This is a genomic window from Streptomyces sp. NPDC002619, assembly GCF_042889305.1.
Lineage (GTDB): Bacteria > Actinomycetota > Actinomycetes > Streptomycetales > Streptomycetaceae > Streptomyces.
In genome coordinates this window covers 1-89,668 of sequence record NZ_JBIAQV010000032.1, presented here as the reverse complement: position 1 = coordinate 89,668, position 89,668 = coordinate 1, and the positions used below count along the sequence as shown (strand labels likewise).

Genomic DNA, 89,668 nt, shown 5'->3' with positions numbered 1-89,668 from the left:
CATCTCCCCGGCCCATTCCCCCTGCATGCCCACAAGACTGGCCCCAACTCCACCGAGCCGGGGCCAGAACCCGAGATTTTCAGCAGTCTTCTAGGCGGCTAACTGGCCGCCTATTGGGCTATTGGAATAGTCGGCGCAAGGCAGCCGCGCGCTCTTTGCGGGAGAGCGGCCGCCTTGCGCCGTGGCCTGGGTCTGAACCCGCGGGCGGTGAGCCACTCGTCCAGCGCGACAGAGACGATGTCGCCGATGGGCAGGTGGTCGAGTTCTTTGTCCAGCGCGAAGCGCTTGATCCGCTTCTTCAGCTTCAGTGCGGCGGGGACCGACGAGCCGACTAGGGCGGTGCGGAGGGCGTTGCGCATGGGGAGCAGCCTCCTGGAGCGACGGACGGAGATCGAGCGCCGCTGCGAACATAGGCTGCCGGAGGGGCAGTTGGGGCCGGAACCGGTCAATCCGCGCTATGCGCTGCGCGTTACTGCGTTTCGGCCGCCGCGACCTGGGCGAGGGTGCGTCCCGTGCGCGCCGAGCGGGCCCGGCGTGGATCGGGGGTGCCGTGCCCGCTCGCCCGGGCCGGCCTCTTCCTCACCAGCAGCCAGGCGTCGTCGCCGTCCCGGCCGCGGAAGCGGGTCAGGGCGTAGTCGCCGCGCAGTTTGGTGCCGTGCAGCCGGAAGGTCGCGTGTCCGCGCTCCAGGGACTCGGCGAATCCGACCGGCCGCCCCGGCACCCGAGTACCCAGGGCGGCCGCCCACATGGTCAGCTCGCGGCCTGCCGCCCGATGCCGTCCAGCTCGGCGATCGCGTCGGCGGGCAGGACCAGGGATGCCGCGGCGATGTTCTCCCGCAGGTGGTCCGGGGAGGAGGTGCCCGGGATGACCAGGATGTTCGGCGAGCGCTGCAGCAGCCAGGCCAGCGCGACCTGTTGCGGGGCGGCGTCCAGACGGACGGCGACCTTGGTCAGCGTGTCGGACTGGAGCGGGGTGAACCCGCCGAGCGGGAAGTACGGCGTGAAGGCGATGTTGTCAGCCGCCGTGCGCTCGACCAGCGCGTCGTCCTGCCGGTTGGCCAGGTTGTACAGGTTCTGCACGGTGACCACGGGTGCGATGGCCTGCGCCTCGTCGAGCTGTCCGGCGGTGACCGTGCTGAGCCCGAGGTGCCGGATCAGGCCCTGCTTCCGCAGCTCGGCGAGGCCGCCGAACTTGTCGGCGATCGACTCCTCGTTCGGGGCGTCGACGTCGCCCAGACGCAGATTGACCACGTCCAGGGCCTCCACGCCGAGGTTGCGCAGGTTGTCGTAGACCTGTGCCTTCAGGTCTTCGGGGTGCCGGGACATGACCCAGCTGCCGTCGGCTCCGCGGCGGGCGCCGACCTTCGTCACGATGCGGACGTCGGCCGGGTACGGGTGCAGGGCCTCCCGGATGATCTCGTTGACGACCGTGGGGCCGTAGAAGTCGGCAGTGTCGATGTGGGTGATGCCCGCCTCCACCGCCGCGCGGACCACCGCGACGGCCCGCGCCCGGTCCCTGGGCGGACCGAAGACGTGCGGCCCGGCCAGCTGCATGGCGCCATAGCCCATGCGGGTGAGGGTCAGGCCGTCGGCCGGGGTGAAGGTTCCGCCGAGCGTTGCAGACATGTCGTACCTCTCGTGATGTGCGTTCCGCCGGGCCGCCGCTGCGACGGCCCGTCGTCCTTGTCCACAGTGCGCCCGACGCGCGTGCGGCGGCAGTGCCCCCGTGTTCCTGGTGGTGACAGGGACACCCACCCCGGACGGGGCGGCCGTACGGTGGGGACATGGACGGAACGAACGCGCTGGGGGAGTTCCTGCGCGCCCGCCGGGCCCTGGTCAGGCCGGCGGACGTGGGGCTGCCCGGCGGCGGTCTTCGCCGGGTGCCGGGGCTGCGCCGCGAGGAGGTCGCGATGCTCTCCGGCATCAGCTCGGACTACTACCTGCGCCTGGAGCAGGGCCGCGACCGCAATCCGTCCGTCCAGGTTCTCGGGGCCATCGCCCGCGTCCTGAGGCTGGACGAGGACGCCGCCGCCTACCTGGTCAGTCTGGCCCAGGACCGGCCGGTCGACCTGCGCCGGCCGGTCCGCACGCGGTCGCCGCGCCGCTCGGAGCAGGTGCCGGCGAGCCTGCTGCAGCTCATCGACGGCTGGCCGCGCAACCCCGCCTACGTGCAGAACCGGTACACCGACGTGCTGGCGGTCAACGCCCTGGCCCGGGCGCTCACGCCTAACTACGCGCCCGGCGTCAACCTGCTGCGGGCCGTCTTCCTCGACCCGGCCGAGCGGATGCTGCGCCGGGACTGGGAGGACCTGACCGAGGAGGGCGTGGCCGTCCTGCGCGCCTACGCCGGACCCGATGCGGACGACCCGCGGCTGCGCGAGCTCGTCGGTGACCTGTCGGTGCGCAGCGAACGCTTCCGCACCCTGTGGGCCCGGCACGAGGTGCGGCCCTGGCGCGGGCGGCTGAGCCTTCTTACTCACCCGCAGGTCGGCGACCTCGACCTGCACTCCAACAAGTTCTCCATGGACGGCACCGACGGGCTCATGGTCGTCGTGTTCCACGCCGAGCCCGGCAGCCGCAGCGCCGAGCTCCTCGACATCCTCGGCAGCCTCAGCGCACCCGGACACGACCGGGACACCTCGGGCCGGCGGATCGAGGAGCAGTAGCTCAGAACTCCTCGTGCGTCTTCGGGTCCCCGCCGAGGCGCCGGTGCGGCCGGTCCGAGATCGCCGCCAGCTGCCCGGGGTCCAGCTCGAAGCCGAAGACATCGAGGTTGGCGCTCTGCCGGGCGGGGTCGGCCGACTTCGGGATCGGTACGGCGCCCAGCTGGACGTGCCAGCGCAGCACCACCTGTGCGGGTGTCACCCCGAGTGCCTCGGCCGTGCTGACGATCGCCGGATCGTCGAGCAGGGCGACGTCGCGGCCGAGCGGGCTCCAGCTCTCCGTGACGATGCCCTTGGCCGCGTGGAAGGTGCGCAGTTCGTCCTGCGGGAACAGCGGGTGCAGCTCGATCTGGTTGACGGACGGCAGCACGCCGGTCTCCTTCTCCAGCCGCTCGATGTGCTCCGGTGTGAAGTTGGAGACGCCGATCGAGCGCACGAGACCGTCCTCGCGCAGCTTGATCATTGCCTTCCAGGAGTCGACGTACTTGTCGACGCGGGGCAGCGGCCAGTGGATCAGATACAGGTCCACGTACTCCAGGCCCAGCCGCTGCCGGGACTCCTCGAAGGAGGCGAGGGTCTCCTGGTAGCCGTGGTGCCGGCCCGGGAGCTTCGTGGTCACCACGATTTCCTCGCGGGGGACATCACTCGCCGCGATGCCCCGGCCGACGCCGGTCTCGTTGCGGTAGTTCGTCGCGGTGTCCACGAGGCGGTAGCCGAGCCCGAGAGCGCCGCGCACGGCCTGTTCGGCCTGTGCGTCGTCCATGGGCCAGGTGCCCAGGCCGACGTCCGGGAGCCGCGTGCCGTCGTTGAGCGTGTGCGCCGGAATGCTGGTCACGTTGGAGCCTTCCTTCGACTGTGTCGTATCCCCAGCCTGGGCGACGGAGCGAGGGGTGACCAACCCGAGCGCCCTCCGTACCCGGTGGGCGGGACGCCCCGTCGCCACGGCGCCGAATCGCTGACACGATCTGCTGGGGGCCGGCAGGGACGACCATCGGAGCGCGCATGACCACGGACAGGGGTACGGCGGACCGGGTGGAGCGGATCACGGGGATCGACGTGAGACCGGCTGCCGGGCACATCGGCGCCGAGATCACGGGAGTCGACCTGGCCGGTGACCTGGACGCCGCCGTGGTCGCCCTGATCCGGGAGGCGGTGCTGTGCTGGAAGGTGGTGTTCTTCCGTGGGCAGCGCCTCGACCACGCCGATCACGTGGCGTTCGCCCGCCGGTTCGGCGAGCCGGTCGTGCTCGGGCGGCGCGGGAGCGCCTCGCCGCCGGACTTCCCGGAGGTGGAGACGACCGCCGACCGGCTGGAGCTGGGCGGCCGGTTCGGCATGGAGCACGAGGAGTGGCTCGGGCGGCGCCGGCACACCCTGCTGCGCGGCTGGCACTGCGACCACGGCGCCCGCATCGACCCGCCTGCCGCGACGATCCTGCGTGCCGAGACCGTCCCGCCCTACGGCGGCGACACCACCTGGTCCAATCTGGCCGCCGCCTACGCCGGACTGTCCGCGCCCGTCCGCGCGTTCGTGGACGGGCTGCGTGCCGAGCACCGGCTGGGTGTGGGCTACCAGTCGCGGCCGGGCGACGACGCGTACCTCCGCCATCTGCTGGAACATCAGGTCGCCTCGGTGCACCCGCTGGTGCGCGTGCACCCGGAGACGGGGGAGCGGGTGCTCTTCGTCAACGGCTACTACGTCGAGCAGATCGCCGACGTCTCCCGCCCGGAGAGTGCGGCGCTCCTGGAGATGCTCCTCGAACAGGCCGTACGGCCCGAGTACACGGTCCGTTTCCGCTGGGAGCCCGGCAGCGTCGCCTTCTGGGACAACCGGGCCACCATCCACCTTGCTCCCAGCGACAACGCCCGGCTCGGTTTCCCGCGGATCATGCACCGGGTGATGCTCGCGGGTGACGTCCCGGTGGGCGTGGACGGCAGACCGTCCACGCCGGTCACCGGCACGCAGCCGGGCCGTTGGTGAGTCAGGCCTTCGATGCCCAGCCCAGCGCCGGGCCGAGCCGGGTCGCCATGTCGGTGAGCATCTGTACGTAGTCCTCGTGCGCGAAGGTGAACGGCAGCGCGAACGCCACCTCGTCGACCTCGCGGTACGCGGCGTGCGCATGCAGTTGTTCGGCGATCTGCTCTGAGGTGCCGACGATGTCCGGCGCGAACAGCAGCCGCGCCGGACCCTGCGGGGACGCGGTGCGGGGCAGTCGCTTGGCCGCATACGCCTCGTACTTGGCGCGCTGCTCGGGCGAGGCGGAGTCGGTGGGGATCACGACGAGGCCCTGGGAGACGCGGGCGGCTTCGCCGTCGGGGTGGGCGGCGCGGAAGGCCCGGATGGTGGCGAGCTGGATCTCGGCGAAGTCCCAGGACTCCGCCTCCTTTTCCGCCTTGACCACGCTGCTGGTCAGGAAGTTCATGCCGTGCTCGCCCGCCCAGGCCGCCGAACGCACACTGCCGCCGCCGTACCACAGCCGGCGGCCCAGACCGGCGGAATGCGGCTGTACGACGTCGGAGAACACCTCGAAGCCCTCGACGCCGCTGAAGTCGGTCGCCGGCTTGCCGCGCACGAGGTCGAGCAGCCGCCGCACCCGCTCGTAACCGAATTCCTCGATGTCGCCGGTGTCCGGGTACAGCGCGTCCTTGACCTGGTCGTAGTGCATCGGCGGGCCCACGCTGATGCCCGGGTTCAGCCGGCCGCCGGACAGGATGTCGACGGTCGCCAGGTCCTCGGCGAGGCGCAGCGGGTTCTCCCAGCCCAACGGGATGACCGCGGTGCCGAGTTCGATACGGCTGGTGCGCTGCGAGGCGGCCGCGAGGACGGCGACGGGGGACGAGATGCCGTACTGCAGATGCCGGTGGCGCACCCACGCGCTGTCGAAGCCCAGCCGCTCGCCCAGCTCAATGATCTCCAGCGTGGACTCGTGTCCAGGGCCCGGATCGGCCCCGTCGAACAGCCCGATGGTGAGGAAGCCCAGTTTGCGCAACGGGCGTGAGGTGGACGGCACGGGCTCCTCCAACAGTCGTACGTCAGTTCTGTCCTGATTGTCGCAGGCGAACATTGCTGGCGTGTGATCAGCTCAGCGGGATGGTGATCTCGTCCTCGACCGGTGGGTCGAGCTCCTGTGCCCTGTTGCCGGTCGCTGCGAAGCAGCGCAGACGGACCGCCTCCGGGGTGACGTCCAGGCGCAGGAAGGACTTGAAGAAGGGCGGGCTGTACGTCGCCGAACCCGGTGAGAACAGCCGCGTGTAGACCTTCCGCACGGGCAGCCGGAACCGGGACGTACGGTCCGGACGGCCACCGGCGCCCAGCAGGCTCGCGACCAGCCGGGTGCGCCAAGTGACCCGGGCGTCCGGTCCCGGCGCGCGCCCGGTCCTGATGCCGAGCCGCTCCGCGATCACCGCCGTCGCCTCCGCCTCGGTGAGGGCGAAGAACTGACGCAGGCGCAACCGGCGGCCGTACAGCCTGCTGTAGAAGGCGAGGGAGTCGCCGCGCAGCGGATAGCAGCGGAAGTCGTCCTCCGGGACACCGGCCACCGACACGCGGGGGATGGTGTGGGTGGCGTGCATGAAGGCTCCGCCGCCGCCCGAGACCACGTACTGGATGGTGCGGCCGTCCACGTCGACCGGATAGCGCTGGTAGTTGTGGATGTCGCCGCCTATCGCCGCCACGTAGTGGTGGGCTGGATCGCGGACGACGTCGTCGACCGTGCCGCCGCCCTCGACGGCGCAGGGGTGGTGCGCGCCGTCCACGTACAGCGGGGAGCCGCTGACGAGGATCTTAGGCCGGGGACCTTTGGACACCTCCCGCAGCCATGCGCCCTGTTCGGCGTCGATCGTGCCGAGCAGGCCGGTGTCGATGCCTATGATCCGCACCGGTCCGGCGTCGATCGCCCAGTACGGCCCCGGCTGGACGGCCTGTTGCTCCGGCGCCGACCGCAACGCCCGTGCGTCGGCGAGCCGCTGCTCGTCCGCCGCACGGGGCGCGTGCCACAGCACAGTCCGCCACCAACTCCGGCTCAGCGGGCGGGGTTTCGGCTCGGGGGCGAGGGGCGGGGTGTCCGCGCAGAAGACGCGCATGAACCCGCCGAGGTCCTCGTACCAGTCGTGGTTGCCGGGTATCGCGTAGATCGGCGCCCGGTAGTCCCGGTAGGGGCGGAAGAACTTGGTGCCGTAGTCGTCGGTGCTGCCGACCGGATAGATCACGTCGCTCGCGATGACCGCGAAGCTCGTGCCCTGACTCGCCTTCAGGAAGCCGGGCACGATGGCGTATTGGGAGTCGTCGCCCTCGCCGGGGTCGCCGACGACCATGAACGAGAAGCGGTCCGGGTCGTCGCGCCGGATCACCTTGTCGACGGGCGCGCCCGCTTCGGCCCGCCGCGCCACCCAACGGCTTCGGGTACGTCCCGTCGGATCACCGAACCAGGAAGCCACCACCCCGTTGCGGGCGGCCCACAGCGTCTTCGGGTTGAGCCAGGACAGCTTCTCGACGTGGTCCGGCATCAACTGCCGGTAGCCACCCGGCTCGGCGGCGCCCCAACCGGCGCCTGCTGCGGTATCGCGTGAGGAGTCAGCCACCGGGGAACCGTAGCAATGCGAACCGTTCGTCCGACGTGCGGCACCGGAGGAGCGGCAGGCGGGCCGACGGGTGACCCCGCGTCGCGCCGGGTCAAGGGGCGATGATCTTGACGCCACTCATCCAGCCGTGCCCCTCGGGCCGGGTCCGCAGGGCCATGTGCAGCATCTGGAAGCCCTCCAGAGGTCAGCGCGGATTGTCTCGAGGTCGGCGGCCGAACAGCGTGTATCCCTCGCACAGCGAACGCCCCAGGCGCCGACGAGGGTGCCTGGGGCGGGTGCTCCTGGGGCCGCGGGGTACCGGCGGTCCCGGCCGGGTGCACCTGGTTATGCGAACTGGCCGGGCTGGTAGTCGCCCGCAGGCTGCTGGACGATGACGTTCCCGCGGTTGAACGCGTTGATGAGAGCGATGACGCACACCAGGGCGGCGAGCTGCTCCTCGTCGTAGTGCTTGGCGGCGTTCGCCCAGGCCTCGTCGGTGACGCCGCCGGCCGCGTCGGCGATGCGGGTGCCCTGCTCCGTCAGCTCCAGGGCCGCCCGCTCGGCGTCGGTGAAGACCTTCGCCTCGCGCCAGGCCGCGACCAGGTTGAGGCGCGTCGGGGTCTCCCCGGCGTGCGCGGCGTCCTTGGTGTGCATGTCGGTGCAGAAGCCGCAGCCGTTGATCTGGCTGGCGCGGAGCTTCACCAACTCCTGCGTCGCGGCCGGCAGCGTCGATTCCTCGAGCACCCTGCTCGCCGCGACGATGTGCTTCCCGAACCTGGCCGCGACCGGGCTGGCGACGAGGTTCAACCGAGCTTCCATGGTGCACTCCTGTGTCGTTGCTGGTGGTTACACCTCTTGGACGGAACGGCTCAGGCAAGCCGTGACATGGGTGGATGTGACCTGCGTCTCTCCCGATCACGCCGCCCCGATACGCTTTAATCGAACAAGTGTGTGAAATCGCATGGCGAGGGAAAGCTGCCGTACGTGCCCTCGACCTCCCTCCCCGCCCAACTCGCCCGCACCGCGCGCTTCACCCGTGGCGTCCCCGGGTACTTCACCGTCACGCCCGACGGTGCCACCGTTCTGTTCCTGCGTGGCCGCACGGGCGACGACCCCGCTCCCTGCCTCTGGATGCTGGACCTCGACTCCGGGACGGAAAGGCTGCTGGCCGATCCGGTGCGGTTGCTCGGCCCGCGGCCCCGGCCGCGAGGGATCGAGGCGTACGCCACCGACCGCGCCGTCGGCCTCGTCGTCTTCGCCCTCGGCGGTGGCCTGTGGACCGTGGGGCTCGACGGCGGAGAAGCCTGGCGGCTGCCCGCTCGCCCCCCGGTGTCCGACCCACGCCCGGACCCCACCGGCAGCCACATCGCGTACGTGTGCCGAGGCGCCCTGCGGGTGATCGGGAAGGACGGGACCGGAGACCGTACGATCGCCGAACCGGACGCTGCCGATGTCGAGTTCGGGGTCGCCGCGCATACGGCCGCCACCGCACCGGACGGGCGGGCGCGCGGTCACTGGTGGTCCCCGGAGGGCACGGCCCTCCTGGTCGCCCGCACCGATGTCGCGCGCGTCCGGCGCTGGAACCTCACCGATCCCGCCGCACCGGGCACCCCGCCCCGCACCGTGCGCTATGCCACCGCCGGTACCCCCAACCCCGACGTGTCCCTCCAACTCGTCGCGCTCGACGGCACATTGACCCCGGTGCGCTGGGGCCGCGACGCGTTCGAGTACCTGGTCGGCGCCGACTGGGACGACCACGGCCCCCTGGCGGTCGTACAGTCCCGGGACCAGCGCACCGTCCAGCTCCTCGGCATCGACCCCGCCGACGGACACACCACGCCGTTGCACGAGCAATGGGACGCACGCTGGGTGCAGTTGATCCCGGGGCTGCCGGCCCGCACCGGCTCCGGCGCCCTGCTCGCCCACGCCGACCGGCACGGCACCCGGCACCTGACCGTGGACGGCGCGGCCGTCACGCCCCCCGGACTGCAGTTGCGGGCGGTGCTCGGCGTCGACGGGGACGACGTGCTGTTCACCGCTTCCGACGAGCCCACCGAGACGCACCTGTGGACCTGGCGCCGGGGGAGTGGCGTCCGGCGCCTGAGCTCGGGGCCGGGCGTGCATGAGGGTGTGTCGCGGGGCGGCACCCTCGTCCGGGTCACCCATGACGCGGAGGGGCCGGGTGGCCGGGCCGTCGTGCTGCGCGAGGGGCGGCCGGGCGCCGTGCCCCTCGTCCCGCTCGCCGAGCGACCCGTCCTCGACCTCCACGCGACCCCGCTCGTCCTCGGCCCAAACCGGCTGCCCGCCATGCTGTATCTGCCCTCCTGGCACCGCCCGGGCGACCAGCCGCTGCCGGTGCTGCTCGACCCGTACGGCGGTGCGGCCCGCCAGCGCGTCAGCGCCGCCCTCGACTGGCGGTCGCTCGTGGCGCAGTGGTTCGCCGAGCAGGGGTTCGCGGTGCTGGTCGCCGATGGCCGGGGCACACCGGGACGCGGCCCGGACTGGGAACGCGAGGTCCACGGCGACCTGTTCGGACCCGTGCTCGACGACCAGGTGACCGCGCTGCACGAGGCCGCCCGCCGGCATCCCGCCCTCGACCTCGGCCGGGTCGGCATCCGCGGCTGGTCGTTCAGTGGCGCGCTCGCGGCCCTGGCCGTACTGCGCCGGCCGGACGTCTTCCACGCCGCTGTGGCCGGAGCGGGCGTCACCGACCAGCGGCTGTACGACGCCCACTGGCGGGAGCGGTTCCTCGGGCATCCCGACGCGTTCCCCGAGCGGTACGACGCCTGCGACCTGCTCCGCGAAGCGCCACGGCTGAGCCGCCCCCTGCTCCTGATCCACGGCCTCGCCGACACCAAGGTGCTGCCCCTCCACACCCTGCGCCTGTCGGACGCCCTGCTGGCGGCGGGCCGTCCGCACGAGGTGCTGCTCCTGCCCGGCGCCGGACACCAGCCGCTCGGCACCGCGGTCACCGAGAACCTGCTGCGGCATCAAGTGCGGTTCCTGCGGCGGAGTTTGGGAATGGCGACCGAGGGCTCGGGGGTCCCGTCATAGGGAAAACCCTTGAGTGTTACAGAGGGTAGTGACATGGATGGGTCAAGGCTGTCATTCTCCCCCCGACGCCAAGGCGAGCCGGCCCCACGGTCCGCCCATGGAACTCGGTCCCGCACAGCTCAGCTCTGGCCGGACAGCACACCCGTCTGTCCGGTCTGTCACCGGCCGCGACCCGGCGGCCGCAGCAGGAGGAGTACGAGTGAGACGCCTTCCCCACAGACGTGCCACGGTCGGAGCCGCCCTGGTCTCCGCCGCAGCCTTCCTCGCCGTCGGCATCCAGTCCGTCCCGGCGACCGCTACACCGGCCGCCGCTCCCCACCCGAGCCCCCTGCGGACCGGCGGACTGGAGGCCAAGCTCAGTCCCGCTCAGCACAGCGCGCTGATCAAGAGCGCGAAGGAACAGTCGACGGCCACCGCCAAGACACTCGGCCTCGGCGCCCAGGAGAAGCTGGTCGTCAAGGACGTCGTCAAGGACAACGACGGCACTGTGCACACCCGTTACGAGCGCACCTACGACGGCCTGCCCGTCCTCGGCGGCGACCTCGTGGTGCACACGCCGCCGGCCTCCGTGGCCGCGGGCACGGTGAGCAGCACCTTCAACAACAAGCGCGCCGTCAAGGTCGCCACCACCACCGCGGCCTACACCAAGTCCGCCGCCGAGACCAAGGCCCTCAAGGCGGCCAAGGCCCTCGACGCCGCGAAGCCCACCACCGACAGCGCCCGCAAGGTGATCTGGGCCGGAAACGGCACCCCTAAGCTTGCCTGGGAGACCGTGATCGGCGGCTTCCAGGACGACGGCACGCCCAGCCAGCTGCACGTCATCACCGACGCCACCACCGGCGCCGAGCTCTACCGCTTCCAGGCGATCAAGACCGGCATCGGCAACACGCAGTACAGCGGCCAGGTGACGCTGACCACGACGCAGTCGGGCTCCAACTACACGCTGACCGACGGCGCGCGCGGCGGCCACAAGACGTACAACCTGAACCGCGGCACCTCCGGCACCGGCACGCTGTTCTCGCAGACCAGCGACACCTGGGGCAACGGCGCCACGTCGAACTCCGCGACGGCCGGCGCCGACGCGCACTACGGTGCGGCGGTCACCTGGGACTTCTACAAGAACACCTTCGGCCGCAGCGGCATCAAGAACGACGGTGTGGCCGCTTACTCCCGGGTGCACTACGGCAACGCGTACGTCAACGCGTTCTGGGACGATGGCTGCTTCTGCATGACGTACGGCGACGGCACCGCCAACGCGGACCCGCTGACCTCGCTGGACGTCGCCGGGCACGAGATGAGCCACGGCGTCACCGCCGCCACCGCGAACCTCACCTACTCGGGTGAGTCCGGCGGGCTGAACGAGGCGACCTCCGACATCTTCGGCACCGGCGTCGAGTTCTACGCCAACAACAGCACCGACGTCGGCGACTACCTCATCGGCGAGAAGATCGACATCAACGGCAACGGCACCCCGCTGCGCTACATGGACAAGCCGAGCAAGGACGGCGGCTCGGCCGACTACTGGTACTCCGGTGTCGGCAACCTGGACGTGCACTACTCGTCGGGCCCCGCGAACCACATGTTCTACCTGCTGTCCGAGGGCAGTGGCAGCAAGGTCATCAACGGCGTCACGTACAACAGCCCGACCACCGACGGCGTGGCCGTCGCCGGGATCGGCAGGGCCGCGGCCCTGCAGATCTGGTACAAGGCGCTGTCGACGTACATGACGTCGAGCACCAACTACGCGGGTGCCCGCACCGCCGCGCTGAACGCCGCCTCCGCGCTCTACGGCTCCTCCTCCACGGAGTACGCGGGCGTGCAGAACGCCTTCGCGGCCATCGGCGTCGGCAGCCACGCCCCCGTCCAGGGCGTCACGGTCACCAACCCCGGCAACCAGTCGAGCGTGACCGGCACCGCCGTCAGCCTGCAGATCCAGGCCAGCAGCACCAACGGCGGTGCGCTGACCTACAGCGCGAGCGGTCTGCCGACGGGTCTGTCGATCAACAGCTCCAGCGGTCTGATCTCCGGCACCCCGAGCGCAGCGGGCACCTTCAACACCACGGTCACGGTGACCGACAGCACCGGCAAGACCGGCACCGCCTCCTTCACCTGGACCGTCGGCGCCCCCGGTAGCTGCGCCACGTCTCAGCTGCTCGGCAACCCGGGCTTCGAGTCGGGCAACACCACCTGGACCGCGACCAGCGGCGTGATCACCAACTCCAGCAGCCAGGCGGCGCACGGCGGTTCGTACAAGGCGTGGCTGGACGGCTACGGCTCCTCCCACACCGACACGCTGTCCCAGTCGGTGACGATCCCGGCCGGCTGCAAGGCGACCTTCACCTTCTGGCTGCACATCGACAGCGCGGAGACCACCACCAGCACGCAGTACGACAAGCTGACGGTGACCGCCGGTTCGACGACCCTGGCCACGTACTCGAACCTCAACAAGGCCTCGGGTTACACCCAGAAGAGCTTCAGTCTGAACTCCTTCGCGGGTTCGACGGTCACCCTGAAGTTCAACGGTGTGGAGGACTCCTCCCTCCAGACCAGCTTCGTCGTCGACGACACCGCCGTCACGACCAGCAGTTGACACGCCGCAGCTGAGCGTCCCGCACGCGGAGGAGGCCTCCGCGTGCGGGACGCACGCGTGTGTCGGCTGAGCGGATCCAGCGTGAGGTACGCCTCCTGTGGGCCGCCGTCGTGGACGAGCGACTCCTCTCGGCGGGGCGCGTGCATGTCAACGATCTGGACGAAGTTCGTGGGGTGCCCGCCCGGCGACGGGCACCCCACGGGAGGCTCAGAAGGTACGCGCGAGGAGGTCGAGCAGGGCCGCCCAGTGCCGCTCGTCGGCCTCCCGGTCGTACTGCGGGGTGTCCACCTGGGTGTAACCGTGGTGGGCACCCGGATAGACCTCGGTGCGGTGCCGTACGCCCGCCGCCGTGAGCGTGTCCTCGAGCCGCTTGATCTGCTCCTCGGGCATGGACGCGTCCTGGTCGGCGTGGCCGAAGTACACCTCGCCGGTGATGTTGTGGGCGACCAGGTGCGGGCTGTCGGGGGAGTCGGTGGCGAGCTGGCCGCCGTGGAATCCCGCCGCGGCCGCGACCCGGTCCGGGTAGCTGCCCGCGGTCAGCAGGACCAGCCGCGCGCCCATGCAGTAGCCGGTCAGCGCCACCGGACCGTCGGCGACGAGGGGGCTGTCGGCCAGCCAGCGCAGATAGGCGCCCGCGTCGCGCACGGCGAGCTCGGGCGTCAGGGACTGCATGATCGGGCCGATCCGCTCCCAGATGGTCGGGTCGGCCGCGGGGTCGATGAACTCGGGCAGGTCGATGACCGGGTTGCGGCCGTTGCGGTAGAACACGTTCGGCAGCAGGACCGTGTATCCGGCCGCGGCGATCCGGTCGGCCATCGCCTGCAGATGCGGCCGCAGTCCGTAGGCGTCCTGGTAGAACAGGACGGCCGGGCGGGGACGCTCGTCGGCGGGGTGGACCAGATAAGCGTCGGCGATGCCGTCCTCGGTCGGGATGTCGACGGCTGTGCCCTGTACGGCTGTCATGGCGGGTGCCTCCCTGCGGAATCCGCGCCGGGCGGCGGGTGTGCGCTCGGCGCTGCGTGCAGGGGCCATGCTTTCACGCAAGATCCGCCGGCGCACACCCGGCCTCAGCGCGGCCCGGCCGTCATTCGAAGCGCGTGGTGTCGCCTGCACCCCGCCGTACGATCTCCGCCTCGCCGCTGGAGAAGTCGATGACCGTGGTCGGTTCGGTGCCGCAGTCCCCGGAGTCGACCACCGCGTCCACCGCGTGGTCGAGCCGGTCCTTGATCTCCCAGCCCTGGGTCAGCGGCTCCTCCTCGTCGGGCAGCAGGAGCGTGCTGGACAGCAGCGGTTCGCCGAGCTCGGCCAGCAGGGCCTGGGTGACCACGTGGTCGGGGATGCGCACGCCGACGGTCTTCTTCTTGGGGTGCAGCAGCTTGCGCGGCACCTCCCGGGTGGCCGGAAGGATGAAGGTGTAGCTGCCGGGGGTCGACGCCTTCACGGCCCGGAACACGTCGTTGTCCACGCGCACGAACTGGCCGAGCTGCGCGAAGTCACGGCACATCAGCGTGAAGTGGTGCCGGTCGTCGAGGTGCCGGATCGAGCGGATCCGCTCCATGCCGTCCCGGCTGCCGAGCTGGCATCCGAGCGCGTAGCAGGAGTCGGTGGGGTATGCGATGAGCGCCCCCGAGCGCACGTCGTCGGCGATCTGCGCGATGCTGCGGGACTGCGGGTTCTCGGGGTGCACGTCGAAGTACTTCGCCATTCGCCGAGCTTATGCCGTCGACGGGCGGGATACGACGCGGCGGAGCCCTCGCGCAGGACTGAACAACCGAGTCGAAATTCCCAGGCGTAAACCGCGTCTTTCGGGGAACCAGCTGATTGAGCCGCGGTCGGGGCCTCTCCCCCCCGCCCCGAGCCGCGCTTCCGCCGGCGGTCCAACCCCCCCTCGGACCGCCGGCGGAGCTCTCTCTCGACGCCCCCTGCTCAGCCACGCAGCAGGACCGGGATCTCTTGCCGGCCGAAGGCGGTGAACGACGGCACCTGCCGCAGCTCGCCGCTCCCGACGGCCGGCCGCAGGTCCGGGAAGCGCTCGAACAGCGCGGGCAGCTCGGTCAGTGCCTCCACCCGGGCGAGCAGGCCGCCTGGATCTCCCGCGTGGCGCCGCGGAGTCCGGCCTGCGCGGCGGCGTTGGTCCGGGTGCGCTGCGCGGTCAGCTCGGCGTGCAGGGCGGCGTGTTGGCCCTGCACTCGCAGCACCTTACACAGCGTAATCGATCGATCTCGCACGGTTGGTAGGGAGATCACTCCGAAACCGCCCGGAGTCTGTTCGCTTCTGCGCGGACTGCCTGAATCATCGTACGAAGAACGCGAGTTGACGGCGCGGTGGACCCGAGCGCGTGGACACCGCCGGGTTGTAGGGCCGGGTGGCGGTGCGCGCCCCCGCTTTCGAGTGACCCCGGCAGCCCGGCGCAGAGGGGGCGCGCCCCGTGTGCCCCACGATCGGGTCCGGCCGGGGTCACGTACCCGCGCCCACGTCCGCCGGGAGTTACGCCGTGCACATCCTGCTCGTGGCCAGCGCCTTCAACAGCCTCACCCAACGCGTCCACGCCGAACTGCGTGACCGTGGACACACCGTCGCGGTGGAACTCGCCCTGCCCGGCCGCTCCCTCACCAAGGCGGTGCGGCGGCACGATCCCCGGCTGGTCGTCGCCCCGATGCTGAAGACGGCGATCCCGCGCGAGGTGTGGACCCGGTGGCCCTGCTTCGTCGTGCATCCGGGCCCCCTCGGCGACCGCGGACCGTCCTCGCTCGACTGGGCGGTCCAGGCGGGCGCCGAAGACTGGGGAGTGACCGTGTTCCAGGCCGACGAGGAGCTGGATGCCGGAGACGTGTGGGCGTCGGTGCGCTGCCCGGTTCCGCCGGTGTCCAAGAGCGACCTGTACCGCGGCGAGATCGCCGACGCCGCCATGGCCGCCGTCCTTCGTGCAGTGGAACGTTTCGCCTCAGGCACCTTCACCCCGGTCCCGCAGCGGGCGGCCCGCACCCGCCCGTACCTCGACCAGAGCGTCCGGCGCATCGACTGGGCGGCCGACACCACGGAGACCGTCGTACGAAAGCTGCGGGCCGCGGACTCCCGGCCCGGCGTGCGTGACGTGCTGCGCGGCGAGGAGTGGTACCTGCACGGCGGCCACCCCGAGCGCGCCCTCCACGGCGCCCCCGGCGCGCTGCTGGCCACCCGGTGCGGCGCGATCTGCCGGGCCACGAGGGACGGCGCCGTGTGGATCCCGGAGCTCAGGCGCCCGCGCCTCCCCGGAGAGCCGCCCACGTTCAAAATGCCCGCGGTGACGGCCCTGGGCGACCGGCTGCCGCCCGTGCCGGAACTGGCCTCCTCGCCGACCCGTGCCGCGAGAACCTGGGCGGACATCCGCTACACGGAGGAGGCGGACGTCGGCTTCCTGTCCTTCTCCTTCCCCGGCGGCGCCATGAGCACCACCCAGTGCACGCGCCTGCTCCACGCCTACCGTGAGGCCTGCGCCCGCCCCACCGGCGTACTGGTCCTCGGCACACAGCGCGACTTCTTCTCCAACGGCATCCACCTCGGCGTCATCGAGTCCGCACCGGACCCCGCCGCCGAGTCCTGGGCGAACATCAACGCCCTCGACGACCTGGTCGAGGCGGTCCTGACGACCACGGACCGGCTCGTCGTCTCCGCGATCGGCGGCAACGCGGCGGCCGGCGGCGTGATGCTCGCTCTCGCCGCCGACGAGGTGTGGTGCCGCGCCGGGGCCGTACTGAACCCGCACTACGGGCTGCTGGGCCTGTACGGCTCCGAGTTCTGGACGTACACGCTGCCCCGCCGGGTGGGCGCGGTGACGGCCGAGCGGCTCATGCGGGAGTGCCTCCCGGTGAGTGCCGCCGGCGCGCTGCACATCGGCCTCGTGGACCGCGTGCTCGACTGCGGCGCCGGGGACTTCGCCGGGGAGGTGGGCTCCCTCGCGGCCCGGCTGGCCGCGCTGCCCGCGATCAGCTCCCGGATCATGGACAAGAAGACGGAGCTGGACCGGCAGGAGGCCGTCGAGCCCCTCTCCGCGTTCCGGCAGCGCGAACTGGCCCCGATGCGCGCCACCTTCGACGACCCGAACGCCCCCTACCACGCACTGCGCCGCGCGTTCGTCACGAAACAGCCACCCACGGACACGCCCCCGTACCTCGCCCACCCTCGGTCCGGACCGCGTGTCACTGGAACGGACCCCGCAGACTTCTCGTCACGGCAGCACCCCTGATACCAAGAAATGGCACATCCGGAATACCTGCTTTCGTCCCTTACCTCTCCGAGGAGGCGGTCCTATGACACCGTCGACGCCCAGCAGTGCCGCGACCAAGGACGCCGGCGCGCCCGCCGGCGAGACGCCCACGATCCACATCCTCTGGATCAACGCCGGGCTGAGCTGTGACGGCGACTCGGTCGCGCTGACGGCCGCGATGCAACCGAGCATCGAACAGATCGCGATGGGCGTGCTCCCGGGGCTGCCCAAGATCGCCGTCCACTGGCCGCTGATCGACTTCGAGTGCGGTCCGGTCGGCGGCGCGGACACGTTCATCGAGTGGTTCTTCAAGGGCGAACGCGGCGAGATCGATCCCTTCGTGCTGGTCGTCGAGGGGTCCATCCCGAACGAGGCCATCAAGCCCGAGGGCTACTGGTGCGGCTTCGGCGACAACCCCGAGACCGGGCAGCCGATCACCACCAGCGAGTGGATCGACCGGCTCGCGCCCAAGGCCCTCGCCGTCGTCGCGATCGGCACCTGCGCGACGTACGGCGGCATCCACGCCATGGCGGGCAACCCGACCGGCGCGATGGGTGTGCCCGACTACCTGGGCTGGGACTGGAAGTCCAAGGCGGGCATCCCGATCGTGTGTGTACCCGGCTGCCCGATCCAGCCGGACAACTTCGCCGAGACGCTCACCTACCTCCTCTACCAGGCGGCCGGCTCCGCCCCGATGATCCCGCTGGACGACAAGCTCCGCCCGGCCTGGCTGTTCGGCGCCACCGTGCACGAGGGCTGCGACCGCGCCGGCTACTACGAGCAGGGCGACTTCGCGGAGTCGTACGACTCGCCCAAGTGCCTGGTGAAGATCGGCTGTTGGGGGCCGGTCGTCAAGTGCAACGTGCCCAAGCGGGGCTGGATGAACGGCATCGGTGGCTGTCCCAACGTCGGCGGCATCTGCATCGCCTGCACCATGCCGGGCTTCCCGGACAAGTTCATGCCGTTCATGGACGAGCCGCCCGGCGCGACGCTGTCGACGAAGGCCAGCGGCGCCTACGGGGCCGTGATCCGCAGGCTGCGCGCCGTCACCCAGCACACCGTGGACAAGGAACCCAAGTGGCGCCACACCGGGGCCAAGCTGACCACCGGATACCGGCCGCCCTGGTGACCCGACCCGCACTCGATCACCTTCCGCACCCCGCCACCAGAAGGGCAACGCACACATCATGACCACCCCCACGACCAAGGCGACCGGCGACGGCAGCGGCCTGATCGAGATGTCCTGGGACCCGATCACCCGGATCGTGGGCAGCCTGGGCATCCACACGAAGATCGACTTCAAGCAGAAGCGGGTCGCCGAGTGCTACAGCACCTCGTCCGTCTTCCGCGGCTACAGCGTCTTCATGCGCGGCAAGGACCCGCGCGACGCCCACTTCATCACCAGCCGCATCTGCGGCATCTGCGGCGACAACCACGCCACCTGCTCGGTGTACACGCAGAACATGGCCTACGGCGTGAAGCCCCCGCACCTCGGCGAATGGGTCATCAACCTCGGCGAGGCCGCGGAGTACATGTTCGACCACAACATCTTCCAGGAGAACCTGGTCGGGGTCGACTACTGCGAGAAGATGGTCAAGGAGACCAACCCGGGCGTCCTCGAACTGGCCGAACGCACCGAGGCCCCGCACGCCGCCGACCACGGCTACCGCACCATCGCCGACATCATGCGGTCCCTGAACCCCCTCGAGGGCGAGTTCTACCGCGAGGCCCTCCAGGTCAGCCGCTACACCCGGGAGATGTTCTGCCTGATGGAGGGCCGCCATGTGCACCCCTCCACGCTGTACCCGGGCGGCGTCGGAACCAACGCCTCGGTGCAGCTCTTCACGGACTACCTCAGCCGTCTGATGCGGTACGTGGAGTTCATGAAGCGCGTCGTCCCGCTCCACGACGACCTGTTCGACTTCTTCTACGAGGCCCTGCCCGGCTACGAGGAAGTGGGCCGCCGCCGTGTCCTGCTCGGCTGCTGGGGCGCCCTCAACGACCCCGAGTACTGCGACTTCACCTACGCCAACATGACCGACTGGGGACGGAAGATGTTCGTCACCCCGGGCATCGTCGTGGACGGCAAACTGGTCACCACCGACCTCACCGAGATCAACCTCGGCATCCGCATCCTGCTGGGCAGCTCCTACTACGACGACTGGCAGGGCAAGGAGCAGTTCGTCACCCACGACCCGCTCGGTAACCCGGTCGACCCGCGCCATCCCTGGAACCAGCACACCATCCCGGCCCCGCAGAAGCGGAACTTCGACGACAAGTACAGCTGGGTCATGTCCCCGCGCTGGTTCGACGGCAAGGACCACCTCGCCCTGGACACCGGCGGCGGCCCCATCGCCCGCCTGTGGTCCACCGCGCTCGCCGGACTCGTCGACACCGGCGGCGTGAAGGCCACCGGCCACAGCGTGATCATCAACCTGCCCCGCACCATGACCCGGCCGGAGACCACCTTCGAGTGGAAGATCCCGAAGTGGAGCAACGCGCTCGAACGCAACCGCGCGCGCAGCTACTTCCAGGCCTACACCGCCGCCCTCGCCGTGCACTTCGCCGAACAAGGCCTCGCCGAGGTCCGCGCCGGACGCACTCAGACCTGGGAGAAGTTCGAGGTCCCCGACGAGAGCATCGGCGTGGGCTTCACCGAGGCCGTCCGCGGCGTCCTCTCGCACCACATGGTCATCCGGGACGGCAAGATCGCCAACTACCACCCATACCCGCCCACCCCGTGGAACGCCAGCGTCCGCGACTCCTACGGCACGCCCGGCCCGTACGAGGACGCCGTGCAGAACACCCCCATCTTCGAGGAGAACCCGCCGGACAGCTTCAAGGGCATCGACATCATGCGCACCGTCCGCAGCTTCGACCCCTGTCTGCCCTGCGGCGTCCACATGTACGTCGGCGATGGAAAGACCGTGCAGAAGATGCACGTGCCCACCGGCCTGAGCGGACTGGGCGGATGAGCGCCGCCACCACGCCGGGACACGCCGAGCGGGCGGGACGCCGTATCGAGGAGATGCTTGACCGGCTGGCCGCGACCGGGGATCCTGACGCGATCGAGGCGGCCGAGGAACTCGTGCGCTCCCTCATGGAGTTCTACGGCGCGGGACTCGCTCGGATCCTCCAGCTCCTGTCGGCCCCCGAGGACCGGCGGCTCCAGGAGACCCTACTCGCCGACGACCTCGTCGCGAGCCAGCTCGTCCTGCACGACCTGCACCCCGAGGACCTGCCCACCCGCATCATCCGCGCCGTCGACACGGTCCAAGGTGGTGGCCTCGACATCGTCGCCTTCGACGAGGCGAGCGGCACCCTGAGTCTGCGGGCGTCGGCCGCCGGAGGATGCGGCTGCGCATCGGGCGCCACGGACGCACAGCGGGCAGCCGAGGACGCGCTGGCCTGCTTCGCGCCCGAGGTGGCGGCTGTGGAGGTACGACAGGCGGAGCCCGTCCTGCTCCAGATCGGCACGCCTCCCGGGGCTGGTGCGTGAGCGCGCCCCCGGCCCCGGCCCTGGCAGCCGGCCTGCGCCGCTTCCTGACCGGGCGTCCGCCGCAGCCGGAGCGCTGCGGACTGTGCGCCACACCGGTGGACGACGGCCACCACCGCCACCTCGTCGACACCGAGAAGCGAGCCCTGGTCTGCGCCTGTCCCGCCTGCTTCCTGCTGATGGAACAGCCGGGCGCCGAAGTGGGCCGCTTCCGCGCCGTCCCGGACCGCTACCTCACCGACCCCGACCACCGGCTCGACGACCGGGCGTGGGACACCCTGCGCATCCCGGTCGGGGTCGCGTTCTTCTTCCGCAACACCGCGCTCGACCGCCTCGTCGCCCTCTACCCGAGCCCCGCCGGGGCCACCGAGAGCGAACTGGAACCCGAGGCGTGGACCGCGGTCCTCGGCGACACCGCCCTCGCCGACCTGGTCGTACCTGACCTGGAGGCACTGCTGCTGCGCCGCACCGACGACGGCATCGTCTGCTACCTGGTCCCGATCGACATCTGCTACGAACTCGTCGGCCGTATGCGCCTGTTGTGGCAGGGCTTCGACGGCGGGGCCGAGGCTCGTGCCGCGCTGGACGCGTTCTTCGCACACGTCGAGCGCCGGGCCGGGACCGTCGGCGCGGAGGACCGGCCATGACCGAACTCTCCTTCGCCTGTACCGGCGTTCGCGCGGACCGCTACGCGGCTGGACCCACCCTGGTGTTCCGGCTGCGCGTCACCACGCCCGACGACGAACCCGTGCACGCGCTGGCGCTGCGCTGCCAGATCCGCATCGAACCCGCGCGCCGCGGCTACGACCGCGGCGAAACCGATGGGCTCGTCGACCTCTTCGGTGAACCGTCCCGCTGGGGCAGCACCCTCCAGCCGGTGCAGTTCGCCCAAGTCCCTGTGATGGTCCCCGGGTTCACCCGGGAGACCGAGACCGAACTCGTGGTGCCCTGCACCTACGACATGGACATCGCCGCCACCCGCTATCTCGCCGCGCTCGACGGCGGGGAGGTGCCCCTGCTGATGCTCTTCTCCGGCACGGCCTTCACCGGAGCGGGCGGCTTCCGGGTCGAGCCCGTCCCCTGGGACCGGGAGGCGACCTACCGGATGCCGGTCGCGACCTGGCGCGAGATGGTCGAACAGCACTTCCCCGGCTGCGGCTGGATCCGGCTGCCCCGCGACACCATGGACGCCCTGCTGGCCTACCGGTCACGGCAGGCGCTGCCGTCCTGGGAGGCGACCGTACGGGCCCTGCTGGCGCAGGCCGACACGCCTTCGGTACGGGCCCGCGCCCTCACCGGCACGAACGGAAGGACGGCCCCGTGAGCGTGACCGCGTTCGCCCCACAGACCGAGGCCCGCTTCGCCCTGGCCCGGAAGGTGGCCGACGCCGTCCTCTTCGAGGGCTACGTCCTGTATCCGTACCGGGCGTCGGCCGCGAAGAACCGGCTGCGCTGGCAGTTCGGCGTGCTGGTGCCACCCGGCTGGGGCGCCGACTGCGAGGAACACTCCTTCCAGCACACCGAGTGCCTGATGGAACCCAAGGCGGACACCACCCTCGCCGTCGAGCTGCGCTTCCTGCGCGCCAGGCGCCGTACCGTCCAACGGGCCCTCTCGGACGGTGAGTTCGAGACCGTGCCGGAACTCCGGCTGGAAGACCGGGTGTTGGTCCCCTGGGACGAGGGCGTCGAGGAACACCTCGAGGCGGTCGTGCCGGTGGCGGAGCTCCTCGCCGGAGACGTCACGATCCCCTTCGACCTGCCGGACGGCGAAGAGTACGAACCCGTCGGCGACGCCTCCGGGCGCACGGTGGGCCGTACCATCCACCGCTACGAGCGCACCGACGGACGGCTGTGCCTGTCGGCGTGCGAACTCGACGGGCCCTACCGCGTCGTGCGGCTGACCGCCGTCGTCGAGAACACCAGCACCTGGACCCCCGAGGCCGCACACACCGCCGACCGGGACGCGGCCCTGCCGCGCTCCCTTGTGGCTACACACCTCCTCATGGCGCTGGACAAGGGGCGGTTCCTGTCGATGACCGATCCCCCCGAGTGGGCCAAGGGCGCGGTCGCCGCCTGCCGCAATCTGCACACCTGGCCGGTCCTCGCCGGTGAACCCGGCCGCGCGGACGTGGTGTTGTCCTCCCCGATCATCCTTGAGGACCACCCGGCCGTCGCACCCGAGAGCCCTGGCGCCCTGTACGACGCCACCGAGATCGACGAGATCCTCGCCCTGCGCACCGCCGCCCTCACCGACGAGGAGAAGCGCGAGGCCCGCGGCACCGACGAACGGGCCGCCGCGGTCATCGAGTTGGCGGACTCGCTCCCCGCCGAGGTGCTGGAACGGCTGCACGGCGCGGTGCGCGGCCTGCGCGAGGTCACCGGGCCCGAGCCGTTCGAGGAGCCGGAGAATCCGGACACCCCGTGGTGGGACCCCGCGAGCGACCCGGGATTCGACCCCGGCCACGACCACACCGTCGTCGACGGACGGCCCGCGAGCGCCGGCAGCCGCGTCCTGCTCCGCCCCGGCCTGCGCCGCACCGACGCCCAGGACCTGTTCCTGCACGGCCGCACCGCGACCGTCGAGGCCGTGCTGTACGACATCGACGGCGCCGTGCACCTCGCCGTGACCGTGGACGGCGACCCGGGCGCCGACCTGCGCCGCGAACAGGGACGCTTCCTGTACTTCCAGCCCGATGAACTGACCTGGCCGGAGGGCGACGCATGAGCCCGCCCGGCAAGGACGCCCGGGTCCTCGTCGCGGGCATCGGGAACGTCTTTCTCGGCGACGACGGCTTCGGGGTGGCCGTCGCCCGCGCACTGGCCGGACACCGACTGCCCGCCCACGTCGAGGTCGCGGACATCGGGGTGCGGGGCGTGCACCTCGCCTACCAACTCCTGGACGGATACGACACCTTGATCCTGGTCGACGCCACCGCTCGCGGTCAGGCCCCCGGCACCCTGTACGTGATCGAGCATGAAGATCTCGGCGTATCAGGACCGCTTGACGGCCACCGTATGACCCCCGACGCCGTGCTCGCCCTGCTCGGCACCCTCTGCGCGGGCACCGGCGGACAGCCACCGCGCCGCACCCTGATCGTCGGCTGCGAACCGGCCACCGTGGAAGAGGGGATGGAGCTGAGCGCCCCCGTGTCCGACGCCGTACCGCGAGCGGTCCAACTCATTGTGGAGCTCCTGGGCGCGTCCCCGGAGTCCGAACCGCGACCCCTGGCCGGCGAAGCCGCGAAGTGAGGAGACAGGCATGAAGAAGATCGTCGTCGGTGCCCTGATCGCCGTCGCCGCCGCGCTCGTCGTGCAGTCCCTGCCCGACATCCGGCGTTACCTGCGGATCCGCAGCATGTGAGCGCCGGCCCGGCGCGGGACCGTGCACTGCTGCGAACGGCGGACCCGGACGGGCCTTGGCGGCGCGCCGAGTCATCGGTCCGGGACACCGCACCTGTAATGGACGCGGCCATTCGCGCACCCAGGGCCCGCGCCGGGACGGAGACAGATGCACGAGATGTCCATCGCCCTGGCGGTGATCGACCAGGTGGAGGAAGCGGCCGCACGAGCCGGCGACGTCACCGCGGTGCGCTCGGTGCGGCTCCAGGTGGGCGAACTGGCCGGTGTCGTCCCCGACGCCCTGTCCTTCTCCTTCGAACTGGCCCGTGCCGGCACGCTGCTGGAAGGCGCCGAACTCGTCACCGAAACGGTGCCGGGACGGGCCCGCTGCGGAGCCTGCGCACACGAATGGGCCGTCGGCATGCCGCCCCGGCTGAGCTGCCCGCGCTGCGACGGCGGGACCACCGACCTGCTGGCCGGCCGCGAGCTGCGCATCGCCGGTGTGGACTGGGATGACGGGACGACGTCTGCGGCCACCCGCGAACCGATCCTCGAGGAGCGCTGAATCATGTGCCGTACGGTCGACCTGCATCAGGCCGTCCTCGCCAGGAACGACGAGGCCGCGCATGCCCTGCGCGCACACCTGACAGCCCGGGGCACCACGGTCGTCAACCTGCTGTCCAGCCCAGGCAGCGGCAAGACCGCCCTCCTGGAACACGAACTGACGCTGGCGCGCGAGCGGTCCGTGCCCGTGGCCGCGCTGACCGCGGACCTCGCGACCGAGAACGACGCGGCACGGCTGGCGCGTTCGGGAGCGCCGGTGAAACAGGTCCTCACCGATGGGCTGTGCCACCTGGAGGCCGGGATGCTCGCCCGCCATCTGGAGGGCTGGCTGCCCGACGCCACACGGCTGCTGTTCGTGGAGAACGTCGGCAACCTGGTGTGCCCGGCCTCCTACGACCTCGGCGAGACACTGCGGGTCGTCCTCGCCTCGGTCACGGAGGGCGAGGACAAGCCGCTGAAGTACCCCACCGCCTTCGGCCTCGCGCAGCTGGTCGTCGTCACCAAGACCGACATCGCCGAGGCGGTGGACTTCGACGAGGCGGGGTTCCGCTCGAACGTCGAGCAGGTCAATCCCGGCGTCGAGGTGCTGCTGACTTCGGTGCGCCGGAACCAGGGGCTCGGCACCCTGCTGGACCGGGCCCTGGCCGCGGCGGACGGCGCCGCGCCGCACCGACCGGTCATGGCCCGGCACGCGCACGAGCACGCCGCGCACACCGGCGTCACGGCGGCCTCCCACCCGTGAGCGCCACCCAGGTCACGGGCTGGACGGCGCAACGCCGCCGCGTCACCGTGCGAGGCGTGGTCCAGGGGGTCGGATTCCGGCCTTACGTCCACTCCCTCGCCACCGCGCTGGAGTTGACGGGGCACGTGACCAACACGCCGGACGGGGTGGTGGTCGAGATCGAGGGCGTGCCCGGAGCCGTCGCCCGGTTCTGCGGCCGTATCGCCATGGACGCTCCGCCCCTGGCCCGTGTGGACTCCGTCGACCACCACGAGGTGGCCGTCACCGGCGACACCGCGTTCACCATCCTCGCCTCCCGGGCCGACGGACCCGCGCGCGCCCTGATCCCCCCGGACACGGCGACCTGTGCCGCCTGCCTGCGCGAACTGACCGACCCCGCCGACCGGCGCCACCGCCATCCCTTCGTCAACTGCACCCACTGCGGCCCGCGGTTCACGATCGTCACCGGTCTGCCCTACGACCGGGCGCACACCACGATGGCCGGCTTTCCGCTGTGCCCCGGCTGTGCCAGGGAGTACGCCGACCCCGCCGACCGGCGTTTCCACGCCCAGCCCGTCGCCTGCCCGGACTGCGGTCCTCGGCTGCGCCTGCTCGTGCGCCGGCCGGGCGACGACGTTCCCGGGGAAGGCACAGACGCGGAGCCGGTGGCCGAGGCACGACGGCTGCTGGCGCACGGGAAGATCCTCGCGGTGAAGGGGCTGGGCGGCTACCACCTGGCGTGCGACGCCGGCAACCCGGATGCCGTCGACCTCTTGCGGCGTCGTAAGGCCCGCGGTGACAAGCCGTTCGCGCTGATGGCCCGGAGCCTCGACGACATCGAGCACCTCGTGCGGATCAGTGCCGAAGAGCGTGCTCTGCTCAGCGGAGCCACGCGCCCCATCGTGCTGCTGCGCCGCAGGGGAGATGGGGCGGGCGTGTGGCCGACGGACGGTGTCGCGCCCAGAAGTCCCGACCTCGGCGTCATACTGCCGTACACACCCCTGCACCACCTCCTGTTCGGGCTGCCCGGGGACCCCGACGGACCCCGGCTCCTCGTCATGACCAGCGGCAACGTCTCCGGCGAACCGATCGTCACCGACGACGCGGACGCCCTCGAGCGGCTCGCGCACCTGGCCGACGGCTGGCTCGCGCACGACCGGCCGATCCATGTGCCGTGCGACGACTCGGTGATGCGGGTGTGCGACGGAAAACCGCTCGTAGTGCGCCGCGCCCGCGGATACGCGCCGCTGCCGCTGGACCTCCCGGTACCGGTGCGTCCGGCCCTGGCGGTCGGCGGCGACCTGAAGAACGCGTTCTGCGTCGGCGAAGGGCGGCGTGCCTGGCTGTCGGCGCACATCGGCGACATGGACGACCTCGCCACCCAGCGGGCCTTCGCACGCGCCGTGGAGCAACTGGAGTCGATCACCCCCGTACGGCCCGAACTGCTCGCGGCCGACCGGCATCCCGGCTACCGCTCCGCCCAGTGGGCCGAGCGCAACGCGGCCGGCCGGCGGGTCGTGCGCGTCCAGCATCACCACGCCCACGTCGCCGCAGCGATGGCCGAACACGGACTGGAGGGCGGCCGGCCCGTGATCGGCGCCGCATTCGACGGCACGGGGTACGGCGACGACGGAGCGGTGTGGGGCGGTGAGTTTCTGCTCGCGGACTACACCGGCTTCATCCGCTTCGGGCACCTCGCCTACGTCCCGCTGCCCGGCGGTGACGCCGCGGTCCACCGGCCCTACCGCATGGCCCTCGCGCACCTGCGGGCGGCCCGCCTCGCCTGGGCGGACGACCTGCCCTGCGTGACGGCCTGCCCCCGAGACGAACTCGCTGTCCTCTCCCGGCAGTTGGAGCGTGAATTCAACTGCGTGCCCACCTCCAGCATGGGACGTCTATTCGACGCCGTGGCGTCCCTCGCCGGCGTCTGCCACCGGGCCGGTTACGAGGCCCAGGCGGCCATGGAGCTGGAGTCCGCCGCCCTCTCCGCCCCGCCGGAGGACACGGCTGCGTATGCCTTCGCCGTGCACTCGGCGGACCCCCGCCCGCTGCGCGCCGACCCGGCCCCCGTCCTGGCGGCGATCGTGGACGACCTACGGGCGGGCGTGCCGACGGCGTGGATCGCGGCCCGTTTCCACCGGGGCGTCGCCGCCCTGGTCCACCGCGTCTGTGCCCAGGCTCGGGAGCGCCACGCACTGGACACCGTGGCCCTCACCGGCGGCGTGTTCCTCAACACCCTGCTCTCCTCCGCCTGCGCCAAGGCCCTGGAGGCGGACGGCTTCACGGTGCTGCGGCACCACCGAGTCCCGCCCGGTGACGGCGGACTGGCCCTGGGCCAGCTCATGGTGGCCGCCCACGCCGCCCGCACCGACAGCCCCAACTGATCGACCGGACATACGACTTCACAGCGAGGAGAGGCCCATGTGCCTGGCGGTACCCGGCAGAGTGCTGGAGATCGAGGAACGGGACGGCACCCGCATGGCCACCGTCGACTTCGGCGGAGTGGTCAAGGAGGTGTGCCTGGAGTACCTGCCCGACCTTCAGGTCGGCGAGTACGCCATCGTGCACGTCGGGTTCGCCCTGCAGCGCCTCGACGAGGAGTCTGCACGGCAGACGCTCGAGCTGTTCGCCGAACTCGGCGTGCTGCAGGAGGAGTTCGGGGATCCCTGGGAAGCGGCCGCCGGGCAGGAGGCGCGGAAGTGAAGTACATCGACGAGTTCCAGGACCCGGCTCTGGCCAGGCGGCTCCTCGACGAGATCCACGCCACGGTGACCAGGCCCTGGGCGGTGATGGAGGTGTGCGGCGGGCAGACGCACTCCATCATCCGGCACGGGATCGACCAACTCCTGCCGAAGGAGGTCGAGTTGATCCATGGTCCCGGTTGTCCCGTGTGCGTGACCCCGCTGGAGGTCATCGACAAGGCCCTGGAGATCGCCTCCCGCCCCAAGGTGATCTTCTGCTCCTTCGGCGACATGCTCCGCGTGCCCGGCACCGGACGGGACCTCTTCCAGGTGCGCGGCGCGGGCGGGGACGTACGGGTCGTGTACTCGCCGCTCGACGCCCTCAGGGTCGCCCAGCAGAACCCGGACCGCCAGGTGGTGTTCTTCGGCATCGGCTTCGAGACGACGGCGCCGCCCAACGCCATGACGGTCCATCAGGCCCGAAAGCTCGGCATCCGCAACTTCAGCCTGCTGGTCTCCCATGTGCGGGTGCCCCCGGCCATCGAGGCGATCATGCGCTCCCCGAACTGCCGCGTGCAGGGCTTCCTGGCCGCAGGCCACGTGTGCACCGTGATGGGCGTCGACGAGTACCCGAGGCTGGCCGAGAGCCACCGCGTCCCGATCGTCGTGACCGGCTTCGAGCCCCTGGACATCCTGGAGGGCGTCCGCCGGACCGTGGCCCAGCTGGAACGAGGCGAGCACACCGTCGAGAACGCCTATCCGCGTGCCGTCCGCGCCGAGGGGAACCTGGCGGCCAGGGCCATGCTGGAGGACGTCTTCGAGGTCACCGACCGCGCCTGGCGCGGCATCGGCGTGATCCCGGACAGCGGGTGGCGGCTGTCGGCCAAGTACCGGGAGTACGACGCCGAGTTGAGGTTCTCCGTAGAGGGCATCCGCACCCGCGAACCCGCCGAGTGCCGCAGTGGCGAAGTCCTGCAGGGACTGCTCAAGCCGTACGAGTGCGAGGCGTTCGGCACCCGCTGCACCCCCCGCACCCCCCTCGGAGCCACCATGGTCTCCAGCGAGGGCGCCTGCGCCGCGTACTACCTCTACCGGCGCCTTGAGACCACCCCGACCGCCCGGGAGGCGAGCCCCGTTGGCTGACAGCAGCACGACCACCCTGGACCCCGCCGCCTGGACCTGCCCGGCACCGCTGCGCGACCAGCCCAGGATCGTCATGGGCCACGGCGGGGGCGGCACGCTCTCCGCCGAACTGGTCCAGCACGTCTTCGCGCCCGCGTTCGGCGGAGCCGTACTTGCCCAGATGGGCGACGCCGCCGCGCTCAGCCTGGGCGGTGTGCGACTCGCCTTCTCCACCGACTCGTACGTCGTACGGCCGCTGTTCTTCCCCGGCGGCAGCATCGGGGACCTCGCCGTCAACGGCACCGTCAACGACCTCGCCATGAGCGGTGCCCGAGCCGCCTACCTCTCCTGCGGATTCATCCTGGAGGAGGGCGTCGAGGTCGAGACCGTCTCCCGGGTCGCCGAGGCGCTCGGCGCCGCCGCCCGGAGTGCCGGGGTCGAGGTGGCGACCGGCGACACCAAGGTCGTCGAAGCCGGGCACGGGGACGGGATCTACGTCAACACCGCAGGCATCGGCCTGATCCCGGTGGGTGTCGACCTGCGTCCGCAGCGCGTCGAACCCGGTGACGTGGTGATCGTCAGCGGTGCGGTCGGCGCGCACGGCGTGGCCATCATGAGTGTGCGCGAGGGCCTGGAGTTCGGGGTCGAGATCGTGAGCGACTGCGCCCCACTCGGCGGCCTGGTGGAGGCCATGCTGGCCGTCACCCCGGATCTGCACGTCCTGCGCGACCCCACCCGCGGTGGCCTGGCGGCGGCTCTCAACGAGATCGCGGCCGCCTCGGGCACCGGCGTCGAGATCACGGAACGGGACGTCCCCGTCCCGCCCGCCGTGGCCAACGCCTGCGCGGTGCTGGGCCTCGACCCGTTCTACGTCGCCAACGAGGGCAAGTTGGTGGCGTTCGTCCCGCGCCGGCACGCAGACGCCGTACTGGAGGCGATGCGGGCCCATCCGCTGGGCGCCGAAGCCAGGATCATCGGCGAGACGGTGACGGAGCACCCCGGCATGGTCGTGGCCCGCACCGGCCTGGGCGGCACCCGAGTGGTCGACATGCCGCTGGGGGAGCAGCTGCCGAGGATCTGCTGACGTCCCCTCAGCCATATGCGGGACGCTTGTCGTACCGGAGTGTGTCCCCGATCGGGCGGTGCGCTCACCCGACTCGGTGAGCGCCCGCGTTCGCGCGTACCACCGGCGCACGGAGGGCGTTGCTCCGGCCATGGACCGAGAACCCCTTGCGCCGAAGAGTCCGCCCGCGGGCGGCACCACGTCGCGCCGGTTCGCCGAACTGACCCACGGCCCCTGGGGCTGCACGCCCATCTACACCGACCTCCTGCTGGAGTGGCACGCCAGGGGCCGCGCCGTGCCCGCGCAGCCCGACGTGCAGTGGGCCTCGTTCGCCGACGTGCCCTGCCAGCCGTGAACCGGGTTCGTGCGGGTTGCGAATTCCCGTGCCGTGGAAGGACGTTCACTCCCCGCGGAGCACCGTCAGCGTGCCGTTGGCCTGCCGCAGGGCGAGTTCGAGGGTGTGGGGTGCGTGGAGCTTTCCGGTGCCGTCGGGCGGGATGAGCCACTCCGAGAGCCCCGCCGGGCGATAGGGCGGGGGCACCGCCACCCAGGAGCCCTTGGTCGCGTGCCGCAACCCGGCACCGATCCAATGGCTCGTCGGATCGGGTGGCAGGAAGAAGCCGACCCGATGGGACCCGGTGTCCACGAGCGTGGGTCCCGGCACGGACAGGGTCGGCCGCCACAGCAGGTCGAGGGTGAACAGGCCCAGTTCGTCGGGAACGCTGACCACGTCCCAGTAGCGGCCGGCCTCCAGCAGCGCGATGCCGTCGCCCTGGTCCCACTCGCGCTTGCAGGTCCGCGGGTCCGACGCGGCGGCCGCGAGCCACTCCACGCCTTGCATCCACATCGCGTTCCTCATCTGCTGCTCCGGGTGATCTCTCGCCCGACTCCGCGCCGGGACGGTACTCGCCGGGCGCACGGTGCGGCTCCACACCATCTCGGCATATGCATCCTTGTAGATATTTCTATGGCGGGGAAGGGGTGGCGTGGCCTGGCGTTTACGGCCGGGATGCTCGAACTTCGCGCAGGGGTTCGCCAGTTGGGCGGAGGAGCGTGTACGGAGTCGCGGCGGCAACCGTTTCGAGCGCCGTGACGATGGATTCGAGCGTGAGTGCTTGATGGCCTCGCACATTCGAGCGTAGGGTGACTTCATTCTGTCGTCGTCCCCGCCTGAGGTACCCCATGGACCGCACACGTCTGCACCACCTCCTGGCCCGCGAGAGCGCCGAGGCCGAGCGCCGAAACCCGCGCTCTCGGGCGGCGTACGCCGGGGCCGACCACCTCTTCGGCCGGGTGCCGATGACCTGGATGAACAAGACCGCCGGAGCCTTTCCCCGCTATCTGGCGACGGCCCGCGGGGCTCGCGTCACCGACATCGACGGGCACGAGTACGTCGACTTCTGCCTCGGCGACACCGGAGCCATGGCCGGTCACTCGCCCGCCGCGGTCACGGAGGCGGTGCACCGCCGGTTCGCCGAGCAGGGCGGCGCCACCGCCATGCTCCCCACCGAGGACGCCGAATGGGTCGGCGCCGAACTCACCCGCCGCTTCGGCCTGGCCCGCTGGAGCTTCTCGCTGACCGCGACCGACGCCAACCGCTGGGCGATCCGGCTCGCCCGGGCCGTCACCGGCCGCCCGAAGATCCTGGTGAACAGCTACAGCTACCACGGCAGCGTCGACGAATCGCTCATCGTCGTCGGCCCCGACGGCCGCGGCACCGCCCGACCCGGCAACGTCGGCGCCCCCTGCGACGTCACACTGACCAGCAGAGTCGCCGAGTTCAACGACCTGGCGCAGCTGGAGCGCGAACTCGCCCACGGCGACGTCGCCGCCGTCCTGATGGAGCCCGCGCTCACCAACATCGGCATCGTGCTGCCCGAGCCCGGCTATCTGGCCGGCGTGCGCGCCCTCACACGGCAGTACGGCACGCTGCTCATCAATGACGAGACGCACACCTTCTCCGCCGGACCGGGTGGCTGCACCGCCGCCTGGGACCTGGAGCCCGACCTGCTGACCATCGGCAAGGCCATCGGCGGCGGCATCCCGGCCGGCGCCTACGGACTGGCCGCCGACCTTGCCGACCGGCTGCTCGGCCGCGACGACCTGGACCTCGTGGACATGGGCGGAGTCGGCGGCACCCTGGCGGGCAACGCGCTGTCGGTCGCGGCGACGCGGGCCACTCTGGAGCACGTGCTCACCGACGAGGCGTTCGCCCGGATGACCAAGCTGTCCGAGCGCTTCGAGGCCGGTGTCGGACAGTGCATCGAGACCCATGCCCTGCCCTGGTCGGTGAGCCGCCTCGGCGCCCGCACCGAGTACCGCTTCACGAGCCCGGCACCGCGCACCGGCACCGAGTCCGAAGCGGCCGGCGACCCCGAGCTGGAGGACTTCCTTCACCTCTACCTCGCCAACCGCGGCATCCTGCTCACCCCGTTCCACAACATGGCCCTGATGTGCCCCGACACGACGGAGCAGGACGTCGACACCCACACCGAGGTCTTCGCCGCCGCCCTCGCCGAACTGATCGCCTGAGACGCGCCATCCGGCGGGGAGGAGGCAAGAACGTGGACGAGATCGACCGGGCCATCCTGCGCGAGCTGCAGACCGACGGCCGTATCGCATACGCCGACCTCGGACCGAAGGTCGGCCTGTCCGCCTCGGCGGCCCGGCAGCGGCTGCAGCGGCTGCTGGACTCCAAGGCCGTCCAGGTCGTCGGCGTCACCGACCCGATGGCCATGGGCGGACAGGCCATGGCCCTGCTCGGCATCGGCGTGGACGGCGACCCGCGCGCGGTGGCCGACGAACTGGCCGAACGGCCCGAGGTGATCTACTCGGTGCTCACCTCCGGCGGCTTCGACCTGTTCGCCGAGGTGGTGGCCCCCGGCCCCAAGGATCTGCTCGATTTCGTGAACGACGTGGTGCGGCAGATCGAGGGCGTGCGCCAGGTGCAGTCGTTCCCGTACTTCGGCATCCACACCCACCGCTTCCTCTGGGACGTCGGCTGACGCGGGCCGGCTCTCAGCCGAGCCCGGGCGAGGGCGTGAGGACCAGCATGGTGGCGTCGTCGCCGATGTCGCCGCTGTACTCCACGAGATCCGCCCACACCAGCCCGGTCAGCTCCGCCGGGTCCGCGGCGGAGAACCCGGTGAGTCGCTCGATCAGCGGATAGAAGGCGCCGGCCGAGTTCCGCGCCTCCCAGATTCCGTCGGAGGCCAGGAACAGCCGGTCGCCCGGCTCGAGTGCCAGCGTGACTTCCTTCGGCGGATCGACACCGGCGATCCCGAGCCCCAACGGAACCCCCGCCGGTACGACGATCTCCCGGGCCCGCCCTGCGTGCAGCAGCACCGGAGCCGGGTGCCCGCACGCCACGATCCGCACCGACCGCACATCGGTGGAGAACTCGAGCAGCACGGCGGTGGCGAACAGCTCGGCATGCCGTACGCCCGCCGAGTCCACCGTCAGTCTTCGGTTCATCCGGGCCGCGACCGCCTGCAGGCCCGGCTGGTCGAGCGCCGCCTCGCGGAAGGCGCCCAGCAGCGACACGACGGTGGCGACCGCCGACAACCCGTGCCCCTGCACATCGGCCATCACGACCCGCACGCCGTACGGCCCCTCGCGCACGTCGAAGAAGTCCCCGCCGACCAGCGTCCCGTGCTGCGCGGCCCGGTACAGTCCCGCACACTCCACCGCCCCGACCCGCTCCGGCAGCGGCGGTACCACGGCCCGCTGCACGGCCTCCGCGACCGTCCGCTCCATGTCCAGCTGGGCGTCCCGGTGACTGCGCACATAGGACACGAACACGCTCAGTACGGCGACGAATCCGATCGTGAGCAGGTCCGTGTTCCCGGGCCGGTTGAGCTGTGTGGCCGGCATGTTCAGCACGGCGATCACGAGGACGCCGAGGCACGCGGTCGCCAAGGGGCCGTAGGACAGGACGGCCAGCGGTGGGATGGCCCCCAGCAGGAAGCCGATGTCCAGCTCGTTCGGACTGATCAGTGTGGCCGCGGTGATGGCCCCGAGCAGTGCCACGGGCAGCACCTTCACCCAGCGCGGCGGCGGCGCACCCCGCAGCCAGCCGCGCTCCTCCCGGTACCGGCGCGACGACCAGCCGCGCATCGTTCGCACATCCCCACGCTACGCCCGGGGCCCTGCCATCGCCCTGGACGCAGCTTCGGCCGCCGCCCCCGGAAAAGCGGTGGACGTGCGCGTGCGCACCCGCATAGTTTCTGCTCACACGCCCTGACACAGACGGAGGGAGGCGAGTGCTATGCGATTCACAGCCATCCAGCGCTCCCTCCCCGTAGCCCCGGCGTGCCACGTCTGACCTGACCGGGAGCGCACCACGCAGGACGCATCCCGGAGGAATCCATGACCGACCTGGTCATCCACACGCTCGACGAGAACTCGGCCGCTCTTTTCGACGCCCTGCCCGACCCGCTGCGCACCCGTGAGGCGCTCCGGCTGACCCGGCACCGCCCCGACTGGAAGCGCGTCGCCCTGCGCGACGGCACGGTCGTGGCACGCGCCGCCTGGTGGGGCGGCCCGGACGACGCCGAGCCCCGCGTCGTCGACTGGTTCGACGTGGCCGAGGGCGAGGAGGAAGCAGGCGCCGAACTGCTGCGAACCGCAGCCTGGCAGGCCCACGACATGGAATTCAACCTGCCCACCGGCTGGCGTGACGCACCCGCGCTGCGGTCCGCCGCCGAGACCCGCTTCACCGCCGCCCGGGCCGCCGGCTACGAACTGCTGGTGGAGCGCTACCAGTACCGGTGGACGCCCGAGTGCGGTCTGCCCGAGCGGCCCGGACGCCTCGTCTTCGGGCCCGAACCGGACGACGCGGTGTTCTTCGACGCCCTGCGGCGCATCCACTCCGTCACCCTGGACGCCCACGCCCGCGCGGCCATCGAGACCGGGGGAGTGGACCTGGCCGCGCAGGAGGAGATCGACTTCTTCCGCTGGTGCCCGTCACCGCGCGAGTGGTGGCAGCTCGCGCACACGCCGGACGGCGACTTCGTCGGCATCCACATCCCCGCGCACAACCCGGAGACGCCATGCATCGGCTTCATCGGGGTCGTGCCGGAACAGCGCGGACACGGATACGCCTACGACCTCCTCGCCGAGTGCACCCACTACCTGGCCGAGCACGGCGCCGAGTCCATCGCCGCCTCCACCGACCAGGGCAACTTCCCGATGGCCGCGCACTTCGGCACAGCGGGCTATCCGGTCGTGCGCGAGCGCGTCAATTTCCGGGCCCGGCCCGATGTCAGTGCCGGGTGACATGCTGACTGTGCGGTGACCGGCAGCGGACGGCGGAGGCGGAATGGGGTTCGACGGTGAGACGTGGCATGTGCACAGCGGTCCGGAAAGCGTCGGCGAGATCCTGATCGACGAGGCCGACTTCCCCTGGCTGTCGGGGAAGTTCACCCCCTCACCCGCCTTCGCCTCGGTCCAGGACCTCTTCGCGCGTGAACTCGCCCTGGCCGATCAGGACGACGACGCGCACTGGGAGCAGTGGGAGGAGGCCTACGACGAGATCCGGCGGTGCGTGTCGCTGTCCTCGCCGGACGGACCCGTCCCCGAGTTCCTTCTGCACATCGAGGGCGACCGGGCCTGGTTCCGCTGGAGCGACAAGCCCTTCGAGGAGGACGGCGCATAGCCGTCGGGCCGTACGGGCGGGTGCGCGGGACCCACTGCGCACCCGCCGTGGAACGCCGACGTGCTCAGTCGGCCAGCAGGGCGTCGGCGGCGGCGAGGATCTCGGTCACGCGCTGCCCGAACCCGGCGTCGCACGGATGCGGCCGGCCCGTGCGCGCGGCGGTGAGCAGGGCGTCCACGGCCCGGCCGTAGGCGGGCAGGGCATCGTCGGCGGCCTCCGGGAGTGACGTCACCCCGGCCTCGCCCCGCAGTTCGACGGTGACACCGGCCGCCGCAGGCGGAGCCGTGAGGCTCAGCGTCAGCGTGCTCGACGCGCCGCCCGCGTGGTCGAGGACCAGATGAGCGGTGTCACCGGGCCCCGTTGCTGCGGCGGCCACCCGCCGTACGTCGCCCAGCACCGGAAGCAGCAACGACAGGGCGTGCGGCCCGACGTCCCAGAGGGCGCCCTTCTCCCGGCGCCACGGCGATGCACCGAACGGGCTGTCGGTCGTGAACACCGCGCCGAGCCACTCCGCCCGCGCGGTGAACCAGCCTCCCGTGGCCGCCTGTTCGGCGATCCAGGCGTCGGCCTCGGGCTGGAAACGGCTGGTGAAGAACACCACCGAGGCGACCCCCGACTCCCGCGCCGCCTCGACCACCGCGCGGCCCTGCGGGACCGACATCGCGAGGGGCTTGTCCAGCAGCAGATGGCACCCCGCCCGGGCGGCGCGCTCGGCGAGAGGCGCCTGCACGTCCGGCGGCAGCGCCACTGCGATCGCATCCACATCGGCGAACAGGGCGTCCACGTCGTCGTACGGCCGCGTGCCATGACGGTCCGCAAGATCCTTGGCGGCGTCAGGGCGCCGTCCCCACACTCCGCCGAACTCCACATCCTCATGCCCGCCGAGAGCGGGTGCGTGGACCATCTGTGCCCAAGGACCGGTGCCGAGCAGTCCGAAGCGCATGGCGCTGCCTTTCCACGGAGTCGAACTCACGACCGACACGGAAAGCCGGTCGTCAGAGAGCGTTTCACAGATCGTCCGTTCGCGGGCTTACCAGGAAGAGTGGCGAGTCTCTAAGATGTACTCCCTGTAATCACCGGCCAGTTGACACGGTAGACACCGGGAGCGATGCACATGGTTCAGCAGCCGTCCAAGGAGATCGACGCCACCGTGCCGACGGCCGCGCGCATGTACGACTACTACCTGGGAGGCAAGGACAACTACGCCGCCGACCGGGCAGCGGTCGAGGAGCTCGACAAGGTCGTCCCCAGCACCCGGAGACTGGCGATCAACAACCGCCGCTTCCTCCAGCGCGTCGTAGGCACCCTGGTGAAGGACTTCGGCATCAGGCAGTTCCTCGACCACGGTTCAGGCCTGCCCACGCAGAACAACGTGCACCAGGTGGCCCAGGGCATCGACCCCACCACCCACGTCGTCTACGTCGACAACGACCCGATGGTGCTGGTCCACGGCCGGGCGCTGCTCGAGCAGGACGAGCGTACGGCCGTCATCCACGCCGACATGCGGGACACCGACCTCATCTTCTCGCACCAGGAGACGCAGCGGCTCCTCGACTTCGACCAGCCGGTGGCCGTGCTCTTCAACTCGGTCATGCACTGCATCCCGGACAGCGACACCGACGGCCCGCAGGCGTTGGCCCGCCGCGTGGCCGAGCGTCTGGCCCCCGGCAGCTTCATGGTGATGTGCCAGCTGGTCAGCGAGGACCCCGAAGTCCGCAAGTTCGTCACCGACTTCATGGACCAGGCCACGCACGGCAACTGGGGCCGGGTCCGCCAGGAGAAGGACGTCGCCCAGCTCTTCGAAGGCCTCGAGATCCTCGAACCGGGCCTCGTCGAGGTGTCGACGTGGCGCCCGGACACCGAGGTGGCACCGCGTCAGCTCACCCACGAGTGGATCGAGTTCGGCGGCGTGGGCCGCATCGTCTAGATCGACCAGTCGGTACGAAGAGGCGGGCCGTGTGAACACGGTCCGCCTCGTACGTTCACGGAGCGCCCCGTGCGTTCACGGAGCGCCCCGTGCGCTCACGGAGCGGCGTAGCGCTGCTCCATGATCTGCGCCAGTAGCTCCACCGACTGCCGCGGCTGGAGCGCCTCGTCGGCCAGCCGGTCCAGAGCGACCCGGTACTCCTCGGTCTCGTCGCGGTCCTCGAGGAAGTTGGCGCTGCGGATGTGCTCCAGGTAGACAACGTCGGGCAGATCCAGACCACCGAACCGCAGATAGGTGACCGGGATCGCGGGCGCCGAGGCGTTCGTCACGTCCAACGGAACGATCTGCACCGTGACATGCCTGCGCTGGGCCATGTCCAGCAGATGTGCGAGCTGCTCGCGCATCACCTCGGGGCCGCCCAGGACGCGCAGCAGCACCGATTCGTCGATGATCGCCCACAACTGAGGTGCGTCCGGGCGCTGGAGCAACTGGGCCCGGCGCGTGCGCAGTTCCACGCGCCGGCGTACCTCGCTCTCGGGCGCCGTCGGCAGACCCCGCTTCACCACGGCACGGGTGTAGGCGGGAGTCTGCAGCAGCCCGGGAACGTACTGGATCTCGAAGGTACGGATCGCGGCGGCCGCCTCCTGGAGGCCCACCAGCCGGTCGAACCACTCGGGCATCAGCCGTTTGTCGTACCGCTGCCACCAGCCGGGCTCACCGGCCCGCTTCAGGAGCCTGAGCAGGACCGCGCCCTCGTACTCGTCCGTGCCGTACAGCTTCAGCAGGGCGTTCACGTCCGCCTCGGACGGGGGTTTGCGGCCCTTGCCCGACTCGATCCGTGACAGCTTCGCCGCACTGAAACCGAGGGCGCGTGCCGCCTGGTCCTGCGCGAGGCCCGCGTCCTCGCGGAAACCCGCCAGCTGCACGCCGACCAGCATTTTCAGCAAAGTCGGCGCGGGCTCGACGCGGTCCAGATAGGGTTCCAGACGGGAGACACGAGGTGACTCGGCTGACATCCTGGCTCCCAGCAGACCGGTGGTATCGGTCCTCAGGCTAGCGCACACAACCTGTCGCGGCCCATGTCCTTGTCAGAGATGGGTCGTTGGGATCGTCCAGGAATGTGTGGTCGTGTCCGGCTAGAGCAGGTGGTCGAACTCGCCCTCCTTCGCACCCGCCAGGAAGGCGGCGACCTCGGCGGGCGTGTAGACCAGTGCGGGGCCGTCGGGGTCGCGGGAGTTGCGCACCGCTATGGCCCCGCCGACCAGGCTTGCGACCTCGACGCAGTTGCCCTCGGCATTGCTGTGCCGGCTCTTGATCCATCGGGCGTCCAGCGAGCTGGCGCGCACTCCGTTCGGCACAGGCGACACCACAACCTCCTTGCGTGTTCACGTCCCGCGTGCTGCGACACCGCCTCGCGCGGGCCCAACTCTTCCCTACCCAGTTTTCGCGCAATTTCCCGTGCAATTGCACGGAGGCGCTGTCGGCGTGGATAATAGCGGCGACGTCAACCCAGTTGCTGACGTCCCGACCTGACGTCGAATCAGGGAGATGTCGTGTCATCGCCTGCACACCGGACGAACCCTTCCAGCACACAGCGGTCCGAGCGCGCGTCGGGACCGCTCAGCACGGTGGGAACCGAACCGCTGTCGACCGTGGGTGACGTGCCCTGGCACGAGATCAAGGACTCCACGGGATCGGCCGAGGGCATCCCTCTGCTCCTGCACACCGCCGCCTGGGGCACACCCGACGCGGCCAGGCGTGCGCTCGGTCAACTGCGCGCACGCATCTGCCAGTACGGCTTCGTCGTCGAGCAGGCGACGGCCGCCACCGTCCCCTTCCTGTGGGAACTGGCCCAGCTGCCCAGCGTCACCTGCCGCGCGCAGATCATCGACCTGCTCGGCAGCATCGCGGCTGCGCGCCAGTGGGAGGACACGGCGGCCGTCTACCCCAAACTGCTCAACCACCGCGAGAACCACGTCGTGTGGGAGCGCAAGGCCCGCGAGGCCGTACGGTCCCGGCGCGGCCTCATCCAGCTGCTGGCCGCCGGCGAGAACGCCGAGATCGCCAGAGCCACGAAGAAGCTCGCCCGCGCGCTGGGGGAGTAGACGCGCCGAGCACCTCCAGGGGGCGGCGTCCACGCGGCGCTGCGCAGCGGACAGGCCGACCGACCCGAGCCGGGCGAAGGTGGCGAGACCGGCACCGATGGGCCGATGTCAAGTTCAATGGGGGAATCTCCACCCGACCCGCCACTGATCCTTACACTCGTCAACCGTGCCCTTGTTCTTGGGCCGCTGTCGGAAAGGCGCATTGTCGAGTGTTCCAGGATTCCCCCATCTACGACCGGCTCGTCGCGGAACGCGGCGACATACCCGCAGGCGTCCGAAGAGAGGCGGACCGCCTGCTCCGGGAGGTGGAGATGGTCATGCTGCCGCTGCGGTCGCTGGGCCGCGCGCCCGGCGCCCCTCTGCCGCCGCCCGCGGGTCCGCCGGCGAACTGGCAGCGGGTACCTCCACTCCCGGGCACGGGTACGTACTGAGATCAGGAGGCTCGGTCAGATAACCGACCTCTGTGTGCCGCCCGCGGGCGAGCATGTCTCGCCCGACCCGCCCGCCAGCCACCGCGCGATGGTGCGGGCGATCGGCTGGCCGGTGTCCAGCTCGACGAACCCGAACTGCCCCGACTGGTTGCACTCCAGGAACCACCAGATGCCGTCGACGTCCTCGGCGAAGTCGAAGGCCCCGTAGGCGAGTTCGGCGCTTTTCATATAGGCGTGGACGGCCGCCGCCACACGCGGGGGCACGTCCACGGGAAGCCATAGGGACGCGGACGGGGCGAAGCGGACGTCGACGTCGTCGGGGTCCGCGTCCGCGGCGACGGCCTTGCGCGCGGCCAGCAGTTGCTCGCCGACGACCGTCAGCCGGATGTCGGCCCGCTTGGCCACGCGCCGTTGCAGCAGCGTCGGCCCGAAGGCGACGGCTGTGAAGTCCGTGTCCGGTGCCACCCGGCTGGTCGGCACCGCGCGCGGCGGCTCCTGGGGGTGGGCGCCGGAGACGGGTTTGACCACCAGGTCCGGGAAGCGCTCCGCGAAGTCCCGGGCAGCCTGCGGAAAGGTCGTGATCAGGGTCGCCGGCACGGGCAGTCCGCTGAGCTGGGCGAGCCGGAGCTGCCAGGGCTTGTGGCGCGCCCGCCGGGCGGCGTCCGGGTGGTTCATCCACCGCGCGTCCGTGGCGCGCAGCATGCCGTACAGCGCCTGGGAGGCCTCCTCCGTCAGCCAGGCGGACGGCTCGGCGGCGCGCGAGGCCGCGAGGCCCGGCCTGCGCACCCAGACGGAACGCAGACCGTTCATGCTCACCAGGCGGCCCGCGACGGACAGATGCCCGCGGCTGACGCCCTGCACGTACTCGCCCGACAGGGCGACCCCGCTGGTGAGATCGGCGGGATCGAGCCGAACCACGGGCACGCCGGCCTCATGGAGCCGGAGGACCACCATGTCCGCCGTCACGTCCTCTTCACTGGTCAGGATGAGTACGGTCATTGTCGGCCCGCGGTCAGTCGTCGAAGTGCGTCTTGGAGCCCGCGGTGGAGGTCGTGGTCCCCAGCGCTCTCAGGGTCGCGTGATCTGTGGCTGCGATTCGGCCATCGGGGAGTACGTTCAACTGCAGTCCGGAGTCGTACATGTACGGAGTGCTGACTTCCAACTGCACAGCCGGGCGCGCGTAGTTGAGCGTGAACGGTTGCATGGTCTCTCCCTGTTTCGGCTTCCATGCACTTATACGATTCGAACGGGTGGTTGGTTTCCTTACTCTCTGTAATCTCAGCCCGAATTAAGGAAACAACAAAACGTTGTTCCATTGAATGGCTGGGATAGCATGCCCGCATGGCACATGACATGCAGGACGACGCGCGGCTGCGACTGGCCGCGCTGGCGGAGCGGTCAGAGGCCGTCTGTGCCCCGGCGGAGCAGGCCGCGCGGGACGTCGACCTGCTCGGCCGACTGGTCACCGCCGCCGACCGCCGAGGGTCGGACGGCGGTCCGGAACCGGGCGTGACCGCGGACGACGTGGGCGCCGCGCTCAGCCTCTTCGAGGACCTGCGCCATCAACTGGACCGCCTGGAGAGCCGGGTCGTCATGGAGGCCCGGCGGCGCGGCATGGACTGGCGGCAGATCGCGTCGCACCAGGGACTCAACTCCTCCCAGGCCGCCTCGCAGCGCCACCAGCGGCTGACGACCCGCCTCGAAGAGATCCGCCAGGGCGTCCGGTAGAGAGACGGTATCCGCGCTCAGGACCGCAGGGCCGACCCGGCCGCGTCCAGGGCCTGTTCCGCGTAACCTCGGCCGAACAGCACCGCGTGCACCAGAAGCGGGAACAGCTGGTGGACGCCGACGCGGTCCGCCCAGCCGTCGGCCAGGGGCGCCCTCTCCTGGTAGCCGGCCAGCACCGCGCCCAGGTGGGGACAGCCGAAGAGCCGCAGCATCGCCAGGTCCGTCTCGCGGTGTCCGCCGTGCGCGGCCGGGTCGATGAGCCGGACGTGGCCGTCGCCGCCCCACAGGACGTTGCCGTTCCACAGGTCGCCGTGCAGCCGCGCGGGCGGCTCGGCGGGGCCCGCCAGCTCGGGCAACCGCTCGCAGACCCGCTCGACGACGCTCGCTTCGGCGGGCTGGACGATGCCGTCGTCGACCGCCCGCCGCAGATACGGGAGCACGCGGTGCTCGGCGTACCAGCCCGGCCAGTCCGTGCCGGGCGCGTTGCGCATCGGGGCGAGACCGATGTACGCGTCGTCGGGACCGCCGGGCGGGGCGACCCCGAACGCGGGTGCGCCGGTGGCGTGGAGGGCGGCCAGCGACCTGCCGAAGTCGAACGCCGCCTCCGGGCTCGGCCGGCCCGTCGGGACGCGGTCGATCACCAGCCACCGCTCGTCATGACCGTGCACCGCCGGTACGCGGACCGTTCCTGCGGCGGCCAGCCAGCGCAGCCCGGCCACCTCGGACGCTACGGCCCGTGGCGCGTCGGCGCGCTTCACGACCACCAACTGCCCGCCGCGGAGGGTGACTTCGGCGAGTGACCCGGACAGCGGACGTACGTCCGTCACCGGTCGCCCCGTGAGCCGGGACGCCGCCGCCCCTGGATCCTCGCCGCACCTCCACACGGGCCCAGGGTAGGGCCGGCGGATCAGGTACCGCAGATCCTGTGGCCCGACTCAGGCGTGCGTGACCTCGACCATCTCGAAGTCGGCCTTGGCCGCGCCGCAGTCCGGGCACGACCAGTCGTCGGGGAGGTCCTCCCAGGCCGTACCGGGCGGGATGTCCTCGTCGGGCCAGCCCTCGGCCTCGTCGTAGACGAAGCCGCACACCTGGCACACCCAGGCCCTCGCGGTGGTGGGCAACCAGCGCGAACTCGACGCGCATCGATACGACTTGGAGTCCGGGGGGAGGGCCGGCGTCGGCTACCCCCTCCAGCAGGCCGCCGACAACCCGCTCATCAAGGCGATCCTGCTGGCGGCACGTGGCAGCGACGACGATCTGCTCGCCTACCTCACCACGCGTCCGGAGCCCGTCTTCGACATCGCGATGGCGATGCTCGACACGTACGCCATCGACGCAGGGCCCCACGTCGACGACGAGTCGCGCAGCCTGGCCGTGGAGACGATCGAGCGTCTGACGGCCAGTCATATCGTACAACCCGCCTTCTCTTCGTAGGAGTCGGCCTGCCGTATCGCGCGCAGCACGGCCCGTATCGCGCACCCGTCGGTACGGGACTGAGACCGCCACCGGCCCGGACGCACGCCGGGCCGGTTCGTTTGCCGGACCGGCAACATCTCTCGGCCTGCCGCGTGCCGGCGACGCATGATCGACCCAGTTGTCCACGCAAGCCCTGGGAGGATCCATGCCGCACTCGTCGGCCCCCGACGTCACTCATCGGCTCGTGCCCTCGCCGGCCGGCCGGATCCACCTGGTGGAACAGGGCAACGGCCCCCTGGTGCTCCTCGTACACGGGTTCCCCGAGTCCTGGTACTCGTGGCGCCGCCAGCTCCCGGCGCTGGCAGCCGCCGGCTACCGCGCCGTCGCCGTCGACGTGCGCGGATACGGCCGCTCCTCCAAGCCCGCGGAACTGAGCGCGTACCGGCTGCTCGAGCTCGTGGACGACAACGCCGCCGTGGTGGAGGCGCTGGGTGAGCGGTCCGCGGTGATCGTCGGCCACGACTGGGGCGCGAGCATCGCCGCCACCTCCGCCCTGCTCCGACCCGACGTCTTCCGTGCCGTCGGACTGCTGAGCGTCCCGTATACCCCGCCGGGGGGTCCGAAACCGAGTGACGTGTTCGCGCGGATGGGAGGTGAAGAGGAGTTCTACGTCTCCTACTTCCAGGAACCCGGCCGCGCCGAGGCGGAGATCGAGCCCGACGTCCGTGGCTGGCTCGCGGGTTTCTACGCCGCGCTGTCCGCCGACACCATGCCCGCACCCGGCGCACCGGACCCGCACTTCGTCCGTCCCGGCGCAGCCCTGCGTGACCGCTTCCCGGCCGGACCGCTGCCGACCTGGCTCGGTGAGCGTGAACTCGACTTCTACGCGGGTGAGTTCGAGCGCACCGGCCTGACCGGAGCACTCAACCGCTATCGCAACATGGACCGCGACTGGGCCGACCTCGCCGACCATCACGGCGACCCCGTCACCCAGCCGTCGCTGTTCGTCGGCGGCGGCCTGGACGCCTCCACCATCTGGCTCGCCGACGCGATGGAGGCGTACCCCACCACTCTGCCGGGTCTCAGCGCCTCGCACATCCTCGAGGGCTGCGGCCACTGGATCCAGCAGGAACGTCCCGAGGAGATCAACGCACTGCTGACCGACTGGCTTTCGACGGTCGCGCCGCGCTGAGACCGAGGTCACGTGGAACTGGGCGCACTTGGCGGTGGTCCCGCCGCACGGTACGGTCTCAGGGACATCGACGAAGGCCAGGCGGAAGCCGGTGAGAATCCGGCACGGTCGCGCCACTGTGAACGGGACACCCTCGGGAGCCCGCGAGTCAGACCCGCCGCCCTCGTCCAGTGCACCACCGAGATGGGACGCGAACTCCCGAGGAGGTCTGCCATGGCGCAGCACGTCGCTCAGCCGACAACCGACGCCCCCGCACTCCCCGCCACACTGCCGATCCGCGCGATCGCGCCGTGGGCGGTCTTCTTCGGCATCCTGATGCTGGTCCTGCTGTACTTCGTCGGCGCCGAGCAGGGCGCCACCTCACTCGTCTCCGGCGAGAACGTCCACGAGTGGGTGCACGACGCCCGCCATCTGCTCGGCTTCCCCTGCCACTGACGCGAGGGACGCCGCACACCCATGAACTCCGCAACCGTCAGAAACCTTCTGGTGCGGGGCATGCTGGCCGGCCTCGGGGCCGGCCTGCTCGCCCTGCTCGTCGCCTACGTCCTCGGTGAGCCGAGCGTCGACGACGCCATCGGTTTCGAAGAGTCCCACGCCCCGGCGCACGCACACGAGGTCGAGGCCGTCTCCCGTTCCCTGCAGTCCACCGCAGGCCTGGCCACCGGTGTGCTGATCTACGGGGTCGCCTTCGGCGGCATCGCCGCCCTCGCCTTCTGCTTCGCGCTCGGCCGCGTCGGCCGCTTCACCCCGCGCGCCACCGCCCTGCTGCTGTCCGGCACGGCACTGCTCGCGGTCTACGTCGTCCCGTTCCTGAAGTACCCGGCCAACCCGCCCTCTGTCGGTGACCCCGACACCATCGACCGGCGCACGACCCTGTACTTCCTGATGATGCTGCTCAGCGTCCTGCTGGCCGTGGCCGCCGTGATCGTCGGCAAGCGACTCGCCGGCCGCCTCGGCACCTGGTACGCCACCGTCGCCGCGGTCGCCTTCTTCGTCCTCGTGATCGGGCTGGCGTTTGCCTTCCTGCCCGCCGTCAATGAGGTCCCGACGGACTTCCCGGCAACCCTGCTGTGGCGGTTCCGCATGTCGGCCCTCGCCATCCAGCTCACCCTGTGGACCGGCTTCGGCCTGCTCTTCGGCGAGCTGGCCCAGCGCCTGCTGTCCCCCCGCCCCGCGAGGCCACCGGCGGCAGCGGCGACACCCGTGCCGCACTGACGGGGAGAGGGTCACCGGAACCACTCGGTGGCCCTCCGCCGTTCACGGCACTCAGATTTCCTCGGCGTCGAGCGACTGCCCGAGCCGCAGGTTCCAGCGACCCGCGCGTCCGGTCAGCGCGGTCGCCGTCAACGGCGGTACGTCGAGCCGCCAGAACGTCTCCGGCGCCGTACCCAGGGCCACGACCACGACGGCCCGGACGAACTCCGGCTCCACCACGGCAAGGATCCCGCCCTCGGAATCCTGGACCGACTCCAGCCAGCGCGCCGTGCGGGCGCACAGGGCACGTACCGACTCACCTCCGTGCGGCGCGGCCCCCGGATCGGCCAACCACTCGGCGACCGCGTCCGGTTCGGCCGCGGCGGCCTCGTCGAGCGTACGGCCCCGCCAGCGGCCCACGTCCAGTGCGGCCAGCTCGGCCGCCTCCGTGGCGTCGAGTCCGAGCGCCGACGCAGTACCCCGGCAGCGCACGGTGGGGGAGACCAGCACCCGCCGGGCCGCGCGCAGGGTCCCTCGGGCCGCCCGGGCCCGTGCCGCGCCGCTTTCGTCGAGCGGGCCGCCGTCGTCGAAGCGGGCCTGGCGCAGGGACACGCTCATCGCGGGCGATACCAAGGTGACGCGACTGGTCACGTGCGGGTTCCTCCGGTCGGACGGGGAAGGCGGGAACGGCTCCGCACGTACCGTACGGGCAGCGGCGGCCGGATGCCTCCCGCCGGGCCCCGCAGGGGAGTTCGCGGCGGAGTTCGTGGTGGAGGACACAAGTGGGCCCGGATTGTGCGTGACGAGAAGGAGGGAAGTGATACGGGTGCCGTGATCACCCGTGAAGGGAGTACGACAACCGTGACGCTCATGGCGCCTCCCCCCATACCCAGGGCGGCGGGTTCGCTGCCGCTGCTGGGTCACGCCATACAGCTCTGGCGCGACAACCTCGCTTTCATCGCTTCCCTACGTGAGAACTACGGCCCGCTGGTGGAGATCACCCTCCAGCCGGGCACGCGCACGATCGTGGTGCAGGACCCCGTACTCATCCGCACCATGCTCACCGACCTGGGCCCCAGCCTCGACAAGGGCCGGTTCTTCGAGAAGATGGGCCAGTTGCTGGGCGAGTCCGTGGTCACCGTCGCCGGACAGGAACACGTCCGCAAACGGCGGCAGTTGCAGCCGGCGTTCGGCCGCCCCAAGATATCCGGCTACGTCGACATCATGCGCGGAGAAGTCGCCGCCACCGTCCAAGAATGGACGCCCGGCCAGGCCCTGGACGTCCGCGAGGCCATGGTCGAGCTCTCGCTGGACATGCTCGCCAAGACCGTGTTCTCCGGAAGCCTGGACTCCGCCACCTTCCGCCAGTTGCGCGAGGACCTGTCGGTGGTCATGAACGGCGTCGGTGTACGCATCATGCTCCCCGACTGGGTGGAACGCCTGCCGCTCGACTTCAACCGGCGCTTCCTCAAGGCGCGTGACGACGTGCGGGCCACCATCGGGAGTGCCATCGCCGCGCTGCAGGCCTCCGAGCACGACACCGGGGACATGCTGTCCATGCTCCTGAGTGCCGAGGACGAGACGACCGGCCTAACGCTGACGGAGGATCAGATCTGTTCGGAGATCCTCACCCTGGCGGTGGCCGGCACCGAGACCACGGCGTCCGTCCTGTCCTGGGTCCTCTACGAACTCGCCCGCCACCCCGGCATCGAGGCCCGCGTCCTCGCCGAACTCGACGAGGTGCTCGGCGACCGCCCCATCGCCTTCGAGGACGTGCCCCAACTGCCCTACCTGGACCGGGTCATCACGGAGGCACTCCGGCTGCACCACACCGGATGGCTCGTCACCCGCCGCACGATCACCGAGACCAGGCTTGGCCACTGGACCCTGCCGCCGGGCACCGAACTGGCTTACTGCCAGCACGCCCTGCACCGCGATCCCGCCTTCTACCCCGACCCCCTGACCTTCGACCCGGACCGCTGGCTGGACGACAACCAGACGCTCCCGCCGGGCGCGTTCGTGCCCTTCGGCGCGGGCAAGCACAAGTGCATCGGCGACCGCTTCGCGACGACGGAGCTGATCACGGCCCTGGCCACCCTGCTGCGACGCTGGAAGCTGGAGCTCGCCCCGGGAGAGACGGTGCGGCCGGTGGCCCGCGCCACGGTACGGCCCCGGAGGCTAGTGATGACCGTGACGCCGCGTCAGAGAACGGAGGCTCCCCGGGCAACGGCGGCCTAGACAGCGCGCCGTGAAGCGCGGCCCGGGCCAGGCCATCGCGCCGGCCCGGGCCGCGCGGTGCGGCTCCCAGCCTCGCCCGTGGGAGGACCTGCTGGCTGCTTCGCTCCGCGAGCACGGCGTCGGCCCGCAGGAAGCGGGGTGGATGGCGACGCTCGTGGTCGCGGCCGTCGAGGGGACCGTGGCCCTGTGCCGCGCGAAGCGCAGCATCCAGCTTCTCGACGCGAACCCCTCAGGGGCTGTGGCGGAAGCCGTCGGCCCGGATGGACCGGCCGTGGTGACGGCCGTGCGCGTTCGTCGGTGTGCGGTGGAGGGCGATCAGCGCGGCGTCGTCGTCGAGGCGGCCGCCGGAGTGGGCGAGCAGGTCGCGCCGGATGTGGTGCATCAGCGCCTCGGGGCTCGCGTCGGTCCACTGGGTGACCCTCCGGGCGAGTGGATAGAAGCGGCCGCTCGCGTCGCGGGACTCGATGACGCCGTCGGTGTACAGCAGCAGGGTGTCCCCGGGCTCGAAGGAGAAGACGTCCAGCGTGTAGTCCGCGGGCGACGTGCCGCTATCCTGGACTCCCAACGGGGGTGACGGATGCAGGCTCGGGACGCTCACCGCGTGATCGGGGCTGAGCAGCAGCGGGGGAGGGTGGCCGCAACTGGTCATCCGGGTGATCGGGTCGTCGTCGGGGATCTCGATCAGCAGGGCCGTGGCGAAGCGTTCGCCGGCCTCCTCGGGCGGCTCGAAGTCGGCGGTGTAACGGCAGATGCTCTGCTCCAGGGTGGCGGCCAGATCCGGCAGCGCCGTATGCCGGTGTGCGGCCTCGCGGAAGGCGCCGAGCAACAGGGCGGCCTCGCCGATCGCGGGCAGCCCCTTGCCGCGGACGTCGCCGATCATGACGCGTATCACGCCGTCGGCCCGAGTGGCCGCGTACAGGTCACCGCCGATCTGGGCCTCGTCCTCCGCGGCCAGGTACAGGGAGGCGATCCGCAGCGGGCCGATCTGTTCCGGCAGTGGCCACATCAGCACGTGCTGGGCGGCCTCCGCGACCGAGCGGACCTGAGCCAGCTGCGCCTGGTGCCGGTCGCGGATCGCGCAGTAGACCACGATCAGCGCCGAGAGCACCGTGAGGGTGACGATCTGCACGATGTGGTTCGGGGTGGTCAGCCCGCCGTGGAAGACGGCGATGATCGTCTGGGCGGCCACGGCGAGCACCCCGACCAGCCCCGCTGTCCAGGGCCCGGCGAACGACGCGGTGAGGGCCGGGGCGATGACCAGGGAGGGGCCGAGGTGGATGTCCTCGGGGGTGCGGAGGTCCGTCACGGTGATGAGCACGATGAATGCGACCGGCAGCAGGAGCAGCGCGTGGCTCGACTGCCACGGCTGCCGGAGAGCGGCGAAGCTCCACCGGGGGGCCATGGCATCAAGCGTGCCCCACCCCTGGTCGACCGGCCATCGCGCGGGTGGCAGCGGTTCCCCTGGGCGTCCGGGCAGGTGCCGTCAGTGTCCGTGCCCGGCCGTGTTCTCCGGGTGTGTGTCCGGCGCTCCGGCCGGTGCGGCCGCCGCCCGTACGGTGAACGCCGCGGTCCGGACCGTTCCGCCGTGCTTGAAGTCCAGGAAGAGCCGGTACGTTCCGGCGCTCGGTGCCGTGGCCGTGAAGGAGACGTCAGGTCCTGGGCGGGTCGTCGCGTCGCCGGGCTCGCCGTTCGGGTGGACGTGCAGGTAGGCGAGGTCGCCGGAGCGCAGAGCGACCAGGTGGCCGTACGCCTCCAGGTACGGCTCGAGGTCGCGCACGGGCTCGCCGTCCTTGGTCACGGTCAGTGTGAGTTCGCCGAGCCTGCCCGGGACGAGGCCGCCGTGCAGCGTGACCTGGTAGTCGTCGACGTGGGCCGTGCGGTGGGGGGCGGGCGTCCGGGACGTCGTGCTCGGTCCGGTCGCGGTGAGGTCTGTGCCGAGGGTGAGTCCGTCGCCGCCGCGCGGAGTGAAGTCGGCGAAGACGCGGTATCCGGTCGCCCTGGGCAGGTCGACGGAGGCGGACCAGGTGCCGTCGGCCGCGCGGACGGGGTGCAGATGGCGGTAGACGGACAGATCGCGTGAGGCGACGATCAGGTGCAGTTCCTTGCCGTGCTCGGGCTCGTAGGCGGTGAGCGACCGGCCGGTCGAGTCCGCCACGACCGAGAAGCGCAGGCCGGTGTCCCGCCCGGCCGGGACGGTCGGGGTCCTCAGGGCGAGGGTGTAGCCGCCGTCGGAGGAGTGGAGCCCGCCGGGCGGCGAGGTGTCGTGGCCCTGCACGTGGGGGTGGGCCGTCGGTTTTCGTTCGGGGGAGGCCTCGCCGAAGGTGCTGCCCAGGCCGTAGGCGGTGCCGAAGGTGGCGGCGAGCGCGGCGGCGAAGACGGTGATCCGGAGTCCCGTGTGCATGGTGCCCCCCTGGGCTCGTGGCCGCACGGTCGGCGGCCCGGTGCGCTTGAACATACCCATGGGGGGTATGAAGTCAAGCGGTTTCGAGCCTTGTGCTTGATACGGGGTGGGGGTATCTGACGCCCGGTGCGGGGTTCGCGCTTCCGGGCCGTACACCCGCCTCGGCCGGGGCGCCCCGCCCTGTGGAAGGATCGCCGGTGAGCCCGTCCACCAGGCGGGTCCACGCACGCGCGGGAGACACCATGCAGGACGACCACGGCCATCTCGTCGCGGTCCCAGCAGGAGCACTGGCAGCACACCTGCACCGATCACCCGGGCATGTACGGTGGCACACCCTCCGCGGCCGCGCGGCACGCCGCCGCCGTCTTCCGTACGGCCGGTGCCTCGACCGTGCTGGAACTGGGCGCCGGTCACGGCCGCGATGCCCTGTACTTCGCCTGCGAGGGCTTCGCCGTGCACGCCACCGACTTCAGCCCGGTCGGCCTGAGCCGGCTGGCTGCTGCCGCCGAAGCGGAGGGCCTGGCCGAGCGGGTCACCACGACGGTGCACGACGTCCGGGCCCCGCTGCCGCTGGCCGACGCCTCCACCGACGCCGTGTTCGCCCACATGCTGCTGCGCATGGCCCTGTCCACCGCCGAGATCCACGCCCTGGCCGGCGAGGTGGGGCGTGTCCTGCGTCCCCGAAAAGTGTTCGTCCACACCGTCCGTCACACCGGCGACGGCCACTACGGCACGGGCCTCGCGCACGGCGACGACATCTACCTTTGATCTTGGCCAGTGCTCCGCCCTTCAGGGCGGGGGTGAAGGCCATCTCAGACCTGCTCTGACCCGCACTGTTCGCACGGGTCCGCAGTGTTGTCATCAGCCTGTGGGGCGCTGCTGGTTCTCGATGTACTGGCGTACGACGGTCAGCGGTTCCCCGCCGCAGGATCCGGCGAAGTAGGAGCCGGACCAGAAGTGGCCGTCCCACAGATACCGGCGGACGTGGGCGTTGTACTCCTTGCGCAGCAGGCGGGCGGAGACGCCCTTGAGGGAGTTGACCAGCTTGGAGAGCTGGACCTTCGGCGGGTAGTGCACCAGGAGGTGCACGTGATCCTCTTCGCCGTTGAACTGCTTCAGCTCGGCCTCGAAGTCGGTACAGACCTCCCCCATGATCTCCTCACACCTGGTCAGCATGGCGTCGGTGAACGCCTTCCGCCGGTACTTGGTGACGAACACCAAATGAACATGCAGGCCGTACACGACGTGACGGCCGGTGCGTACATCGGGGTTTGGATTCCAGCGTGGCGACATAAACCAAATGCTACGGTGATCGTGTGGACACGGAACGTGCGCTGGAGAAGCGGCAGTTCGGGCATCGCGCCCGGCTGGCGCTGACGCCTGCGCAGGCCCGACTCGTGGATGATCAGGCTCATGCGGCGCGGGCGATGTGGAATCAGCTCCACGACCTGTGGACCATGACGCCGAAGTGCCAGAGGTCGCTGTCCCGAATGGACCAGACGCTGCGTCAGGCCCGTAAGGAGATCGACTGGTACGCGGCGCTGCCCGCACAGGCCGCGCAAGCGGTCCTCAAGACGTACATCCAGGCGTGGAAGAACTGCTGGGACGGACGGGCCGAGGAGCCCACCTTCAAGGCCCGCATCCGCACCGTCATGTCCGTGGACATCCCGCAGGGCCGGGACCTCCAGATCAAGCGGGTGCACCGACGGTGGGGCATGGTCAACATCCCCAAGGCCGGCCGCGTCCGGTTCCGCTGGACCCGTGATCTGCCGGTGGGCAAGGCAGCGAACAAGGAGAACCGGATCACCGGGGCGCGGCTGGTCAAGGACGCGCTCGGCTGGCACATCGCCTTCCGCGTCCAGACCCTGGAGCCCAGGCCCGGACCGCATGGCGGCGGCGAGGTCGGCATCGACGCCGGGGTGAACCTGCCACTGGCCCTGTCCGACGGCAACCATCAGGACCACGGGAGGCCGCCCCGGCTCCCGGACGGCACCGCAGACCGGGACAAGTGGCTGAACCCGGACGAGAAAGCCAAGCTGCTCCGCCTGGAACAACGGGCCGCACACCGCAAATCCTTCCGCAAGCCGAAGGAGCGCAGCTCCAACCGGCTGCGGAACACCTACGACCAGATCAAGCAGCTCCGCGCAAGAGCCACGCGCCGCGCCGTTGACTGGCAGCACCAGACCACAACGAACCTCGCCCGCACCTACGGCACGGTCGTGGTCGAACAACTCAACATCACGAACATGGTCAAGTCCGCCAGGGGAACCATCGAGGAACCCGGGAAGAACGTCGCGCAGAAGTCCGGCCTGAACCGCTCCATCAGCCAAGAGGCATGGGGCCGCACCGTGACGATGCTGACGTACAAGACCGCCCGCAACGGCGGCACCCTGCACAAGGTCCCCGCCCCGAACACCTCCCTGCGCTGCTCTGCGTGCGGTTTCATCACGCCCGGCGGCCGGGAAGACCAGGCCACGTTCGTGTGCAAGAACCCCGACTGCGGATGGGAAGGCAACGCCGACCACAACGCAGCCCGGAACGTCTTGCACCTGTACCGGATCGGCCTCGTGGCGATCCCGGCTGCCGGGAGGGCAGTCGTCAGGCGCACCCGTGGCGCCAAGCCCGCTGCCGCAAGGTAGGCGGGAATCTCCTTCCTGAGCTTGCGAAGGGAGGAGAGCACTTCAAGAACACGGCGGCTTCGCGGTCCACTTCTTCCCGCGCGCCCTAGTCGACGACCTTGCCGAGGGCTGGGAACTCGTCGAGGTGCACGCCTTCGAGGAAGGGGAACTGCCCCGGCGGCTGTGGCGGGTCACACAGGTCGTGCGGTGACGATGACCGAGGTTGAGAGGATGCCGTCATGCCTTTCGCCGACGAACTCATCCACGGCCGGACCGCCCGATCGCTGACCCAGGCCGTGCAGACCGCGGTTCCCGGCGCGCCGCTCGACTCGTTGCGGGCAGCTGCCGACCAGCTCGGCCCCCTCACGCTGCGCGAGCGCGCAGACCTGCTGCGGGACGCGCTGCTCGCGGACGTACCGGGGGACTATGCCGAGCTGGCACGGGTCGTACGGGCCGCACGGGACGGCACGCAGGAGTTCGGCGGCTGGCTCATCTGGCCGGTCACCAGCGCCGTCGCCACGAAGGCCGTCGCCGAGGACACGAGTGAGGCCTTCGACGACGCCATGGCGCTGCTGGCCGAGCTCACCGGACGGCTGACCTCCGAGTTCGCCGTCCGGGTCCTGCTGCGGCACGACATCGACCGGGCGCTGACGATCGTCGCCGGCTGGACGGCGTCAGCCGACGCCGACGTGCGCCGCCTGGCCTCCGAGGGCACCCGCCCCTACCTGCCCTGGTCGATCCGCGTGCCGGAGCTGATCTCCCGCGCAGGCGCGACCGTGCACGTCCTCGACGCCCTCTACGGCGACGACAGCGAATATGTACGGCGCTCCGTCGCCAACCACCTCAACGACCTCAGCCGGGACCACGCCGACCTCGTCGTGGCGACCGCCCGGCGCTGGCTCGACGCGCCGGCCCCGACGACCGGACGGCTCGTACGCCACGGACTGCGCACCCTCGTCAAACGCGGTCACCCCAGTGCCCTCGACGTGCTCGGCTTCGCGCCGGCGACGCTGGAGATCGACGGTCCGGTGCTCGACCGCACCACCGTGCCGTTCGGCGGGAGCGTCCGATTCACCGCGACCATCCGCAACTCCGGCGCGGAGCAGGCCCGGCTGGCGATCGACTACGTGGTCCATTATTACAAGGCGAACGGCTCGCAGAGCGCCAAGACGTTCAAGCTCACGACCCGTACTCTCGCCCCGGGCGAGACGGTGGAGGTGGACCGCGAGCACTCCTTCCGCCCGATCACCACCCGCCGCTACCACCCCGGCCCGCACGCCATCGCACTCCAGGTGAACGGTGTGGCGACGGACACGGCGGAGTTCGAACTCGGCACGCCCTGACTCTGCGTCGCCCCACGCGCGGGCCGCTTCCCGCGTCCGTCAGACGGCGGTGATGGGGAGGTAGACCGGCTCCCACATCGCCCGGCGCACCCGTTCCTCGATGGTGTCGTCGACGGTGGCGCGCGCGACGCCGGCGTCGGCCGCCGCCCGGGCCACGGCGACGGCCACGGCGGCGGAGGTGCGGCGCAGTGCGTCGGGGAGGGGCAGGATCGGAGCTCCGGGTTCGGTGGGGTCGACCTGCCCGGCGACGGCGTATGCCGCGGCGGAGAGCATGCTGTCGGTGATCCGCGTGGCGCGGGCGACGACGGCGCCGAGGCCGAGGCCGGGAAAGACGAGCGCATTGTTCGCCTGGCCGATCCGGTACGTGACGCCGTCGCGCTCGACGGGCTCGAACGGGCTGCCGGTGGCGACCAGCGCCCGGCCGTCGGTCCAGTCCAGCAGGTCGGCGGGCTTCGCTTCGGCCAGCCGGGTCGGGTTGGACATCGGCAGGATGATGGGTCGCTCGGTGTGCGCGGCCATCTCACGCACGATCGTTTCGGTGAACGCCCCGCCCTGGCCGGAGGTACCGATCAGGATGGTGGGCCGCACGTTCCGGACCGTATCCGCAAGGGAGATGACGGCCGCCCCCGGTTCCTGCCGCCATCCGGAGACCTCTTCTTCGGGGCGGGCGTAGGGGAGTTGGAAGTCGCGCAGACCGTTCTGGTCCCGGGTGATCAGTCCATCGCGGTCCACGGCCCAGAAGCGCCGGGTGGCCTCGTCGTGGGTCAACCCGGCCTCGGCGATGGCATCCCGGAGTTGATCGGCGATACCCATGCCGGCCGTACCGGCGCCGAAGACCACGACGCGGTGGTCACGCAAGGGCAGCCCGCTGGCCCGCACCCCTGACAGGACGGCGGCCAGGTTGACCGCACCCGTGCCCTGGATGTCGTCGTTGAAGACGAACCGGTCGTGCCGGTAGCGCTCCAGGATGCGGCGCGCGTTGGCCGCGCCGAAGTCCTCGAAGTGCAGCATCGCGTCGGGAAAGAGCCGGCCCACCGTGGTCACGAACGCGTCGATGAACGCGTCGTACGTCTGCGTGTCCACGCGCGGGTGACGGTTGCCCAGATACAGCGGATCGTCCAGGAGTTGCTTGCGGTTGGTACCGACGTCGAGCACGACGGGCAGGGTGCGGGCGGGGTCGATGCCTCCCGCGGCCGTGTACACGGCGAGTTTGCCCACCGAGATGTGGATGCCGCCCACGCCCCAGTCCCCGATGCCCAGAATGGCCTCGCCGTCGGTCGCCACGACCAGGTCGACGTCGGCGGCACTCAACCCCGAGGCGCGCAGCGCACGTTCCATGCCCTCGCGCGCATCGACCGACAGGTAGATGCCCCGCGGGCGCTGGTATTCGTTGCTGTACCGCTCGATCGCGGTGCCCACCGTCGGCGTGTAGACGATGGGCAGCATCTCCGAGAGGTGGTCGCCGACGAGCCGGTAGAACAGGACCTCGTTCCGGTCGTGCAGCGCGGTCAGGTAGACGTTCTTGGCCAGATCCGTGGGCTGCGCGGTGTACTGACCGTAGGCGCGCTCGGCCTGCTGGTCCAGGCTGAGCATCCGGGGCGGGATCAGTCCGTCGAGGCCCAGTGCGAGGCGTTCCTCGGCGGTGAAGGCCGTACCGCGGTTGATCCGGGGATCGGCCAGGACGGCCCGTCCGCGTGCGGTCGTCTCGAAACCTGACGTCCGCGCGTTCCACCAGGTGTTCATCATCGCTCCCAGATGTCCGGGTGCCTGCGACGGCCGTGACGTCGGTGCTCGCGTGAACGTAACACAGAGCTTTCCGCAGCGATTCATCATTCGCCTGGCGGACATCTGTCCGTGCGATGCGCACGACCGCCTGTCGCCGTCCCCGCAAAGGAAGTCTCGCGTGACAGTTGCGGGCCGGCCATTTGATGGACCGACTGACCCGCAACTTCCACCGGCTCCTCCCGGCTGCTCGAGGCGACTCGCGGCCGTCCGCTTCCGGCGCGCCGGCTCGCTCGCGCAGTACGCGGGCGCGGGCGGTGAGGGGTCGATATCTGCTTCGTATTCTGTAGTCATACGTAGTCATTTCTGGTTGTGTATCTTGTTCGTGTGAAGCTTTCGGAGTGGGCGCGTCAGCAGGGCGTGAGCTACCAGACCGCGTGGCGGTGGGTGAAGGACGGCAAGATGCCCGTCCCCGTGCGCCAGGCCCCGTCCGGGACGTGGCTGGTCGAGGAAGCGCCTGCCGCCTTTGGGCGGGTCGTGGCGTATTGCCGCGTGTCGTCCGCTGATCAGAGAGCCGACCTGGAGCGGCAGACGGCCCGGGTCGTGGCCGGGGCGAACCGGCAGGGCCTGGCCGTCGCCGAGGTCGTCGCCGAGGTCGGCTCGGGCTTGAACGGGCGACGCCGGAAGCTGCACCGTCTGCTCGCCGACCCGCAAGCGGCGGTGATCGTGGTCGAGCACCGTGACCGCCTCGCTCGCTTCGGCGTCGAACACCTCGAAGCCGCTCTGTCGGCATCCGGCCGCCGCCTGCTGGTCCTGGATCCCGCCGAGACCACTGATGACCTGGTCCGTGACATCACCGAGGTGCTGACCTCGATGTGCGCTCGTCTGTACGGGCGGCGGGCGGCGAAGAACCGTGCCGAACGCGCGGTGGCCGTGGCGATGGGCGAGGCCGCCGAGTGAAGACGTTCCGGCCGCAACCGGGTTTCGTGGTGCAGGCGTACCGGTTCGCCCTCGGCCCGAACGCCGCCCAGGAGGCTGCGCTGCGGTCGCATTGCGGCGCGGCCAGGGCCGCGTACAACTGGGCTGTCGGCTGGGTGAGCGCGTCGTGGTGGCAGCGGAAGGCCGAGGAGTCCTATGGCGTTGTCGAGGAGTCGCTGACCAAGTGGCGGCCGTGGTCGCTGCCCGCGCTGCGCAAGGCGTTCAACGAGGCCAAGCACACCGATCCCAGGTTCGCCGGGTGGTGGGAGGAGAACTCCAAGGAGGCGTACTCCACCGGCCTGGCGAATGCTGCTGCCGCGTTCGACAACTACGCGAAGTCGAAGCAGGGTGAGCGACGGGGCCGCGCGGTGGGGATGCCGCGGTTCAAGCAGAAGCGGAAGGCGCGTCTGGCCTGCCGGTTCACCACCGGCACCATCCGCGTCGACACGGACGGCCGTCACATCACCCTGCCCCGGCTCGGCACGATCCGCACCCATGAACCCACCGGCAAGCTCCTGACCCGCGTGCAGGCCGAAACGGCCCGCATCCTTTCCGCCACGGTCCGGCGCGAGCGGGGCCGCTGGTTCGTGTCCTTCCAGGCCGAGGTCAAACGCGACCTCGTGAAGGTCGCCCGGCCGGACGTGGCGGTCGGGATCGACCTGGGGGTGAAGACCCTCGCGGTGATGGCCGACAGCACCGGCGAGATCCGCGAAGAAGCCAATCCGAGGCACCTCGATGCGGCGCTGGGGCAGCTACGCCGTGCCTCCCGCACCGTCTCCCGCCGCCGGGGCCCGGACCGCAGGATGGGGCAGAAGCCGTCGAAGCGGTGGGAGAAGGCCAACGCGGCCCGCAACCGCGTGCACCACCGCGTCGCGAACCTCCGCACCGACGCCCTGCACAAACTCACCACCGCCGTGACGGCCGAGTACGGCACCGTCGCGGTCGAGGACCTCAACGTCGCCGGAATGCTCCGCAACCGGCGCCTGGCGCGGAGGATCGCTGACGCCGGATTCGGAGAGATCCGCCGCCAACTCACCTACAAGACGAAGCGGAACGGCTGCCGCATCATGGCCGCCGACCGCTTCTTCCCCTCCTCCAAGACCTGCTCCGGGTGCGGCGCGGTGAAAGCCAAACTGCCGCTGCACGTCCGGACCTACGCATGCGACGTGTGCGGCCTGGTCATCGACCGGGACGCCAACGCCGCACACAACCTCGCCGCCCTCGCAGCGGCGGCAGCAACTGGTACCGGAGTGGCCGGAGACCAGGACGCCGTCAAGACGTCGAAGCCTCGTGGAGTCGACCACAAGACCCGCACCACCCGCCGCAGCCACAAGGCCACGGCGGGGCGGGCAGGTGGCGCAACCCTGCCTGACCAGCGGCAGACAGAAACGAGAGACCGTACTCAAGCCGAAGCCCTCACGCTGTGGTGATGAGACGGACCTTCTGGGCCGAAATACCCGGAATGCTGAGAGCTGACCATGCTCGAAGCAACGGAACGACGGACGCGAGGAGGCCAAGGCCGAGGGCCAGCGCCGCCAGACCCTGCGCGGAGCCGGACAGGTTGTCCAGGCCGAGGGTGGTGTCGAGCGACCAGGGTCCGGGGCCGGTGAAGCCGAGGACCGCGGCGACAGCGCCGTACCAGAACGGTACGTCGCAGCCGCAGCGTTGGGCCCAGAAGCCGTTGGTCGAGTTCGCCGCGGCGGCCACCGTCATCGTGCCGACGACGACGGCGCAGCCGGCGGGTGTCAGCAGCCCGGTGGCGATCGAGGCGGCACCCGTGAGTTCCGCGAGGCCGGCGACGAGCGCCATCCTCGCACCGGGCACGAATCCCAGCCGTTCGAAGGCCACTCCGGTGCCGACGAGACCGGCGCCGCCGAACCATCCGCGCAGCTTCTGCGTCGCGTGGCCGAACAGCAGAGCGGCGAGCAACACCCGAAGTATCAGCAGTCCCAGGCTCATCCGAGTGACCTTCCGTGGGGACGACGGCCGGAACCGGGCCGATCGTGGCGGACAAGTGTCCGCACAGCGGTCGGCCCGGTTGTCGGACGATCGTGGTGAACCACCGATGTGATGTCAATACCGGGCGCCGCGGCCTTGCGTAGGACCCCGTCGGTGGCCCATCAACCCCCCGGGCTGCTGCTAAACTCGCCCGCGAAATGTTTCGGGCAGGTGGCCCGGGTTGTTTGGGGGTTGGTGTGGTCGCAGGTCGTGTGGTGCGGTTCGACAGCACGCGGGGATACGGGTTCATCGCTCCCGAGGAGGGAGACGAAGACGTCTTCCTCCATGTGAACGACCTCCTCATCCCGGAATCCATGGTCCGTACCGGACTCGTCGTCGAGTTCGACATCGAGGAGGGCGACCGCGGCCCCAAGGCCTCCTCCATCCGCCTCGGCCCCTCGTCGGTCGGCGCCGTCACCGACGACTCGCTGTGCGACGTGCTGCAGACGACCGAGTTCACGACCGAGATCACCGAACTCCTCCTCCGCGCGGCCCCCACCCTGACCGGCCAGCAGATCCTCCAGATCCGCCAGGAACTCGCCCAGTTCGCGAAGAAGCACGGCTGGACCGAGGACTGACCGGCCCGCGCTCTTCCGTTCGGCCGTCCTCCGGTGGCGGCGCCTCCCCTCAGGCTGCTTGCTGGTGGCAACGGTCGGTGGAGAGGGAGCGAGTCGCGCATGCAGACGACGGGGCCGGGCGAGCGGCCACTGCAGACTCCCCGGGGCGCCGGACTCGCGGGTGTCGTCTTCGCGTTGCTGCTCGCGGCGGCCATCGTGCTGATCAGGCTGGGCATCCCCGAGGGCGCCGACGCGATCACCCCCCAGGGCTTCACCGACACGGCCCGGCGCAGCGCAGTGCGCACGGCACTCGCGCTCGTGCCGTTCGCCGGCATCTTCTTCCTGTGGTTCCTCGGCGTCGTACGCTCCCACGTCGGTGACGCCGAGGACCGGTTCCTCGCCACCGTCCTGCTCGGCAGCGGACTGGTCTTCGTCGCCATGATGTCCGCGGCGGCCGCGGCCGCAGACGCCGTACTGGCCACCGCGCACCCTCCCGGCAGCACACCCGGACTGCCCACCTGGGACTTCGGCCGGCACCTCGCGTACACCCTGATGACCGGTTACGCCATGCGGATGGCGGCCGTCTTCACCTGCTCCATGTCCGTGATCGGACACCGCCTCGGCATCCTGCCCCGGTGGCTCACCGTGCTGGGCTTCCTCACCGCCCTGACGCTGCTGTTCGTCTCGTCCAACGCCCCCTGGGCCGAGCTGGCCTTCCCCGCGTGGTCATTGGTGCTCAGCGTCTACATCCTCGTGGTCGGCGGACGGGCGGGGTGAGCGCGGGCCGGTCACTCGATCGGCGCGCCCCGGCGCGCCCGGGCCGCCCTCCGGCTCGCATGCTGGCAAGGGGGAGATGACCGCCGTCCGAAGGGTCCCGCCGAGCAGGTGGTGCACGCCGGACCTGGCTGCCGAAAGGGCGGAGCGTCGATGAGGCTTGTCGTCGATCTCAACAAATGCCAGGGATACGCACAGTGCGCGTTTCTCGCGCCGGACGTCTTCACCATGCACGGCGAGGAGTCCCTGATCTACAACCCGCGCGCCGAACCGGAACAGCGCGAGGCGGTCGCGCGCGCCGTCGCCGCCTGCCCCGTGCAGGCGATCACCGCCGACGGACTGCATGCCCCCGGCTCCGCGCGGGAGACCTCCGATGGCCGCTGACTACCTCGAGTGGTTCAGGCGCGAGGGCCGGATCGTCATCGTCGGCGCGTCGCTCGCGGGCCTCAGGGCCGCCGAGACGCTGCGCGCCGAGGGCTTCGCCGGTTCCCTCACCATGATCGGCGACGAGCCGTACGAGCCGTACGACCGGCCGCCGCTGTCCAAAGCCGTCCTGCTCGGCAAGGCCTCCGCGCTCCACACCGACCTGCCCCGGCGCCACGAGATCGACGCCAAGTGGCGGCTCGGCGTCCCGGCGACCAGCCTCGACATGGCGGCCAAGCGGGTACGGCTCGCCGACGGCGACGAAGTCGAGTACGACCGCCTGCTGATCGCCACCGGCACCCGCGCCCGGCCCTGGCCGAAGGAGGCCGAGGCCGAGCTGGACGGCGTCTTCGTCCTGCGCGGCCGGGACGACGCGGCCGCCCTCGACCGGCGGCTGAAGGCCGGACCACGCCGGGTGTTCGTCATCGGCGCCGGATTCGCCGGCTGCGAAGTCGCCTCCGCCTGCCGGGAGATGGACATCCAGGTCACCGTGGCCGAGCGCGCCGGTGCGCCTTTGGTCGGCGCCCTCGGCGGAGTGATCGGCGCCGTCTCGGCGGACCTCCACCGCGAGAACGGCGTGGACCTGCGCACCGGCGTGATGGTCACCGCCCTGGAGGGCGACTCGGCGGGCCGGGTACGGGCCGCGCACCTGTCCGACGAGAGCATCGTCGAGACGGACGTCGTGGTGGTCTCGCTGGGCGCGCTGCGCAACACGGAGTGGCTGAACGGATCAGGGCTCGGTGCGGGACCCCGCGGCATCGCCTGCGACGCGGGCTGCCGTGCCTTCGACTTCCGGGGCATCGTCACCGACGACGTCTTCGTCGCCGGTGACGTGGCCCGCTCCCCGCACGCCCTGTTCGGCTACCAGTTCCTCTCCCTCGAACACTGGGGCAACGCCGTCGCACAGGCCGAGATCGCCGCGCACAACATGATCAGCCCCAGCGCCGAGCGTCGCCCGCACCTGTGGGTGCCCGCCTTCTGGTCCTCGCAGTTCGGCGTGAACATCAAGTCGGTCGGCGTCCCCCCGATGGGCGAAGAGATCATGATCACGCAGGGCTCGCTCGCCGAGCGCCGCTTCATCGGCGTGTACGGCTACAAGGGCCGGGTCATCGCCGCCGTCAGCTTCGACAACACGCGCTGGCTGGAGTTCTACGAGCGGCAGATCGAGAGGGGCGCGCCGTTCCCGGTGGAGTTCCCGACCGTGGACCGCCGCCCCGAGGGCCGCCGACCGGTCGCGGCCGACTTCCCCGACCCGTCCCTGCCGACCCACGGCCCGACCGTCACCCTCAGCGGTTACTCACCTGCCGACCGGCGCCTGGTCTTCACCCCGGCCCGTCACTGACGGCTGCCCGGCCCTCCTCGACACCCCCACGCCCAAGGACCACTCATGACGCAAGACTCGCTCGTGCGCCGGATCACCGATTACGCGAATCGCGCCAACCCGTATCCGCTCTACGAAGAGCTCCGCAAGACGCCGGTCCTGCACGAGGCGGAGGGCGGCCCGTACGTCATCAGCTCGTACTGGGACATCGAGAGCCTCCTGCACGACCCCCGCATCAGCTCTGACGCCACCAACCTCACGGCCGCCGGCGAGGACGAACTCGCCGGAGTGGAGGCGACGGGACTGCCGCCCAGCTTCATCCGGCTCGACCCCCCGGAGCACGACCGGCTGCGCCGCATCGCCAACAGCTCCTTCGGCCCGCCGCACCGGCCGACCCGAATCGACTCCATGCGCGGCGAACTCGCACGGATCGTCACCGAGTTGATCGACGGCTTCGGCGACGCCCGGCAGATCGACCTGGTCGACCAGTTCGCCTACCCCTTCCCCGTCACCGTGATCTGCCGGCTGCTCGGCGTGCCGCGCGAGGACGAGCCGCGTTTCCGGGCCTGGGTCGATCCGATCGTCGCCGCCCTGGACCCGGAGACGCGCGTGGCCCCCGACTCCGAAGCCGCGAAGTCCGCGCGGGAGGCCCGGACGCAACTCGGCATGTACCTGGCCGGGTTGGTCGAGGAGCGCGCCAAGGAACCCCGCGACGACATGCTGTCCGACCTGGTGACCAGCCACGGCCCGGACGGCGCGATGACGACGATGGAGGTCCTCAGCACCTCCGTTCTCCTGCTCATCGCCGGCCACGAGACCACGGTCAACCTCATCACCAACGGCATGCTGACCCTGCTGCGCCACCCGAAATACCTGCACCGGCTGCGCGAGGACCCGGGGCTGGCCCCCAACATCGTGGAGGAACTGCTGCGTTACGAGCCTCCCGTGCAGCTCGTCCCCCAGCGCACCTGCATCGCCGACATCGAACTGCGTGGCGTGACCATCCCGAAGGGTGCGCGCATCTGGCTGGTCCTGGCCGCCGGCAACCGCGACCCCGAGCGCTTCCACGAGCCCGACCGCTTCGACCCCGACCGCGGGGACATCCAGCACCTCGGCTTCGGCAGCGGCATCCACAGCTGCTTCGGCGCTCCACTGGCCCGCCTGGAAGCCCAGATCGCCCTGGCGGAGCTGACCCGCCGCCTGGAGAACCCCCGCCTCCTGGAGGACCCGCCGCCGTACCGCCCGAACGCGGTCCTGCGCGGCCCCCGCCACCTGAACATCGCCTTCGAGGGCCTGCGCGCCTGACAGCATGGAGCCATGGACCTCAACCCCGTCGACGTGGTGGAGGCGGCCTTCCGGCACTACAGGTCGCAGGACCGCGACGCCGCCCTGCCCCTCTACGCCGACGAGTTCACCTTCACCAGCCCGCAGGACGACCACATCGACAAGGCGGTGTTCTTCGAGCGGTGTTTCCCGACAGCCGCCCGATTCCGGGAGCAGCGGCTGTTGACCGTCACGCGCGCGGACCCCGAACTCGTCCTCGTCTATTACGAGTACGAGCTCGTCACGGGCGAGCGGTACCGCAACATGGAAGCGATCACCGTGCGCGAGGGTCTGATCCGCGACGTGCGGGTGTTTTTCGGTGGGCGAGTATGACGGGGAGGCGGTGATGGTGGGGCATCCGGCAGGGCTGTTCGTCGGGCTGTGCACGGTGGACGTCATCCAGTTGGTGGACCATGTGCCGGGCGCCGACGAGAAGCTGACGGCCCGGGACCAGGTCGTGGCCGCCGGTGGGCCCGCCGCCAACGCTGCCGCCGTCTTCTCGCACCTGGGTGGAAGGGCGACGCTCCTCACCGGCATCGGCCGCCACCCGCTCGCGTTGGCGGCCCAGGCCGACCTCGAGGACCTGGGCGTGGTGGTGGATGATCTGGCGGCCGACGTGACCGATCCGCCCTCCGTCTCGTCGGTCCTGGTGACGGCGGCGAGCGGTCAGCGTGCCGTCGCCTCGACCAACGCGGTGCGCCATCGGCTCGGATCGCCTCACGACCTGGCGGCGCTGGTGGCCGCCAGCGACATCGTGGAACTCGACGGGCACCACAGGGAACTCGCCCTCACCGCCGCCCGGATGGCGCGCGAAGCAGGCCGTCCCACCCTGCTGGACGGCGGAAGCTGGAAGACCGGCACCGAGACGCTCCTGCCTGCCATCGACATCGCCCTGTGCTCGGCCGACTTCCACCCGCCCGGCACCGAGACAGCCGCGGAGACCCTGGAACACCTGCACGATCACGGTGTCGTCTGGGCCGCCGTCAGTCGCGGCGCCGACCCGGTCATGTGGTCGGGCCCCGGCGGCAAGGGCACCGTCGAGGTGCCGCCGGTTCGAGCGGTCGACACCGTGGGCGCCGGTGACTTCCTGCACGGGGCGTTCGCCCGGCACTGGGCGCAGGGCGGACGTGTGCCCGCGGACGCGGATCGCTTCGCCGCGGCGCTCGCGTACGCCGTCGGGGTCGCCTCGCGGTCCTGCGCCTCGTTCGGCACGCGTGCCTGGATGCGGCCACCCGACAGCCTCTGACGGGCTACCGGCTGAAGTGCCTGCGTAGATGGGCCAGGAGCAGGTTCGGGTCCTTCGTCGTGAAGTAGGCCGCGCTGGGCACATAGACGGTCCGGCCGCGTACGGCGACGGAGGTCGGGTTGGACAGGCCGTCCTGCCCCGTGAGAACGATGGTGTGGGTGCCGTCGGGCCGCACCTGGGTGATCCGGCTGCTCGTGATCAGCGCCGCGAAGACGGTGTTCCCGGGGCCGGGGAACGTGAAGTCGTCGATCGCCTCCAGCCCGCTCGCGCTGGTCTCGACAGTGCCCGCCGAGCCGTCCGGCCGTACGGGGATGCGCAGCAGCGTCCCCCGGTCGCTGTTGGACACCCATACGGCGTCACGGTGCACCTTGACCCCGTTGGCGCCGAAGCCACCGGCGGCAGCGGGCTCAAGTGCGGTCGCCCGGGCCCACGCCGTGGGCACGCCACCCGTCCGCGGGATGCGCCACACGGTGCCCAGCACCGAGTCCGCGGCATAGAGCACGCCTCGCCGCTCGTCGAGGGCCAGGCCGTTGGGCAGCCCGCCCTCGGGCAATCGCGCGATCTGCCTCGGGGTGCCGCCGGGGGAGATGCGCCAGACACCGGTCTTGTCGGTCCCGGTGGCGTAGTCGACGTAGAGCGTGCCGTCGTGCGCGCGGGCGATGCCGAGAACCACGGTCCGTTCGAGGAGGGGTGTGTCCGGGTGCGCCTCGGGCGGCAGGGTCGCCAGGATCCGCTTGCGGCCGTCCTGGGTGATGTGCGCGATCTGCCGGGAGAAGGCCAGTGTGACGTCGGCGGAACCGTCGGGCTCGAGGGCGATGTTCTCCGGCGTCTGCCCGGCGGCGAGGTCGAAGGGGGCGACGACGCGTGGCTCCGTCAGCAGTCGCTCGTCACTCACCGGGGCAGCCGACGCGAGCACGCCGAGGGCGATGGCGGCCGTGGTGATACCGGCCAGGCGCGGAAGTCGGGACATGGGAACCTCTCTGACGAACGGGGCTCGAGGCACCGGCGCACGGCACAGGACACACGGTCACGTCCCCCCGCCACCGGCGGTGGCAGCCGTGGCCGCGAGGTCGCTCGCGCGGCCCACGCCGTGGGGCCGCATGCCGTACGGCTTGCGGACTCAGATCCACCCGTCCAGCGCGCCCATGAAGCCGTCGAAGTCGTCGCGATGGACGCTGTGTCCGGCACCGCGGACGGTCCGCACCTCGAACCCCCGGCGCGTCAACACACCCTTCAACTCCGGGGATACGAGCGTGCTGGGATCGGCCGCCATGACCAGCGAAGGCACGACGGGTCGCGCGGGGGTCCGGTCGACGGCGTAGACGTCGCCCAGCGCGTGAGCCGTATGCGGATCCCAGGCCGCGAGCGTGGCCAGCTCGACGTCCACATCGGCCTGCTCCCAACGAGGGTTGAGGTCGATGATCATGTCCCTGGTCGCGTGCTTGAAGGCGGCGAAACGACGGGCCCCGGCACCGGCCTCCTGGCGCAGCGCCCACGCCGGGTCGCAGTACACGGCCCGTGCCGGGGCGAGCCGTTCGACGGCCAGTGCGAGCGCCAACGCCCCGAGCGAATGCCCGAGGGCCAGGTCTGGGCGGTCCGGGAGGGTCTCGACCAGGTCGTCGGCCCAGCTCTCGGCGCCGTACGCACCCCGTCCGCTCGCCCCGTGGCCGCGCAGATCGACGGCGACGACCCGGTAGCCCTTGGCGGCCAGCGCCGGTCCCACGCGGCGCCAGGTCCTGTGGTCCGACATGATCCCGTGGACCAGGACGGCGACCCGGTCACCGGTTCCCCATACGTGGCTGTGCAGCTTCATCGGATTCCTCCCAAAGCCGGGACTCTGGAGGATCTTTTCACTGAACCGACTCCCGGGCCGGGACAACGCGGCCGAGCCGGCGAATCTGGCGTTAACTGGAGCACTACGGCCTCCCCTCTCAAGCCGCATGCCAGGGTCCGCCGGTCACAGGCCGCCGGTCCCAGGCCACCGTCCGTCGGCCGTCGGAAGGAGAACGGGACATGACCACACCCACCACCGCCGGATCCCTCCGCACCACCCCGGAGGGCCTTCTGTGGGAACCCAGCCGGCGCTGGGTGCGCGGTCGCGCGGGAGATCTCACCGTCGTGGACAGCCGCCATCCCGTCCTGGTCTGGGAGCCCCGCGTGCCCGTACCGACGTACGCCTTCCCGCGTGACGAGGTCCGCCAGGACCTGCTCCGTCCGGCGCGCCGTCCCCGGACCGGCAGCCACACCGGATCACGGATCTTCTACGACCTCGAAGCCGACGGCGGTCTCCTGGAGAATGCGGCCTGGACCTTTCCCGCGGCCGAACTCGCCGGACACATCGCCTTCGAGTGGCGCAGCCGCACCGGGCGCGGACTGGACCACTGGTACGAGGAGGAGGAAGAGATCTTCATCCACCCCCGGGACCCGTACAAACGGGTGGACGCGCTGCCCAGCAGCCGCCATGTGCAGGTCGAGATCGCCGGCACGGTCGTCGCGGACACCAGGCGCCCGGTCCTGATCTTCGAGACCGGCCTGCCCACGCGCTACTACCTGCCGCGCGAGGACGTACGCCTCGACCTGTTCAACCCCAGCGACCACAGCACCGGATGCCCGTACAAGGGCACCGCCACGTACTGGTCCTGGCGCGGCGAAGACGACGTCCCGCCCGACATCCTCTGGAGCTACCCGGAACCGCTCCCGGCGGTGGCCGCGGTCCGTGGACTGCTCGCTTTCTACAACGAGGTGGTCGACATCGTCGTGGACGACGAACGCCAGGAGCGCCCCACGACGCCCTTCAGCAAGGTGCTGTCGGTAAAGAGGACGCCCCGACAAGGAGCACAAGGAGTGGCTCAAGACCCGTGAGCTGCGCGTGGGGGGAGGGGTGCGCGGCCCGGCCCCATCCGGTGGCGGGGCGCACCGGATGTGGCGCAGGCCGGTACGCGGCCTGCGGAACACGGTGCTCCCCCATCCCCGGCTGCGCGAACCGGCCGATCGCCTGCTGAAGTCCGTCGGCACCCTGCGCACTTCGGCCCGCGTCACGTCCGAGAGTACGAAGCCGCGGCCACGCTGAGAGTGCCTCTCCGGCGGCCGGAGGTGCGTGCTTCGTGAGGACTTCCGCTTCCGCATGCCCGGTGGACCGACCCGGTACGGACGAAGCACCCCAGCGGGCTTCATATGTGAAGTGACGTGAGGCTTACGGGGAGATACGCCGGAGAACTTCCGTGACGCGCTTCCAGCGTGCAGAGTCGGGAGCCGCCGTGAACGGAGCGAGGGCACCCGCGACGCCGGGATTCCGCTTGCCCGCGTCGCGGTGCAGCAAGACGCACCCCATTTCGTGGTCGGGAGGACAGCCGATGGGAGTTCACCGCCAGCCGCGGCCGCACCGGGACGGCGCGGGGCCGGACGGCATCGGGCGCCGGAGGTTCCTGGGTTATGTGGTGGCCGCCTCGACCCTGACCGTGGCGGCCGAGCTGGGCGAGAGCGTCCTCGCTCCCTCACAGGCGGCCGCGGTGGTGCCTTCCGTGCCGGGGCCGGCAGAGATCTACGACCTCAACGACATGCTCACCCACGCCGCCCTGCCCACCGCGAACCTGATCACGATCCGTATCGACACGGACGGCACAGCCTCCTTCGCGCTGCCGCGCGCCGAGGTCGGACAGGGCATCACCACCTCCAGCGCCATGCTCATCGCGGAGGAGCTGGACCTGCCCCTGGACAAGGTTCGCGTCTCGCTCGCCGACGCCCGGCCCGAGCTGCTGTTCAACCAGGTCACCGGCGGATCGAACACCATCATCTCGATGTACACGCCGATCCGGGTCGCGGCCGCCGTCGCGCGTGGTCGTCTCCTGAGGGCGGCGGCCCTCGAACTGGGCGAAGTGATCGACACCCTCACCGCCAAGGCGGGCGTCATCACCTCCACCGCGACCGGCCGGAGCCTCAGCTACGGCGACCTGGCCGAGAAGGCGGCCGCGACCAGCACCGGACAGGTGTCGGTCGACCTCAAAGAACCCGCCGACTTCAAGGTGATCGGCACCGCGCAGGGGCGCATCGACGCGCTCGACGCGGTCACCGGACGCAAGAAGTTCGCGATGGACCTCCAGGTGCCTGGCGCACTGCCCACCATGGTGTGCCGGCCGCCGACGATCAACGGCACGGTCCGCTCGGTGCAGAACCTGGACGCCGTGCGGGCCATGCCCGGCATCACGGACGTGGTGACCGTCTCGACCGGCGTCGCCGTCCGCGGCCGCACCTTCGGACAGTGCATCGACGCCGTCCGCGCACTGAACGTCACCTGGGGGCCGGGCACCGCGGACGGCAAGTCCGACGCCACCATTCGCGACGAGCTGCGCAAGGCCGAACTCCCGCTGCCCGCACTCGATCTGCTCACCAAGTCCGTCGACGCCCGCTTCACCTTCCACTTCGCCAGCAACAGCGCGCTGGAGACCAACTGCGCCGTCGCGGACGTCCGCAAGGACTCCGCCGAGATCTGGGCGAGCCTGAAGACACCGATCACCGCGCAGGAGCGGATCGCGCTGCAGCTCGGCCTGCCGGTGAGCGCGGTCAAGCTGCACATCACCGAGGGCGGCGGTTCCTTCGGCCGCAGGCTGTTCTTCGACGCCGCCGCCGAAGCCGCCGAGATCTCCCAGAAGATGGGCAAGCCCGTCAGGCTGATGTGGCACCGCACCGACGACTTCCGGCACGGCCGCACCCACCCCATGGCCACCTCGCGCGCCCGGGCCACCTATGCGCTGGGCGAGGTGCTCACCTACCAGCAGCACCACACCTCCGTGGCCACCGACTTCAGCCATGGAGTCGGAGAGATCATCACCGCCGAGGCCGCGAGCCTGCCCGTGGCCGACCTCACGTTCTCCGAGACGATCTTCACACTCACCCAGCAGACCCCCTACCACTTCGGGGTCGTCACCCAGCTGCTCAGCGAGACCGACAAGGGCTTCAACACCGGCGCCATGCGCAACATCTACTCGCCCAACGTCCGGTGCGCGCAGGAGCTGATCGTCGACGAGCTGGCCAGGCGCATGGGCAAGGACGCGTATCAATACCGCCGTACCCATCTCAAGGACGAGCGGGCGCGGGCCGTCCTGGACAAGGTCGCCCAACTCGGCGCCTGGGGCCGGAACATGCCTGCGGGCACCGCGCAAGGCATCGCGATCCACCCCGAGTACCACGCGTTCGTCGCGGTCCTCGCCGAGATCGACTGCCGGCCGCAGACCACCGGCCGGACGATCCCCGACGCGTACACCGGCCCCCGCGTCACCAAGGTCGTCTGCGCCGTCGACGTCGGTCTGGCGGTGAACCCGCGCGGCCTCGAGGCCCAGATGATGGGCGGCATCATGGACGGCATCGCCATCACCCTCAGTTCGGGTCTTCATCTCGACAACGGGCACTTCGCGGAAGGCAGTTGGGACAACTACTTCTACACCCGGCAGTGGAACACCCCGCCGGACCTGGAGATCGTCGTCATGCCGACGACCACCGGAAAGCCGGGCGGCGCCGGGGAACTCGCGGTCGGCGCGGCGGCGGCCGCCGTTGCCTGTGCCTACGGCCGCGCGACCGGCAAGATGCCCACCGACTTCCCGATCAACCACGCCGAGCCGCTCGGCTTCGAGCCGCTGCCCGTCTCCCCGCCCGTCCCCGCGTCGCCCACCGACGGACTGGACCGCGCCTACTAGGAGCCCACGTGCCCGAACACACCTTCATCCTCAACGGCAAGTCCGTGACCGTGGACATCGAGGACGACGTACGACTGCTGTGGGTGCTCCGGGACGTCCTGGGCGTGACCGGACCGAAGTACGGCTGCGGGCTCGGCGTGTGCCAGGCCTGCACGAGCCACATCAACGGCAAGGCCTTCAACCCCTGTTCCGTACCGGTGAAGGACATCGAGGCGGACGACGAGATCACCACCATCGAGGGCCTGCCCGCCACCGTCGGCGCGCCGTTGCACCCGATGCAGGAGGCCTGGCTCGAGTACGACGTCGCCCAGTGCGGCTACTGCCAGCCCGGCCAGATCATGACCGCCGTCGCCAAGGTGCGCCAGGCCCGGGAGGAGGGGCGCGAGATCAGCGAGTCCGACCTCGACGAGATCCGCAACGTCTGCCGCTGCGGCACGTACCACCGCATCCGTGAGGCGATCGTGGCCGGAGCGAAGAAGTACTGAGGCTCGGAGCCGTCAACGGCACCTCCACCTGTTGTCCATAACTCCTGGTAACTCCCCCTGTGACCTACAGTCGAGGCCGGGGAGGGTGACCGGAGGGGGAAAGGGTGCCGCGGAAGCCGGTGCGATTCACGGTTCTGGGGCCCGTGCGGGCCTAGCGGGGGGGGTACGGAGCTGGATCTCGGGGGGACCCTGCTGGGTCTGCTGCTCGTCCGGGCGGGTGGTCCGGTCGCCGTGAGCGAGATCGTCGACGTGCTGTGGGGCGCCCGGCCGCCGCACAGCGCGGTGAATGTGATCCGCCGTCATGTGGGTGCGCTGCGCCGTCTGCTGGAACCCGGGCTGCCTGCCCGCTCCGTGGGCCGATGGCTGCTGCGCGAGGCGGGCGGCTACCGGCTGGTCATCGACGGCGGCTGCTCGGACCTGCTGCGCTTCCGCGAGCTGTGCGAGCAGGCCCGGCGGGCGGAGACGGCCGTCCGTACAGTCGAAGTCCTCACGGAGGCACTGGCGTTGTGGCGAGGCCCGGTCGCGTCCGGTATCCCCGGCGAGGCCCGCGCGCACCCTGCCTTCGCAGCCGTGGAGAGCGAGCACCCGGCCGCCGTACGTGACGCGGCCCGTGCCGCGCTGCGGGCCGGCGTCCCGGACTCGGTCCTGCCCGAACTCCGCAAGGCGGCCGACGAGATCGTGGCCCGGTGCGGCCGACTGCCACTGGCCCTGGCCGTCGTGGCCGCACGCGCCGTAGTCCGCCCGGACTTCCCCCTGGAGGACTTCGCCGCCGAACTCCGCGACCGCGACAGCCTCGACGCGTTCACCTCGGCGGCGGGAGCCGTCGATCCCCGTACATGCGGCTGAGCACGCGCTCGTGCGCTGGAGGGCAAACACCGGTGCACTCCCGGTCAACTGCCCACTGCCGGCCAGTCCTAGCGTGACCAGCGTTGGAACCGGAGCGCCCGGCGTGCGGTCCGGGTCCCCTGCGCCGGAAGGACCGGCGCGCCACTGAACCACCAGGAGACGCACATGTCGGAATCGGTCGAACCCGTTCAGCCGGTGCTGGAGCCCGCGGCGGCCGCGTTCACACAGGCCACGGCCAACCCGCCGTACCTGTTCGACCTGCCCCCGGCCGAAGGGCGCAAGGCTGTCGACGAGGTGCAGTCCGGTGAGATCGCCAAGCCGGACGTGGACGAGGAGTGGATCACGGTGTCGGGCGGTCCGACCGGCAGCGTCCGGGCCCGCATCGTCAAGCCCGCCGGTGCCGAGGGAACCCTGCCGGTGCTCGTCTACATCCACGGCGCCGGCTGGGTGTTCGGCAACGCCCACACCCACGACCGCCTGGTGCGCGAACTCGCCGCCGGCGTCGGTGCCGCCGTCGTCTTCCCCGAGTACGACCTCTCTCCGGAGGCGCGCTACCCCGTCGCCATCGAGCAGAACTTCGCCGTCGCCCGCTGGATCGTCGAGGAGGGCGCGAGCAAGGGACTGGACGCCGACCGCATCGCGGTGGCCGGCGACTCGGTCGGCGGCAACATGACGGCCGCCCTCACCCTCATGGCCAAGGAACGCGGTGGCGTCCCGCTGGTGCAGCAGGTGCTGTTCTACCCGGTGACCGACGCGAACTTCGACACCGGCTCCTACCACCAGTTCGCCACGGGCTATTTTCTGCGCCGCGACGGTATGCAGTGGTTCTGGGACCAATACACGACCGACGAGGCCGAGCGCGCCCAGATCACCGCGTCCCCGCTGCGCGCCACCACCGAGCAGCTCACCGGCCTGCCCCCGGCCCTCGTCATCACCGGCGAGGCCGACGTCCTGCGCGACGAGGGCGAGGCCTACGCCAACAAGCTGCGCGAGGCCGGAGTGGCGGTCACCTCGGTCCGCTACCAGGGCATCATCCACGACTTCGTGATGCTCAACGCCCTGCGCGAGACCCACGCCGCCGAAGCCGCCATCAATCAGGCCGTGGCCACGCTGCGCGCCGCGCTGCACACCGCCTGAGAGCGAGTGGACGCCACCGAGCCGGGGCGGTGTGCCGCCCCGGCTCGGTGCGCCGCCCGGGACGGCCAAGTGGTGCACCCGCTCCCGAACCCCGACACTGGAGCCGAACCTCGCACGCGACGGCGGTGGACGTGCTCAGGAGATGACGTCGTGACTTCCTTCTCACCGGGCTTCCAGGGGCGCGGCCGCCGACTGGCCGACCGACTGCCCCCGGGCCAGTACCCGACCGAGTCGTTCCCCGTGCTGTCGGCGGGCCCGACACCCAAGGTGCCCACCGACGCATGGGCCTTCACGATCACCACGGAACTCGGCAGGACGCACAGCTGGACCTGGGACCAGATGATGGCGCTTCCGCAACAGGAGACCGTCCGGGACATCCACTGCGTGACGCGCTGGTCGAAGTTCGACACGCGGTGGCGGGGCGTGGCCCTCGACGCCTTCTTCGAGGACGTCGAGACGGCCGCCGACTACGCCGTCGTCAGCAGCTACGGCGGCTACACCACGAACCTCCCGCTGGAGGACCTGCTCGACGGCAAGGCCTGGATCGTCCACACCTACGACGACTATCCGCTGTCCCCGGAGCACGGTGGCCCCGCCCGGCTGCTCGTGCCCCACCTGTACTTCTGGAAGTCTGCCAAGTGGGTCCACGGCCTGTGGTTGACGGATCAGGACGAGCCGGGCTTCTGGGAGAGCGTCGGCTACCACAACTACGGCGATCCCTGGCGCGAGCAGCGCAACTGGGGCGACTGACCATGTCCCTCACCTGGCGCCCGGCCCGGCTCCTGGAACGCCGTGCGCAGACCGCCACCGCCCGCACCCTGGTCTTCTCCGTACCGGGCTGGCCGGGACACCTGGCCGGCCAGCACGTCGACGTACGGCTCACCGCCGACGACGGCTACCAGGCCGTCCGCAGCTACTCCCTCGCCGCACCCACCGACGGCGAGCGCGTCGAGCTGGGCGTGCAGGCCGTGCCCGACGGGGAGGTCTCGCCCTATCTCGCCGACGCCCTGCCCGTCGGCGCCGACGTCGAGGTGCGCGGCCCGCTCGGCAACTGGTTCGTGTGGCGGCCCGCCCAGACCGAGCCCGCGCTGCTCGTGGCGGGCGGCTCCGGCGTCGTCCCGCTGGCCGCGATGATCGGCGCCCACCGGCGGGCACGCTCGCGCAGCCCCCTGCACCTGCTGTACTCCGTGCGCGGGCCCGAGGACGTCTGGTACCGCGACCTGCTGACCGACGAGGACCCCGTCCTGGACGTGAGCATCCTCTACACGCGCAAGACCCCGCCCGGCACCGACCGCCTCCCCGGCCGCGTCGCCGCCACCGACCTGGCAGGCCCGGCGTCCGCGCTCCGGCCCGCCAGTCCCGTCTACGTCTGCGGTCCCACCGCCTTCGTCGAAGTGGTCGGCGACCTGCTGACCGGCCTGGGACGCGACCCGGCCACCATCCGCACCGAACGCTTCGGCTGACCCGCCGCCCACCACCCCTCGGGAGGAGCTCATGGCAGACACCGCCGCTCACCGGGACGGCAACTGCCTCGCCGGCCCGCTCTCGGAGATCCTCTCCGTGGAGCCCACCACCGCCTGGTGGCGCTGCCCCGAGTGCGGACAGGCGGGCCCCCTCGCCGAGCTGCACGTCTACGGCCCCGAGCCGGGCCTGACCGCCCGGTGCCCCGGATGCGCGTACATCGCGCTCCGCCTGGTCAGGGAGGACCGGCACATCTGGCTGACGATGGGCGGCGGCACGGGCGCGTTCCGGTTCACGACGGCGTAGGTCCGTCTCGGCAAAGCGCCAGTGCCGGCGCCGGCCATTGACATTATGCAGGTATCTACCTGCATAATGCGTGTGTGAGCCCCGAGACACGAGCGATGGACCTGGTCTTCAAGGCGCTGGCCGACTCGACCCGGCGGCTCCTGCTGGACCGGCTGCGCGAGCACAACGGCCAGACGCTGCGCGAGCTGTGCGAACGCCTGGACATGGCGCGCCAGTCGGCGACACAGCATCTCGACATCCTCGAGAAGGCCAACCTCGTGACGGTCGTGCGGCGCGGACGGGAACGGATTCACTACCTCAACCCGGTGCCGATCCACGAGATCGAGGAGCGCTGGATCTCGAGGTTCGACCAGCCCCGCCTGCGGACGCTCAGCGCCATCAAGAACCAGGCAGAGGAGTACGCCATGACCAACGAACCCACCCCCGTGCCGACTTATGTCTACGTCACCTACATCCGCGCCGCGGCGGAGCAGGTGTGGCAGGCACTGACGGACGCCGACCTGACGGCACGCTACTGGGGACACGCCAACGTCTCGGACTGGCAGCCGGGCTCCACGTGGGAGCACCGGCGCGTCGACGGATCGGACGCCGTCGACGTCGTCGGCCGAGTGATCGAGGCCGAGCCGCCGACGCGGCTGGTCATCACCTTCGAGGACAAGCCCGAGGCCGAAGCGGTGCGGAAGCCGTCGGTCGTCACCTTCCTCGTCGAACCGCACCAGGACATCGTCCGCCTCACCGTGACCCACGAGAACCTCCCCAACCAGGAGATGCTCAACGGCATTTCGCAGGGATGGCCGGCCGTGCTGGCGAACCTCAAGTCGCTCCTCGAGACCGGCGAGGTCCTCCCGCAGGCGCCCTGGGAGATGCACCGGGCGCACGCCTGAGGCGTTGGCAGCCGCAGCGCTACTCGGATTCACTCCGCGTACGACCGCGGGGAGAGGAAGACCTGATGGACACGACCCCGCTCCGCGACGCCTACCGCGCGCTGCTGGACGCCGCCGCCACCGTGGCCGACTCCGGCGACCCGAGCCCCGTCCCGCAGGCCGGCGAGTGGAACGCGGACCAGGTCCTGGGACACGTCGCGCTCATCAACGCCGCGACCATCACCACCGCCTCCTCGGTCGCGGCGGGAACGAACACGACGTACGACAACCGTACGGCGCTCGACACCTGGACCATCGAACGCGTCATCGCGCTCGCCGGCGGCAACGCGGGGCTCCGGGAGCGCATCCGCCTCCAGGGCGACGCCTTGTGCGCACTGGGCGGGCCGGCGCTGAGCGAGGCCGAACTCGACACACTGGTGCCCACGCGGCTGCTGTCCAACGACAAGCTCCTGGTCGATCAGCCCATGCCCCTGAGGGATCTCATCACGGGCCTCGCGGAAGTGGAGCTGCCGGGCCATACGAAACAACTACTGGCCCTCCTGCCGAACGGCGCCCAGGCGACCGGGCCCGGCATCCGGTAACAGGGCGGCGGGACCCGGGCTCGCGCCCCTGACGTGCCGGCCTTCGCGGACGCGGCGAACGGTAGGGTGGCGGCGCGCGTCGTCGGTCGGCGTGCGCGCCGGGGCACGCTTCGGGGGAGTACGGATGCGGGTGGCGCTCTTCGCGCTCGGGGGCACGATCTCGGTCGCGGGCGGCACGCCCCGGCTCACCGGCGAACAGATCACCGCCCAAGTGCCCGGCCTGGACGCTCTCGGCGCGCGGATCGACGTCCAGGACGTCCAGGCGGTGCCCAGCTCCGGCCTGACCTTCACCGACGTGCTCGACGTGGTCGCCGCCGCGCCGCGCGCGGTCGCCGAGGGTGCCGCCGCAGTGGTCGTCACGCAGGGCACGGACACCCTGGAGGAGACCGCGTTCCTGGCCGACCTGGTGTGGCCGCACGCCGAACGATGGTCCCGCTGCCGCCGGTCGTTCCGCCGATCGGTCTGAGCTCCCGGATCCGGCTCGGCCGGGACTACTACGTCCGCGTCGACGCCGTCGACTACTCGGTCGACCCGCAGGTCATCGGCCGGTTCGTCGACGTCACCGCGTCTCCGGAGACGGTGACCGTGTTCTGTGACGGGAAGGTCGTCGCCCAGCACGAGCGGTCCTGGGCCAAACAGCAGGTCATCACCGATCCGGTCCATGCGGCCACTGCCGCGAAGATGCGCGAGGCGCTCACGCTGGACCGCCAACGACGCCAGGCAGCCGTCCGCCATCACACCGACGGCCACACCGTCGCACTGCGGGCCCTGCCCGACTACGACGCCCTGTTCGGCGTCGACTTCAATCCGCCGTCCACGAAAGCGAAGTGACACGTGAGTACAGCCACGAAGCCCAAGCCAGCCGCCGCGGCGAGAGGGCCGAAGGACGGCATGCCGTCGATGCTGTCCTATCTGACCCGGGTGCTGAAGATGCCGACCATCGGCGCCTTCTGGGAGGAGCTGGCCGACCAGGCCCGCGACCAGAACTGGTCCCACGAGGAGTATCTGGCGGCCCTGCTGCAGCGGCAGGTCGCCGACCGGGAGTCCAAGGGCACCACGATGCGGATCCGCACGGCCCACTTTCCGCAGGTCAAGACGCTAGAGGACTTCAATCTCGACCATCTGCCGTCGCTCAGGCGGGACGTTCTCGCGCACCTGGCGACGGGGACGTTCGTCGCGAAGGCTGACAACGTGATCCTGCTCGGGCCGCCCGGGATCGGGAAGACGCACCTGGCCATCGGGCTCGGCGTCAAGGCCGCTCATGCCGGCTACTCGGTCCTGTTCGACACCGCGAGCAACTGGATCGCCCGCCTTGCCGCGGCCCACCAGGCTGGCCGGCTCGAAACGGAGCTGAAGAAGATCCGCCGCTACAAGTTGATCATCATCGACGAGGTGGGCTACATCCCGTTCGATCAGGACGCCGCGAACCTGTTCTTCCAGCTCATTGCGTCGCGCTACGAACAGGGCTCCGTGATGGTCACCTCGAACCAGCCCCAGATCGCTGGGGAGAGACCTTCTCCGACGACGTCGTCGCCGCTGCGATGATCGACCGTCTAGTCCACCATGCCGAGGTTCTCACTCTCACCGGAGACTCCTACCGGACCCGCCAGCGACGCGAGTTGCTGGCCAAGGAGAACCGCGCTCACCACGGCTGAACTACCAGTCCATGTCCCGGGCGACTTCGCTCTGAGCCGCCGCGATGTCCTCGGCGGTCGTCCCGGTCACATCGGCGTCCGCGGCCCACTCCAGCCGTGACAGCAGATCGGCCAGGGCCTGCTTCTGGGCAGGATGGGTGACCGGCACCGAGTCGAGATCCGTGGTCATCAGCCAGTCGAACAGGACGATGGCGTCCGCACGCCACAGGCGCACCGACACGGTCGGGAGATCGTCTTCCATGCGCCCATGATGCCGGGCAAACCGAGCTGCTTGACCCAACCGCACGACCCCAGGGGTCAATTCTGCGGGACTGGTAGGTGTTCAGTTCTGCGAGAGCGTTGACAGGGGTGAGCCGCAGTCCGCGGACGGCCTCCGGCAGTCGATTCAGTCCTCCCCGCGCAGGCGGGGGTGAGCCGACGAGACCGAAGAACGCGGCGACCGCAGCGACGTCCTGCCCGCGCAGGCGGGGGTGAGCCGACGCCGTTGTCCTGTCCCAGATAACTGTGGGCAGGGCGAGGTTCTGACCTGCGGTGCCTTCGGTTGAGTGGGCCAGGTCGGCGGTCGGTGTCCCGCTCAACCGTAGTCAGCCGCCTCTAGGGTGTTCATCGCGGAAGTCCACTGGTCGGCCCGGAGGTGCCATGTCCCTGCAGATGAAGTTGAGCGCGATAACACTCGACTGCCCTGATCCGCTGGCTTTGGCGGCGTTCTATCAGCAAGCTACTGGCCTCGAACCCCACCCGAAGTCGGACGCCGACTTCGCGGGTCTCAACCGTGAGGACGGACTCTTCATCGGTTTTCAACGGGTCGACGACTACCGGGCTCCGCGCTGGCCTGAGCAGACCGTTCCCCAGCAGCTGCACCTTTGCTTTGACGTCGTGGATCTGGACGAGGCCGAGGCCCGGCTGCTGGAGCTGGGTGCGGGCAAGCCGGATCACCAGCCTCATGAGGTCGCCATGGCGCGGGTTCTCACTGATCCGGCTGGTCATCCCTTCTGCATCTGCCGAGGCTGACTCGGGGGTTCAGGAGGGCTCGATCTGTCTGGCTGTGCCTCCGGTACAACGCCGACCAGCCACGTCGACCGTAGAAGCGCCGTGATCGCCGTACCTACACAAGAGCGGAACTCTCCAGAGCTTGCCTACACATGACCGGGGACCCAGCCATACATGCCTACAGAAGAGCGGGACTGCCTACACATCGCAGAGACAGGACAGCCGTCCTTCGCACACTTCCGGGACACCAAGTCCTCCCCGCGCAGGCAGGGGTGAGCCGCCCGGTCTGCCTGCGGCGCCGCCCGCCCTCATGTCCTCCCCGCGCAGGCGGGGGTGAGCCGCCTTCGCCTACCTCGCCACGGTCGACAAGGAGGTCCTCCCCGCGCAGGCGGGGGTGAGCCGGTCCACGCCGACGTGACCGACGCCCGGGACAAGTCCTCCCCGCGCAGGCGGGGGTGAGCCGGCGTGGGAGGAGTACGCACGCTCCACCGGCATGTCCTCCCCGTGCAGGCAGGGGTGAGCCGTGGGACATGCAGGGCAGTTTCGGGACGGTGCAGTCCTCCCCGCGCAGGCGGGGGTGAGCCGGTCGCCGAACTCGCCGCCTGGCTGGACCGCATGTCCTCCCTGCGCAGGCGGGGGTGAGACGCCTGACTAGTCGGCTCTGTCGTTGCCCGGTACGTCCTCCCCGCGCAGGCGGGGGTGAGCCGACGGATGCGAAGGCGCCGCACGGGCGGGCCGAGTCCTCCCCGCGCAGGCGGGGGTGGTCCAGAGGCCGATTAGAAAAGTCACGGCACCGTTTCCTATTGAGGCCTTTACGGCCGTGGCCTCGGCTGGCCAAGACCGACACGCCGTCTGGGTGCTCCGCCAGCAGATGCCGGCAGCGCCGCCAAGGGGGTCGGGCTCCGCTAGCAAAGACGGGGCCGCGCCTTCACGATGCATCCGCCCAGCTCAGCAGGCACGCCGGACGCGCATCCAGGAGCCGCCCGCGATCGTGCATCCCCCGGCCAACGGCCGGAGCGTCTCGGTCCGTGGTGATGAGGATTCTTGATTACACAGCCGAACGGGACCCGATGGAACCGACCGCGACCCGCAACGTGCAGCACTACAGCGTGATGTACGACTACCTCCAGGCCCAGGCCCTCAGCCCCGACAGCACCCGCGACTTCATCACCACCAAGTCGCACATCGACGCGGCGAGCCGCCCCTGAGTGCCCATCGCCTTCCCATCATCGACCGCTCGCGCCATCCCGGGTCGGCCGACCAGCTGACCGGCATGACAAGTACGGCATTGGCGCCCGGCATTACGGGCCGCGCGGTGGAGTCGCCGTGCGGCGCGGTGCTGCTGGTCCGCCGTTGCCGCCGCGCCGCGCGATGCGTCGCCGACCGCGGGGCTGATCCCGGGATCCGGGCCCTCACCCGCGGCCGTTTCGCTGGGCTGCACCGCCGTCGCCGTCCAAGCGGCGCAGTACAGCAGCAACCTGGCCATGAAGTTGATCCACAGCACGACGGCGACCGGCACGGCGAAGGCGCCGTACATGCTCTTCCCCGCGAGGCCCTGCAGATAGCCGGTGAGCAGCTGCTTGAGCAGCTCGAAGCCGACCGCACCGATCAGGCTGGCGATCACGACCGCGCGCCGGCCGGGATGCACCTGCGGCAGCCGGGTGAGCAGGTAGACCAGTAGCAGGAAGTCGACGAGCAGGGCGATGGCCAGGCCGGCGAAGAACAGCAGCGCCCGTCCCGCCCCACCCACGATCCCGACCTTGTCGGCGGCCCAGCCGACGGCACTGTTCGCGAACACCGAACTGCCCATGGCGACTAGCCCGACCACGCCGAGACCGACCAACACACCGGCATCCTTGAGCCTGAGCAGGAACGGGTTTCCGGGGTCCTGCTCTTTCTCCCACACCGCGCGCAGACACCCGCGCAGGGCGCCGACCCAGTTGATGCCGATCACGAGCAGCAGCGCGCCCGCGATGAGCCCGACGCTTCCGGCGTGCGCGACCAGGCCGTTCAGGTTCAGCAGATTGGAAAGGCCCGGCGACTGTGCGGCGATCTTGTCCTGGAGCTTTCCGAGCTGGTCCTCGCTCAGCAGCGTAGTGCCGATCGCCGCGCCTACAGTGATTAGTGGGAAGAGCGCGACGAAACTGGTGAAGGTGATGGCGGCGGCGAGCCGGGCCCAGTGAACCGCACCCAGCCGCTCGAACGCCCGCCACACGTGCGTACCCCTCAGCCGTGCGATCAGAGGCAGCCTCGTCAGCGAGTCCATGAAGATCACCTGCTCTCAGCGTACCCACGGCGGCGAGACATGGCATCCAGCGGCGAAGCTCGAACATCGACGAGCCCGCCGATCACTAACTGCCCACACGTCGCAACCAGTGAACAAACGCTGCCGCTGAGCGTGAACGGAGACAGCGCGTCGGGGTGCGTCGGCGGCGAGCCGTGCGGCCCGGGCTCTCCGCCGAAGTGCCTGAACACACCCGAGAGGGGTCCCCTTGTCCAAAGAGTCGTGCAGCGTTGTCGCCACACGGACTATGCGAGCCCCGCTCTCCCCGCCCGGGCACGGCGAGGCGGCCTGACCTGGAGTACACGGCGGATCCAGGGGCCGAGTCGGGGCGGTGCCCAGTCACGGCGGTTGCGGCGGTGACGTTCCTCCGTCGAGCCGGTGGAGGGCCGTCCGGTTGAGTGTCGAATATTGGGCATGTGTGCAAATGGGGCAAAATCGCCCCTCGGGGTTGGTGAAGGGAAGCCGCCATGGCGAAGAAGCGCAGCGGGCGTCCGCATGGTGAGGGTCCGAGCCGGTTCAAGGGTGATGACCAGCATGGATGGTCTCAGGATGTGGACGCGACCCGTCAGGAGGAGAATCCGAGCGCGCATCGCTCGTTCCATCCGGATACCTACGCGCCGGGCGGGAAGAACCGCGAGCCGAGTCAGCAGGACATAGAGGTCCGGCAAGAAGGGGATCCACGACACGGGGCCTCGTGGCCGCTCCGGTCGTCCCAGCGGGAGTAAGGACGCTTCGGACTTCACCGCGGTGGACCCGCAGGACCCCTCTGGCGGGCCGTCGCGTGGGAAGAGGGAGAGGAATCCGTAGACCCTTCTGCGGCGGCCGTCATAGCCCTCGGCGACGGCCGAGCGGGCCGGAATCCTCGGCGCGCGGCTTTGCTGAGCGGTCCGGAGCGTGGTGCAGAGCAGGTCTGAGTCGCTCGGTTGCCGCAGCGGGAAGGAAACTCCGGTGTGCCGTGGGACGCCGGCTCCGGCGAAATGAGGACCAGTGGGGGAACGCCGACCGCCAGCCTGTCACCCAGGTACGCGGGCGATGCGGGTGATCGTGACGGTCACAGCGAGGGTTCTCCCATTCCCATAGGTCGTGAGGAGCGGGACGAGGGACGCCCGGGTCCGGTCGTGGACCGTGCGGGCAACGTCCACGGCCCGGTGTCCATCGGCCACGACGCAGCGCACCTCTACTCGCCAGCCGGAGTCGTCCGGGTCACGGACAACACGGATCCCCGACAGCGGCGAGGTGAACCTGTTGTCTGCCACACCTGGAATTGCGCGCGAGGCGGCTTGCGCGAGACGGCTGGCTAGGGTGGGCTGCAGCGCGAGTACCCCACTGACCTCAAGGGCGGCCTCAGCGGCGATCTGGCGAATGTCGGCAGGGTCGCAGCCGGTCATGGGGTGCCGTCCGGTCCACTGCGGGAAGCCTCTGAAGGGCTTGGCGACCAGGCTGCGTGGTGTACCTCGATTACTGTGACGTCGACCGCTGTCACCACCATGCCCAGGGTGTGGTCGGCGGCGTCTGCTACCGAACGGCGCACCAGTTCGGCCGTCTCGGGCAGAGGGCGGTCCAGACCAGCGGCCAGGGTCATGGTCACGCGTACGCCGGTTCCCGCGTCGGCTCTCGTGATGCGGCAGCTGGCGGCGGTGACGCCGGGTATCGCGTCCGCTGCGCGCCGCAGCACGGTGGCTGCGGTGTGTTCGGCGATCTGCAGGGTGCGCGTGGGGTCGTTCAGCGGCAGCATCGGCCCCAGCCGTACCTCGTTCCGGACGATATTCATGACGCGGGAGATGAGGTTCTGTGTGCTGGGGGGTTCCTGCTCCCGCAGGGCCTGCGTCGCGCTGTCCAGTGCGGCCAGGCCTTCGACGGCGTCGCGGCAGTAGGGGCAGTCGGCGAGGTGGGTATCGCCGGGCGGGCCGGTGTCCCGGGCCTGCTCCCAGGCGTGGCTGAGACTTCGCCCGCAGGTGAGTACCTCGTCGCCGGTGTGCCGGCGGACCTCATCGAGGGGCGAGCCGTCTGGCGACGCCGATCGACGTCCGGGCTCCGGAGGCCGGGGGGGATGGTTGCCTAGCGCCATGGGCCCAGTGCCTCCTTCAGGGATCGTCGTGCTCGGTACAGCCTCCCGCGAACCGTTTGCTCGGTGGCGCCGGTCACGTGGGCGATCTCCGCGTAAGGCAGTCCGTGCAGCTCCCGCAGGATCCAGCAGACCCGCTGCCGCGGTTCCAGCGCGCCGAGCGCGCCGACCAGGGCGTCGGTGAGGGCGTCCTGTTCGGCTGCCCGCGCCGGCGAGCTCCGCATACCGGGGGCGGCGGGTTCGGCCACCGAGTTCAACGGTACCGGGGCCGGCCGACGGCGCAGGGAGTTCAGGCAGCGGTTGACGGTGATGCGGTACATCCAGGTCCTGAACGCCGAGCCGTGGCGGAATTCGGGCAGGCAGCTCCAGGCGCTGATGAACGCGTCCTGGACGGCGTCCTCGGCGTCTTGGACGTTGCCCAGCGTGTGAAAGGCCAGAGCGAGCAGCGGGCGACTGTGACGCCGCACCAGAATGGCGAAGGCTTCCTCGTCGCCTTCACCGGCACGTGTCACCAGCAGATCGTCCGGGGTGGTTAGCGGCCCATCGGCTGTGCCCAGGGGAGGGGGACCCGGGGGTGAGCTGGGTCGGGCCGCTTGGCGCGGGGAAGGGCCGGCGCTGTGCGTCATGACCGCACCTCCTCCCTGCGTTACGTGTGCCCGGCCTGCGGGATGTGATTCCGGTTCGTGGATATGCATGACGATTTGCCTGTCGGGTGTGTCCAATCCTGTGACGGGCGCCGTGCCGGTGTCCGCATCAACTGATCGAGGCGACTGCCATGACGGAGACCACCGACCGTTCCTCCACCGAGCAGGGCGGCTCCAATCGGACCGGGACCATGCTGAAGGGGCCGACCGGCGCGGACACCTCCCCCGAAACGCGGGGCAAGACCACCATCGCCAACGGCGTCGTGGCCAAGATCGCGGGGACGGCCACCCGCGAGGTACCCGGGATTCACAACCTCGGCGCGGGCATGGCCCGTGCCATGGGTGCAATGCGCGAGCGCGTCCCCGGTGGGGGGACCAGCGGCGTCAGCCGCGGAGTGAAGGTCGAGGTGGGCGAGAGCCAGGCCGCGCTGGACCTCGATGTCGTCGTCGAGTACGGCTACGCCATCCCCGATGTGGCAGCAGAGGTCCGCGTCAGCGTCATTTCCGCCGTGGAACGCATGACCGGCCTTGAGGTCGTCGAGGTGAACCTCGTCGTCGACGACGTGCACCTGCCCGACGAGGAAGACGAAACCGAACCGGCCGAAGGCCGCGCCCAATGACTCCCGGCAGCGGGCGGCGTTCCCTCCCACCGGGGACGGAGCGCACCGGCGGCGGCAGCGAACGCCCCGTGGGACAGGTGAGTGAATCATGAATAAAGCGACATTTGGTCTGGCAGCCGGAATGGCACTGGGATTCGCCGGCTACTTCGGCGGCTTCTGGGCCTTCCTCCTGGTAGCCGTCCTGGGCGCGGTGGGGTTGGTCGTCGGTCTCGTCCTGCAAGGCGATGCCGACGTATTCACCCGGCGGCAACGGGACGAGTTCACCCGGCGGCAGCGGTGAACACCGCCACCCGCAGCGCCGCAGCACCCAAGCACCCCCGCGGCGGGTATCCGGACGAAGGCCAGAGCCCCCCGCCGCCTGCCGCGCGTGGCGCGACGGTGATACCCGACCGGGTCGTGGCCCGCATCGCGGCAAGAGTGGCACGCACAGCCCTGCACCAGATCACCGGCCCGGCCCATGCCGCGTTGACGGCACCTGGCGCTCGCGCGACCACGTACGGCGGGACGGCACAGCTGGCGCTGTCGGTGGACCTTCCGTACCCCACAGACATCCCCGTCACCTGCCGGCAACTGCAACGCGAGGTCGCCGAACGGGTGGCCCAACTGACCGGCCTGGACATCAGCGACGTCACGCTGACCATCCGGCGGCTGGCTACCCCCGGCGGACCAGGCCGCGTCCAGTGACCCCGCCACCCCGCCTCACGAACCGGCCCACCAGCCCCGCCGATGTCACACCACCGACCAAGGACGGCCACCATGCCCCTCCCATCCGGTCCCGCGCCACCCGCTCGCCGAGACCAGCCGCCCAAGACTGAGGAAGCTGCCGACAGAGACCGGCCCGACAGGCACGCCCCCACGACGAAGCCCCCGCCGCACGACGGTTGGGTGGCGAGGTCACCTCGCCTGTGGTCGGCACGCCGCATCCCTGCCGGCCTGGTCGCTCTGGTGACGCTCTGCGCCACCGGGGTGCTGCTGTACGACGTGATCGCGGTGCGCGCCGGACAACGGGCCGGGGCGTGGCGCACCCGCCTCGCCGGCGAGGTGGCCACCCGCCCGGTCGACGACCTTTGGCTGCTGATCGGCGGCGCCGTTGCCGTCGTCCTCGGCCTGTGGCTGCTCATCCTCGCCCTCACCCCCGGCCTTCGCCGACTGCTGCCGCTGCGGGCGCCCGACGGCTGTGCCGAGATGGAGGCCTGGCTGAACCGTCGGGGCGCCGAATTGGTGTTGCGCGACGCCGCGATGCGGGTCCCCGGCGTCAGCCGAGCCCGAGTCCGGGTCGGACGCCGCCGCGTCACCGCCCGCGCGGACGTCCGCTTCCGCGACCCCGCGACCGTCCGCGACGACCTCACCCAGGCCCTGCAGAACCAGTGCCGTCAGCTCGCTCTGGCATATACCCCACGGCTGGCGATCCGCACACGACACCACACCCGTTGACCCCGCCCCGGGAGCGCGCCATGAACGGTCGATCCACGCTCAACCGTCTCCTCCTGGCCATCAGCGGTCTCGTGCTGCTGAGTGGCGGGCTGATGATTTTCACCGCCGGCCTCGACCTCTACCGCCGGCTTCAGCTGGCCCCGCCCGCCGACTGGCCGCTGACCACGCCCCGCGACGTCCTGCTCAGCAACGCCGACCGTATCCGCTGGAGCGACCAGGGCTGGTGGTGGTGGCCCGCCGTCATCGCCGGCCTCACCCTGGCGGCCATCCTGGCCCTCCTCTGGCTGCTCGCCCAGGTGCGTCGCCACCGTCCCGGTTCAGTGCACCTGGGTGGCACGCCTCCACCCGAAAACGTCGAGCTGCGAGGCAGCGCCCTCAGCGACGCAGTCACCGCCGAAGCGCGTGCCCTGACCGACGTCGAGGACGCGAGCGCCCACATCACCGGACGGGCGGCACACCCCCGCCTCCACGTGGCTCTCACGCTGACGGATCACGGCACGCCCGCACCTGTCCTGCAGGCGCTGTGCCACGGCCCCGTCGCGCACGCGCGCGACTGTACCGGGTTGACCCAGCTGCCCACCCGGGCGCGTCTCGACGTCGGCAGGCACAAGGCGCGCCGCGTCCAATAGAGCGCCGTCATCGGACGCAGCGAGGCACGTGCATTGGCCCCCGGCGTACCACTGGGGCCAGGAACCAGGTCGGCTACCAATAGTGACGTCGTCCCGCGACGGCGTGACCCATGGCGCCCAGAATCCACTGAATGGCGCCGGTCACCAGCAGGATCACTCCAAGAATGAGCGTGGTGTCCTCCGGTGCTGCCATAGTCCTTCTTCCACTGTGGGCCTCCCGCGCCTGACGGGAAAGCCGAACAAGCAGAGCCACATCAAGGGCGCGCCCGGCCATTGAACCGCCGCCGCGGAGTGCCTTGTCGGGTTATCACGGACTACGAGTAGAGCGCCGCCTGTCTTCCCGCTCTCGCCGCGAAGTCCCCTGGCGGGGCTACGTCGTCGCCTGGGCTCTGCCTCCTCGACTGCTTCGTCGCTCTCGTCTCCCTGGCCGCCGGTGTCCGCGGTGTCCTTCACCGCCTCCAGGGAGCCGGACGGTGCTCTCTTGGATGTGCTCTCGGCACCGTCTTTGGTCATCCCACCGATGATGTCCGTGAGCGCGGCGGGAGCCTTACGGCCCGATTCCAGATCCAGTCGGTTGCACGCTTCAGCGAAACGTAGGTAGGTGTCGACGCTGGCCACGACGATGCGGATTTCGACCGTCAGGATCTCGATCCCCAGGAGGGACACCCGGATGAAGATATCGATGACGAGGCCGCGGTCCAGGATGAGTTCGATGATGTCGTAGATGCTGCCTGAACTGCCTCTGGAAACATTGCCTCCGCTTTGCGGCACCATCGTCATGGCGCGTCCCTTCACCGCCGACCGATCCGACCACGGCAGTAGCGGCGGTCTCAGCGCGAGAACCCAGTTCAGCTGTGGCGTCGCGCGTGCTTGGCGTCGGACCTGGACCCCGCGCATGAGCAAACCCGCCATTCCATCATATGTAGCCATCACCGGCTCAGTGGGGCGAGCCAACGGCTATCCCGTGGGGTTCTGCTCTCCGCATGCGACTGCCGCAATCACCGCCCAGACTGGAAAGAGGCGGAGTGATGAGCGCAGCCAACGGCTGCTGCTCCATTCGGATCCTCCGCCTGCGAGGTGCGGGGCCCTGTGCGGGCGTCACTCGCCAGCCGGAGCGTCTGCTCGGCAGCCCTTTGAAGGGAAATCTGATGGCTGATGTACCCAAGATCGCTTTTGCCGCCGCGGTTCTCGGCGGGTATGTCCTGGGCCGGACAAAGAAGGGGCGGGTCGCCTTCGGGATGGCGACCTACCTGGCCGGCCGTCGGTTCGGACTGGAACCACAACAGCTGCTGACGGAGGGGGTCAAGAGGTTGCGGGAGCTTCCCCAGCTCGCCGACCTCAACGAGCAGCTCCGCGGTGAGGTCCTCGATGCAGGGCGCAAGGCGATGAGCGCGGTGGCCGACCGCAAACTTGCCGATCTGGCTGACTCTCTGCACCAGCGCACAGAGCGTATAGGCAGCAAGGGCAAGGAGGAGCCGCAGGGCGAGGACGAAGAGCCGGAGGACGAGTACGAAGAAGACGAGGAGCCCGAAGAAGAGGGGGAGGAAGCCGAGGACGAGTACGAAGAGGACGAGGAAGAAGAACCTGAGGAGCTGGAGGAGGAAGAGGAAGAGCCTGAGGACGAGCAGGAGCAGGAAGAAGAGGAGCCGGAAAAGCCCTCGCCCCGGCGTCGCCACGCAGCCCGGAAGCCGGACGAGGGCCACGATGGGGGTGCCCGGCGCGGTCGCGAGCGTCGTCCCGAGAGGGCCGCTGCTCGCAGGGTACCTGCCAAAAAGTCGGCCCCCACGAAGAAGGCGGCGGCGCAGAAGACGGCACCCGCCAAGAAGACATCAGCGGCGAGGAAGTCCTCGGCTCCGCCGAAAAGGACCGCCGCGAAGAAGACGGCAGCTGAGAAGACGACGGCAAAGAAGGCATCCCCACGGCGGCGGAGGTAGATCCATGGCCGACACGGCACGTGACACGAAAAGCGAGCAAGGCTCGGGGCTGGACCAGTTGCGCGGCGCGTTCACGAGCTACCTGGGCGCCCAGGTGGAAAACCTGGCGGACAAAGCCGGCGACAAACTGGGTGACATCACCAGCGGACTCACGGGTGTGGCGGAGAACGGCGGCGTGCTCCCCAAGGCAGGCCTGCGGATGCTTCAAGGTGATTCACCGTTCAAGGCTCTGATCAGCGAGGGAGCGAAGAGCGTCAAGGACCGCGTGTTCGGCAAGATCAAGGGGGTGTTCGGCGGCGGAGGTGGCAAGGGCCGCAAGTCCGGCACGCCCAAGGTCATGAACATGGTCGAAGTGCTGGATGTAGGTGTGCCGCTGCGCTTCGCTTACGACCACTGGACCCAGTACGAGAAGTTCAGCAGCTTCACCAAGGGCGTCCGCAGTGCGTCACGGGGCAAGGAGGCGGACAGCGACTGGAAGGTCAAGGTGGGCCCGTCAACCCGCGGGTGGAAGGCCACGACGCAGGAACAGGTGCCGGACGAGCGCATCGTTTGGACCTCGCAGGGCGCCAAGGGCACCACGCGCGGCTGCGTCAGCTTCCACGAACTGGCGCCCAGCCTCACTCGGATTGTGCTCGTGGTCGAGTACTACCCCTCCGGCTTCTTCGAAAAGACCGGCAACATCTGGCGCGCCCAAGGACGGCGTCTGCGTCTCGATTTCAAGCATTTCCAGCGTTACGTGACCCTGACCGACGAGGAAGCGGACGGCTGGCGCGGCGAAATCCGTGACGGTGAAGTGGTCCGCACCCATGAGGAAGCCATCGAGGAAGAGCAACAGGCCGCCGATGAAGAGGAAGGTTCGGAGGAGGCCGGCGAGTACGACGAGGAAGGCGAGTACCCCGAGGGCGAAGAGGAAGAGGAAGGCGAGTACCCCGAGGGCGATGAGGAGGAGGACGAGGAAGGCGAGGAGGACGAAGAGCAGAGCGCGTGATCGCTCCTCCTGGCAGGCGCGGCAGTCGCGAGCATCCTTCGCGATCCTCGCGCAACCCTGGGCGATTCGTGCGCGGTTAGGGGCGTGGATTAAGGTGGGCGATCCTGGCGTTGAGCGCCGTAGCGAACCAGGACCATGCCGCGTAAGGCAAGAGCGCGGTGGCCCCGTGCAGGTCGCTGCGGGCTGCACGGCGAATGAGCTGCAGGTTGCTGGCGTTCAGTAGTAGGGCCCCAGCCAATCCGGCACGTGGGCTGCCGGAAGATTTCAAGTCCAGTGAGACGGTCGTGACGCTATGAGGTTTGTGGTGCGGGTTCGCGGCGCTTGGCTGGGTCGTTGATCCAGGCGGTCTG

100 protein-coding genes, 6 pseudogenes, 1 CRISPR repeat array and 1 riboswitch are annotated in these 89,668 nt (G+C 70.5%); of the genes and pseudogenes, 70 read left to right on the top strand and 36 right to left on the bottom strand.

The window, feature by feature from the left end:
* Positions 1–110: 110 nt before the first annotated feature.
* The 3 genes and pseudogenes from ACFYXB_RS34250 to ACFYXB_RS34240 all read right to left on the bottom strand — a co-directional run bounded on the left by ACFYXB_RS34250 (position 111) and on the right by ACFYXB_RS34240 (position 1,626).
* On the bottom strand, positions 111–359 hold the full coding sequence (locus ACFYXB_RS34250; protein WP_389588961.1) for a hypothetical protein: 249 nt from the start codon (positions 357–359) through the stop codon (positions 111–113).
* 110 nt (positions 360–469) lie between these two features.
* Positions 470–715, bottom strand: a pseudogene (locus tag ACFYXB_RS34245) (3'-phosphoesterase); the annotation flags it as partial.
* A 35-nt stretch (positions 716–750) separates the two neighbouring features.
* Positions 751–1,626 (bottom strand): oxidoreductase, encoded by an 876-nt coding sequence (locus tag ACFYXB_RS34240; protein WP_389588960.1) that lies wholly within the window; start codon positions 1,624–1,626, stop codon positions 751–753.
* Between the two features lie 158 nt (positions 1,627–1,784).
* On the opposite strand from ACFYXB_RS34240, the gene ACFYXB_RS34235 reads away from it, so the two are divergent.
* Positions 1,785–2,666 (top strand): helix-turn-helix domain-containing protein, encoded by an 882-nt coding sequence (locus ACFYXB_RS34235; RefSeq protein ID WP_389588959.1) that lies wholly within the window; start codon positions 1,785–1,787, stop codon positions 2,664–2,666.
* A gap of 1 nt (position 2,667) precedes the next feature.
* Here the strand turns inward: ACFYXB_RS34235 and ACFYXB_RS34230 are convergent, their stop codons facing one another.
* The gene (locus ACFYXB_RS34230; RefSeq protein ID WP_389588958.1) at positions 2,668–3,498 is read right to left on the bottom strand and encodes an aldo/keto reductase; all 831 of its coding nucleotides are present in this window, start codon (positions 3,496–3,498) and stop codon (positions 2,668–2,670) included.
* A gap of 167 nt (positions 3,499–3,665) precedes the next feature.
* Between ACFYXB_RS34230 and ACFYXB_RS34225 the strand changes: the two genes are divergently transcribed.
* Positions 3,666–4,640 carry a TauD/TfdA dioxygenase family protein gene (locus tag ACFYXB_RS34225; RefSeq protein WP_389588957.1) on the top strand — a complete coding sequence of 325 codons (975 nt, stop codon included), beginning with the start codon at positions 3,666–3,668 and terminating at the stop codon, positions 4,638–4,640.
* 1 nt (position 4,641) lies between these two features.
* Here the strand turns inward: ACFYXB_RS34225 and ACFYXB_RS34220 are convergent, their stop codons facing one another.
* The 3 genes from ACFYXB_RS34220 to ACFYXB_RS34210 all read right to left on the bottom strand — a co-directional run bounded on the left by ACFYXB_RS34220 (position 4,642) and on the right by ACFYXB_RS34210 (position 8,038).
* Positions 4,642–5,670, bottom strand: a complete 1,029-nt coding sequence (locus ACFYXB_RS34220; RefSeq protein WP_389588956.1) for an LLM class flavin-dependent oxidoreductase — start codon at positions 5,668–5,670, stop codon at positions 4,642–4,644.
* Positions 5,671–5,737: 67 nt separating this feature from the next.
* On the bottom strand, positions 5,738–7,240 hold the full coding sequence (locus ACFYXB_RS34215; protein ID WP_389588955.1) for a metallophosphoesterase family protein: 1,503 nt from the start codon (positions 7,238–7,240) through the stop codon (positions 5,738–5,740).
* Between the two features lie 324 nt (positions 7,241–7,564).
* On the bottom strand, positions 7,565–8,038 hold the full coding sequence (locus tag ACFYXB_RS34210) for a carboxymuconolactone decarboxylase family protein (protein ID WP_389588954.1): 474 nt from the start codon (positions 8,036–8,038) through the stop codon (positions 7,565–7,567).
* Between the two features lie 165 nt (positions 8,039–8,203).
* Between ACFYXB_RS34210 and ACFYXB_RS34205 the strand changes: the two genes are divergently transcribed.
* Positions 8,204–10,273 (top strand): prolyl oligopeptidase family serine peptidase, encoded by a 2,070-nt coding sequence (locus tag ACFYXB_RS34205; protein WP_389588953.1) that lies wholly within the window; start codon positions 8,204–8,206, stop codon positions 10,271–10,273.
* Positions 10,274–10,472: 199 nt separating this feature from the next.
* On the top strand, positions 10,473–12,863 hold the full coding sequence (locus ACFYXB_RS34200; RefSeq protein ID WP_389588952.1) for a M4 family metallopeptidase: 2,391 nt from the start codon (positions 10,473–10,475) through the stop codon (positions 12,861–12,863).
* 207 nt (positions 12,864–13,070) lie between these two features.
* On the opposite strand, the gene ACFYXB_RS34195 is transcribed toward ACFYXB_RS34200, so the two are convergent.
* The 4 genes from ACFYXB_RS34195 to ACFYXB_RS34180 form a co-directional block, all read right to left on the bottom strand.
* Positions 13,071–13,826, bottom strand: coding sequence for a dienelactone hydrolase family protein (locus tag ACFYXB_RS34195; RefSeq protein WP_389588951.1), 756 nt, complete (start codon positions 13,824–13,826; stop codon positions 13,071–13,073).
* Between the two features lie 121 nt (positions 13,827–13,947).
* Positions 13,948–14,568 carry an L-threonylcarbamoyladenylate synthase gene (locus ACFYXB_RS34190; RefSeq protein WP_389588950.1) on the bottom strand — a complete coding sequence of 207 codons (621 nt, stop codon included), beginning with the start codon at positions 14,566–14,568 and terminating at the stop codon, positions 13,948–13,950.
* Positions 14,569–14,789: 221 nt separating this feature from the next.
* Positions 14,790–14,930 (bottom strand): hypothetical protein, encoded by a 141-nt coding sequence (locus tag ACFYXB_RS34185; protein ID WP_388504455.1) that lies wholly within the window; start codon positions 14,928–14,930, stop codon positions 14,790–14,792.
* A complete protein-coding gene (locus tag ACFYXB_RS34180; protein WP_389588949.1) occupies positions 14,918–15,061 on the bottom strand; it encodes a hypothetical protein in 144 nt (47 codons plus the stop codon). The genes ACFYXB_RS34185 and ACFYXB_RS34180 overlap by 13 nt, the downstream gene beginning before the upstream one ends.
* Before the next feature lie 296 nt (positions 15,062–15,357).
* On the opposite strand from ACFYXB_RS34180, the gene ACFYXB_RS34175 reads away from it, so the two are divergent.
* From ACFYXB_RS34175 to ACFYXB_RS34100, 16 genes are all read left to right on the top strand, one after another.
* Positions 15,358–17,088 carry an enoyl-CoA hydratase-related protein gene (locus ACFYXB_RS34175; protein WP_389588948.1) on the top strand — a complete coding sequence of 577 codons (1,731 nt, stop codon included), beginning with the start codon at positions 15,358–15,360 and terminating at the stop codon, positions 17,086–17,088.
* Between the two features lie 64 nt (positions 17,089–17,152).
* Positions 17,153–18,238 (top strand): hydrogenase expression protein HypE, encoded by a 1,086-nt coding sequence (locus ACFYXB_RS34170; RefSeq protein WP_389588947.1) that lies wholly within the window; start codon positions 17,153–17,155, stop codon positions 18,236–18,238.
* A 58-nt stretch (positions 18,239–18,296) separates the two neighbouring features.
* Positions 18,297–20,084, top strand: a complete 1,788-nt coding sequence (locus ACFYXB_RS34165) for a nickel-dependent hydrogenase large subunit (protein WP_351362376.1) — start codon at positions 18,297–18,299, stop codon at positions 20,082–20,084.
* Positions 20,081–20,608 (top strand): hypothetical protein, encoded by a 528-nt coding sequence (locus ACFYXB_RS34160; protein ID WP_389588946.1) that lies wholly within the window; start codon positions 20,081–20,083, stop codon positions 20,606–20,608. The genes ACFYXB_RS34165 and ACFYXB_RS34160 overlap by 4 nt, the downstream gene beginning before the upstream one ends.
* Positions 20,605–21,252, top strand: a complete 648-nt coding sequence (locus ACFYXB_RS34155; protein WP_389588945.1) for a DUF5947 family protein — start codon at positions 20,605–20,607, stop codon at positions 21,250–21,252. Before ACFYXB_RS34160 ends, ACFYXB_RS34155 begins: the two co-directional genes overlap by 4 nt.
* On the top strand, positions 21,249–21,929 hold the full coding sequence (locus ACFYXB_RS34150; RefSeq protein ID WP_389588944.1) for a DUF6084 family protein: 681 nt from the start codon (positions 21,249–21,251) through the stop codon (positions 21,927–21,929). The genes ACFYXB_RS34155 and ACFYXB_RS34150 overlap by 4 nt, the downstream gene beginning before the upstream one ends.
* Positions 21,926–23,329, top strand: coding sequence for a hypothetical protein (locus ACFYXB_RS34145; RefSeq protein ID WP_389588943.1), 1,404 nt, complete (start codon positions 21,926–21,928; stop codon positions 23,327–23,329). Before ACFYXB_RS34150 ends, ACFYXB_RS34145 begins: the two co-directional genes overlap by 4 nt.
* Positions 23,326–23,853, top strand: coding sequence for a hydrogenase maturation protease (locus tag ACFYXB_RS34140; RefSeq protein ID WP_389588942.1), 528 nt, complete (start codon positions 23,326–23,328; stop codon positions 23,851–23,853). The genes ACFYXB_RS34145 and ACFYXB_RS34140 overlap by 4 nt, the downstream gene beginning before the upstream one ends.
* Positions 23,854–23,863: 10 nt before the next feature.
* Positions 23,864–23,965, top strand: coding sequence for a DUF6893 family small protein (locus tag ACFYXB_RS34135; RefSeq protein WP_389588941.1), 102 nt, complete (start codon positions 23,864–23,866; stop codon positions 23,963–23,965).
* Between the two features lie 147 nt (positions 23,966–24,112).
* Positions 24,113–24,508 carry a hydrogenase maturation nickel metallochaperone HypA gene (locus ACFYXB_RS34130; RefSeq protein ID WP_389588940.1) on the top strand — a complete coding sequence of 132 codons (396 nt, stop codon included), beginning with the start codon at positions 24,113–24,115 and terminating at the stop codon, positions 24,506–24,508.
* Between the two features lie 3 nt (positions 24,509–24,511).
* Positions 24,512–25,249 carry a hydrogenase nickel incorporation protein HypB gene (hypB, locus tag ACFYXB_RS34125; RefSeq protein WP_351362356.1) on the top strand — a complete coding sequence of 246 codons (738 nt, stop codon included), beginning with the start codon at positions 24,512–24,514 and terminating at the stop codon, positions 25,247–25,249.
* Positions 25,246–27,612, top strand: coding sequence for a carbamoyltransferase HypF (hypF, locus tag ACFYXB_RS34120; protein WP_389588939.1), 2,367 nt, complete (start codon positions 25,246–25,248; stop codon positions 27,610–27,612). The genes hypB and hypF overlap by 4 nt, the downstream gene beginning before the upstream one ends.
* 37 nt (positions 27,613–27,649) lie before the next feature.
* Entirely contained in the window at positions 27,650–27,931 is a 282-nt protein-coding gene (locus tag ACFYXB_RS34115; RefSeq protein ID WP_389588938.1) for a HypC/HybG/HupF family hydrogenase formation chaperone, read from the top strand.
* Complete coding sequence (hypD, locus tag ACFYXB_RS34110) at positions 27,928–29,052, top strand: hydrogenase formation protein HypD (RefSeq protein ID WP_351362348.1); 1,125 nt, start codon at positions 27,928–27,930, stop codon at positions 29,050–29,052. The genes ACFYXB_RS34115 and hypD overlap by 4 nt, the downstream gene beginning before the upstream one ends.
* A 73-nt stretch (positions 29,053–29,125) precedes the next feature.
* Positions 29,126–30,115 carry a hydrogenase expression/formation protein HypE gene (hypE, locus tag ACFYXB_RS34105; RefSeq protein ID WP_351362388.1) on the top strand — a complete coding sequence of 330 codons (990 nt, stop codon included), beginning with the start codon at positions 29,126–29,128 and terminating at the stop codon, positions 30,113–30,115.
* 130 nt (positions 30,116–30,245) lie between these two features.
* Positions 30,246–30,449: a hypothetical protein gene (locus ACFYXB_RS34100; RefSeq protein WP_389588937.1), complete on the top strand. Its 204-nt coding sequence runs from the start codon at positions 30,246–30,248 to the stop codon at positions 30,447–30,449.
* A gap of 45 nt (positions 30,450–30,494) precedes the next feature.
* Here ACFYXB_RS34100 and ACFYXB_RS34095 read toward each other — a convergent pair whose 3' ends face one another.
* Complete coding sequence (locus ACFYXB_RS34095) at positions 30,495–30,953, bottom strand: hypothetical protein (protein WP_389588936.1); 459 nt, start codon at positions 30,951–30,953, stop codon at positions 30,495–30,497.
* A gap of 323 nt (positions 30,954–31,276) precedes the next feature.
* Between ACFYXB_RS34095 and ACFYXB_RS34090 the strand changes: the two genes are divergently transcribed.
* Together ACFYXB_RS34090 and ACFYXB_RS34085 are read left to right on the top strand one after the other, a co-directional pair.
* Positions 31,277–32,626 (top strand): transaminase, encoded by a 1,350-nt coding sequence (locus ACFYXB_RS34090; RefSeq protein ID WP_389588935.1) that lies wholly within the window; start codon positions 31,277–31,279, stop codon positions 32,624–32,626.
* Positions 32,627–32,658: 32 nt separating this feature from the next.
* Positions 32,659–33,099: an Lrp/AsnC family transcriptional regulator gene (locus tag ACFYXB_RS34085; protein ID WP_351362336.1), complete on the top strand. Its 441-nt coding sequence runs from the start codon at positions 32,659–32,661 to the stop codon at positions 33,097–33,099.
* A 13-nt stretch (positions 33,100–33,112) separates the two neighbouring features.
* Here ACFYXB_RS34085 and ACFYXB_RS34080 read toward each other — a convergent pair whose 3' ends face one another.
* Positions 33,113–34,210 carry a PP2C family protein-serine/threonine phosphatase gene (locus ACFYXB_RS34080; protein WP_389588967.1) on the bottom strand — a complete coding sequence of 366 codons (1,098 nt, stop codon included), beginning with the start codon at positions 34,208–34,210 and terminating at the stop codon, positions 33,113–33,115.
* Positions 34,211–34,462: 252 nt separating this feature from the next.
* Between ACFYXB_RS34080 and ACFYXB_RS34075 the strand changes: the two genes are divergently transcribed.
* Positions 34,463–35,371 carry a GNAT family N-acetyltransferase gene (locus tag ACFYXB_RS34075; RefSeq protein WP_389588934.1) on the top strand — a complete coding sequence of 303 codons (909 nt, stop codon included), beginning with the start codon at positions 34,463–34,465 and terminating at the stop codon, positions 35,369–35,371.
* Between the two features lie 43 nt (positions 35,372–35,414).
* Positions 35,415–35,750, top strand: a complete 336-nt coding sequence (locus ACFYXB_RS34070; protein WP_388504425.1) for a hypothetical protein — start codon at positions 35,415–35,417, stop codon at positions 35,748–35,750.
* 64 nt (positions 35,751–35,814) lie between these two features.
* On the opposite strand, the gene ACFYXB_RS34065 is transcribed toward ACFYXB_RS34070, so the two are convergent.
* Positions 35,815–36,693, bottom strand: coding sequence for a Gfo/Idh/MocA family protein (locus ACFYXB_RS34065; protein WP_389588966.1), 879 nt, complete (start codon positions 36,691–36,693; stop codon positions 35,815–35,817).
* Between the two features lie 171 nt (positions 36,694–36,864).
* Between ACFYXB_RS34065 and ACFYXB_RS34060 the strand changes: the two genes are divergently transcribed.
* On the top strand, positions 36,865–37,677 hold the full coding sequence (locus ACFYXB_RS34060) for an SAM-dependent methyltransferase (RefSeq protein ID WP_388504422.1): 813 nt from the start codon (positions 36,865–36,867) through the stop codon (positions 37,675–37,677).
* A 95-nt stretch (positions 37,678–37,772) separates the two neighbouring features.
* Here ACFYXB_RS34060 and ACFYXB_RS34055 read toward each other — a convergent pair whose 3' ends face one another.
* Complete coding sequence (locus ACFYXB_RS34055; RefSeq protein WP_388504420.1) at positions 37,773–38,693, bottom strand: helix-turn-helix domain-containing protein; 921 nt, start codon at positions 38,691–38,693, stop codon at positions 37,773–37,775.
* Positions 38,694–38,813: 120 nt separating this feature from the next.
* Positions 38,814–39,044, bottom strand: coding sequence for a DUF397 domain-containing protein (locus tag ACFYXB_RS34050; RefSeq protein WP_389588932.1), 231 nt, complete (start codon positions 39,042–39,044; stop codon positions 38,814–38,816).
* A 261-nt stretch (positions 39,045–39,305) separates the two neighbouring features.
* Here ACFYXB_RS34050 and ACFYXB_RS34045 point away from each other — a divergent pair, with 261 nt between their 5' ends.
* Together ACFYXB_RS34045 and ACFYXB_RS34040 are read left to right on the top strand one after the other, a co-directional pair.
* The gene (locus ACFYXB_RS34045) at positions 39,306–39,782 is read left to right on the top strand and encodes a hypothetical protein (protein WP_389588930.1); all 477 of its coding nucleotides are present in this window, start codon (positions 39,306–39,308) and stop codon (positions 39,780–39,782) included.
* 209 nt (positions 39,783–39,991) lie between these two features.
* Positions 39,992–40,213 carry a hypothetical protein gene (locus ACFYXB_RS34040; protein WP_351356167.1) on the top strand — a complete coding sequence of 74 codons (222 nt, stop codon included), beginning with the start codon at positions 39,992–39,994 and terminating at the stop codon, positions 40,211–40,213.
* A gap of 15 nt (positions 40,214–40,228) precedes the next feature.
* On the opposite strand, the gene tgmB is transcribed toward ACFYXB_RS34040, so the two are convergent.
* Together tgmB and tgmA are read right to left on the bottom strand one after the other, a co-directional pair.
* Positions 40,229–41,212 (bottom strand): ATP-grasp ribosomal peptide maturase, encoded by a 984-nt coding sequence (tgmB, locus tag ACFYXB_RS34035; RefSeq protein ID WP_389588928.1) that lies wholly within the window; start codon positions 41,210–41,212, stop codon positions 40,229–40,231.
* A 13-nt stretch (positions 41,213–41,225) separates the two neighbouring features.
* On the bottom strand, positions 41,226–41,417 hold the full coding sequence (gene tgmA / locus ACFYXB_RS34030) for a putative ATP-grasp-modified RiPP (protein ID WP_351356163.1): 192 nt from the start codon (positions 41,415–41,417) through the stop codon (positions 41,226–41,228).
* Positions 41,418–41,554: 137 nt separating this feature from the next.
* Between tgmA and ACFYXB_RS34025 the strand changes: the two genes are divergently transcribed.
* Complete coding sequence (locus tag ACFYXB_RS34025) at positions 41,555–41,941, top strand: hypothetical protein (RefSeq protein WP_389588926.1); 387 nt, start codon at positions 41,555–41,557, stop codon at positions 41,939–41,941.
* Between the two features lie 17 nt (positions 41,942–41,958).
* Here the strand turns inward: ACFYXB_RS34025 and ACFYXB_RS34020 are convergent, their stop codons facing one another.
* Both ACFYXB_RS34020 and ACFYXB_RS34015 read right to left on the bottom strand, forming a co-directional pair.
* Positions 41,959–42,825, bottom strand: a complete 867-nt coding sequence (locus ACFYXB_RS34020) for a fructosamine kinase family protein (RefSeq protein ID WP_389588924.1) — start codon at positions 42,823–42,825, stop codon at positions 41,959–41,961.
* 51 nt (positions 42,826–42,876) lie between these two features.
* Positions 42,877–43,062, bottom strand: a complete 186-nt coding sequence (locus ACFYXB_RS34015; RefSeq protein WP_389588922.1) for a rubredoxin — start codon at positions 43,060–43,062, stop codon at positions 42,877–42,879.
* Between ACFYXB_RS34015 and ACFYXB_RS34010 the strand changes: the two genes are divergently transcribed.
* From ACFYXB_RS34010 to ACFYXB_RS33995, 4 genes are all read left to right on the top strand, one after another.
* Complete coding sequence (locus ACFYXB_RS34010; protein ID WP_389588920.1) at positions 43,052–43,375, top strand: hypothetical protein; 324 nt, start codon at positions 43,052–43,054, stop codon at positions 43,373–43,375. The two genes, ACFYXB_RS34015 and ACFYXB_RS34010, sit on opposite strands and share 11 nt — an antisense overlap.
* 187 nt (positions 43,376–43,562) lie before the next feature.
* Positions 43,563–44,549 carry an alpha/beta fold hydrolase gene (locus tag ACFYXB_RS34005; protein WP_389588918.1) on the top strand — a complete coding sequence of 329 codons (987 nt, stop codon included), beginning with the start codon at positions 43,563–43,565 and terminating at the stop codon, positions 44,547–44,549.
* Between the two features lie 15 nt (positions 44,550–44,564).
* A riboswitch (cobalamin riboswitch) is annotated at positions 44,565–44,726 on the top strand.
* A 36-nt stretch (positions 44,727–44,762) separates the two neighbouring features.
* Positions 44,763–44,984, top strand: coding sequence for a CbtB-domain containing protein (locus tag ACFYXB_RS34000; protein ID WP_351356148.1), 222 nt, complete (start codon positions 44,763–44,765; stop codon positions 44,982–44,984).
* Positions 44,985–45,005: 21 nt separating this feature from the next.
* Entirely contained in the window at positions 45,006–45,764 is a 759-nt protein-coding gene (locus ACFYXB_RS33995) for a CbtA family protein (RefSeq protein ID WP_389588916.1), read from the top strand.
* A gap of 51 nt (positions 45,765–45,815) precedes the next feature.
* Here ACFYXB_RS33995 and ACFYXB_RS33990 read toward each other — a convergent pair whose 3' ends face one another.
* Complete coding sequence (locus ACFYXB_RS33990; RefSeq protein WP_389588914.1) at positions 45,816–46,394, bottom strand: histidine phosphatase family protein; 579 nt, start codon at positions 46,392–46,394, stop codon at positions 45,816–45,818.
* 219 nt (positions 46,395–46,613) lie between these two features.
* On the opposite strand from ACFYXB_RS33990, the gene ACFYXB_RS33985 reads away from it, so the two are divergent.
* Positions 46,614–47,981: a cytochrome P450 gene (locus ACFYXB_RS33985; protein ID WP_389588912.1), complete on the top strand. Its 1,368-nt coding sequence runs from the start codon at positions 46,614–46,616 to the stop codon at positions 47,979–47,981.
* 10 nt (positions 47,982–47,991) lie between these two features.
* Positions 47,992–48,189 (top strand): annotated as a pseudogene (locus ACFYXB_RS33980) (TetR/AcrR family transcriptional regulator); the annotation flags it as partial.
* A 21-nt stretch (positions 48,190–48,210) separates the two neighbouring features.
* On the opposite strand, the gene ACFYXB_RS33975 reads toward ACFYXB_RS33980, so the two are convergent.
* Together ACFYXB_RS33975 and ACFYXB_RS33970 are read right to left on the bottom strand one after the other, a co-directional pair.
* Positions 48,211–49,383 (bottom strand): PP2C family protein-serine/threonine phosphatase, encoded by a 1,173-nt coding sequence (locus ACFYXB_RS33975; RefSeq protein ID WP_389588910.1) that lies wholly within the window; start codon positions 49,381–49,383, stop codon positions 48,211–48,213.
* 81 nt (positions 49,384–49,464) lie between these two features.
* The gene (locus ACFYXB_RS33970) at positions 49,465–50,382 is read right to left on the bottom strand and encodes a hypothetical protein (protein WP_389588908.1); all 918 of its coding nucleotides are present in this window, start codon (positions 50,380–50,382) and stop codon (positions 49,465–49,467) included.
* A 318-nt stretch (positions 50,383–50,700) separates the two neighbouring features.
* Here ACFYXB_RS33970 and ACFYXB_RS33965 point away from each other — a divergent pair, with 318 nt between their 5' ends.
* On the top strand, positions 50,701–51,150 hold the full coding sequence (locus ACFYXB_RS33965) for a class I SAM-dependent methyltransferase (protein ID WP_389588906.1): 450 nt from the start codon (positions 50,701–50,703) through the stop codon (positions 51,148–51,150).
* Positions 51,151–51,243: 93 nt separating this feature from the next.
* Here ACFYXB_RS33965 and tnpA read toward each other — a convergent pair whose 3' ends face one another.
* On the bottom strand, positions 51,244–51,675 hold the full coding sequence (gene tnpA, locus ACFYXB_RS33960) for an IS200/IS605 family transposase (protein WP_389588904.1): 432 nt from the start codon (positions 51,673–51,675) through the stop codon (positions 51,244–51,246).
* 23 nt (positions 51,676–51,698) lie between these two features.
* Here tnpA and ACFYXB_RS33955 point away from each other — a divergent pair, with 23 nt between their 5' ends.
* Both ACFYXB_RS33955 and ACFYXB_RS33950 read left to right on the top strand, forming a co-directional pair.
* Positions 51,699–53,021 (top strand): RNA-guided endonuclease InsQ/TnpB family protein, encoded by a 1,323-nt coding sequence (locus tag ACFYXB_RS33955; RefSeq protein ID WP_389588902.1) that lies wholly within the window; start codon positions 51,699–51,701, stop codon positions 53,019–53,021.
* Positions 53,022–53,239: 218 nt separating this feature from the next.
* Positions 53,240–54,343, top strand: coding sequence for a DNA alkylation repair protein (locus tag ACFYXB_RS33950; RefSeq protein ID WP_389588900.1), 1,104 nt, complete (start codon positions 53,240–53,242; stop codon positions 54,341–54,343).
* A gap of 39 nt (positions 54,344–54,382) precedes the next feature.
* On the opposite strand, the gene ACFYXB_RS33945 is transcribed toward ACFYXB_RS33950, so the two are convergent.
* Complete coding sequence (locus tag ACFYXB_RS33945) at positions 54,383–56,089, bottom strand: NAD-dependent malic enzyme (protein WP_389588898.1); 1,707 nt, start codon at positions 56,087–56,089, stop codon at positions 54,383–54,385.
* Positions 56,090–56,452: 363 nt separating this feature from the next.
* Here ACFYXB_RS33945 and ACFYXB_RS33940 point away from each other — a divergent pair, with 363 nt between their 5' ends.
* Together ACFYXB_RS33940 and tnpB are read left to right on the top strand one after the other, a co-directional pair.
* Positions 56,453–57,025 carry an IS607 family transposase gene (locus ACFYXB_RS33940; protein ID WP_389588896.1) on the top strand — a complete coding sequence of 191 codons (573 nt, stop codon included), beginning with the start codon at positions 56,453–56,455 and terminating at the stop codon, positions 57,023–57,025.
* Positions 57,022–58,473 (top strand): IS607 family element RNA-guided endonuclease TnpB, encoded by a 1,452-nt coding sequence (tnpB, locus tag ACFYXB_RS33935; protein ID WP_389588894.1) that lies wholly within the window; start codon positions 57,022–57,024, stop codon positions 58,471–58,473. The genes ACFYXB_RS33940 and tnpB overlap by 4 nt, the downstream gene beginning before the upstream one ends.
* Here the strand turns inward: tnpB and ACFYXB_RS33930 are convergent.
* Positions 58,460–59,002 carry a DoxX family protein gene (locus tag ACFYXB_RS33930; RefSeq protein ID WP_389588891.1) on the bottom strand — a complete coding sequence of 181 codons (543 nt, stop codon included), beginning with the start codon at positions 59,000–59,002 and terminating at the stop codon, positions 58,460–58,462. The genes tnpB and ACFYXB_RS33930 overlap by 14 nt on opposite strands.
* Positions 59,003–59,238: 236 nt before the next feature.
* On the opposite strand from ACFYXB_RS33930, the gene ACFYXB_RS33925 reads away from it, so the two are divergent.
* The 7 genes from ACFYXB_RS33925 (at position 59,239) to ACFYXB_RS33895 (ending at position 64,685) form a co-directional block, all read left to right on the top strand.
* Positions 59,239–59,619 (top strand): cold-shock protein, encoded by a 381-nt coding sequence (locus ACFYXB_RS33925; protein WP_389588889.1) that lies wholly within the window; start codon positions 59,239–59,241, stop codon positions 59,617–59,619.
* Positions 59,620–59,718: 99 nt separating this feature from the next.
* Positions 59,719–60,375 (top strand): hypothetical protein, encoded by a 657-nt coding sequence (locus ACFYXB_RS33920; protein ID WP_389588887.1) that lies wholly within the window; start codon positions 59,719–59,721, stop codon positions 60,373–60,375.
* Positions 60,376–60,525: 150 nt separating this feature from the next.
* Positions 60,526–60,756, top strand: a complete 231-nt coding sequence (locus tag ACFYXB_RS33915; RefSeq protein ID WP_351356113.1) for a ferredoxin — start codon at positions 60,526–60,528, stop codon at positions 60,754–60,756.
* Entirely contained in the window at positions 60,746–62,137 is a 1,392-nt protein-coding gene (locus ACFYXB_RS33910; RefSeq protein ID WP_389588884.1) for an NAD(P)/FAD-dependent oxidoreductase, read from the top strand. The genes ACFYXB_RS33915 and ACFYXB_RS33910 overlap by 11 nt, the downstream gene beginning before the upstream one ends.
* A 45-nt stretch (positions 62,138–62,182) precedes the next feature.
* Positions 62,183–63,421, top strand: a complete 1,239-nt coding sequence (locus tag ACFYXB_RS33905; protein WP_389588882.1) for a cytochrome P450 — start codon at positions 62,183–62,185, stop codon at positions 63,419–63,421.
* A 12-nt stretch (positions 63,422–63,433) separates the two neighbouring features.
* The gene (locus tag ACFYXB_RS33900; RefSeq protein ID WP_388507464.1) at positions 63,434–63,772 is read left to right on the top strand and encodes a nuclear transport factor 2 family protein; all 339 of its coding nucleotides are present in this window, start codon (positions 63,434–63,436) and stop codon (positions 63,770–63,772) included.
* Between the two features lie 13 nt (positions 63,773–63,785).
* Complete coding sequence (locus ACFYXB_RS33895) at positions 63,786–64,685, top strand: PfkB family carbohydrate kinase (protein WP_389588965.1); 900 nt, start codon at positions 63,786–63,788, stop codon at positions 64,683–64,685.
* A 4-nt stretch (positions 64,686–64,689) separates the two neighbouring features.
* On the opposite strand, the gene ACFYXB_RS33890 is transcribed toward ACFYXB_RS33895, so the two are convergent.
* Together ACFYXB_RS33890 and ACFYXB_RS33885 are read right to left on the bottom strand one after the other, a co-directional pair.
* On the bottom strand, positions 64,690–65,655 hold the full coding sequence (locus tag ACFYXB_RS33890; protein WP_389588880.1) for a hypothetical protein: 966 nt from the start codon (positions 65,653–65,655) through the stop codon (positions 64,690–64,692).
* A 150-nt stretch (positions 65,656–65,805) separates the two neighbouring features.
* The gene (locus tag ACFYXB_RS33885) at positions 65,806–66,498 is read right to left on the bottom strand and encodes an alpha/beta fold hydrolase (RefSeq protein WP_389588878.1); all 693 of its coding nucleotides are present in this window, start codon (positions 66,496–66,498) and stop codon (positions 65,806–65,808) included.
* Between the two features lie 200 nt (positions 66,499–66,698).
* Between ACFYXB_RS33885 and ACFYXB_RS33880 the strand changes: the two genes are divergently transcribed.
* From ACFYXB_RS33880 to ACFYXB_RS33810, 15 genes and pseudogenes are all read left to right on the top strand, one after another.
* Entirely contained in the window at positions 66,699–67,547 is an 849-nt protein-coding gene (locus ACFYXB_RS33880; protein WP_389588876.1) for a DUF427 domain-containing protein, read from the top strand.
* Positions 67,504–67,755, top strand: a pseudogene (locus tag ACFYXB_RS33875) (cellulose biosynthesis protein CelD); the annotation flags it as partial. The gene ACFYXB_RS33880 and the pseudogene ACFYXB_RS33875, both read left to right, overlap by 44 nt.
* 283 nt (positions 67,756–68,038) lie before the next feature.
* Positions 68,039–70,375, top strand: a complete 2,337-nt coding sequence (locus tag ACFYXB_RS33870) for a molybdopterin cofactor-binding domain-containing protein (RefSeq protein ID WP_389588874.1) — start codon at positions 68,039–68,041, stop codon at positions 70,373–70,375.
* Between the two features lie 8 nt (positions 70,376–70,383).
* Positions 70,384–70,860, top strand: coding sequence for a (2Fe-2S)-binding protein (locus ACFYXB_RS33865; RefSeq protein ID WP_351356083.1), 477 nt, complete (start codon positions 70,384–70,386; stop codon positions 70,858–70,860).
* Between the two features lie 231 nt (positions 70,861–71,091).
* Entirely contained in the window at positions 71,092–71,706 is a 615-nt protein-coding gene (locus ACFYXB_RS33860; RefSeq protein ID WP_389588872.1) for a BTAD domain-containing putative transcriptional regulator, read from the top strand.
* A 165-nt stretch (positions 71,707–71,871) separates the two neighbouring features.
* Positions 71,872–72,843, top strand: a complete 972-nt coding sequence (locus tag ACFYXB_RS33855; protein ID WP_389588870.1) for an alpha/beta hydrolase — start codon at positions 71,872–71,874, stop codon at positions 72,841–72,843.
* A 150-nt stretch (positions 72,844–72,993) separates the two neighbouring features.
* Positions 72,994–73,593: a molybdopterin-dependent oxidoreductase gene (locus ACFYXB_RS33850; RefSeq protein WP_389588868.1), complete on the top strand. Its 600-nt coding sequence runs from the start codon at positions 72,994–72,996 to the stop codon at positions 73,591–73,593.
* A 2-nt stretch (positions 73,594–73,595) separates the two neighbouring features.
* Positions 73,596–74,306: an FAD-binding oxidoreductase gene (locus ACFYXB_RS33845; RefSeq protein WP_351356070.1), complete on the top strand. Its 711-nt coding sequence runs from the start codon at positions 73,596–73,598 to the stop codon at positions 74,304–74,306.
* A 31-nt stretch (positions 74,307–74,337) separates the two neighbouring features.
* Positions 74,338–74,610: a DUF6510 family protein gene (locus ACFYXB_RS33840; RefSeq protein ID WP_351356067.1), complete on the top strand. Its 273-nt coding sequence runs from the start codon at positions 74,338–74,340 to the stop codon at positions 74,608–74,610.
* Positions 74,611–74,705: 95 nt separating this feature from the next.
* Positions 74,706–75,494 carry an ArsR/SmtB family transcription factor gene (locus ACFYXB_RS33835; RefSeq protein ID WP_389588964.1) on the top strand — a complete coding sequence of 263 codons (789 nt, stop codon included), beginning with the start codon at positions 74,706–74,708 and terminating at the stop codon, positions 75,492–75,494.
* A 65-nt stretch (positions 75,495–75,559) separates the two neighbouring features.
* Positions 75,560–76,075, top strand: a complete 516-nt coding sequence (locus ACFYXB_RS33830) for a hypothetical protein (RefSeq protein ID WP_389588866.1) — start codon at positions 75,560–75,562, stop codon at positions 76,073–76,075.
* A gap of 124 nt (positions 76,076–76,199) precedes the next feature.
* On the top strand, positions 76,200–76,541 hold the full coding sequence (locus ACFYXB_RS33825; protein WP_389588864.1) for an asparaginase domain-containing protein: 342 nt from the start codon (positions 76,200–76,202) through the stop codon (positions 76,539–76,541).
* Positions 76,496–76,906: pseudogene (locus tag ACFYXB_RS33820) on the top strand (hypothetical protein); the annotation flags it as partial. The gene ACFYXB_RS33825 and the pseudogene ACFYXB_RS33820, both read left to right, overlap by 46 nt.
* A 3-nt stretch (positions 76,907–76,909) precedes the next feature.
* Positions 76,910–77,620, top strand: a complete 711-nt coding sequence (istB, locus tag ACFYXB_RS33815; protein WP_389588862.1) for an IS21-like element helper ATPase IstB — start codon at positions 76,910–76,912, stop codon at positions 77,618–77,620.
* Entirely contained in the window at positions 77,617–77,730 is a 114-nt protein-coding gene (locus ACFYXB_RS33810) for an ATP-binding protein (protein ID WP_389588860.1), read from the top strand. The genes istB and ACFYXB_RS33810 overlap by 4 nt, the downstream gene beginning before the upstream one ends.
* Position 77,731: 1 nt before the next feature.
* On the opposite strand, the gene ACFYXB_RS33805 is transcribed toward ACFYXB_RS33810, so the two are convergent.
* Positions 77,732–77,971 (bottom strand): hypothetical protein, encoded by a 240-nt coding sequence (locus tag ACFYXB_RS33805; RefSeq protein ID WP_389588858.1) that lies wholly within the window; start codon positions 77,969–77,971, stop codon positions 77,732–77,734.
* A 398-nt stretch (positions 77,972–78,369) separates the two neighbouring features.
* Here ACFYXB_RS33805 and ACFYXB_RS33800 point away from each other — a divergent pair, with 398 nt between their 5' ends.
* Complete coding sequence (locus tag ACFYXB_RS33800) at positions 78,370–78,741, top strand: VOC family protein (RefSeq protein ID WP_389588856.1); 372 nt, start codon at positions 78,370–78,372, stop codon at positions 78,739–78,741.
* A 230-nt stretch (positions 78,742–78,971) separates the two neighbouring features.
* A CRISPR array of direct repeats spans positions 78,972–79,488; the repeat unit is 29 nt; unit sequence GTCCTCCCCGCGCAGGCGGGGGTGAGCCG.
* Between the two features lie 352 nt (positions 79,489–79,840).
* Here the strand turns inward: ACFYXB_RS33800 and ACFYXB_RS33795 are convergent.
* Entirely contained in the window at positions 79,841–80,986 is a 1,146-nt protein-coding gene (locus ACFYXB_RS33795; protein ID WP_389588854.1) for a YihY/virulence factor BrkB family protein, read from the bottom strand.
* Between the two features lie 485 nt (positions 80,987–81,471).
* Here ACFYXB_RS33795 and ACFYXB_RS33790 point away from each other — a divergent pair.
* Positions 81,472–81,811 (top strand): annotated as a pseudogene (locus tag ACFYXB_RS33790) (hypothetical protein).
* 206 nt (positions 81,812–82,017) lie between these two features.
* On the opposite strand, the gene ACFYXB_RS33785 reads toward ACFYXB_RS33790, so the two are convergent.
* The 3 genes from ACFYXB_RS33785 to ACFYXB_RS33775 all read right to left on the bottom strand — a co-directional run bounded on the left by ACFYXB_RS33785 (position 82,018) and on the right by ACFYXB_RS33775 (position 83,695).
* Positions 82,018–82,260: a hypothetical protein gene (locus ACFYXB_RS33785; RefSeq protein ID WP_389588852.1), complete on the bottom strand. Its 243-nt coding sequence runs from the start codon at positions 82,258–82,260 to the stop codon at positions 82,018–82,020.
* A gap of 128 nt (positions 82,261–82,388) precedes the next feature.
* On the bottom strand, positions 82,389–83,072 hold the full coding sequence (locus tag ACFYXB_RS33780; RefSeq protein WP_389588850.1) for an Asp23/Gls24 family envelope stress response protein: 684 nt from the start codon (positions 83,070–83,072) through the stop codon (positions 82,389–82,391).
* The gene (locus ACFYXB_RS33775; RefSeq protein WP_389588848.1) at positions 83,063–83,695 is read right to left on the bottom strand and encodes an RNA polymerase sigma factor; all 633 of its coding nucleotides are present in this window, start codon (positions 83,693–83,695) and stop codon (positions 83,063–83,065) included. The genes ACFYXB_RS33780 and ACFYXB_RS33775 overlap by 10 nt, the downstream gene beginning before the upstream one ends.
* A gap of 149 nt (positions 83,696–83,844) precedes the next feature.
* Here ACFYXB_RS33775 and ACFYXB_RS33770 point away from each other — a divergent pair, with 149 nt between their 5' ends.
* From ACFYXB_RS33770 to ACFYXB_RS33750, 5 genes are all read left to right on the top strand, one after another.
* Complete coding sequence (locus ACFYXB_RS33770) at positions 83,845–84,333, top strand: Asp23/Gls24 family envelope stress response protein (protein ID WP_389588846.1); 489 nt, start codon at positions 83,845–83,847, stop codon at positions 84,331–84,333.
* A gap of 88 nt (positions 84,334–84,421) precedes the next feature.
* Complete coding sequence (locus tag ACFYXB_RS33765; protein ID WP_389588844.1) at positions 84,422–84,613, top strand: hypothetical protein; 192 nt, start codon at positions 84,422–84,424, stop codon at positions 84,611–84,613.
* Positions 84,614–84,750: 137 nt separating this feature from the next.
* Positions 84,751–85,017 carry a hypothetical protein gene (locus tag ACFYXB_RS33760; protein WP_351362503.1) on the top strand — a complete coding sequence of 89 codons (267 nt, stop codon included), beginning with the start codon at positions 84,751–84,753 and terminating at the stop codon, positions 85,015–85,017.
* A 201-nt stretch (positions 85,018–85,218) separates the two neighbouring features.
* Complete coding sequence (locus ACFYXB_RS33755) at positions 85,219–85,767, top strand: DUF6286 domain-containing protein (RefSeq protein ID WP_389588842.1); 549 nt, start codon at positions 85,219–85,221, stop codon at positions 85,765–85,767.
* A 20-nt stretch (positions 85,768–85,787) separates the two neighbouring features.
* On the top strand, positions 85,788–86,396 hold the full coding sequence (locus tag ACFYXB_RS33750; RefSeq protein ID WP_389588840.1) for an alkaline shock response membrane anchor protein AmaP: 609 nt from the start codon (positions 85,788–85,790) through the stop codon (positions 86,394–86,396).
* A 73-nt stretch (positions 86,397–86,469) separates the two neighbouring features.
* On the opposite strand, the pseudogene ACFYXB_RS33745 reads toward ACFYXB_RS33750, so the two are convergent.
* Positions 86,470–86,559: pseudogene (locus ACFYXB_RS33745) on the bottom strand (DUF6131 family protein); the annotation flags it as partial.
* Entirely contained in the window at positions 86,550–87,170 is a 621-nt protein-coding gene (gene gvpJ / locus ACFYXB_RS33740; RefSeq protein ID WP_389588963.1) for a gas vesicle protein GvpJ, read from the bottom strand. The gene gvpJ and the pseudogene ACFYXB_RS33745, both read right to left, overlap by 10 nt.
* Before the next feature lie 374 nt (positions 87,171–87,544).
* Here gvpJ and ACFYXB_RS33735 point away from each other — a divergent pair, with 374 nt between their 5' ends.
* Together ACFYXB_RS33735 and ACFYXB_RS33730 are read left to right on the top strand one after the other, a co-directional pair.
* Complete coding sequence (locus tag ACFYXB_RS33735) at positions 87,545–88,330, top strand: histone protein (RefSeq protein WP_389588838.1); 786 nt, start codon at positions 87,545–87,547, stop codon at positions 88,328–88,330.
* A 4-nt stretch (positions 88,331–88,334) separates the two neighbouring features.
* Complete coding sequence (locus ACFYXB_RS33730; protein WP_389588836.1) at positions 88,335–89,318, top strand: SRPBCC family protein; 984 nt, start codon at positions 88,335–88,337, stop codon at positions 89,316–89,318.
* A 76-nt stretch (positions 89,319–89,394) separates the two neighbouring features.
* Here the strand turns inward: ACFYXB_RS33730 and ACFYXB_RS33725 are convergent, their stop codons facing one another.
* A complete protein-coding gene (locus ACFYXB_RS33725) occupies positions 89,395–89,586 on the bottom strand; it encodes a tryptophan-rich sensory protein (protein WP_389588962.1) in 192 nt (63 codons plus the stop codon).
* Positions 89,587–89,668 lie beyond the last annotated feature (82 nt).

Bases quoted from the DNA above. Each gene is read 5' to 3' on its own strand.
- ACFYXB_RS34250 (WP_389588961.1), bottom strand. From the start codon at position 359: ATGCGCAACGCCCTCCGCACCGCCCTAGTCGGCTCGTCGGTCCCCGCC.
- ACFYXB_RS34240 (WP_389588960.1), bottom strand. From the start codon at position 1,626: ATGTCTGCAACGCTCGGCGGAACCTTCACCCCGGCCGACGGCCTGACC.
- ACFYXB_RS34235 (WP_389588959.1), top strand. From the start codon at position 1,785: ATGGACGGAACGAACGCGCTGGGGGAGTTCCTGCGCGCCCGCCGGGCC.
- ACFYXB_RS34225 (WP_389588957.1), top strand. From the start codon at position 3,666: ATGACCACGGACAGGGGTACGGCGGACCGGGTGGAGCGGATCACGGGG.
- ACFYXB_RS34210 (WP_389588954.1), bottom strand. From the start codon at position 8,038: ATGGAAGCTCGGTTGAACCTCGTCGCCAGCCCGGTCGCGGCCAGGTTC.
- ACFYXB_RS34195 (WP_389588951.1), bottom strand. From the start codon at position 13,826: ATGACAGCCGTACAGGGCACAGCCGTCGACATCCCGACCGAGGACGGC.
- ACFYXB_RS34190 (WP_389588950.1), bottom strand. From the start codon at position 14,568: ATGGCGAAGTACTTCGACGTGCACCCCGAGAACCCGCAGTCCCGCAGC.
- ACFYXB_RS34170 (WP_389588947.1), top strand. From the start codon at position 17,153: ATGACACCGTCGACGCCCAGCAGTGCCGCGACCAAGGACGCCGGCGCG.
- ACFYXB_RS34165 (WP_351362376.1), top strand. From the start codon at position 18,297: ATGACCACCCCCACGACCAAGGCGACCGGCGACGGCAGCGGCCTGATC.
- ACFYXB_RS34160 (WP_389588946.1), top strand. From the start codon at position 20,081: ATGAGCGCCGCCACCACGCCGGGACACGCCGAGCGGGCGGGACGCCGT.
- ACFYXB_RS34150 (WP_389588944.1), top strand. From the start codon at position 21,249: ATGACCGAACTCTCCTTCGCCTGTACCGGCGTTCGCGCGGACCGCTAC.
- ACFYXB_RS34140 (WP_389588942.1), top strand. From the start codon at position 23,326: ATGAGCCCGCCCGGCAAGGACGCCCGGGTCCTCGTCGCGGGCATCGGG.
- ACFYXB_RS34135 (WP_389588941.1), top strand. From the start codon at position 23,864: ATGAAGAAGATCGTCGTCGGTGCCCTGATCGCCGTCGCCGCCGCGCTC.
- ACFYXB_RS34130 (WP_389588940.1), top strand. From the start codon at position 24,113: ATGCACGAGATGTCCATCGCCCTGGCGGTGATCGACCAGGTGGAGGAA.
- hypB (WP_351362356.1), top strand. From the start codon at position 24,512: ATGTGCCGTACGGTCGACCTGCATCAGGCCGTCCTCGCCAGGAACGAC.
- ACFYXB_RS34115 (WP_389588938.1), top strand. From the start codon at position 27,650: ATGTGCCTGGCGGTACCCGGCAGAGTGCTGGAGATCGAGGAACGGGAC.
- hypE (WP_351362388.1), top strand. From the start codon at position 29,126: ATGGGCCACGGCGGGGGCGGCACGCTCTCCGCCGAACTGGTCCAGCAC.
- ACFYXB_RS34100 (WP_389588937.1), top strand. From the start codon at position 30,246: ATGGACCGAGAACCCCTTGCGCCGAAGAGTCCGCCCGCGGGCGGCACC.
- ACFYXB_RS34095 (WP_389588936.1), bottom strand. From the start codon at position 30,953: ATGAGGAACGCGATGTGGATGCAAGGCGTGGAGTGGCTCGCGGCCGCC.
- ACFYXB_RS34090 (WP_389588935.1), top strand. From the start codon at position 31,277: ATGGACCGCACACGTCTGCACCACCTCCTGGCCCGCGAGAGCGCCGAG.
- ACFYXB_RS34080 (WP_389588967.1), bottom strand. From the start codon at position 34,210: ATGCGCGGCTGGTCGTCGCGCCGGTACCGGGAGGAGCGCGGCTGGCTG.
- ACFYXB_RS34075 (WP_389588934.1), top strand. From the start codon at position 34,463: ATGACCGACCTGGTCATCCACACGCTCGACGAGAACTCGGCCGCTCTT.
- ACFYXB_RS34070 (WP_388504425.1), top strand. From the start codon at position 35,415: ATGGGGTTCGACGGTGAGACGTGGCATGTGCACAGCGGTCCGGAAAGC.
- ACFYXB_RS34065 (WP_389588966.1), bottom strand. From the start codon at position 36,693: ATGCGCTTCGGACTGCTCGGCACCGGTCCTTGGGCACAGATGGTCCAC.
- ACFYXB_RS34060 (WP_388504422.1), top strand. From the start codon at position 36,865: ATGGTTCAGCAGCCGTCCAAGGAGATCGACGCCACCGTGCCGACGGCC.
- ACFYXB_RS34055 (WP_388504420.1), bottom strand. From the start codon at position 38,693: ATGTCAGCCGAGTCACCTCGTGTCTCCCGTCTGGAACCCTATCTGGAC.
- tgmB (WP_389588928.1), bottom strand. From the start codon at position 41,212: ATGACCGTACTCATCCTGACCAGTGAAGAGGACGTGACGGCGGACATG.
- tgmA (WP_351356163.1), bottom strand. From the start codon at position 41,417: ATGCAACCGTTCACGCTCAACTACGCGCGCCCGGCTGTGCAGTTGGAA.
- ACFYXB_RS34025 (WP_389588926.1), top strand. From the start codon at position 41,555: ATGGCACATGACATGCAGGACGACGCGCGGCTGCGACTGGCCGCGCTG.
- ACFYXB_RS34005 (WP_389588918.1), top strand. From the start codon at position 43,563: ATGCCGCACTCGTCGGCCCCCGACGTCACTCATCGGCTCGTGCCCTCG.
- ACFYXB_RS34000 (WP_351356148.1), top strand. From the start codon at position 44,763: ATGGCGCAGCACGTCGCTCAGCCGACAACCGACGCCCCCGCACTCCCC.
- ACFYXB_RS33995 (WP_389588916.1), top strand. From the start codon at position 45,006: ATGAACTCCGCAACCGTCAGAAACCTTCTGGTGCGGGGCATGCTGGCC.
- ACFYXB_RS33985 (WP_389588912.1), top strand. From the start codon at position 46,614: ATGGCGCCTCCCCCCATACCCAGGGCGGCGGGTTCGCTGCCGCTGCTG.
- ACFYXB_RS33975 (WP_389588910.1), bottom strand. From the start codon at position 49,383: ATGGCCCCCCGGTGGAGCTTCGCCGCTCTCCGGCAGCCGTGGCAGTCG.
- ACFYXB_RS33970 (WP_389588908.1), bottom strand. From the start codon at position 50,382: ATGCACACGGGACTCCGGATCACCGTCTTCGCCGCCGCGCTCGCCGCC.
- ACFYXB_RS33965 (WP_389588906.1), top strand. From the start codon at position 50,701: ATGTACGGTGGCACACCCTCCGCGGCCGCGCGGCACGCCGCCGCCGTC.
- tnpA (WP_389588904.1), bottom strand. From the start codon at position 51,675: ATGTCGCCACGCTGGAATCCAAACCCCGATGTACGCACCGGCCGTCAC.
- ACFYXB_RS33950 (WP_389588900.1), top strand. From the start codon at position 53,240: ATGCCTTTCGCCGACGAACTCATCCACGGCCGGACCGCCCGATCGCTG.
- ACFYXB_RS33945 (WP_389588898.1), bottom strand. From the start codon at position 56,089: ATGATGAACACCTGGTGGAACGCGCGGACGTCAGGTTTCGAGACGACC.
- ACFYXB_RS33930 (WP_389588891.1), bottom strand. From the start codon at position 59,002: ATGAGCCTGGGACTGCTGATACTTCGGGTGTTGCTCGCCGCTCTGCTG.
- ACFYXB_RS33920 (WP_389588887.1), top strand. From the start codon at position 59,719: ATGCAGACGACGGGGCCGGGCGAGCGGCCACTGCAGACTCCCCGGGGC.
- ACFYXB_RS33915 (WP_351356113.1), top strand. From the start codon at position 60,526: ATGAGGCTTGTCGTCGATCTCAACAAATGCCAGGGATACGCACAGTGC.
- ACFYXB_RS33910 (WP_389588884.1), top strand. From the start codon at position 60,746: ATGGCCGCTGACTACCTCGAGTGGTTCAGGCGCGAGGGCCGGATCGTC.
- ACFYXB_RS33905 (WP_389588882.1), top strand. From the start codon at position 62,183: ATGACGCAAGACTCGCTCGTGCGCCGGATCACCGATTACGCGAATCGC.
- ACFYXB_RS33900 (WP_388507464.1), top strand. From the start codon at position 63,434: ATGGACCTCAACCCCGTCGACGTGGTGGAGGCGGCCTTCCGGCACTAC.
- ACFYXB_RS33895 (WP_389588965.1), top strand. From the start codon at position 63,786: ATGGTGGGGCATCCGGCAGGGCTGTTCGTCGGGCTGTGCACGGTGGAC.
- ACFYXB_RS33890 (WP_389588880.1), bottom strand. From the start codon at position 65,655: ATGTCCCGACTTCCGCGCCTGGCCGGTATCACCACGGCCGCCATCGCC.
- ACFYXB_RS33885 (WP_389588878.1), bottom strand. From the start codon at position 66,498: ATGAAGCTGCACAGCCACGTATGGGGAACCGGTGACCGGGTCGCCGTC.
- ACFYXB_RS33880 (WP_389588876.1), top strand. From the start codon at position 66,699: ATGACCACACCCACCACCGCCGGATCCCTCCGCACCACCCCGGAGGGC.
- ACFYXB_RS33870 (WP_389588874.1), top strand. From the start codon at position 68,039: ATGGGAGTTCACCGCCAGCCGCGGCCGCACCGGGACGGCGCGGGGCCG.
- ACFYXB_RS33855 (WP_389588870.1), top strand. From the start codon at position 71,872: ATGTCGGAATCGGTCGAACCCGTTCAGCCGGTGCTGGAGCCCGCGGCG.
- ACFYXB_RS33845 (WP_351356070.1), top strand. From the start codon at position 73,596: ATGTCCCTCACCTGGCGCCCGGCCCGGCTCCTGGAACGCCGTGCGCAG.
- ACFYXB_RS33840 (WP_351356067.1), top strand. From the start codon at position 74,338: ATGGCAGACACCGCCGCTCACCGGGACGGCAACTGCCTCGCCGGCCCG.
- ACFYXB_RS33835 (WP_389588964.1), top strand. From the start codon at position 74,706: ATGGACCTGGTCTTCAAGGCGCTGGCCGACTCGACCCGGCGGCTCCTG.
- ACFYXB_RS33830 (WP_389588866.1), top strand. From the start codon at position 75,560: ATGGACACGACCCCGCTCCGCGACGCCTACCGCGCGCTGCTGGACGCC.
- ACFYXB_RS33825 (WP_389588864.1), top strand. From the start codon at position 76,200: ATGCGGGTGGCGCTCTTCGCGCTCGGGGGCACGATCTCGGTCGCGGGC.
- ACFYXB_RS33810 (WP_389588860.1), top strand. From the start codon at position 77,617: ATGATCGACCGTCTAGTCCACCATGCCGAGGTTCTCACTCTCACCGGA.
- ACFYXB_RS33805 (WP_389588858.1), bottom strand. From the start codon at position 77,971: ATGGAAGACGATCTCCCGACCGTGTCGGTGCGCCTGTGGCGTGCGGAC.
- ACFYXB_RS33800 (WP_389588856.1), top strand. From the start codon at position 78,370: ATGTCCCTGCAGATGAAGTTGAGCGCGATAACACTCGACTGCCCTGAT.
- ACFYXB_RS33795 (WP_389588854.1), bottom strand. From the start codon at position 80,986: ATGGACTCGCTGACGAGGCTGCCTCTGATCGCACGGCTGAGGGGTACG.
- ACFYXB_RS33780 (WP_389588850.1), bottom strand. From the start codon at position 83,072: ATGGCGCTAGGCAACCATCCCCCCCGGCCTCCGGAGCCCGGACGTCGA.
- ACFYXB_RS33775 (WP_389588848.1), bottom strand. From the start codon at position 83,695: ATGACGCACAGCGCCGGCCCTTCCCCGCGCCAAGCGGCCCGACCCAGC.
- ACFYXB_RS33770 (WP_389588846.1), top strand. From the start codon at position 83,845: ATGACGGAGACCACCGACCGTTCCTCCACCGAGCAGGGCGGCTCCAAT.
- ACFYXB_RS33765 (WP_389588844.1), top strand. From the start codon at position 84,422: ATGAATAAAGCGACATTTGGTCTGGCAGCCGGAATGGCACTGGGATTC.
- ACFYXB_RS33750 (WP_389588840.1), top strand. From the start codon at position 85,788: ATGAACGGTCGATCCACGCTCAACCGTCTCCTCCTGGCCATCAGCGGT.
- gvpJ (WP_389588963.1), bottom strand. From the start codon at position 87,170: ATGGTGCCGCAAAGCGGAGGCAATGTTTCCAGAGGCAGTTCAGGCAGC.
- ACFYXB_RS33735 (WP_389588838.1), top strand. From the start codon at position 87,545: ATGGCTGATGTACCCAAGATCGCTTTTGCCGCCGCGGTTCTCGGCGGG.
- ACFYXB_RS33730 (WP_389588836.1), top strand. From the start codon at position 88,335: ATGGCCGACACGGCACGTGACACGAAAAGCGAGCAAGGCTCGGGGCTG.